This is a genomic window from Streptomyces sp. NPDC002476, from assembly GCF_042889785.1.
Lineage (GTDB): Bacteria > Actinomycetota > Actinomycetes > Streptomycetales > Streptomycetaceae > Streptomyces.
In genome coordinates, this window is record NZ_JBIARH010000003.1 from 315,325 (window position 1) to 427,474 (window position 112,150).

At 71.6% G+C, this 112,150-nt stretch carries 93 protein-coding genes, 1 tRNA gene and 6 pseudogenes; 59 read left to right on the forward strand and 41 right to left on the reverse strand.

What is annotated here, in order from left to right; translation table 11 throughout:
* Positions 1-288: 288 nt before the first annotated feature.
* The 3 genes from ACFYXM_RS05270 to ACFYXM_RS05280 all read right to left on the reverse strand — a co-directional run bounded on the left by ACFYXM_RS05270 (position 289) and on the right by ACFYXM_RS05280 (position 3,533).
* Positions 289-1,275: a helix-turn-helix transcriptional regulator gene (locus tag ACFYXM_RS05270; protein ID WP_389287019.1), complete on the reverse strand. Its 987-nt coding sequence runs from the start codon at positions 1,273-1,275 to the stop codon at positions 289-291.
* A 1-nt stretch (position 1,276) separates the two neighbouring features.
* Positions 1,277-2,209 (reverse strand): DUF4097 domain-containing protein, encoded by a 933-nt coding sequence (locus tag ACFYXM_RS05275; RefSeq protein WP_389287020.1) that lies wholly within the window; start codon positions 2,207-2,209, stop codon positions 1,277-1,279.
* A gap of 1,141 nt (positions 2,210-3,350) precedes the next feature.
* Entirely contained in the window at positions 3,351-3,533 is a 183-nt protein-coding gene (locus ACFYXM_RS05280) for a DUF6104 family protein (RefSeq protein ID WP_003961784.1), read from the reverse strand.
* A gap of 185 nt (positions 3,534-3,718) precedes the next feature.
* Between ACFYXM_RS05280 and ACFYXM_RS05285 the strand changes: the two genes are divergently transcribed.
* The 8 genes from ACFYXM_RS05285 to fxsT all read left to right on the forward strand — a co-directional run bounded on the left by ACFYXM_RS05285 (position 3,719) and on the right by fxsT (position 17,984).
* Positions 3,719-4,297: a CU044_2847 family protein gene (locus ACFYXM_RS05285; RefSeq protein ID WP_389287021.1), complete on the forward strand. Its 579-nt coding sequence runs from the start codon at positions 3,719-3,721 to the stop codon at positions 4,295-4,297.
* Positions 4,294-6,429 carry a trypsin-like peptidase domain-containing protein gene (locus ACFYXM_RS05290; RefSeq protein ID WP_389287022.1) on the forward strand — a complete coding sequence of 712 codons (2,136 nt, stop codon included), beginning with the start codon at positions 4,294-4,296 and terminating at the stop codon, positions 6,427-6,429. The genes ACFYXM_RS05285 and ACFYXM_RS05290 overlap by 4 nt, the downstream gene beginning before the upstream one ends.
* A gap of 126 nt (positions 6,430-6,555) precedes the next feature.
* On the forward strand, positions 6,556-7,632 hold the full coding sequence (locus ACFYXM_RS05295) for an AAA family ATPase (protein WP_389287024.1): 1,077 nt from the start codon (positions 6,556-6,558) through the stop codon (positions 7,630-7,632).
* A gap of 5 nt (positions 7,633-7,637) precedes the next feature.
* On the forward strand, positions 7,638-11,255 hold the full coding sequence (locus tag ACFYXM_RS05300; RefSeq protein WP_389287026.1) for an SAV_2336 N-terminal domain-related protein: 3,618 nt from the start codon (positions 7,638-7,640) through the stop codon (positions 11,253-11,255).
* Between the two features lie 580 nt (positions 11,256-11,835).
* Positions 11,836-12,081, forward strand: a complete 246-nt coding sequence (gene fxsA / locus ACFYXM_RS05305; RefSeq protein WP_389287028.1) for an FxSxx-COOH cyclophane-containing RiPP peptide — start codon at positions 11,836-11,838, stop codon at positions 12,079-12,081.
* Between the two features lie 156 nt (positions 12,082-12,237).
* The gene (locus tag ACFYXM_RS05310) at positions 12,238-13,500 is read left to right on the forward strand and encodes an FxsB family cyclophane-forming radical SAM/SPASM peptide maturase (RefSeq protein WP_389287029.1); all 1,263 of its coding nucleotides are present in this window, start codon (positions 12,238-12,240) and stop codon (positions 13,498-13,500) included.
* A complete protein-coding gene (locus ACFYXM_RS05315; protein ID WP_389287031.1) occupies positions 13,497-14,921 on the forward strand; it encodes an aKG-HExxH-type peptide beta-hydroxylase in 1,425 nt (474 codons plus the stop codon). The genes ACFYXM_RS05310 and ACFYXM_RS05315 overlap by 4 nt, the downstream gene beginning before the upstream one ends.
* A 69-nt stretch (positions 14,922-14,990) precedes the next feature.
* A complete protein-coding gene (fxsT, locus tag ACFYXM_RS05320) occupies positions 14,991-17,984 on the forward strand; it encodes an FxSxx-COOH system tetratricopeptide repeat protein (RefSeq protein WP_389287033.1) in 2,994 nt (997 codons plus the stop codon).
* 175 nt (positions 17,985-18,159) lie between these two features.
* On the opposite strand, the gene ACFYXM_RS05325 is transcribed toward fxsT, so the two are convergent.
* The 4 genes from ACFYXM_RS05325 to ACFYXM_RS05340 form a co-directional block, all read right to left on the reverse strand.
* A complete protein-coding gene (locus ACFYXM_RS05325; protein WP_389287035.1) occupies positions 18,160-21,969 on the reverse strand; it encodes a multifunctional oxoglutarate decarboxylase/oxoglutarate dehydrogenase thiamine pyrophosphate-binding subunit/dihydrolipoyllysine-residue succinyltransferase subunit in 3,810 nt (1,269 codons plus the stop codon).
* Between the two features lie 259 nt (positions 21,970-22,228).
* Positions 22,229-23,353, reverse strand: a complete 1,125-nt coding sequence (locus ACFYXM_RS05330; protein ID WP_389287037.1) for an ATP-binding protein — start codon at positions 23,351-23,353, stop codon at positions 22,229-22,231.
* Positions 23,350-24,087, reverse strand: coding sequence for a response regulator transcription factor (locus ACFYXM_RS05335; protein WP_073781918.1), 738 nt, complete (start codon positions 24,085-24,087; stop codon positions 23,350-23,352). The genes ACFYXM_RS05330 and ACFYXM_RS05335 overlap by 4 nt, the downstream gene beginning before the upstream one ends.
* Before the next feature lie 223 nt (positions 24,088-24,310).
* A complete protein-coding gene (locus ACFYXM_RS05340; protein ID WP_389287040.1) occupies positions 24,311-25,003 on the reverse strand; it encodes a spermidine synthase in 693 nt (230 codons plus the stop codon).
* A gap of 244 nt (positions 25,004-25,247) precedes the next feature.
* Between ACFYXM_RS05340 and ACFYXM_RS05345 the strand changes: the two genes are divergently transcribed.
* Positions 25,248-26,204, forward strand: a complete 957-nt coding sequence (locus ACFYXM_RS05345) for a rhomboid-like protein (RefSeq protein WP_389287042.1) — start codon at positions 25,248-25,250, stop codon at positions 26,202-26,204.
* Positions 26,205-26,277: 73 nt separating this feature from the next.
* Here the strand turns inward: ACFYXM_RS05345 and ACFYXM_RS05350 are convergent, their stop codons facing one another.
* On the reverse strand, positions 26,278-26,478 hold the full coding sequence (locus ACFYXM_RS05350) for a hypothetical protein (RefSeq protein WP_389287044.1): 201 nt from the start codon (positions 26,476-26,478) through the stop codon (positions 26,278-26,280).
* Between the two features lie 296 nt (positions 26,479-26,774).
* On the opposite strand from ACFYXM_RS05350, the pseudogene ACFYXM_RS05355 reads away from it, so the two are divergent.
* Positions 26,775-27,480: pseudogene (locus ACFYXM_RS05355) on the forward strand (S16 family serine protease); the annotation flags it as partial.
* Between the two features lie 125 nt (positions 27,481-27,605).
* On the opposite strand, the gene ACFYXM_RS05360 reads toward ACFYXM_RS05355, so the two are convergent.
* Positions 27,606-28,370 carry a polysaccharide deacetylase family protein gene (locus ACFYXM_RS05360; protein ID WP_389287046.1) on the reverse strand — a complete coding sequence of 255 codons (765 nt, stop codon included), beginning with the start codon at positions 28,368-28,370 and terminating at the stop codon, positions 27,606-27,608.
* A 505-nt stretch (positions 28,371-28,875) separates the two neighbouring features.
* Entirely contained in the window at positions 28,876-29,727 is an 852-nt protein-coding gene (locus ACFYXM_RS05365; protein WP_389287047.1) for a lysozyme, read from the reverse strand.
* Positions 29,728-29,955: 228 nt separating this feature from the next.
* On the opposite strand from ACFYXM_RS05365, the gene ACFYXM_RS05370 reads away from it, so the two are divergent.
* Positions 29,956-30,453, forward strand: coding sequence for a MarR family winged helix-turn-helix transcriptional regulator (locus ACFYXM_RS05370; protein ID WP_389287049.1), 498 nt, complete (start codon positions 29,956-29,958; stop codon positions 30,451-30,453).
* A 257-nt stretch (positions 30,454-30,710) separates the two neighbouring features.
* On the opposite strand, the gene ACFYXM_RS05375 is transcribed toward ACFYXM_RS05370, so the two are convergent.
* A complete protein-coding gene (locus ACFYXM_RS05375) occupies positions 30,711-31,496 on the reverse strand; it encodes a hypothetical protein (protein WP_389287051.1) in 786 nt (261 codons plus the stop codon).
* A gap of 366 nt (positions 31,497-31,862) precedes the next feature.
* On the opposite strand from ACFYXM_RS05375, the gene ACFYXM_RS05380 reads away from it, so the two are divergent.
* The 5 genes from ACFYXM_RS05380 to ACFYXM_RS05400 all read left to right on the forward strand — a co-directional run bounded on the left by ACFYXM_RS05380 (position 31,863) and on the right by ACFYXM_RS05400 (position 37,723).
* On the forward strand, positions 31,863-34,898 hold the full coding sequence (locus ACFYXM_RS05380) for a nitrate- and nitrite sensing domain-containing protein (protein WP_389287052.1): 3,036 nt from the start codon (positions 31,863-31,865) through the stop codon (positions 34,896-34,898).
* Positions 34,895-35,374, forward strand: coding sequence for a roadblock/LC7 domain-containing protein (locus ACFYXM_RS05385; RefSeq protein WP_073781928.1), 480 nt, complete (start codon positions 34,895-34,897; stop codon positions 35,372-35,374). The genes ACFYXM_RS05380 and ACFYXM_RS05385 overlap by 4 nt, the downstream gene beginning before the upstream one ends.
* Positions 35,371-35,781 (forward strand): DUF742 domain-containing protein, encoded by a 411-nt coding sequence (locus tag ACFYXM_RS05390; RefSeq protein ID WP_389287054.1) that lies wholly within the window; start codon positions 35,371-35,373, stop codon positions 35,779-35,781. Before ACFYXM_RS05385 ends, ACFYXM_RS05390 begins: the two co-directional genes overlap by 4 nt.
* Positions 35,762-36,409: an ATP/GTP-binding protein gene (locus tag ACFYXM_RS05395; RefSeq protein WP_389287056.1), complete on the forward strand. Its 648-nt coding sequence runs from the start codon at positions 35,762-35,764 to the stop codon at positions 36,407-36,409. The genes ACFYXM_RS05390 and ACFYXM_RS05395 overlap by 20 nt, the downstream gene beginning before the upstream one ends.
* Before the next feature lie 66 nt (positions 36,410-36,475).
* Entirely contained in the window at positions 36,476-37,723 is a 1,248-nt protein-coding gene (locus ACFYXM_RS05400) for a styrene monooxygenase/indole monooxygenase family protein (RefSeq protein WP_389287058.1), read from the forward strand.
* 173 nt (positions 37,724-37,896) lie between these two features.
* Here the strand turns inward: ACFYXM_RS05400 and ACFYXM_RS05405 are convergent, their stop codons facing one another.
* The 5 genes from ACFYXM_RS05405 to ACFYXM_RS05425 form a co-directional block, all read right to left on the reverse strand.
* On the reverse strand, positions 37,897-39,117 hold the full coding sequence (locus ACFYXM_RS05405; RefSeq protein WP_389287060.1) for a C40 family peptidase: 1,221 nt from the start codon (positions 39,115-39,117) through the stop codon (positions 37,897-37,899).
* Positions 39,118-39,315: 198 nt separating this feature from the next.
* Positions 39,316-41,928: a PQQ-binding-like beta-propeller repeat protein gene (locus tag ACFYXM_RS05410; RefSeq protein ID WP_389287061.1), complete on the reverse strand. Its 2,613-nt coding sequence runs from the start codon at positions 41,926-41,928 to the stop codon at positions 39,316-39,318.
* Between the two features lie 146 nt (positions 41,929-42,074).
* Positions 42,075-42,341 carry a hypothetical protein gene (locus tag ACFYXM_RS05415; RefSeq protein ID WP_389287063.1) on the reverse strand — a complete coding sequence of 89 codons (267 nt, stop codon included), beginning with the start codon at positions 42,339-42,341 and terminating at the stop codon, positions 42,075-42,077.
* Positions 42,342-42,472: 131 nt separating this feature from the next.
* The gene (locus ACFYXM_RS05420; RefSeq protein WP_389287065.1) at positions 42,473-43,225 is read right to left on the reverse strand and encodes a TetR/AcrR family transcriptional regulator; all 753 of its coding nucleotides are present in this window, start codon (positions 43,223-43,225) and stop codon (positions 42,473-42,475) included.
* Between the two features lie 249 nt (positions 43,226-43,474).
* Positions 43,475-44,410, reverse strand: coding sequence for a diiron oxygenase (locus ACFYXM_RS05425; RefSeq protein ID WP_389287066.1), 936 nt, complete (start codon positions 44,408-44,410; stop codon positions 43,475-43,477).
* A gap of 260 nt (positions 44,411-44,670) precedes the next feature.
* Between ACFYXM_RS05425 and ACFYXM_RS05430 the strand changes: the two genes are divergently transcribed.
* Positions 44,671-45,789 carry a ferritin-like domain-containing protein gene (locus ACFYXM_RS05430; RefSeq protein ID WP_389287067.1) on the forward strand — a complete coding sequence of 373 codons (1,119 nt, stop codon included), beginning with the start codon at positions 44,671-44,673 and terminating at the stop codon, positions 45,787-45,789.
* A 354-nt stretch (positions 45,790-46,143) separates the two neighbouring features.
* Here ACFYXM_RS05430 and ACFYXM_RS05435 read toward each other — a convergent pair whose 3' ends face one another.
* The 8 genes from ACFYXM_RS05435 to ACFYXM_RS05470 form a co-directional block, all read right to left on the reverse strand.
* A complete protein-coding gene (locus ACFYXM_RS05435) occupies positions 46,144-47,388 on the reverse strand; it encodes an amidase family protein (protein ID WP_389287186.1) in 1,245 nt (414 codons plus the stop codon).
* A gap of 56 nt (positions 47,389-47,444) precedes the next feature.
* Positions 47,445-48,911 carry a peptidoglycan D,D-transpeptidase FtsI family protein gene (locus ACFYXM_RS05440; RefSeq protein WP_389287068.1) on the reverse strand — a complete coding sequence of 489 codons (1,467 nt, stop codon included), beginning with the start codon at positions 48,909-48,911 and terminating at the stop codon, positions 47,445-47,447.
* Positions 48,908-50,377: an FtsW/RodA/SpoVE family cell cycle protein gene (locus tag ACFYXM_RS05445; RefSeq protein WP_389287070.1), complete on the reverse strand. Its 1,470-nt coding sequence runs from the start codon at positions 50,375-50,377 to the stop codon at positions 48,908-48,910. Before ACFYXM_RS05445 ends, ACFYXM_RS05440 begins: the two co-directional genes overlap by 4 nt.
* 174 nt (positions 50,378-50,551) lie before the next feature.
* Positions 50,552-52,105: an ATP-binding protein gene (locus ACFYXM_RS05450; protein ID WP_389287072.1), complete on the reverse strand. Its 1,554-nt coding sequence runs from the start codon at positions 52,103-52,105 to the stop codon at positions 50,552-50,554.
* Positions 52,102-52,875, reverse strand: coding sequence for a hypothetical protein (locus ACFYXM_RS05455; protein WP_389287073.1), 774 nt, complete (start codon positions 52,873-52,875; stop codon positions 52,102-52,104). The genes ACFYXM_RS05450 and ACFYXM_RS05455 overlap by 4 nt, the downstream gene beginning before the upstream one ends.
* 449 nt (positions 52,876-53,324) lie before the next feature.
* Complete coding sequence (locus tag ACFYXM_RS05460) at positions 53,325-53,732, reverse strand: arsenate reductase ArsC (protein ID WP_389287075.1); 408 nt, start codon at positions 53,730-53,732, stop codon at positions 53,325-53,327.
* The gene (gene arsB / locus ACFYXM_RS05465) at positions 53,725-54,831 is read right to left on the reverse strand and encodes an ACR3 family arsenite efflux transporter (RefSeq protein ID WP_389287076.1); all 1,107 of its coding nucleotides are present in this window, start codon (positions 54,829-54,831) and stop codon (positions 53,725-53,727) included. The genes ACFYXM_RS05460 and arsB overlap by 8 nt, the downstream gene beginning before the upstream one ends.
* Positions 54,828-55,223, reverse strand: coding sequence for an ArsR/SmtB family transcription factor (locus ACFYXM_RS05470; RefSeq protein WP_389287078.1), 396 nt, complete (start codon positions 55,221-55,223; stop codon positions 54,828-54,830). The genes arsB and ACFYXM_RS05470 overlap by 4 nt, the downstream gene beginning before the upstream one ends.
* An 80-nt stretch (positions 55,224-55,303) precedes the next feature.
* On the opposite strand from ACFYXM_RS05470, the gene ACFYXM_RS05475 reads away from it, so the two are divergent.
* Both ACFYXM_RS05475 and ACFYXM_RS05480 read left to right on the forward strand, forming a co-directional pair.
* Complete coding sequence (locus tag ACFYXM_RS05475) at positions 55,304-55,774, forward strand: ArsI/CadI family heavy metal resistance metalloenzyme (protein ID WP_389287079.1); 471 nt, start codon at positions 55,304-55,306, stop codon at positions 55,772-55,774.
* 294 nt (positions 55,775-56,068) lie between these two features.
* Complete coding sequence (locus ACFYXM_RS05480) at positions 56,069-56,770, forward strand: ABC transporter ATP-binding protein (RefSeq protein ID WP_389287081.1); 702 nt, start codon at positions 56,069-56,071, stop codon at positions 56,768-56,770.
* 111 nt (positions 56,771-56,881) lie between these two features.
* Here ACFYXM_RS05480 and ACFYXM_RS05485 read toward each other — a convergent pair whose 3' ends face one another.
* The 6 genes from ACFYXM_RS05485 to ligD form a co-directional block, all read right to left on the reverse strand.
* Positions 56,882-57,835, reverse strand: a complete 954-nt coding sequence (locus tag ACFYXM_RS05485; protein ID WP_389287083.1) for an ABC transporter ATP-binding protein — start codon at positions 57,833-57,835, stop codon at positions 56,882-56,884.
* A gap of 211 nt (positions 57,836-58,046) precedes the next feature.
* Entirely contained in the window at positions 58,047-60,809 is a 2,763-nt protein-coding gene (locus tag ACFYXM_RS05490; RefSeq protein ID WP_389287084.1) for an FtsX-like permease family protein, read from the reverse strand.
* Between the two features lies 1 nt (position 60,810).
* On the reverse strand, positions 60,811-64,113 hold the full coding sequence (locus ACFYXM_RS05495) for an FtsX-like permease family protein (RefSeq protein ID WP_389287085.1): 3,303 nt from the start codon (positions 64,111-64,113) through the stop codon (positions 60,811-60,813).
* Positions 64,114-64,483: 370 nt separating this feature from the next.
* Positions 64,484-64,837 carry a zinc-ribbon domain-containing protein gene (locus ACFYXM_RS05500; RefSeq protein ID WP_389287087.1) on the reverse strand — a complete coding sequence of 118 codons (354 nt, stop codon included), beginning with the start codon at positions 64,835-64,837 and terminating at the stop codon, positions 64,484-64,486.
* Complete coding sequence (locus ACFYXM_RS05505; RefSeq protein ID WP_389287089.1) at positions 64,834-67,029, reverse strand: PBS lyase; 2,196 nt, start codon at positions 67,027-67,029, stop codon at positions 64,834-64,836. The genes ACFYXM_RS05500 and ACFYXM_RS05505 overlap by 4 nt, the downstream gene beginning before the upstream one ends.
* Before the next feature lie 867 nt (positions 67,030-67,896).
* Positions 67,897-68,793, reverse strand: a complete 897-nt coding sequence (gene ligD, locus ACFYXM_RS05510; RefSeq protein ID WP_389287091.1) for a non-homologous end-joining DNA ligase — start codon at positions 68,791-68,793, stop codon at positions 67,897-67,899.
* A 130-nt stretch (positions 68,794-68,923) separates the two neighbouring features.
* Between ligD and ACFYXM_RS05515 the strand changes: the two genes are divergently transcribed.
* Positions 68,924-70,036 (forward strand): Ku protein, encoded by a 1,113-nt coding sequence (locus tag ACFYXM_RS05515; RefSeq protein WP_389287093.1) that lies wholly within the window; start codon positions 68,924-68,926, stop codon positions 70,034-70,036.
* Between the two features lie 274 nt (positions 70,037-70,310).
* On the opposite strand, the pseudogene ACFYXM_RS05520 reads toward ACFYXM_RS05515, so the two are convergent.
* Together ACFYXM_RS05520 and ACFYXM_RS05525 are read right to left on the reverse strand one after the other, a co-directional pair.
* Positions 70,311-70,784 (reverse strand): annotated as a pseudogene (locus ACFYXM_RS05520) (serine protease); the annotation flags it as partial.
* Positions 70,785-70,839: 55 nt separating this feature from the next.
* Positions 70,840-70,998 (reverse strand): annotated as a pseudogene (locus tag ACFYXM_RS05525) (hypothetical protein); the annotation flags it as partial.
* A gap of 374 nt (positions 70,999-71,372) precedes the next feature.
* On the opposite strand from ACFYXM_RS05525, the gene ACFYXM_RS05530 reads away from it, so the two are divergent.
* Genes ACFYXM_RS05530 through ACFYXM_RS05540 form a run of 3 tightly spaced genes read left to right on the forward strand, consistent with a single transcriptional unit; the run spans position 71,373 to position 73,423 of the window.
* Positions 71,373-71,690: a hypothetical protein gene (locus ACFYXM_RS05530; protein WP_389287095.1), complete on the forward strand. Its 318-nt coding sequence runs from the start codon at positions 71,373-71,375 to the stop codon at positions 71,688-71,690.
* Between the two features lie 3 nt (positions 71,691-71,693).
* On the forward strand, positions 71,694-72,422 hold the full coding sequence (locus ACFYXM_RS05535; RefSeq protein ID WP_389287096.1) for a hypothetical protein: 729 nt from the start codon (positions 71,694-71,696) through the stop codon (positions 72,420-72,422).
* Entirely contained in the window at positions 72,422-73,423 is a 1,002-nt protein-coding gene (locus ACFYXM_RS05540) for a hypothetical protein (RefSeq protein ID WP_389287098.1), read from the forward strand. Before ACFYXM_RS05535 ends, ACFYXM_RS05540 begins: the two co-directional genes overlap by 1 nt.
* A 93-nt stretch (positions 73,424-73,516) precedes the next feature.
* Here ACFYXM_RS05540 and ACFYXM_RS05545 read toward each other — a convergent pair whose 3' ends face one another.
* A complete protein-coding gene (locus tag ACFYXM_RS05545) occupies positions 73,517-73,819 on the reverse strand; it encodes a hypothetical protein (RefSeq protein WP_389287100.1) in 303 nt (100 codons plus the stop codon).
* A gap of 207 nt (positions 73,820-74,026) precedes the next feature.
* On the opposite strand from ACFYXM_RS05545, the gene ACFYXM_RS05550 reads away from it, so the two are divergent.
* A complete protein-coding gene (locus ACFYXM_RS05550; RefSeq protein ID WP_389287102.1) occupies positions 74,027-74,404 on the forward strand; it encodes a hypothetical protein in 378 nt (125 codons plus the stop codon).
* Between the two features lie 353 nt (positions 74,405-74,757).
* On the forward strand, positions 74,758-74,880 hold the full coding sequence (locus ACFYXM_RS05555; RefSeq protein WP_389287190.1) for a hypothetical protein: 123 nt from the start codon (positions 74,758-74,760) through the stop codon (positions 74,878-74,880).
* Positions 74,881-75,012: 132 nt separating this feature from the next.
* Here ACFYXM_RS05555 and ACFYXM_RS05560 read toward each other — a convergent pair whose 3' ends face one another.
* Together ACFYXM_RS05560 and ACFYXM_RS05565 are read right to left on the reverse strand one after the other, a co-directional pair.
* Positions 75,013-75,258, reverse strand: a complete 246-nt coding sequence (locus tag ACFYXM_RS05560; RefSeq protein WP_389287103.1) for a DUF397 domain-containing protein — start codon at positions 75,256-75,258, stop codon at positions 75,013-75,015.
* Positions 75,255-76,136: a Scr1 family TA system antitoxin-like transcriptional regulator gene (locus tag ACFYXM_RS05565; protein ID WP_389287105.1), complete on the reverse strand. Its 882-nt coding sequence runs from the start codon at positions 76,134-76,136 to the stop codon at positions 75,255-75,257. The genes ACFYXM_RS05560 and ACFYXM_RS05565 overlap by 4 nt, the downstream gene beginning before the upstream one ends.
* A gap of 161 nt (positions 76,137-76,297) precedes the next feature.
* Here ACFYXM_RS05565 and ACFYXM_RS05570 point away from each other — a divergent pair, with 161 nt between their 5' ends.
* On the forward strand, positions 76,298-76,756 hold the full coding sequence (locus tag ACFYXM_RS05570; protein ID WP_389287107.1) for an ATP-binding protein: 459 nt from the start codon (positions 76,298-76,300) through the stop codon (positions 76,754-76,756).
* Between the two features lie 178 nt (positions 76,757-76,934).
* On the opposite strand, the gene ACFYXM_RS05575 is transcribed toward ACFYXM_RS05570, so the two are convergent.
* From ACFYXM_RS05575 to ACFYXM_RS05590, 4 genes are all read right to left on the reverse strand, one after another.
* The gene (locus ACFYXM_RS05575; RefSeq protein ID WP_389287109.1) at positions 76,935-77,495 is read right to left on the reverse strand and encodes a hypothetical protein; all 561 of its coding nucleotides are present in this window, start codon (positions 77,493-77,495) and stop codon (positions 76,935-76,937) included.
* Positions 77,496-77,756: 261 nt separating this feature from the next.
* A complete protein-coding gene (locus ACFYXM_RS05580) occupies positions 77,757-78,377 on the reverse strand; it encodes a contact-dependent growth inhibition system immunity protein (RefSeq protein ID WP_389287111.1) in 621 nt (206 codons plus the stop codon).
* Between the two features lie 56 nt (positions 78,378-78,433).
* Positions 78,434-79,000 carry a hypothetical protein gene (locus ACFYXM_RS05585; RefSeq protein ID WP_389287113.1) on the reverse strand — a complete coding sequence of 189 codons (567 nt, stop codon included), beginning with the start codon at positions 78,998-79,000 and terminating at the stop codon, positions 78,434-78,436.
* Between the two features lie 86 nt (positions 79,001-79,086).
* Positions 79,087-79,449 (reverse strand): RNase A-like domain-containing protein, encoded by a 363-nt coding sequence (locus tag ACFYXM_RS05590; protein WP_389287115.1) that lies wholly within the window; start codon positions 79,447-79,449, stop codon positions 79,087-79,089.
* On the opposite strand from ACFYXM_RS05590, the gene ACFYXM_RS05595 reads away from it, so the two are divergent.
* The 6 genes from ACFYXM_RS05595 to ACFYXM_RS05620 all read left to right on the forward strand — a co-directional run bounded on the left by ACFYXM_RS05595 (position 79,378) and on the right by ACFYXM_RS05620 (position 82,610).
* Positions 79,378-79,671, forward strand: coding sequence for a WXG100 family type VII secretion target (locus tag ACFYXM_RS05595; RefSeq protein ID WP_389287117.1), 294 nt, complete (start codon positions 79,378-79,380; stop codon positions 79,669-79,671). The genes ACFYXM_RS05590 and ACFYXM_RS05595 overlap by 72 nt on opposite strands.
* A gap of 26 nt (positions 79,672-79,697) precedes the next feature.
* Positions 79,698-79,871 (forward strand): hypothetical protein, encoded by a 174-nt coding sequence (locus ACFYXM_RS05600; protein WP_389287118.1) that lies wholly within the window; start codon positions 79,698-79,700, stop codon positions 79,869-79,871.
* A 506-nt stretch (positions 79,872-80,377) separates the two neighbouring features.
* A complete protein-coding gene (locus ACFYXM_RS05605) occupies positions 80,378-80,881 on the forward strand; it encodes a hypothetical protein (protein ID WP_389287119.1) in 504 nt (167 codons plus the stop codon).
* A gap of 174 nt (positions 80,882-81,055) precedes the next feature.
* The gene (locus tag ACFYXM_RS05610; protein WP_389287121.1) at positions 81,056-81,613 is read left to right on the forward strand and encodes a hypothetical protein; all 558 of its coding nucleotides are present in this window, start codon (positions 81,056-81,058) and stop codon (positions 81,611-81,613) included.
* 9 nt (positions 81,614-81,622) lie between these two features.
* Positions 81,623-81,922, forward strand: a complete 300-nt coding sequence (locus ACFYXM_RS05615; RefSeq protein ID WP_277331940.1) for an RNase A-like domain-containing protein — start codon at positions 81,623-81,625, stop codon at positions 81,920-81,922.
* Between the two features lie 10 nt (positions 81,923-81,932).
* Complete coding sequence (locus tag ACFYXM_RS05620) at positions 81,933-82,610, forward strand: contact-dependent growth inhibition system immunity protein (RefSeq protein WP_389287123.1); 678 nt, start codon at positions 81,933-81,935, stop codon at positions 82,608-82,610.
* Positions 82,611-82,932: 322 nt separating this feature from the next.
* On the opposite strand, the gene ACFYXM_RS05625 is transcribed toward ACFYXM_RS05620, so the two are convergent.
* Positions 82,933-83,004: transfer RNA gene (locus tag ACFYXM_RS05625), tRNA-Arg, on the reverse strand.
* A 167-nt stretch (positions 83,005-83,171) separates the two neighbouring features.
* Between ACFYXM_RS05625 and ACFYXM_RS05630 the strand changes: the two genes are divergently transcribed.
* From ACFYXM_RS05630 to ACFYXM_RS05760, 27 genes and pseudogenes are all read left to right on the forward strand, one after another.
* Complete coding sequence (locus ACFYXM_RS05630) at positions 83,172-83,654, forward strand: PleD family two-component system response regulator (RefSeq protein WP_389287124.1); 483 nt, start codon at positions 83,172-83,174, stop codon at positions 83,652-83,654.
* A 55-nt stretch (positions 83,655-83,709) separates the two neighbouring features.
* Positions 83,710-84,756, forward strand: a complete 1,047-nt coding sequence (nrtL, locus tag ACFYXM_RS05635) for an ArgS-related anticodon-binding protein NrtL (RefSeq protein WP_389287125.1) — start codon at positions 83,710-83,712, stop codon at positions 84,754-84,756.
* Positions 84,757-84,783: 27 nt separating this feature from the next.
* Positions 84,784-86,175, forward strand: coding sequence for a diaminopimelate decarboxylase (gene lysA / locus ACFYXM_RS05640; protein ID WP_389287127.1), 1,392 nt, complete (start codon positions 84,784-84,786; stop codon positions 86,173-86,175).
* Positions 86,176-86,270: 95 nt separating this feature from the next.
* Positions 86,271-87,602: a homoserine dehydrogenase gene (locus tag ACFYXM_RS05645; protein WP_389287128.1), complete on the forward strand. Its 1,332-nt coding sequence runs from the start codon at positions 86,271-86,273 to the stop codon at positions 87,600-87,602.
* Positions 87,603-87,608: 6 nt separating this feature from the next.
* Positions 87,609-88,679, forward strand: a complete 1,071-nt coding sequence (gene thrC, locus ACFYXM_RS05650; protein ID WP_389287130.1) for a threonine synthase — start codon at positions 87,609-87,611, stop codon at positions 88,677-88,679.
* A 436-nt stretch (positions 88,680-89,115) separates the two neighbouring features.
* Positions 89,116-90,033, forward strand: coding sequence for a homoserine kinase (thrB, locus tag ACFYXM_RS05655; RefSeq protein WP_389287132.1), 918 nt, complete (start codon positions 89,116-89,118; stop codon positions 90,031-90,033).
* A gap of 411 nt (positions 90,034-90,444) precedes the next feature.
* Positions 90,445-92,448 carry a transcription termination factor Rho gene (rho, locus tag ACFYXM_RS05660; protein ID WP_389287134.1) on the forward strand — a complete coding sequence of 668 codons (2,004 nt, stop codon included), beginning with the start codon at positions 90,445-90,447 and terminating at the stop codon, positions 92,446-92,448.
* Positions 92,449-92,897: 449 nt separating this feature from the next.
* Complete coding sequence (locus tag ACFYXM_RS05665; protein WP_389287135.1) at positions 92,898-94,001, forward strand: LCP family protein; 1,104 nt, start codon at positions 92,898-92,900, stop codon at positions 93,999-94,001.
* A gap of 313 nt (positions 94,002-94,314) precedes the next feature.
* Complete coding sequence (rpmE, locus tag ACFYXM_RS05670; RefSeq protein ID WP_362019604.1) at positions 94,315-94,539, forward strand: 50S ribosomal protein L31; 225 nt, start codon at positions 94,315-94,317, stop codon at positions 94,537-94,539.
* 152 nt (positions 94,540-94,691) lie between these two features.
* Complete coding sequence (prfA, locus tag ACFYXM_RS05675) at positions 94,692-95,768, forward strand: peptide chain release factor 1 (RefSeq protein ID WP_351520195.1); 1,077 nt, start codon at positions 94,692-94,694, stop codon at positions 95,766-95,768.
* A gap of 84 nt (positions 95,769-95,852) precedes the next feature.
* Positions 95,853-96,698, forward strand: a complete 846-nt coding sequence (gene prmC, locus ACFYXM_RS05680; RefSeq protein ID WP_389287138.1) for a peptide chain release factor N(5)-glutamine methyltransferase — start codon at positions 95,853-95,855, stop codon at positions 96,696-96,698.
* A gap of 130 nt (positions 96,699-96,828) precedes the next feature.
* Positions 96,829-97,476 carry an L-threonylcarbamoyladenylate synthase gene (locus tag ACFYXM_RS05685; RefSeq protein WP_351520198.1) on the forward strand — a complete coding sequence of 216 codons (648 nt, stop codon included), beginning with the start codon at positions 96,829-96,831 and terminating at the stop codon, positions 97,474-97,476.
* Positions 97,473-98,114 (forward strand): protein-tyrosine-phosphatase, encoded by a 642-nt coding sequence (locus ACFYXM_RS05690; protein WP_351520199.1) that lies wholly within the window; start codon positions 97,473-97,475, stop codon positions 98,112-98,114. The genes ACFYXM_RS05685 and ACFYXM_RS05690 overlap by 4 nt, the downstream gene beginning before the upstream one ends.
* A gap of 226 nt (positions 98,115-98,340) precedes the next feature.
* Positions 98,341-99,669 (forward strand): serine hydroxymethyltransferase, encoded by a 1,329-nt coding sequence (gene glyA / locus ACFYXM_RS05695; RefSeq protein ID WP_389287141.1) that lies wholly within the window; start codon positions 98,341-98,343, stop codon positions 99,667-99,669.
* Between the two features lie 164 nt (positions 99,670-99,833).
* Entirely contained in the window at positions 99,834-101,234 is a 1,401-nt protein-coding gene (locus ACFYXM_RS05700; protein WP_389287142.1) for an MraY family glycosyltransferase, read from the forward strand.
* Between the two features lie 260 nt (positions 101,235-101,494).
* The gene (locus tag ACFYXM_RS05705; RefSeq protein ID WP_389287144.1) at positions 101,495-101,932 is read left to right on the forward strand and encodes a hypothetical protein; all 438 of its coding nucleotides are present in this window, start codon (positions 101,495-101,497) and stop codon (positions 101,930-101,932) included.
* A 225-nt stretch (positions 101,933-102,157) separates the two neighbouring features.
* Positions 102,158-102,979 (forward strand): F0F1 ATP synthase subunit A, encoded by an 822-nt coding sequence (gene atpB, locus ACFYXM_RS05710; protein ID WP_389287146.1) that lies wholly within the window; start codon positions 102,158-102,160, stop codon positions 102,977-102,979.
* Positions 102,980-103,053: 74 nt separating this feature from the next.
* A complete protein-coding gene (gene atpE / locus ACFYXM_RS05715) occupies positions 103,054-103,284 on the forward strand; it encodes an ATP synthase F0 subunit C (protein ID WP_024884520.1) in 231 nt (76 codons plus the stop codon).
* A gap of 51 nt (positions 103,285-103,335) precedes the next feature.
* The gene (locus ACFYXM_RS05720; protein ID WP_389287148.1) at positions 103,336-103,881 is read left to right on the forward strand and encodes a F0F1 ATP synthase subunit B; all 546 of its coding nucleotides are present in this window, start codon (positions 103,336-103,338) and stop codon (positions 103,879-103,881) included.
* Complete coding sequence (locus ACFYXM_RS05725; RefSeq protein ID WP_389287150.1) at positions 103,878-104,693, forward strand: F0F1 ATP synthase subunit delta; 816 nt, start codon at positions 103,878-103,880, stop codon at positions 104,691-104,693. The genes ACFYXM_RS05720 and ACFYXM_RS05725 overlap by 4 nt, the downstream gene beginning before the upstream one ends.
* 139 nt (positions 104,694-104,832) lie before the next feature.
* Positions 104,833-106,404, forward strand: a complete 1,572-nt coding sequence (gene atpA, locus ACFYXM_RS05730) for a F0F1 ATP synthase subunit alpha (RefSeq protein WP_389287152.1) — start codon at positions 104,833-104,835, stop codon at positions 106,402-106,404.
* 3 nt (positions 106,405-106,407) lie between these two features.
* The gene (locus ACFYXM_RS05735; protein WP_389287154.1) at positions 106,408-107,322 is read left to right on the forward strand and encodes a F0F1 ATP synthase subunit gamma; all 915 of its coding nucleotides are present in this window, start codon (positions 106,408-106,410) and stop codon (positions 107,320-107,322) included.
* The gene (gene atpD / locus ACFYXM_RS05740; RefSeq protein ID WP_389287156.1) at positions 107,322-108,764 is read left to right on the forward strand and encodes a F0F1 ATP synthase subunit beta; all 1,443 of its coding nucleotides are present in this window, start codon (positions 107,322-107,324) and stop codon (positions 108,762-108,764) included. The genes ACFYXM_RS05735 and atpD overlap by 1 nt, the downstream gene beginning before the upstream one ends.
* A gap of 110 nt (positions 108,765-108,874) precedes the next feature.
* Positions 108,875-109,249, forward strand: a complete 375-nt coding sequence (locus ACFYXM_RS05745; protein ID WP_073789163.1) for a F0F1 ATP synthase subunit epsilon — start codon at positions 108,875-108,877, stop codon at positions 109,247-109,249.
* A gap of 140 nt (positions 109,250-109,389) precedes the next feature.
* A complete protein-coding gene (locus ACFYXM_RS05750; protein WP_389287188.1) occupies positions 109,390-109,836 on the forward strand; it encodes a DUF2550 domain-containing protein in 447 nt (148 codons plus the stop codon).
* A gap of 123 nt (positions 109,837-109,959) precedes the next feature.
* A pseudogene (locus ACFYXM_RS05755) lies at positions 109,960-110,550 on the forward strand (helix-turn-helix domain-containing protein); the annotation flags it as partial.
* Positions 110,551-111,268: 718 nt separating this feature from the next.
* Positions 111,269-111,475, forward strand: a pseudogene (locus ACFYXM_RS05760) (IS30 family transposase); the annotation flags it as partial.
* A 135-nt stretch (positions 111,476-111,610) separates the two neighbouring features.
* Here the strand turns inward: ACFYXM_RS05760 and ACFYXM_RS05765 are convergent.
* Positions 111,611-112,150 (reverse strand): annotated as a pseudogene (locus ACFYXM_RS05765) (histidine kinase); the annotation flags it as partial.

Below are 112,150 nucleotides of genomic sequence, written 5' to 3' on the forward strand. Positions count from 1 at the left end.
GGGCGCGCGGGGGTCCACCCCCGCGGGGTGGCCCCCCCCGCCCCCGGGGGGGGGGGGCCCCCCCCGACGACGTGGCGAGGCGCCGTGCCAGGCGTCGCGGGCCGGACGGGACTTTCGAAACACGCCCTGGACGGGGCGCGGCTGAGAACGCCTCCCGCTTCGCCGGCGTCGTTCCCGTCCGCCGGACGTTCGCCCGCCGGTTCCCGCCCCCGGCTGCCGGGCCGTCGGGCTCGCCCGCGGGCCGTGCGCCCGTCGGCCCTCGTCCGGCCTCGGTCTCTTCCAGGCGGCTCATCCCTTACCGCTGTCGTCCTTCCGCAGCAGCGCCCCGATGTGGGCCGCGGCCGTCGACAGATGGCGGCGGGCCTCCGTGAGCTGCTCCTCGGTGACGCCGTGGTCGCGGGCGGCGTCACGGATGTCGTCGCGGAACCGGTCCAGCAGCCGTTCCAGGTCGCGGGCAGGCTCGCCGGTGCCCACGGAGTCCCGTCCCCACTCGGGGTCGGCGCCCGCGGGTTCCGGCTTGACGTACGGGGGCCAACTGCCCGTCCTGGCGAAGGTGCCCAACTGTCCGGTGATCTCGGCCAGTCCTTCCCGTACGCCGGAGGGCCAGTCTCCCCGCGCGAAGTGCTCCTGCACCTGGCGGGCGGCGTTCTGCATCTGCTCGCGCGCCCTGTCCTGGGCCTCCTTGGCCTGGCGGCGGGCCTGCTGGGCCTCCTCGCGCGCCCGGCGCGATTCGTCCTTCGCGCGACGGGCCTGGTCCTTCCATTCCTGCTTGGCCCTGCGCAGCTCCTCCTTCATGGACGACCACGACTCCTTGTCGCCGAGGTCCGCGAACTCGCCGAACGGGAAGTCCCGGCCGCCCTTGCGGTCGGCGGAACCGGCGCGGTCCTGTCTGGTCTCGTGGGCCGCGGCGCGCATCTCGCTGCGCAGCTTGCCGGCTGCGCCGCGCACGTCGTCCCTTATCTCGGCGGCCAGTTCGGAGACGGAGTCCCTGATCTCCTCCTCCAGATCGGCCAGTTCACCGGTGCGGCCCGCCAACTCGGCGCGGCCCGCGTCGGTGATCGAGTAGACCTTGCGCCCGCCCTCGGTGGCATGCGTGACGAGCCCCTCGGCCTCCAGCTTGGCGAGCCGCGGATAGACCGTGCCCGCCGACGGCGCGTACAGGCCCTGGAAACGCTCCTCCAGGAGACGGATCACCTCGTAACCGTGGCGCGGGGCCTCGTCGAGCAGCTTCAGCAGATAGAGGCGGAGGCGGCCGTGGGCGAATACGGACGGCATGTCAGAGCACCTTTCCGGTCGGCTCGGTGGCGGTCGGACCGGAGGCGGTCGGCTCCGTGGCGGGAGGTTCCGCGGTGGCCGGCCCGGTGACGGTCGGATCGGAGTCGTACGGGTCGTCCTCGGGCGCCGGGCGGCGCAGCAGGGCGATCGATCCCGAGACCGTCGTCGCCCGCAGCTTCCCGGTCCCGGCGCCGAGAGTGCCGGTGATCTTCTTCGCGCCCCACTGGCCGCTGACCCGCAGGTCCTCGAAGCCGTTGGACACGGTGCCGCTCGCGGTGTTCGCCTCGACCGTCGCGTCCGCCGGATGCGGCAGCCGGATCGCGATCTCGCCGGACACCGTGGTCAGCCGGACGTCCGTGGGTCGCCCCGACGGATCCAGGTCCAGCACCATGTTGCCGTTGACCGAGTCCGCACGGACCGAGGTCCCGGCACCCTCGACGACCGTGAGATCGCCCGAGACCGTGTGGAAGCGCAGCTCGCCGGTGACCGACTGGGCCTCCACGTTGCCCGACACCGTCTCGGCCCGGATCGGGCCGGAGAGCCCGACGAGCGTGGTGTCGCCGCTGACGCCCCGTACCTCCGTGCGTCCGTCGATCCCGGACACCACCGCCCCGGCGCCGACCACGCCGACCGCCACCGCCGACCCGGCCGGTACGGCCAAGGACACGACCGCCCGGCGGTTCCAGCTGGTGCGGTCGAACAACTTGAGGAAGTCGTTCCACGGCAGGCCCTCGTACGCGACCGTGAGCGCGCCGTCCTCGTGGGTCACGAGCAGCGGCGGGCCCTCGATCTCGGAGATCTCCAGCCGGGCGGTCGGCTCGTCGGTGCCGACGACGTTGACGGCACCGCCGACGATGCGCACGTCGAGCGAGGTCACCGGGGCGTCGAAGGTCAGTTTCTGGGGCGCGGCGATGGCCCATGTCGACACAGGCATGGATCTGGCCTCCCAGCTAACGCGGAATGACGCAACATATCGCGTCTCTTGGTTGTCAAGATATATCGCGGCTCCAGGAAGTCAAGGGAGGTCGGGGGCGAGGGTGGACGCGGGGTGCGCGCAAGCGCGGGGTCGCGAGGTGGCCTCACCGCATCGGAATCGGGCGATATGTCCTGGCGTGTGGGAGGGCCCGGTCGGCTGGGACGTTCGGGGAGGCCGGGGCGGATGAAACGGGCCGGACGGATTGGACGGGTGGGACGGACCGGGTGGACGGGGCCTGCGGGACGCATGGGACGGGCCGGGCGGCCGAGGCGGCCACGGAGCTGGTCGGCCGGGTCGCGGCGGGCTGGGCCGCCGCCGCCCTGGCGGTCGGCAGGCGCGAAAGGATGAGGGCCGGGCGCGACGGGGTCGGGAGCGGCGTCCTCCGCCCCTGGGTGCGCGGCCCCGGAGCACGGGTGCTGGGCGGCGCCCGGCCGGCGGCGGGACTGCCGCTCGTCCTGTGGGGCGCCGGGTGCCGCAGGAGTGGCTGGGTCTTACGACCTGGGGAGCGATAGGGAGCGGGCTCCCGACGCCCTGCGACTCCGCCTCCCGCGTTGTCGTCGGTGACCGACGCTCCCCGAGCTCTCAGCTGCTTTCGAGCAGGGGAGACCCCATCCGCCTCGCTCCTCCGCCCTGGATCCGAAGCCGCACGACGCCGCTCGCTGATCCACTCCCTATTGCTCCCCAGGTCGTCAGCGGGCGGACTGCTGACGACGCACGGGGCGCTCGGCCTCGCCTGCGACCGGTTCGACGGGGGGCCGGAGGGTCTAGTGCCGTGACCGGCAAGGTTTGCCCGGAAGGAGCGTCGTCCGGTGCGTGCGATCGCAAGGCGGCCGGAAGCCCTCGTAGCGGGGCTACGTGGGCTTTTGGCCAACGCCGCGAGCGTGCGTGCCGGACGGCGCGACGGGGCAAACGTTGCCGGGAGCGGCACTAGTCCGTGACGCCGGGGGCGCGGACGGATACCGGGAGCCCGGTCCGTCCGGTCGCCTGATGCCGGTCCACCGGTCCACCGGCCCGCGGTGGCCGTCCACCGGCCGGCGTCCGACGGGCCGCGGCGGTCGGCCACGCGTCCCGGTCGCCCGCCTCCGCAGCTCGTCCCCGGCTACTCGTCCTCGTCCTCGTCGTCGAGACGGGCCAGCCAGGTGGCGAGGCGCTCGACCGGCACCTCGAAGTCGGGGTTGAGGTCGACGAACGTACGAAGCTGCTCGGCGAGCCACTCGAAAGTGACCTCTTCCTCGCCCCGGCGCTTCTCCAGTTCCTCGATACCGCGGTCGGTGAAGTACATGCGGCAAGCCTAATGCCTGGTGACAGCCCCGCGACGGCCGGGAGCGCGCCGTCGGCGAAGGCTCGCGGGGGCGGTGCGAGCCCCCTCAGAACCGTCGCACGGCGCCCCGGTGTCCTGGTCCACGGACCTCGCGCGGGTCGCGTACTGCCGTTAGCCTGCGGGTAGTTGAGAATCGGGGGGTTTTCATGACCGACAGCGGGGCTCGTATCGCGCGCATCGAGATGCCGGACGGCACGCCGGTCTGGGCGCGTGTCTCGGGAGCGGAGGAGCTGACGAGGCCCGCGCGGGGTCCGGCGTTCACGGACATCGGTTACGGGGACTTCGTCGACCAGGTGCAGGCCCGCGTCGAAAGCCTCAACGCCGTCGTGACCAGCGTCGCGCGTTCGCTGGCCGAGCCGCTGCGCGCGGTGCGGCCCGACGAGGTGAGCGTCGAGTTCGGCATCGAGCTCACCGCGAAGGCGGGCAAGGTCGTCGGCCTTCTCGCGGACGGCGAGGCCAAGGGCGGCATCACGGTCACGCTCACATGGCACGGCGGGGGCCCGCCCGTCGAACCGGCGAGCCCGGCGCAGGGCGGCGCACAGGGAGCGGGAGGGGCGCCAGGGGGTACGCCTCCCGTGCCCCCACCCGCGGCGCGGACGTCTCGGCCGTCCGAGCCCCGCCCCGCTCCGCCGATGCCGACCGACCCCCCGCCCGTGCCCGGGGCGTCCACCGGCGCACCGGTGCGTCCGGGCGCGGCCGGGCCGGGCGGCGGGGACCGCTCATGACCCAGCCGCCGGGCAGGGGCGCGGGGGGCCGTTCCGAGAGCACGTACCGTGCGCTCACGGGCCTCGTGATGGCGGCGACCGTGCGCATCCACCGCCCGGAGCCCGGGTATGCCCCTGAAGGATCCGACCGGGGCTTCCTGGGGAGCGGCTTCTTCGTCGCCCCGAGCTGGGTCCTCACGTGCGCGCACGTGGCGATGGCGGGGGAGGGGCGTCGGGTGAGCGTGGTGTTCAAGCCGGACCCGGGCGGCGCCGAGACGACGGCCGAGGGCGCCGTGGTGGCCGCCATGCCCGAGGACCGGCGCGCCGCACCCCGCCCCGGCGGCACGTGGGGCGCCGCGCCGGGCGGCTGGCCCGCACCCGACCTCGCGCTGATCCGGCTGCTGCGCCCCGTCGAGCACCCCTGTGTGTACGTCACCGAGCGCCCGGCGGGCATGTTCGGCGGCGGCTCGGTCCTCTACACCGGCTGGACCGACGGCGGATCCGGGCAGCTGACCCGGTTCAGCGGGCGGTGCCAGGTGATGGGCACCTTCGGGGACTGGGCCGAGGACGACGAACAGATGCGGCTCGACGGCGACCGGATGTACCCCGGCCTGTCCGGCGGCCCCGTGGTGGACCTGGCGCGCGGCGAGGTCGTCGGCGTGCTCAAGTCCCGCTCCGACGGCACCACGGGCGGCACCTCGATCGGCGTCGAGCGGCTGCGCACCCTGCCCGTGCCGCCCGGGACGGTGACGGGCGAGGCCGACGACCCGTACCAGGCGCTGTTCCATGCCCACGACCGCTACCACGCCGACCGGCACACCAGCCCGGTCGGCACCGAGCGGACCTGGGCCGACCTCCAGCGGGAGCTGGGCGCCGGGGCGGGGCTCGCCCTCAGCCCCCAGCAACGCGTGGACCTGCTCGGACGGCTCGCCGAACTTCCTCCCCCGCTCAGCACCCGCGGCCTGCTCGACCTCCTGGACGAGCTCCCGGACACCCACCCGCGCGAGCACCACGCGGCCCCGCGCGGCTGGCGCGACGGACTCGGCACGCTGTACGACGCCCCGGGCGGTGACGGCGCGCTGGAACTGATCCTGAAGTACTGCATGAGCGCCCTGTCCGCCGAACGCCCCTACGTACTGCCGTCCACCCCGGACGCCGAGGCGGCCCTGTGGCGATGGGTGAAGCGGGTGGCGGACGACCACCTGTCCCGGAAGTTCCGTCATGAGCTCGTCGGCCTCCGGTACAACGACCGGCGGATCCCCACCGGCCGCGAGCATTCCCGTGCCCCCGCGCCGACGCCCGAGCCTGCCAGGCCGCACGACGCCCCGTTCGTCCTGCTGCGGCTGGAGCCGCGGCACTGGGAGCCGGACCTCTACGACTGGCGGGTCGCGGTCGTGCCGAGGCCCGGGGACTTCCGGCCCGTGGCCGAGGACAGCCGGGGCACCGTGCTGCACGCCCTGCCCGACCGGCTCGCGGGCCCGCTCGCGGAGGCGTTCCGCCGGTGCGACGAGCCGGACGACCCGGCGGTCCTCCACGTGGCGGTGGATCCTGCCCTCATGGGGCTGGGGGTCGACGAATGGCGGACGCGGCCCGACGGGAGGCCGCTCGGAGTGCTCCGCCCGGTGGTCGTCCGCCCCCTCGACCGGGGCACGGCGGGCACCGGTGGCGGCACGGCGGGGGCCGACGGCGGGCCGGCCGAGCGCGAGGCCCGCTGGAACCGCGCCATGACCGCCCCGATGCGCGCCGCCGTCGTCGACTGCGAGGACGGGATGCGGATACCCGTACCGGTGGTCGCCCGGATGCGCCAACTGGCGTACGAGACCGTCCCGGTGCTCTGCAGATACGGCGACCGGCCCGGACCGGAGAGCACGACCGGCCTGGGACGGCTGCTCGACGCGGGGTACGGACTGGCCCTGTGGCGGCGGAGCCGGACGGACGAACGGACCGCGGTCTGCACCGACTTCCACCGGCGCGCCGCCGACGCCGTCGCGGAGGCCCGTACGGCCGATCTTCTTCCGAAGAAGATGCACGAGTTGAGGAGAGGGGTGCACGCGGGGCGCACGGAGGCGTACTGGTCGGACGGGGTCGCCCTGCTCTACGACGACCCGCGGCATCGACTGCCGGGCGACGAACTCTACTTCGAGGCACCGTGATGGCCGGCCCGCCCTTCGGGGGTGTGGCGGAAGCCGCCCGGCCCCTTACGGGGTGTGCCCCGGATCGCTACGTGAAGCACGTTCGACAGCTGCCCCTGGCGGACGAGTGACGACGAGGAACACGCTATGAGTGAATCCAGCGAGTGGCTCATCTACCGAGGGGCCGGCGAACCGCACGAGGGCATCGACCGGTTGCCGCCCCCGCCGCCCTGGCGGGACTTCGCGGGCCGCGGCGCCCCGGCCGCCGACGGGCGGGACGGGGGCGACGGAGAGAGCGGCGACGGCCCGGCCGGACCGGAGGGGTCGGACGGGTCGGCCGACCGCCGTCTGGGCGGCCACCGGCACATCGCCGAGCTCCACCGGCCCGGCGCCGAGGAGCTGGAGATGATCAACGCGGCGCTGTATCTGCGCCGTCCGCTGCTGGTGACCGGGAGTCCCGGCGCCGGGAAGAGCACCCTCGCCCACTCCGTCGCCCATGAGCTGGGGCTGGGCCGGGTGCTGCGCTGGCCCATCGTCAGCCGCTCGACGCTCCAGGACGGGCTGTACCGCTACGACGCGATCGCCCGGCTCCAGGACGTGCAGATCGCCGCGCACGGCGCGGGGGCCGGGACATCCGGTGCCGGGGCCGTGGAGGACGTCGGCAGCTACATCCGGCTCGGCCCGCTCGGTACCGCGCTCATGCCCTCGGACCGGCCGCGGGTCGTGCTCATCGACGAGCTCGACAAGAGCGACATCGACCTGCCGAACGACCTGCTCAACGTGTTGGAGGAGGGCGAGTTCGGCATTCCGGAGCTGGAACGGGTCGTGGACCGGCTGCCCGACGGCGAGGCGGAGGTCCTCGACGACGACGGGAAAAAGGTGAGGGTGAAGGGCGGCCGGGTCCAGTGCCGGGCCTTCCCGTTCGTGGTCCTCACCAGCAACGGCGAGCGGGACTTCCCGGCGCCCCTGATGCGCCGCTGCGTCCATCTGGAGCTGGGACGCCCCGACCACCAGCGTCTCGCCACCTTCGTACGCGCCCATCTCGGCGACGAGGCGGCGCGAGCCGGGGACGATCTCATCGCCCACTTCCTGGAGCGTTCCCGCAGCGAACTCCTGGCCACGGACCAGCTGTTGAACGCGATCTACCTCACCGACGCGGCGGCGCCCGCGGGCCGGGACCGCCTTGCCGACCTGCTCATCCAGCGACTCGACCGGCCGAGGTGATGCCGATGTCCGGTGGCGGGGCGCGGCACGGACCACAGAGCGGGGGACGCCGCCCCGACGACGGCCCCCGGGACCCGGTGGAGGGCTTCGAGGCCGCGACGGAGGCCTACGGCGCTCCGTCGCGGCCGGACGGTGCGGCACGGCTCGACGGCGCGGCACCGGGCGATGGGACGACGGCGGGCGGCGGTGGCGCGCCACCGGGTGACGGCGCGTCGCCGGACGGCGGCGGGCTGCTGGCCGCGTTCGTCGCCCGGCTGCGCGGCGCCGGGCTCGACCCCGACGCCGAGCAGCTCTGCGACGCCCTCTGGCTGGCCCGCTGGACCCGCCACCCCGACGCGCCGGACGAGGACGACGGCGGCGAGGGCGGCCGCGCGGCCTTACCGCCGCCGCCCGTCGGCCCGGACCGGGCGGACCGGCCGGAGCAACGCCCCGGCCCGCCCGTACCGGAGGGCCGCGAGGCCGGCCCCCCGCCGGACGGGGGCGGGGCCGCGGACCGGCACGACCCCGGGGACCCGGACCGCCGGGTCGCGCTCCACCCCGTGCCCCGCGCGGCCTCCCGCGCCCCGGGCCGCGACGGCGACCGTCCGCCCGGACGCGGAACCGCTCCCGCCCCCGGCGGCCGGACGAGAACGCTCGCCCTCGGCGTGCCCGCCGCCCCCGCCCTTCCCGCGCCGCTCGAACTCCAGCGGGCATTGAGGCCGTTGCAGCGCTACCGCCCCGCCGCGCCCCCGATGCGTCACATCCTCGACGAGGTGGAGACCGTCGAACGCAGTGCCCGCGCCGGAGGGTTGATCATCCCGGTCTTCCGCGGCGCGTCCCGGGGCGAGTCGCTGCTCCAGTGCGTCATGGACGCCTCGTCCTCGATGCTGGTGTGGGACCGGCTGTTCGGGGAACTCCAGGACCTGTTCGGGCAGTTGGGTGCCTTCAGGGACGTCTGGACGCGCTATCTGCATCAGGGGCCGGACGGGGCCGCCGTGGTGAGCCGCAGCCCGGACCCGGCCGCGGCGCCGCTGAGCTCCGCGGACCGGCTGAGCGACCCCACCGGCCGCCGCGTCACCCTCGTGGTCAGCGACTGCGCCGGCCCGCTCTGGCGGAGCGGACGGGCCCACCGGCTGCTGCACCACCTGGCGGGACAGGCGCCGACGGCTGTGCTCCAGCCCCTGCCGCAGCGGATGTGGAACCGTACCCGGCTGCCGGTGACCTACGGCTCGCTGTCCCGGGGCGACGGGCCGGTCGGAGCCACCGTCCTCAAGGTCACGGAGCATGCCGGAGCGGGCCCCGCCGTGCACCCGGGCGCCCTTCCCGTACCCGTGCTCCCGCCCGTGGAAGGGGCGTTGGCGGCCTGGGCGAAGCTGCTCTCGGGCACCGGCGCGGGGCAGGTGTCCGGCGCCGTCGGCTGGGTGCGGGCCGACCAGCCCCCGGCGGCCGTACAGCGCCCCGGCGACGGTCTGTCCTCGCTCCAGCTGGTCAGCCGCTTCCGCTCGACGGCCTCCCCGGCCGCCGGGCAGCTCGCCGTGTACCTCGCGGCAGCCCCGCTGCATCTGCCGGTGATGCAACTGGTGCAGCGCACCATGCTGCCGAACTCCGGCCCCTCGGAACTGGCCGAGGTCCTGCTGAGCGGACTGCTGTCACGGGCGAGGACCGAGGACGCCGCCGGGACGGACGGCGTGGCCGCCGGCCAGTGGTACGAGTTCGCGCCCGGCGTCCGCGAGGCGCTGCTCGGCCCGCTCGGCCGGGACGAGGCGCTGCTCGTGCTCAAGCACTGCTCGCAGTACATCGAGCAGCGGTTCGGCAGGGGCGGGCCGAACTTCCCCGCGCTGGCCTTCGCCCAGCTCGGCGAGGGCAGGCACGGGCCGGTGCGGCTCACCCGCACCCCCGGACCGCCCGGGCACGGAACCGGGGGCCGGACCGGACCGCAGGACGGGATCGAGGAAGGGGACGAGCACGGCGGGCCACGCGTGCCCCATCCCTTCGCCGAGGTCGCGGTCCGCGTACTGGAGCGATTCATGCCGCTGCCCGAGCAGTTCGTCGTCGACAGCGACCGGAACCGGTCCGATGCCGTCCCGCGGACACCGAACGCGGCGGTGGAGAGCGCCCGCGTCCTGCTGCGGCGCTTCGATTCGGACGGCATGGTCCAGTACCTGATCGACGCCGTGCAGCTGCTGCGCGGCGCCACCGAGCGCGAGAGCCGACCGGGCGCGGACCCGGCGCTGTGGGCGGAGTACTCGCGCTGCGTCCTGCGCCTGTGGGAGGTCCAGGGCGACGCGGAGCTGCTTCGCGAGGCCGAGTACGCCGCCGAACGGGCCGCCGCGCACCCCGGCGCCGTGCACGAACGGGCCGCCCTGGCCAAGGTGTTGCACGCCGCGGCCGACGACCGTCGGGCACGCGGTGACCGACGGGGCGCACTGGAACTGCTGCACCGCGCCGACCGGGAGTACACGGCCGCCTGCTCGGCCCCGGGACTGGAACCGGCCGAGGCCCTCCGGCTCACGCTGGAACGGGTCCGGGCCCTGGAGTCGCAGTGGCGGCTCGACGGTGATGCCTCCTCGCTCCAGGCCGCGTGCGGCATGCTGGAGGCGTTCGCCGACGTCTGGCCCGACCAGGAGAACCGGCCCGCCGCCCTGCCGCTGGCGCACGGCCGTGCGCTGCTCAAGCTCTCCGGGGCCACCGTCGACACCGAACAGTCCCGGGTCTACGCCGCCCAGGCGGCCCGCTCCCTGCGCGCGGCGCTCGGGCAGGACGGCGGCCGGCACACCCTGGGCACCGGGACGCGCATCGTGCTGGACCTGGTGGACGCCCTGCTCGGCTCCGGCGCGGAGCCGGACGAGGCGGCGACGCTGGTCGCGCAGGCCCTGGAGACCGTGCGGGATCAGCGGCTGCGGGCCTCGCTGCTCACCCGGGCCGCCCGGGTGCACGTCCTGCGGTACGAGCACACCGGGGACCCGGACGAACTCGTCGAGGCGGCCGACCGGTTCGCCCGTGCCGCGCGTGGTGTGCCGCGCGACTCGCAGGCCCACGCCGATCTGCTCGCCGAGTGGGGAGAAACCCTGCTGCGCCGGGCCCGGCTGCCGGACGGGCGCGCGCACATCGGGGCGGCGGTGAGGGTGCTGCGCGACTGCCGTACGGAGACGGCGGCGGGGGACGCGCACCAGGCCGAGCGGCTGCTGATGCTGGGCCGTGCGCTGATGCTGCGGCACCGCGCCACCGAGGACCGGGTCGACCTGCGGGAGGCCGAGCACCTCTTCGGGCTCGCCGCCCGGGAGGCGACCGAACCGCTGTCGGCGGCGGACTGCTGGCTGGAACTGGGCCTGGCCCACCTCGAAGCCGCCCGGGTGCTGGGGCGCCCCACCCGGCTCGACGAGGCGGCCGAGGCGTTCCGGAGCGCGGCCGAAGCGGCCGGCACGGCGGCGGAGGAGTCGGTCCATCCGCACCAGCGGCGGCAGGCGGTCGAGTGGTGCGCCACGGCCCACCACTGGCGGGGTACGACGTACGAGCGGGCGGGCCGGCCCCGGGCCGCCCGCGAGGCGTACCGCTCGGCCCGCCGGGAGTGGCGCGGACTGCCGGACGGCGGCGGCGCCGCGGGCGAGGAGACGGCGGCACGGCTGGCGGAGCTGGAGCGCTGACCCCGGCCCCGGCCCCGGCCGCAGCCGCGCCGGCACGCCGACGCCGCCCGCCCGCCGCGCCGGGACGTCGCCGCCCCGGGGCCGCCCGCGGCGACGGTCGCCCTCCGGCCGCCATTCTTCGCGCCGTCTGCGACCGGCGTACGACGGACACCGGTCGCCGGTCCGCCCAGGAAGGCGTAGGCGAGGCCGTGCGGGGCATCGGTACAGAAGCAGCCCGTGCGGGTACTAGTGCCGTGACCGGCGCCGACGGCACCAACGGGGTACGACGGCGGCGGGTGGCCACCGCGGTGAAGGCCGCGGCGGACGGACACCGCCACGACGCGGGCACACGCACCGATGTCAGGGACACGGACCGATGCCAGGGACACGGACCCGACGGGACGCGCTCGACGACGAGCCGATCCCCGCGGGTCCGTCGCGAGGGCACGTGCGACGGGCACACGGGGAACCACCGGCAGGACACCGGGACCACCGGACCGGCACGGGGAACCACGGGAACAACCACGGGAACACAGGGAACCACGGGACAGAACCACAGGACACAGGACACAGGGAACCAACGGGGACACGGGGAGGCATGATGAACGAGCCGACGGGAAACGGCCGGCCCGGCGCCGGGCCGCCGGACGCACCGGCCGACGGCGCGTCCGACACGGCATCCGACGAGGTGCCCGGTGGTCCGGGCGTGCTGCCCGAGCTGCTGGAGCTCGATCTGGAGACACTGCGGACGCTGGACCACCCCGTGCTCCGCGAGGTGGTCGCGGATCTGCGCGGACGCGCCGGGCAGCCGCGGGAGACGCTCTGGGGATTCACCAGCGCGTTCTGAGGCGTCCGTCCGGCCGGCCCTGCGGGCCGGCGCGCCGGCCGCACGGATCCGGCCCGGGACCCGGCCGGACGGGACGTCGTGGCCCGGACCGGGTCTGCCCGCGCGGCGGGCCGGGCAGACCCGGTCCGGGCCGGCAGCGGGGGCGGCCCCCGCGCCATGCAGCACGGGGGTGCCGGGGTGTCTCGACAGGTGACGCGGTGCCCCCGCCGGTGCGCGGACACCGTCGCGGCGGGCCGGGGGCCCTTCCCGTTCCGGCAGTTCATCGTCAAGGTGCACGGCCGGTGCAACCTGGCCTGCCGCTACTGCTACCTCTACGAGGGCCCCGACCGGACCTGGCGCGCCCGCCCGGCCGCCGCCCCGGCCGCCGTACTGGACCGCACCGCCGACCGGATCGCCGAACACGCGGCGGCCCACGCACTGCGCGACATCGCTCTCGTCCTGCACGGCGGCGAACCCCTCCTCGCGGGCGCCGACCGCCTCGCCGACCTCACCGACCGCGTCCGTGAGCTCACCCCGGCGGACTGTTCCGTGCACGCCACCGTGCAGACCAACGCGACATTGCTCACCGACGCCTGCGTGACCGTGCTCGCCCGGCACGGCATCAGCGTCGGCATCAGCCTCGACGGCGGTCTGGCCGCACACAACACCCTGCGCGTCGACCACGCCGGACGCCCCTCCTGGCCCGCGGCGTCACGCGGCGCCAGGCTCCTCGCCGACCGCCACCCCGACGCGTACGCGGGCATCCTCACCGTCGTCGACCCCCGCACCGATCCGGTCGAGACCTACGAGTCGCTGCTGTCCCTGCGCCCGCCGTCCCTGGACCTGCTGCTGCCGCACGGCAACTGGACGAACCCTCCACCGGGCCTGCCCGCCACCGGAACGCCCCGCACCGCCCCCGGCCCCGCCGCCGTCCCCGGCCCGGACCGGCCGACCCCGTACGGCGACTGGCTCGCCGCCGTCTTCGACCGCTGGTGGCGGGCCGGGCGGCGCGAGACCAGGGTCCGGCTGTTCGAGGAGTGCGTGGCCCTGCTCCTGGACCTGCCCGCTGCCACCGAGTCCCTCGGTCTCGACCCCGTCGACGCGATCGTGGTCGAGACCGACGGGACGATCGAGCAGGTCGACTCCCTCAAGTCCGCCTACGACACCGCCGCCGCCACCGGTCTCGACATCTTCCGCCACACCTTCGACGACACCCTGCGCCACCCCGGTGTCGTCGCGCGGCAGGCGGGCGCCGAGGCGCTCGCCCCCGCCTGCCGCGCCTGCCCGCTGCTGACCGTCTGCGGCGGCGGCCACTACGCACACCGCTACCGGGCGGACAACGGCTTCGCCAACCCGTCCGTCTACTGTGCCGATCTCGAACGGCTGGTGCGTCACATCGCGGACCGGCTGTCCGAAGCGACCGCAGGAGCACACCGATGAGCCCCCCACTCCCGGACCACGCCTTGCGCCGGCTCGGCCGTACGGAAGGCGACCCCGGCACTCTCCACGCCCTCGCACGCGACCAGGACACCCGCCGCCTGCTCCTCGTGCGCGCCCTGCTCGACGCGGCCGAGGACGCCCCCGCCGCGCTCTGCCCGCCCCGGGCCCTCGACCGGCTGCGGCAGGACTGGACGCTGCTGGAGACGGCGGAACGCGCCGACCGGATCGCCGTGCGCGCCGTCCTGCTCCACCCCCTCACCGGCCCCTGGGCACAACGCTGCCTGCGCGGCCTCTCCACCCCCGCGGCCGATGCCGCCGGCTCCGTTCCCGGCTCCGGACTCCGGGCCGACCTCGACCACTTGAGCGCCCTGGCCGCCGCGGCCGCGATCCGTTCCGCAACCGCGTTCACGACCCGGCTCACCGCCCACGGCGGACTCCTGTCGCTGCCCACCCTGGGCGCCCTGCGCACACCGTCCGGCCCGGTCGAACTCGACTTCGGGCAAAATGAACTGACTGTACGTCACATTTCCTGGCGTGCGCCCCTCACCGTCCATGTGCACCACGACGCGACGACCGGCGCGGCCGACCCGCGCTGGCTCCCGGTGCTCGCCCTGCCGCCCGTACGGCCCGGAGCCGCTCCCGTACCCCTGGACGACATCGACCCGTACCGCACCGACGACAGCGGGCTCCGGCACCACGGGCTGCGCGCCGCGCCCCATCTCGACGACCACGAACGCAAGGCATGGGCCGAGTCCTGGTCGCGGGTGCCGTCCCTGCTCCGCATGGGCGGCGCGCACCGGCTGACCGAGACGGCCGTGCTGCTGCGCTGTCTGGTGCCCCTCGGCCGGCCGCCCGGATCCGGGCCCGCGGGCGAGAGCGCGGCACACTGCAGCGCCACCCGGCGCGAGGCGTTCGGGGCGGTCCTCAGCAGCAGACCGGCCGACCCCGCCCGGTTCGCCGCCACTCTCGTCCACGAACTCCAGCACACCAAACTGTCCGCGCTCGCCGCGCTCGCACCGCTGCACCACGAGGACGCGACACCGCGCCACTTCGCCCCCTGGCGCCCCGATCCCAGGCCCTTCGACGGCCTCCTCCAGGGCGCCTACTCGCACCTCGCGCTCGCCGACCACTGGCAGCGGCTCGCGCTCGGAGCCCGCCGTGTCACCCACCGGGACCTCGCCTGGACCGAACACGCCCGCTGCCGCGAACAGGTCGGAGCCGTACTGCCGGTGCTGGCCGGATCGGCGGCGCTGACCCGCGAGGGCCGGGTGCTCGTCGACGAGATGATCGCCCTCTACCACCGACTGGACGATTGTCCGCCCCCCGCGGGTCATTCGGTGCGCGCAGAGGCGTACGTGGCCACCGCCAAGGTGATATGGCAGCAGAGGAACGGCCCGCGTCATCCGCGGGAGTCACCGTGAATTCCGGCCGGGGCGCTCTGGCCCCGGTGTATGTTGACAGGTCCTGTACCGAGGCAGGGAGATGGTTGAATGCCCGCAACGGGTAATGGAGTTGGGGCGATCGGCGCGCAGACCGTCACCATCAGTTTCGCCGGTTTCAACCGCGCCTGGGCGGCGTGGATCGCGGACCGTCTGGAGCGGCGTGGCGTCACCGTCGTCCAACAACGCTGGGATCCCCCGGTGGAGGCGGCGCTGGAGGAGTCGCTGCGGGATCTGACGCTGTCGCGCGGCAACGTCCTGCTGATCCTCAGCGACTGGTACTTCCAGCTGGGCCCCCGCAGCACCGCGGAGTGGAACAGGGCCCTGCGCGAGGTCGTCGCGCCGGAACCCGACCGCTTCGCCGCCGTACGCGTGACCACGTCCGCGCTGCCCGGCGCCACGTCCGTCTTCGGAGCGGCCGATCTGACCAACGTCGGCGCCGACGAGGCCGAACGACGGCTCCTCGTACGCCTGGGACTGCCCACCGAGCCGCTGGCGGACGCGGTCGAGGCCAGGCCCGGGCCCCGGTATCCGGCGGACACCCCGGAGGTGTGGGGCGGGGTGCCGCGGCGCAACACCCGGTTCACCGGCCGCGACGAACTCCTCAGCACGACGTACCAGACGCTCCAGGAAGCCGGGCCCGGCGCCGGGGTCGTGACCCTGCACGGGATGCCGGGCGTCGGCAAGACCCAACTGGCCGCGGAGTACGTCTACCGCTTCAGCTCCGAGTACGACGCCGTCTGGTGGGTGCCCGCCGACCGCCGCGCCCTCTACCGCCAGAAACTCGCCGAACTCGCCCCCGAACTGGGCCTGTCCACGGGCGCCGAGTACGGCGAACGGCTGCGCGCGGTACGCGACGCCCTGCGCCGCGGCGAACCGCACTCCCACTGGCTCCTCGTCCTGGACGGCGCCGACGAACCCGAACACATCTGGGACCTGGTGCCGACCGGCCCCGGCCACGTCCTGATCACCTCCCGCAACCGGGAGTGGCGCGAGCACAACAGCAACCTGATCGGGGTCCCCGTCTACGCCCGCGACGAGTCGGTCGCCTTCATCCGCCGACGCGCCCCGCGGCTGACCCGGGCCGAGGCCGGCCAACTCGCCGAGGCACTGGAGGACCTGCCGCTCCTCCTCGACCAGACCGCCGGCTGGCTGGGCGACTCGGACATGTCGGTGGAGGAGTACATCGGACTCCTCGAAGGAGGCATCGACCAGGACGTCGTCAAGGTCTCCGCAGACTTTCCGCTCGCCTTCCAGACCGCCTGGTCGATACTGCTGAACAAGCTCAGGGACACCGTCCCGGAGTCCGTCGACCTGCTGCGCCTGTGCAGCTTCTTCGCACCGGGCTCCATCCCCGTACGGCTGCTGAGGGAAATGCCGCCCGGCGAACTGCCGGAACAGATCTCCGGACTGATGAACGACCCGCTGCTGTGGAACAGGGCGATCGCCCAGCTCCGCCAGTACTCCGTGGTCCGCCTGGAGTCCCACGAGACGGCCGGTGAGGAGGCGTCGTCCGGCGAAGCCCTCTACATGCACCGCATGGTCCATCAGATCATCGGCAAGGACATGCCGGAGAGCGACCGCCGGGAGTTCATCGACGTGGTCCGCCGGGCCCTCGCCGCGGCAGACCCCGGCCGCCCCACCGACACCCGGCTGTGGCCCGCCTATGCCGAGATCACCCCGCACCTGAAATGGGCCGACGTGCTCAGGAGCACCGACCCCTCGGTGCACACCCTGGTGCTCAACTGCCTGCGCTACATGTACCTCTCCGGGGAGTACCGGGCCGGGATCAAGCTCGGCGCACGTGCCATGGAGACCTGGCGGGAGCTCCTCGGCGAGGACCACCCCAGGCTCTGGGACCTGCGGTACCACTACGCCAACCTGTTGCGGGCCGTCGGAGAATACGCCGAGACGGAGGCCATCGAGCGGGCCGCGGTCGACCACCTGCGCGCCGAACGCGGCCCCCAGGACCTGGAACACCTCCGCGCCGCCGGAGGGCTCGCCGCCGACCTGCGCGGACTGGGACGGTACGACGAGGCCATGGAGATCTCCGGCTGGATCCTCGGCGCCTACCGCGAACTCCTGGGCGACCAGGACTCGCGCACCCTCAACGCACAGAACAACCTGGCCGTCTCGCTGCGCCTGCTGGGCCGGTACGAGGAGTCGCTGGAGCTCAACCGGAGCACCCTGGACGCCCGGCGTCGGCTGCTGCGCCCGCGCCACAGCTGGACGCTCTACTCGGAGATCAACTACGCCACCGACCTGCGGCTGCTGGGCCGGTACGGCGAAGCCCTGTCGCTCCAGAACCAGAGCGTCCGGGTGCACCGGCTGGTCATGGGGGCCGACAACCCGCAGACCCTGCGCGCCGAACACAACCTCGCGCTCAGCCAGTACCGTTCGGGAGACCGCGGCAGGGCCGGCGAACTCTTCACCCGGGTGCTGGAACGGGCCGAACGCGTCCTGGGCGAGAACGACCCGCTGACGATGATGTCCGCGGCCGGCCAGAGCTTCTTCGCCCGCGAGCACGCCGACATCGACCAGGCCAGGGCCATAAGCGCACGGGTCGTCACCGGATATGTGGCCATGCTCGGCGACCAGCACCCCTACGTGGCGGGGACCCGGGCCAACCACGCGCTGATCCTGCGCAACGTGGGCGAACGGGACCACGCGCACGCGCTCCTGGAGGAGGCGCTCGCCGACATGACCCGGGCCGTGGGGGAGAACCACCCCTGGACACTGGGCTGCGCGATCAACGCCTCGGCGCTGCGCAACCTGGTGGGGGACCCGGAGTCCGCCGCCGCGCTCACCGAGTCGGTCGTCGTCCGGGCCGTCGAAGTCCTCGGCCGGACGCATCCGCTGACCCTGTCCGCCCGGATCGCCCACGCCGCGGACCTGCGCGGACTGCGGGAACGGCAGCGGGCGGACAAGATCGAGACGGAGGCACTGGGAGACCTGGAGACCACCCTGGGCGCCCAGCACGTGCACACGGTCTCGGCCCGCTCCCGCAACCGCCCGTACTGGGACTTCGAACCCCAGATGATCTGAACCGCGCCGGTGTGCGCCGGTCCGGGCCGATGCGTGCTGGTCCGCCCCGGTGCGCCAGCCCGGGCCGGTGCGGCGCCGGGCGCGTCCGCGCACCCGCCGAGGAGCCCGCACACGCCGGGGGCCCGGTCCCGCGATCGACTCGCGGGACCGGGCCCCTCGTGCGTGCTTCAGCCGGTCAGGCCTCGAAGACCTCGGCGATCAGCTGCGCCTGCTCGGCCTGGTGGCGCTTGGCCGAGCCGACCGCCGGGGAGGAGCTGTGCGGCCGCGAGATGCGGCGCAGGCGCTCACCGTGCGGGACATCGGCACCGACGGCCAGGTCCAGGTGGTCGATCAGGTTCAGGGCGATGAACGGCCAGGCACCCTGGTTGGCCGGCTCCTCCTGCGCCCAGAGGTACTTCTCGGCGTTCGGGTACTTGGCGATCTCGGCCTGGATCTCGGCACCCGGCAGCGGGTACAGGCGCTCCAGACGGATGAACGCGATGTCCGTGGCGCCGCGCTTCGCGCGCTCGGCCTCCAGGTCGTAGTAGACCTTGCCGGCGCAGAAGACGACCTTGCGGACGTCCTCCGGCTTCACCGTGTCGTCGCCGATCACCGGGCGGAAGCCGCCGGTGGTGAACTCCTCCGCCTTCGACGCGGCCGCCTTGAGGCGGAGCATCGACTTCGGGGTGAAGACGACCAGCGGCTTGTGGTGCGGGTTGTGCACCTGCCACCGCAGGAGGTGGAAGTAGTTCGACGGCAGGGTCGGCATGGCGACCGTCATGTTGTTCTGCGCGCACAGCTGGAGGAAGCGCTCCGGGCGGGCGGACGAGTGGTCCGGGCCCTGGCCCTCGTAGCCGTGCGGCAGCAGCAGCGTGACGCCGGAGGTCTGGCCCCACTTCTGTTCGGCCGAGGAGATGAACTCGTCGACGACGGTCTGGGCGCCGTTGACGAAGTCGCCGAACTGGGCCTCCCAGATGACCAGCGACTCCGGGCGGGTCAGCGAGTAGCCGTACTCGAAGCCCATCGCCGCGTACTCGCTGAGCAGCGAGTCGTAGACGGTGTAACGGGCCTGGTCGTCGGAGAGGTAGAGCAGCGGGGTGTAGTCCTCGCCGGTCACCTGGTCGACGAGGACCGCGTGACGCTGCCCGAAGGTGCCGCGGCGGGAGTCCTGGCCGGCGAGCCGGACCGGGGTGCCCTCCATCAGCAGCGAACCGATGGCCAGGGTCTCGCCCATGCCCCAGTCGATCGTGCCGTTCTCCACCGAGGCGGCGCGGCGCTGCATCTGCGGGAGCAGACGCGGGTGGACGGTGATCCGCTCGGGGATGTCGACCTGGGACTCCGCGATGACCTTCACGACCTCCGAGGAGACCGCGGTGTTCACGGCGACCGGGAACTCGGGCCGGGCCTCGGTGGTGTGCGCCGGGGCCGGGAGCGAGGTGGCCTCGCGGACCTCCGCGAAGACCTTCTCCAGCTGGCCCTGGAAGTCCTGGAGTGCCTGCTCGGCCTCTTCCAGGGTGATGTCGCCGCGGCCGATGAGGGACTCGGTGTAGAGCTTGCGCACCGAGCGCTTCTTGTCGATCAGGGTGTACATCTGCGGGTTGGTGAACTCCGGGTTGTCGCCCTCGTTGTGACCGCGGCGGCGGTAGCAGATGAGGTCGATGACGACGTCCTTGTTGAACGCCTGCCGGAACTCGAAGGCCAGCCGGGCGACCCGGACCACGGCCTCGGGGTCGTCGCCGTTGACGTGGATGATCGGCGCCTCGATCATGCGGGCCACGTCCGTGGCGTACATCGAGGAGCGCGAGGACTCCGGGGCGGCGGTGAAGCCGACCTGGTTGTTGATCACCACGTGCACGGTGCCGCCGGTGCGGTAGCCGCGCAGCTGCGACATGTTGAGCGTCTCGGCGACGACGCCCTGGCCCGCGAAGGCCGCGTCGCCGTGGAGCGCGATGGGCAGGACCGTGAAGTCCGTGCCGCCCTTGTTGATGACGTCCTGCTTGGCGCGGACGATGCCCTCCAGGACCGGGTCCACCGCCTCCAGGTGCGAGGGGTTGGCGGCCAGCGAGACCTTGATCTGCTCGCCGTCCAGACCGGTGAAGGTGCCCTCGGCGCCCAGGTGGTACTTCACGTCGCCGGAGCCGTGCATCGACCGGGGGTCGAGGTTGCCCTCGAACTCGCGGAAGATCTGCGCGTACGACTTGCCGACGATGTTCGCCAGCACATTCAGCCGGCCGCGGTGGGCCATGCCGATGACGACCTCGTCGAGGCGGGCCTCGGCGGCGGAGTCGATGACCGCGTCGAGCAGCGGGATGACGGACTCGCCGCCCTCCAGCGAGAACCGCTTCTGGCCGACGTACTTGGTCTGCAGGAACGTCTCGAACGCCTCGGCGGCGTTGAGCCGGCGCAGGATGCGCAGCTGCTCCTCGCGCTCCGGCTGCGGGGTGCTCGTGCGCTCGACCCGGTCCTGGATCCACTTGCGCTGCTTCGGGTCCTGGATGTGCATGAACTCGATGCCGGTGGTGCGGCAGTACGACTCGCGCAGCACACCGAGGATGTCGCGGAGCTTCATCAGCGACTTGCCGGCGAAACCGCCGACCGCGAAGTCCCGCTCCAGGTCCCACAGGGTGAGGCCGTGCTCGGTGATGTCCAGGTCGGGGTGCTTGCGCTGGCGGTACTCCAGCGGGTCGGTGTCGGCCATGACGTGGCCGCGGACCCGGTAGGAGTGGATCAGCTCGAAGACCCGCGCCGCCTTGGTCACGTCGTTGTCGTGCGAGGCGTCGATGTCCTTGAGCCAGCGGACCGGCTCGTAGGGGATGCGCAGCGACTTGAAGATCTCGTCGTAGAAGTCGTTCTCGCCGAGCAGCAGCTGGGAGACGATGCGCAGGAACTCGCCGGACGCGGCGCCCTGGATGACGCGGTGGTCGTACGTCGAGGTCAGGGTCATGACCTTGGAGATGCCCAGCTTGTTCAGGGTGTCCTGGGAGGTGCCCTGGAACTCGGCGGGGTACTCCATGGCGCCGACGCCCATGATGAGGCCCTGTCCGGGCATCAGGCGGGGCACCGAGTGGACGGTGCCGATGCCGCCGGGGTTGGTCAGCGAGGCGGTGACGCCGGTGAAGTCGTCCATGCCGAGCTTGCCGCTGCGGGCGCGGCGGACGATGTCCTCGTACGCCTGCCAGAACTCGAAGAAGTTGAGCGTCTCGGCCTTCTTGATGGCCGCGACGACCAGCTGGCGGTCGCCGTTCGGCTTGACCAGGTCGATGGCCAGACCGAGGTTGACGTGCTCCGGCTTGACCAGGGTCGGCTTGCCGTCCTTCACCGTGAAGGAGTGGTTCATCGACGGCATGGCCTTGAGGGCCTGCACCATCGCGTAGCCGATCAGGTGCGTGAAGGAGATCTTCCCGCCCCGGGCGCGCTTGAGGTGGTTGTTGATGACGATGCGGTTGTCGAACAGCAGCTTCACCGGGACCGCGCGCACGGACGTGGCGGTCGGCAGCTCCAGCGAGGCGTTCATGTTCTTCGCGACGGCGGCCGACGGACCGCGCAGCGTCACGTACTCCGGGCCCCCGGGGGCCTCGGTGGCCGGCGCGGCGGCGGGCTTGGCCGGGGCCTTCGCGGCGGCCTTCGCCGGTGTGGCGGGCGCGGCCGGGGCGGCGGGCGCGGCCGGGGCGGCCTGCGCGGGCGCTGGGGCCGCCGGGGCCGCGGGGGCCGTCGGAGCCTTCGCGGCGGGAGCCGGGGCCGGGGCCGGGGTGGCCTGGGGTGCGACGGCCGGTGCGGCGGCGGCCGGGATGCCGGGAACGGGCTTGTCCGCCGTGCCGGACGCCCCCGGCTTGTAGTCGGCGAAGAAGTCCCACCAGGCACGATCGACCGAATTCGGGTCCTGGAGGTACTGCTGGTAGATCTCGTCGACGAGCCACTCGTTGGGGCCGAAAGCGGCAGCCGGGTCGGTACCCGGGGCGGCTTGATCGGTCGAGATGCTCGAGTTACTGGGGGACTGAGACGACACGGCGGCAACCGCCCTCTTCCGCTTCACAAGGTGATGGACAGCGGAAAACAAGGCTACGCCTCCCGGGCCGTTCCATGCAGGCCGGGCCGCCCTTCGTCGCGCAAGTCACATCGAAAGGCGGGTTTCGGCGCAGGGATTGGCGGGAAACAAGCCTGGTTCCGCTGCACTACGGGGCACGCAGGGCCGCGGCTACGACCCCCCTGGACCGTACCCCTGAAAGCGAGCACGCAGAACGTGCCCTTCCAGTTCGAAGCCTATGTCAACCTCGCGGTTGCGATACCCCTGGAAGGGTGACACGAATGCGGCAACCGCGAGCGGATTCGGCCACGCCGATGTGTCCGCCGTGCAGATCCACCGCCCAGCGGGCGATCGCCAGGCCCAGCCCCGTGCCGCCGTCGCTGCCGGGACCGTGCGGGGAGGACACCTCGCCGCGGTTGAACCGCTCGAAGACGCGGTACCGCTCCGACTCCGGAATACCCGGTCCCTCGTCCAGCACCTCCAGGAGCAGGGACTCCGGCCCGTCCCCGCGCCGGGCCAGCACCTGGACCCGGCCGTGCGGCGGGCTGTGCTTGACGGCGTTGTCGATCAGATTGGCCACCACCTGGTGCAGCCGTTCCGTGTCCGCGTACGCGGTCAGCTCGGGCGGCGACACGTCCAGCGCCAGGGCCACGTCCTTGCGGCTGTGATGCCCCGAACCGGAGGACAGGTGGCGGTGCGCGGCGGCGAAGCTGTTCGCCTCCTTCAGCACCCCCGACAGGTACGGCCACACCTCGAAGCGGCTCGCCTTCAGCGTCACCACCCCGTTGTCCAGCCGGGACAGGTCCAGCAGCGTCTCCACCAGCCTGCCGAGCCGCTCGGTCTGCTTCAGCGCCGTCCGCATCGTCTCCGGATCGGCCGAGGAGACCCCGTCCACGACGTTCTCCAGCACCGCCCGCAACGCCGCGATCGGTGTGCGCAGCTCGTGCGACACGTTCGCCACCAGCTCCTTGCGGTGCCGGTCCACGGCCTCCAGGTCGTCCGCCATGCGGTTGATCGTCTGGGCCAGGTCGCCGAGCTCGTCGCGCCGGTCGGCGCCGCTCACCCGTCTGGTGTAGTCGCCGTGCGAGATCGACCGGGCCACCGTCGTCATCTCGTCCAGCGGCGCCGTCAGGCCGTGTGCCACGAACTGCGTGATCAACAGGGTCGCGATCACCGAGAACACCGTGATGAACCGCAGCTCCGTCCTGGTCCGCAGCGCCACCATCAGCAGCCCGGTGGTGATGAACACCGAGACCACCACGAGCGTGCCCAGCTTGGCCTTGATCGAGAAGGGGCGCAGTCCGGAACCGGGCCGGGAAGAGCCGGGCCGGGGCGACCCGGACCGGGTCGGGCCGGGCCGGGTCATGGGACCGGGGTCTCCAGCGCGTAGCCGACACCGTGCACGGTACGGATCCGCTCCGCGCCGATCTTCCGGCGCAGCGCCTTGATGTGGCTGTCGACGGTACGGGTGCCGGAGGCGTCCGCCCAGTCCCAGACCTCGGCCAGCAGCTGCTCCCGGGAGAGCACGGCCCGCGGTGTGTTCGCCAGGCAGACCAGCAGGTCGAACTCGGTCGGCGTGAGGTGGACGTCCTCGGCGCGCACCCGGACCCGGCGCTGCGCGTGGTCGATCTCCAGCTCGCCCAGTCGCAGGATGCCGCTGCGCGGCGTGACCGCGGCCAGTGCCGCCCGCTCGACCCGGCGCAGCAGGACGTGTACCCGGGCCGCGAGCTCGCGCATCGAGAACGGCTTGGTCATGTAGTCGTCGGCGCCGACGCCCAGCCCGACCAGCATGTCGGTCTCGTCGTCCCTGGCGGTCAGCATCAGCACCGGCACAGGCCGTTGGGCCTGCACCCGGCGGCAGACCTCCAGGCCGTCGAAGCCGGGGAGCATGATGTCGAGGACCATCAGATCGGGCTGCCACGCCTCGGCCGCGTCCACGGCCGCGGGCCCGTCGAGTGCCGTCTGCACCAGAAAGCCCTCGGCCCGCAGCCGGGCGGAAATGGCTTCGACGATCGTGGCGTCGTCCTCGACCACCAGCACCCGGCGCTGAGCGCCCGGGGTGGCCGCGACGCCGTTGTGGGTGGTGTGTGTCTGTTCCATCGCCCCGCCCCTGCCCGCCCTCACGGGGGCCATTCCCCGGGGCGCGCGGTCTTCGCTTGTGGATTTCATGGGTGATCCCGTCACCGGTCAGCAGCGTAAAGGCAGCGGGCCGTTCTCGGCTACGCAGGGTGTAACGGCCAGGGCGCGGCGGAGTGGTGGAGTGTCGGCCTTGTGGCGCTTGGCCCCCGGGTGTCCGGGGGCCGAGCGGGGCCGGCGGGCCTCCTCAGGCTGTCCGGATCGCGAGATGCACCACGTCGGGAACACCTCGGGCAACGCTGACCTCTTCCGTACGTACACCGCTGAATCCGGCATTCCGCAGGGCCTGTTCGAAGTCGGCGGACGGCTGGGCGGACCACACCGCGAGAACCCCGCCCGGTGTCAGCCGCTCCCGGCAGTCCGCCAGACCGGCGGGGGAGTACAGGCTCGTGTTGTCCTCGGTGACCGTCCAGTCCGGCCCGTTGTCGATGTCCAGGCACAGCGCGTCATAACGGTCCGTAGTCGTCCGTAGGTACGCGACGAGGTCCCGCGTCAGGATCTCGGTGCGCGGATCGGCGAGCGCCGCGCCGGAGATCCGGGCCAGCGGACCCTTGAGGTGCCAGTCCACGATCGCCTGCTCCCGCTCGACGACGGCGATTCGTCCCCACCGGGGTTCGGCGGCGGCCCGGACGAGCGAGAAGCCGACTCCGAGCCCGCCGATGAGCACCGCCGGGTCCGGGCGGCCGTCGGGCAGCGCGGCCAGCGCCGCGTCGATCAGCAGCCGCTCGGAGCGCCCGTCCGAGGTGTCCATGAGGAAGCACCCGTTGGCGATGATCTCGAAGTCGTCCCCGCGTCCCCGCAGCGCCACCTCGCCGTACGGGCCATCGCGGCGGTCGAGCGTGACGGGGGCGTGGGTGTCGGGGCCGATGCTGTCGGGCATGGTGCGGATCTCCGGTGACGGACGGACGGGTTCCCCGCCATCCTGGCCGGTCGGGACGGCCCCCGGCCAGCCGGCCACCGGTCCTGTCCGGGGTGTCGCCGTGCCCGTCCGGGGTAGCGTGCACTGTCGGACAGGTCGGAGGGATGTGTTCCGGTTGTCCGCGGGCCGGGCCGGGCGCGACGCCTGTCCGCGGGCCGGGCCATGACGGTACGGGGCGATCGCGGAGGGTGGGACGTTGCCGGCGTTGTCTCGGGGACGGAACGGAGAAGGGCCGCACGCGGCGCACGGGGCGACGGACGGCGCGACGCACGGGGCGACGAGCCGGGCCGGGGCCGGAGAGAGCGACGGGGAGCGCGGTGCGGCGCCGCTGCTCGACGGCTTACCGCGCCAGCGCCGTACCGAGGAACCGGCGGACGGCGCGCCCGCTCGCGCCGCTGTCACCGCCCCCGCGTCCGTGTCCTCCTCCGTCTCCGGTTCGCCGACGTCCGTCGCGTCCTTCGCGTCCGTCGCGTTCGCGCCGCGCCGGGCCCGGTGGGCGCGACTGCTGCCGACCCCCACCGGCACTCCGTTCACCTTCGGGTACCTGCTGGTGCTGGCCGCCACGTCCCTCTTCATGGCGCACGCCGATCCGCACACCGTCGACGAGCTGCTGAGCGCGTCGAGCACGGACGTCGCGCACCTCGGCCGGACCCCGTTGCTCGTGCTGGGCGCCAGTGCCCTGTGGGTCGTGGACGGGTTCGCCTCCCCGTACGTCTTCGGCTTCGCCCTCGTCATGACCGCCCTGGAACGCCGCATCGGCGGGTGGCGCACCGCCGGGGTGTTCCTGCTCGGCCATGTCGTGGCGACGCTCGCCACGGAGATCCCGGTCGGGCTGTCCGTGGTGGCCGGACACCTGCCGAGGTCCTCGCTGCACCGGCTCGACTACGGCATCAGCTTCGGGCTGATGGCGAGCGTCGGCGCACTCGCCGGGCTGCTCACGCCGTGGCTGCGGGCGCTGGTGCTCGGCGGGGTCGGCGCGATGCTGCTGAACGATCTCCTCCGGCTCGCCGACCCCCTGGCCGACTGGGGACACCCGCTGGCACTGCTGCTGGGCGTGGCCTGCTGGCCGCTCCTGCGCCGGACCGGGGGCGGGAGCGGGGGCAGCGGGGCGGGCGGCCGGGCTGAGCGCGCGGGACGCGCGGTCCCGGGGCGGCCTGGGTGAGCGTGCGAGGCGCGCGGTCCCGGGACCGGGGCGGGCGTGCGGGAAGCGCGGTCCGGGAGTTCCGGCCCGCTGCTCAGTCGCCGTCGCCGCCGCTGTCGCCCCCGCCCCCGCCCCGGCTCCCGCGCTTCTGGGAGCGGCGCACCAGCTCGCCCGCGGCGAGCGTCACGTGCGCCACGCCGCGGGCCCAGCGCGGTCCGCCGCGGTCCGCCCACACGACGCACACGCATCCGCCGACGGCGAGCGCCAGGACCCCGACCAGTACCAGAACAGCCATGCTTCCCCCTCGGTATCCGTATGGTTCCGGGATCCTCTCAGGTCGCGAAGGGTGGCTGCCAAGCGGTGCGGCATGCGGCGGAACGGCCGGACGGTGCGGCCGTGGCGGACGGCGTCCGTCTGATCGCTCACGGCGAACAGGACTCGGGGAACAATGACGGACTCAGAAGCATTGAGTCTCAGCAGCGCAACTTGACTGCCGAAGGGGAGATCATGGCTACCGAGTCCAACGCGGTCACTTCGCTCGTCCTTCCCGTGCTGCCGCTCGACGACGAGGTCGTGCTGCCCGGGATGGTGGTGCCTCTGGAGCTGTCCGACGCCGATGTGCGGGCCGCCGTGGAGGCCGCTCAGGCCGCGGCCCGTGAGAGCGGGGGCAAGCCCGAGGTGCTGCTGGTGCCCCGGATCGACGGGACGTACACCGGCACCGGTGTCATCGGCACGGTCGAGCATGTCTTGAACGGGGTTCGTCGAGGCGTCGCTGGCGGACCCGGAGACCGGGGCGTCCGGACTGACCCTCACCGGTCAGCTCGGCGACGTGATGAAGGAGTCCGCGCAGATCGCGCTGAGCTTCCTGCGGTCGCACGGCGCGGAACTGGAACTGCCGGTCGCGGACCTCAAGGACCGCGGCGTGCACATCCACTTCCCGGCGGGCGCGGTCCCCAAGGACGGCCCGAGCGCGGGCATCACGATGACCACGGCCCTGGCCTCGCTGCTCTCCGGGCGGCTGGTCCGCACGGACGTGGCGATGACCGGCGAGGTCTCGCTGACCGGGCGGGTGCTGCCGATCGGCGGCCTGAAGCAGAAGCTGCTGGCCGCTCACCGGGCCGGGATCACCACCGTGGTGATCCCCAAGCGGAACGAGGCCGACCTGGACGACGTCCCGGCCGAGGTGCTGGACACGCTGGAGGTCCACCCGGTGACGGACGTCCGCCAGGTGCTGGAGATCGCCCTCGCGCCCGCCTCCGCCGCCAGGCCCGGGGAGAGGATCCCGGCCGCGGCGTAGCCGCCACGGCGTGACGGACGTGGCACCACGCACGCGACCGGTACGGACGGCCCGCCTCCCCGGCACGACGGGTGGGCGGGCCGTTCCGCGTGCCCCGGGGCGGGACTTGGGGGGCAGCTCAACCGTCAGGGGCGGTAGACCGTCCCCGGGACCGGCTCGGCGGGGGCCATCAGCTGGGGGACGGTGACGAAGGTGTAGCCCCGCTCCTTCAGCGTGTCGACGATGCTCGGCACGGCGGGCACCGTTCCGTCGTAGATGTCGTGCAGCAGGATGATGCCGTCCTTGCTCGCCTGGTCCAGGATGCGCTTCTCGATCAGCGCCGAATCCGTCGTCGAGTAGTCCTTGGCGGTGGCGCTCCACAGCACCTGGGCCAGCCCCAGTTCCTTGCTGATCTCCGCGACGGTCTCGTCGGTGCGGCCCTGCGGCGGGCGCATCAGGCGCGGCTTCTTCCCGGTGATCTCCGCTATCGCGTTCTGGGTCTTCTCCAGCTCGGTCCGTATGGCGGCCGGCTTCTGCTCCGTCAGGATCCCGTGCGTCCAGGTGTGGTTGGCCACCTCGTGGCCCTCGGCGGCGAGCCTGCGCACGGTGTCCGGGTACTTCCTGACGTGGTTCTTGCCCAGCAGGAAGAAGGTCGCGTGCACCTTCTTCTCCTTGAGGATGTCGAGCAGGCGCGGGGTGTCCTTGCCCGGCCCCGCGTCGAAGGTCAGGGCTATGCATTTCGCCTTGCGGCAGTCCACCGGCCCGAAGGTGCCCTTGGCGTCGGAGCCCGCGTCGGCGCGCGCGTCCGAGGGCGCGGTGGTGTCCGAGGAGCAGCCGGCCAGCGTCAGGGTGAGTGCCGTCACAAGGACGGCGGCCAACGCCGTACCGGTCGACTTCGTCTTCAAGAACAAGGCGGGTCACTCCTCCGTAGCTCGGCCGGGCGCGCGATGCGCGGCGGAACGGACTATACATACGGTGTATACACGACATGTGTATGGGCTTGGGGAGGGGCAGGGGCGGCGGGGGCGGTAACGACCTGGGGAGCAATAGGGAGTGGATCAGCGAGCGGCGTCGTGCGGCTTCGAATCCAAGGCGGAGAAGGGAGACGGATGGGGTCTCCCCTGCTCGAAAGCAGCTGAGAGCTCGGGGAAGGGGCGTCGGTGACCGACGACAACGCGGGAGGCGGAGTCGCAGGGCGTCGGGAGCCCGCTCCTTGTTGCTCCCCAGGTCGTAAGTGACGGAAGGGGCCGAGCCCCCGGTGACGGGTGGTCACCGGGGGCTCGGCCGGGGTGGAACGGTGTGGTGTGCGGGCGCGCAGGACGGGTGCGGCGGTCGCGGCTCAGCGGCTCGATGGGCCGTGCCGGTCGCGGTCTCGGCGGCTCGCGGTGGGGTCTCGCTCGCGGCGTGGAGCCCGGCTCAGCCGTTCGCGAGGGCCTGCAGACGGTCGTAGGCGCCGTTGAAGCGGTCGTGGTCGCCCACGTACGGGCCGGACTCGGTGTACTGCCACATCGTGTAGAAGCCCCAGCCGGCCGGGAGTTCACCGACCGTGGTGTTGTAGCGGGCCACCCACAGCGGGTTGGTGGCGCCGAAGCTCGCGTTGTTGCCGGTGCAGGTCTTCCACCAGCTGGTCGCGGTGTAGATGACCGCGTCGCGTCCGGTGCGCGCCTTGTACGTGTTCACGAAGTCGCGGATCCAGGACACCATGGCCGACTGGCTCTTCCCGTAACACTGGTCGCCGTACGGGTTCCACTCGATGTCGAGCACGCCGGGCAGGGTCTTGCCGTCCCGCGACCAGCCGCCTCCGTGGTCCACGAAGTAGTTGGCCTGCGCGGCCCCGCTCGTCGTGTTCGGGGTGGCGAAGTGGTACGAGCCCCGGATCATGCCGATGTTGTACGAGCCGTTGTACTGCTGCGCGAAGGACGGGTTCGTGAAGTACGTGCCCTCGGTGGCCTTGACGTAGGCCCACTTCACGCCGCTGTTCCAGAGCGTCGCCCAGTCGACGTTGCCCTGGTGGCCGCTGACGTCCACGCCTTCGGTCTGCACGGCGCGCGTGTCGCGGGGCAGTCCGCCCTGGCCGTCGTGGGCGGCGACGCCCATGCCCATCGTGGCCGTGCCGCGGGCGGGCTTGCGGGCGGCGGCGTCGGGGGAGCCCGTGGCGCTCGCCGCGCCGGGCAGGGTGAGAAGGAGGGAAAGAGCTGCGAGGAGGGTCCCCGCGGCGGCGAAGCGCGAGCGGCGGGACGTTCCGGATCCGGATCTGAGCACCGGCATGTGACTGCCTCCGAGGCGTTGGTGGGGGGGACGTGCTGATCCAGGGGGAGCCGGGTGCACCCCCTGCCGGCATGCCATGGTGTGAACATGCCAGACGTGACGCTACGCACGTAGACCCGTGCTTCGGAAGAGGGCCTGGGCGCCGCCGGTGGTCTAGGCCTGCGAAATACTGGTCGAGCTGCGGCGATGACCAGTGGCGGAAGAAACTTTCAGCGTTGGAAAAGCTTCATGAGGGGTGTTGACGTGCACGGGAGCGAAAGCGGTAGTGAACGCGGCGCGACCAGTGAAAGTGGTGTGGACCACGCATTCCTCGCTCTGGAGCGGGAGTTGGCCGTCTTCCTGCGCCGGGCACGCGCCAACTCCGGCGAGATGGCGCGCGAGGTCCATCCCGAACTGGAGTCCGCCGCCTACGGCCTGCTCGTACGGCTGGAGTCCGCCGGGCGGCAGCGGGCCACCGACCTCGCGGCCTACTTCGGCGTCGGCAAGGCGACCGTGAGCCGTCAACTGCGCGCCCTGGAGAGCCTCGGACTGGTGGCGCGCGAGCCCGATCCGGCCGACGGGCGAGCCTCCCTCGTCCACCTCACCGAGGAGGGGCTGGCCCGCTACCGCAGTGTCCGCGACGCCCGCCGTGACCGCTACGTGCGCAAGCTCGCCGACTGGGACCGGGACGAGGTCGCCGAACTGGCCCGGCTGCTGCACCACTTGAACGCCCGCGCCGAGGACTGAGCCGGGCCCGCTCCCGGCCTGCGCCCTGTTCGCTCGTCGCCCCGGCCTGCGCTCCGTTCGTACGCCGCCGCGGCCCCCCGCTCGTGTGTCGTCGGCGCTCTGCCCGTGTGCGGCCCAGGGCCGGACGGCGGGTGCGGGCGGGCACGGGGGCGTGTCTCGATATGTGGGGTGCGTACGCCTGGTGCGGGACGCGCACTCCGGCGCGTTCTCGCCTGGCACGGCATGCCTCGCCCCGCCCGACCCCGCACGGCATGCCGTCACAGCGTCACGCAGACCGCCGTCGCGTCGTCGTGCTTCTTGGCGCGGCGCAGACGCACGCGATCCGTGTCCGCGTCCTCCAGCGCCCTGACCCGGCCGATCAGCGCATCCGGTCCCTCCTCGCGGAGCACCGCGAGGCAGTCCGCCCAGTCGCCCTCGCGGAACGTCCCGGTCCAGCGGGCCGCGCCGTCGGTCAGCGCCGCCACCGTCCGTACGCCGGCGAGCGGGGTGCGGCCGGTGACCGCGCGGGCCGCCACCGAGGGGTCGGCCGCGGCGGTGAAGAAGCCGCCCTCCTTGTTCCGCAGCCGCGCGTCCACGGTCGCCGCGTCGGCCAGCGAGCCCGGCGGCAGCCGATCCAGGCGGTCGTCGACAAGAGGGCGTACGGTCCCGTCGGACAAACCGAACAATAGTACGGAATCGGAGAGCACCAAGTGCTCGATCTCCTGTTCGCCCCAGCGCGCCATGGCGACCGTCGCCTGCGGCGTCCGAACGTGAGAAAGGTCACACGGCAGGTCGTGGGCCTCGGCCGTGCGCCGAATGGACTCGGTCAGGATCTCCTGGAGGCTCAGATCTCGTCGTGAACTGGACAGTTCGAGCAGTGAACCGCCCAGTCGAGCGGTGAACCAGGGGACGGAGTGAACGCAGCCGTCATCGCCCGGCGGTGGGGTCACCCCATCGAGCAGAACCAGTGTTCCGCCCCGGCCGGAGGCGGGCAGGGCGGTGGCGGCCCAGTCCTCGTTCGGGCGGTCGGCGCAGCCGGCGACGGTGGCGAGTTCGATGCGCATGCGGCCAGTCTGCATGATGTCTTCACGGCCCCTGCATATGGCCGAAATTGGCCTATATCGTCAGGTCAGGGGCGTGCGCCGAGCGGAAGCGGAGGCTCCGTGCCGCGTGCGGGCGGACATCCTGCCAAAGCCTGGACCGAAGATCCAGCTGACGGGCCAGGTGTGGCCGGGGGGCTTCCAGGGGAGACTTGTTCGTCAACTCTGGAGTGATGTTCACTCGTTCGGATGGCGGAGCGGTTGATGCGCGCCCCCTTCTCAAAAGCACTGGAATGGTCAGAAGCCGTACCAGGGGTCGGGGCGCTCGCTCACGCGTGACCGCGCGTCACCTCTGCTTCAAGGGCGGACGAGTCAAGATTGCGAGCACCGGTGCAGAAGAAGCGGCCTCGGAGCAAGGACGGCAAGAACAGCGGTTCCGGGGCGACGCCCCCGGCACCCGCCGAGAGTGCGAGCACCCGACGAGCCGTGCGTGTGCGCAGCCGGCTGGTCGCCGGTGTCGCGGTCGTCGGAGTCACTGTCATCGCCGCGGGCGCCCCGGCGATCCTCGGCGCCTCCGCCGACCTGAACGAGTCGCAGCGGCTGGTCACCCTCGCCGAGTTGAACCAGCAGACGATCGCGCTCGCGCACGCCCTGGCGGACGAACGCGACGACGCCGTCGCCCGCATCGCGGCCGGCCGTGACGGGAAGTCCGGGGAGAAGAAGGGCGACTCCGGCGCCCGCGTCGACCGGCAGGTGGACGAGATCAGGTCGGCCGCCCCCGCCGCGCTGCGCCGCGATCTCGCCACCATCCCGTCCCTGCGCCGTGACGTGCTCAGCGGCAAGGGCACGGTGCTGGAGGCCCACCAGGCGTACTCCGAGATCATCGCCAAGCTCCAGGACGTGGCCGCCGAACTCGCGGAGAAGACCCCGCCGCGCGCAGCCGACGCCACCCGCGCCCCGCTGGACCTCGGCCGGGCCACCGAGCAGGCGTCCGCCACCCGCGGGCTGCTGGTCGCCGCGCTCTCCGTACCCCGGGCGGCGACGAGCCCGCAGTTCGACCCGGTCACCGGCCTGCCCGTGCAGAACCAGGACGGGGGTGGCGGCAAGGACGACCGCACCCGTGACGAACTGAGCGCCGCCGCCCAGCAGGCCCGGGTCGCCGAACTCGCCTCGCTCGCCGACTTCGACCAGAGCGCGGGCTCCGCCGCCCGCGACAAGCTGTCCACCACCGTCACCGGGCCCGAGGTCTCCAAGGCGGAGAAGTACCTCGACTCCCTCACCGACCGGCCCGAGCTGTCCGAGTCCGAGCAGCGGACCAGCGCGAAGAAGGTCGAGGAGGCGCTGTCCGCCCGGGTCGACCGGATGCGCGGCGTCGAGTCCGCCCTCGGCACCGAACAGGTCCGGCGCCTCGAACAGCTCCGTGACGACGACGTCACCGCGCTCGAACTGAGGATCGCGCTGCTCGGCGGCTGTCTGCTGATCGCGGTCGGTGTCTCGACGGCCGTGGCCCGCACCCTCACCCAGCCGCTCGCCGTCCTGCGGATCGGAGCCGCCCGCCTCGCGGCCGAGCCCGCCACCGCCGAACCCATCCGCTACAAGGGCCGAAACGACGAGTTCGCCCAGGTCGTACAGTCCGTCAACGCCCTCCACGGCAGGCTTCGGGCCCTGCTCGGCGAGCACGACGGTCGGGTCGAGAGCCTCCAGGCCGAACGGTCCGAACTGATCGCCGGACGCGAGGCGCTCACCCGCCAGCGCGCCGAACTCCAGGCCCTCACCGCGGATCTGACCGCCCAGCTGGAGCGGCTGCGGGACACCGTCGACCACACGTTCGTCAACCTCTCGCTGCGCACGCTCGGTCTCGTCGAGCGTCAGCTCGGTGTCATCGAGAGCCTGGAGGAGCGCGAGGACGACCCGGAGCGGCTGTCCACCCTCTTCAAGCTCGACCACATGGCCACGGTCATGCGTCGGCACAGCGAGAACATGCTGGTTCTCGCGGGCGCCGAGCACGGGCACGGGCACGCGAACCCGATCCCGCTGGTGGACGTGGCGCGCGCCGCCGTCTCCGAGATCGAGCGGTACGAGCGGGTCACCATCCAGTCCCTGCCGCCGCACGCCCAGATCGCCGGTTTCGCCGCCGACGACCTCAGCCACCTCGTCGCCGAACTCCTGGAGAACGCGACCTCGTTCTCGCCCCCGGACTCCCAGGTCCAGCTCTCCGGCTGGCTGCTGGAGACCGGTGAGGTGATGCTCTCCGTCCAGGACGAGGGCATCGGGATGTCTGCCGAGCGGATGGCCGACCTCAACACCCGGCTCGCCGACCCCGCCCTGTTCGACTCGACGGGGCGGGACGACACGGGGACGTCCGACGCGGGGCTCGGCCTCCACGTCACCGCCCTGCTGGCCGCGCGCCACGGCGTACGGGTCCAGCTGCGCGACCACACGGGCAGCGGGCTCACCGCGGTCGTCGTGCTGCCCACGTCCCTGCTGCCGAAGGCGCCGCCGGTCGCCCCGCCGCCCTCGGTGAAGGTCGCCGGGGACGGCCCCGGGCTCAACCTGCCCGGATCGGCCGCCGAGGCCAACTCCAACGCGCTGCCCGGACGCACCACGCCCGGCCTGCCGGGAGAAGACCCGCTGATCGCCGCCGCCGAGCGCGCCATCCTCGCGGCCGAACCCGCGCCCGACTCCGACCATGCCACCGGCCACACCGCCGAACGCGGCACGGACCACCCCGCAGATCAGTCCGCGGACCGCACCCCGGCCCCGGAGGCCCCCGCCGTCCCCGGCCCGCAGGATCCCGCGCCCGCTCCGGCCGCCGAGGTGGCCGAGGTGGCCGAGGCCGAGTCCGAGATCACGATGCAGGTCCGGCTCCCGGCGGCCCCGGAGGCCACGGACGCCCCCGCGGCCACGGCCCCCGACCCGTATCTCACCGTCACCGACCCGTACGGCGTCGGTGCCGACCCGTACGCCGCAGGTGCCGCGGACGCGGACGCGTACGCCATCGGGCCCGACCGGCACGAGCGCACCGCAGACGGAGCCCCCGAGCCGTACGCGGAGCCCGCACCGGCACCCGCCGCCGAGACCGTGCCGGCCCCCCGCCGGCCGGAGCAGCCGCAGCCGCATCAGGAGACCGTCACGGACAAGGGGCTGCCCAAGCGCACCCCGAGGGTCGTCAAGTCCAGCACGGCGCAGGCCACCGAGCGCAAGGGCAGCCTGGACAAGGATGCGCTGCGCCGCCGGCTCGGCGGCTTCCACCAGGGCGCCAAGGACGGCCGCCGCGACATCGAGGCGGAACTCACCACGGCCCCGGCGACCGGTTCGTTCCCCGGGACCGCAGCATCCGCCGGGCGCACCCCGCACACCGACCACAGCGGGCCGGCCGACCGAACCGATGAGACGGGGGACACAGTCGAGGAGGCACGCAGTTGACTGCGCCCAGCACATTCGGGCTGAGCACCGAGGCCCGGAACCTTCACTGGTTGCTGAGCAATCTGGTGGAGGAGGTGCCAGGGGTCCACTCGGTCACCGTCGTGTCGTCCGACGGGCTCATGCTGCTCTCCTCCGACCCCGGCCATCTGAACGCCCGGGCGACCGGCCGGCAGGACGGGCCCAAGGGGTCCAGCGCCGACCTGGCCACCATCGTCTCCGGTATCGGCAGTCTCACCCAGGGCGCCGCGAAACTGATGGACGGTGGCGGGGTCAAGCAGACCATGGTCGCCATGGACGAGGGCAGCGTCTTCGTCATGTCGATCAGCGACGGCTCGCTGCTCGGTGTGCACGCCACCCCGGACTGCGACATGAGCGTCATCGCCTATCACATGGCGCTGTTCGTCGGCCGGGCCGGACACGTACTCACCCCCGAACTCCGCAGCGAGCTGCGCAAATCGATGGAGAGCACCCAGTGACGTCCGCCGCCGAACCCGCCCGCAGGCTCCCGGTCCGCGGGTCGGACCGAAAGCCCGCGCGAGTCCGCCCGTACTCGCTCACCGGCGGACGCACCCGCTTCGGCCACGTCCTGCTCGTCGAGACCTTCGTGGCCGCGCTCGAAGCACCCGAGGAGCGCCGCGAGCTGACCAACGGCAAGCAGCCCCGCCTGATGCCGGAGCTCCAGGCCATCGTCGAGCTCTGCCGCCGGATGCGTACGGTCGCGGAGATCTCCGCCCTGCTGAAGATGCCGCTCGGTGTGGTCCGGGTCCTGCTCAGCGACCTGGCCGACCAGGGAAAGATCCGCGTGTACGGGACCGGCCACGACGCCGGGCAGCCCGACCGCGCACTGCTCGAAAGGGTGCTCGATGGACTCCGCCGTCTCTGAGACGTCGATCTTCGCCCCGCGCCGGCCGGGTGCCGTGGACCAGGCCGAGGAATCGCCGCAGTCCTGGCAGCTGGACCACACCCGGGCACCCATCGCCACCAAGATCGTGGTCGCGGGCGGTTTCGGCGTGGGCAAGACCACCTTCGTGGGGGCGGTCTCCGAGATCACCCCGCTGAAGACCGAAGCGATGATGACCCAGGCCAGTGAGGACACCGACGACCTCACCGCGACGCCCGACAAGCTCACGACGACCGTCGCGATGGACTTCGGCCGCATCACGCTCGCCGACGACCTCGTGCTGTACGTCTTCGGCACCCCGGGCCAGCAGCGCTTCTGGTTCATGTGGGACGACCTGGTGCGCGGGGCGATCGGCGCGGTCGTGCTCGCCGACACCCGCCGCCTCGCCGACTGCTTCCCCGCGCTCGACTACTTCGAGAGCTGCGGCCTGCCGTACATCGTCGCCGTCAACCACTTCGAAGGAACAACGGAGTTCGAGGCGGAGGACGTCCGAGAGGCCCTGACCATCCCTCCGCACGTGCCTGTTGTGATCATGGACGCGCGTAACAGGATCACCGTCGTCGAGTCGCTGCTCGCCCTCGTCGGTCACGCCCTGGACGCCACCCCCTGACGGGACGGCCGGCCGCACCGGCCGGTCCTTCCGCGCGACAGTCACGCAGAACATCGGAGAATCGCGATGCGGAGAATACTCATAGTCGGGGCCGGGCAGTCCGGCCTCCAGCTCGCCCTCGGACTGCAGTCCAAGGGGTACGAAGTCACCCTGATGTCCAACCGCACCGCCGACGAGATCCGCTCCGGCCGGGTCATGTCGACGCAGTGCATGTTCCACACGGCGCTCCAGTACGAGCGCGACTACCAGCTCAACTTCTGGGAGTCGCAGGCCCCGCGCATCGAGGGCCTCGGGCTCTCGGTCGCCGCCCCCGACTCCTCGCGCGCCGTCGACTGGCTCGGCAAGCTGGACGGCTTCGCCCAGTCCGTCGACCAGCGCGTGAAGATGGCCGGCTGGATGGAGACGTTCGCCCAGCGCGGCGGTCAGCTCGTCATCCATGGCGCGGCCGTCTCCGACCTGGCCTACTTCTCCCGCACCTACGACCTGGTGCTGGTCTCGGCGGGCAAGGGCGAGCTGGTCTCCATGTTCGCCCGGGACGCCTCGCGCTCCCCGTTCGACGCCCCGCAGCGCGCCCTGTCCGTCGCCTACGTCCACGGCATGGGCCCGCGCCCCGAGCACCCCGAGTTCGACGCGGTCCGCTGCAACCTGGTCCCCGGCGTCGGTGAACTCTTCGTCATGCCGACCTTGACCATGTCCGGCCGCGCCGACATCCTCTTCTGGGAGGGCATCCCCGGCGGCCCGATCGACGTGTTCCAGAGCATCAAGGACCCCTCCGAGCACCTCGCCAAGACGCTGGAACTCATGGAGCGGTACCTGCCGTGGGAGTACGCCCGCGCCACCAAGGTCGAACTGACCGACGCCAACGGTACGCTGGCCGGCCGCTACGCCCCGACCGTCCGCAAGCCGATCGGCCGGCTGCCCGGCGGCGGCCTGGTGCTCGGCGTGGCGGATGTCGTCGTCGCCAACGACCCGGTCACCGGCCAGGGCGCCAACTCGGCCTCCAAGTGCGCCAACTCGTACCTGGATTCGATTCTTGAGCACGGCGACCGGCCGTTCGACGAGGCCTGGATGCAGGCCACGTTCGACCGTTACTGGGAGACCGCGCAGCACGTCGTGAAGTGGACCAACGCGATGCTCGGCTTCCCGTCGGAGCACGTGCTGAAGCTGATCGGCGCGGGCGGCGAGTTCCAGGCGATCGCCAACCGCTTCGCCAACGGCTTCAACAACCCGGCGGACTTCGAGAACTTCTTCTTCGACCCGGAGAAGACCGACGCGTACATCGCCGAGGTGTCGGGCGCGGCGTCGGCGGTCTGACCGCGACGGCCCGGGCCGGGCGTCCGCCGGATCACCGACGGCGCCCGGCCGGGTCGCCCAGGGCGTGTATCGAAAGTCCCGTCGTCCGCCCGAAGGGCGGGGCCCGCGGCGGGCGTCGTGGGCCGGACGGGACTTTCGAAGCACGCCCTACGGGCCGTGCCGTTGCGCTCGGCCTACTGCGCGGGCGCTGAGGACGAGCCGTAGCCGGTGTCCGAGCCCGCGGTCGCACCCTGGGGGAGTGGCGGTGGCGCGTACGCGGTCAGCGACGCGCTGCCCGGGTCCGGCCGTACGGCACCCAGCAGCGGATTGGACGCCATCGGCGACACCTTCACCCGTGTGCCGGGCCGGGGGGCCTGCACCACCAGGCCGTTGCCGATGTACAGCGCCACATGAGTGGCCTTCGGGAAGTAGATCACCAGGTCGCCCGGGCGCAGCGCGTTCAGCGGCACCCTGTGCAGCTGCCGCCACTGCTCCTGGGAGGTCCGGGGGATGGGCCGGCCCGCCCTCGCCCACGCCCGCGAGGTGAGACCGGAGCAGTCGAACGAGTCGGGGCCCTCCGCACCCCACACGTACGGCTTGCCGACCTGCTCGATCGCGTACCGCACCGCCTCGCCGCCCGCCGAGGACGGTGCTCCTGTGGAGGACAGCACCCCGGACGAGGCCAGGGCGTCCTGGGCCCTCGCCATGCCCTCCCGCTCCAGCCGGGACAGTTCGGCGACCTGTGGGGCCGACAGCGTGGCCAGCTTCTTCTCGACGGCTTCGAGGCGGGAGCGCACGGTGTTCCGCTGCTTCTTCCGCTGCGCGGTCAGGATCTTCTGCCGGTCCAGTACCTTGCGGGATTCGGCCGCGAGTCCGTCGGCGCGCTTCTCGGCCGCCGTGAGCCGCTTCACCGTCGCCGCCCGTCCGGCCGCCATACGCCGGAGCACGTGCTCCTGGTCCAGGAAGTGCTCGGGGTCGCGGGACAGCAGCAGCCGCACGTACGAGGAGAGGTCGGACCGGCCCTGGTACTGCTCCCGGGCCAGCCGCCCCGCCTCCTCGCGGCTCCGGGCCAGGGCGGCCCGCGCGGTGGCGAGGGAGGCGTCGAGCCTCTTCGCCTGCACCGCGCGCTTCTTCAGCTCCGCGGCGGTGCCGTTGTACGCCTCGGTGGCCTCCTCGGCCTGCTGGTACAGCTTCTGCAGCTGGGTGAGGAGCTGCGCGACACCGCCCCGGCCCGGTCCCGGCGCCGGCGCCGGGACGGACGACGACCCCGGAACCGGTGTCCCGGGGTCGCCGGGCGGTCTCTCCGCGCTGTCCGCCGCGGGGCCCGGGGTCGCCTGGGCCGCGGTCGCGGACGAGGCCACGACGAGCGTGGAGAGGACCGCGGTGCGCACCGCACGCAGGAATCCGCCTGACATGACATCACCTCCGGGCACGGGGTGCATCACGAAACCACCCCGTAAGTGGGCGTAACGGTCAACACGGTCACTGGATGTCGAGAGGATGCAAGGACCCGTGCGGTGTGGCGGCATGCCGGTTCACCCGGAGGGCGGCTGATGGGCGCCGACGCGTCGGCGCGCCGCGAGCCTCCCGGCGGACCTCTTCGGCCACGGGCTTCAGGCGACGGGGAAGGCGTAGAAGACCCGGTCCCGTTGGACGATCGCGGTGCCGTCGGTGGCCAGCACGCGGTACGGGGCGGTGACCGTCGGACCGTCCGGCTCCGGGGCCCCGATGTCCTGGAACTTCCACAGCCGCCGTCCGTCCTGCGCGGCGAAGGCGGTGACCTGGGAGACGTCCGAGGCCAGCAGCGTCCTGCCGGTCGTGCTGACCGTCACCGCGGGTGCGGCGGTGCCGGGCACGGCCTCCGTCGAGCGGCGCCAGCGGAGCCGGCCCGTCGCCCGCTCGACCGCGCCCACCTCCTGGCCGAGGTTGCTGATGTGCAGCAGCGTTCCGCTGACGACCGGGGTGCCGTACGGGGTGCCGCTGGTGCCGTTGAGCGTCCACTTCGGCTTGCCCGTGGGGGTCTCGAACGCCTGGAGGCCGCCGCCGACCGCCGCGTACAGCAGCCCCTGCTCGTCGCCCGTGGCCGCGCCGGCCGGTGCGACCGCGCCGATCGCCCTGGCCCACAGCTGCTTCCCGGTCTTCCGCTCGAAGCTCCGGAAGACGGCCTTCCCCTTGGCCGCCTTGATATCGGCGGGGGTGAGCGTGGCCGGGGTCTGACGTACGACGACGTCGTCCTCCCGGACCGCGATCACCCGGTAGGTGGGGGCGGCGGGGCCGCGCCCGGTCGGCACCGGGGTGCGCCACAGCTGCGCGCGGCGCACGACGTCGTGGGCGAACAGGTACGAGTTGACGACCTGGCGGTCCTTGCCGCGCTTCTTGCCCTTCTTCGGGGGCGGGGCCTTGACGGTGACCTTGTGCGAGCCGGTGAACCAGACCACGGGCCCGGACGCGCCCACGACCCCCGCGACCGCGAGGTCCGGAGCACCGGGGACCCGTTCCGCGTGGGCCTCCCGGTGCACGACCTTGCCGTCCTTCGCGGACAGCCACAGGAATTCCGCCGGGGCGGCGACGAAGCAGAGGTCCTTTCCGGCCGGCAGCACGGTGTGGCCCTTGGCGGCCTCCGGGCTCGTCCAGAGGCGGCGTCCGGTGCGCAGGTCGACAGCGGTCGTCCCGTTCTCGCCGGTCAGCACCAGCAGCCGGTCGTTCCAGAGGGTGGCGGTGAGCGGGGACGGCTCGGCCGCCGGATGCCGGTACACCCAACGCGGGCGCGGCGGAAGCCCCGCCACGCCGGCCCGGCTCCGGCTCGGCGCGGGCTCGGGATCGTCCGTTGCTCCGTCGTCTGACGCCAGTGCGAACGCCCCGCCGCCACCGACCGCCAGTCCCGCGACACCGGCCGCGAACCCGATGAACAGGCCGCGCCGGTCGACCCCGGGCCGGGCGGGCGAGGCGGGCGGGACGGCGGAGGCGGGAGAGGCGGGGGACGCCGTGGGGGTCGGGAGCGGCGCCGACGGCAGGGGCGGTGCGGGCGCGACGGCCGGTGCGGGCGTCTGCGCGGGAGAGGGGGACGCGGGCAACGCGGGGGCGCCGGTGAGCTCCTGCGGGACGGACAGCTGGGTGGTGGCCCGGTCGGTCGTCGGCACGCGACGCGCGATGTTCCCGAGCTGCGCGGTACCGGTGTCCGTGGCGACAGGGGATTCCGCGGCGGGGGTGGGAGTGGGGGCAGAGTCAGGAGCAGGGCCGGGGGCGGCCTCCGGAGCCGGTTCGGCGGCCGGTGATTCCGGCATGTGGCCGGTCGCGCTCAACTCCCGTACCTGACGCGACTGTTCCCTCACCGCGGCCACCAGGCGCTCCGGCAGCCGGCCGTCCCTCGTCAGGTCCGTCGATCCCTCCGGGGCCAGTTCGGAGGCCACCGTCCCCGCGTCGGGCCGGTCGGCGGGGTCCTTCGCCAGGCAGCGGGCGATCAGGCCGCGCAACTCCTCGGGGACCGCGCCGAGTTCGGGATCCGTGCGGGCGATGCGTTCGGCGCCCTCGGCGGCCGGGCCGTCGGCGAGCGGGGTCGTGCCGGTCGCCGCGTACGCCAGCAGCAGGCCGAGCACGAAGAGGTCGGACGCGGGGCCGGGCTCCTCGCCCTCCACCTGCTCGGGGGTGAGGTAGCCGAGCCGTACCGACAACTGCCCGCCGGGCCGGGCCTCGGCGGCGGCCGCGGCACCCAGCGGGCCGAACGCCGTGAGCCGGGGGCCGTCCTCCGCCAGCAGCACCGTCCGGGGAGCCAGCCCCTGGAGCACGGCCCCGGTGGCGTGGACCCGGGAGAGGGACCCGGCCAGGCCCGCCCCGAGGATGCGTACGGTGTGTTCGGGGAGCGGGCCCGAGACCTCGATGGCGTCGGCGAGCGTCAGGGCGGGCACATAGGGGGCGGCCGTCCACGGCAGTTCGCCGTCCGTGCCGTCGACGGGGGCATCGGACCCCGGCCGTTCCCCGTCCCCGGCCAGCAGCGCCGCCGTACGGGCCTCCGCCTGGAACCGGCGCCGGAAGGCGGGCAGTACGGCGAGTCCGGGGCGGGCGGCGGTGACCACGACGGCCGGTTCCGTGCCGTCCCCGGCCGGCTCGGAACCACCGAAGGGCGTCCCGTGCGCGAGGTACTGCACGGCGCTCGCGGTCTCCCGGAGCCGCGCCAGCAAGGCGTACGGTCCGATGCGACGTGGATCGTCCTGACGCAGCGCCTCCATGGCGCACCCCCTTGCTGACCGCTGACCGCTGACCGTGCCCGGCACCAGAGCGTCGATCTTACGACCTGGGGAGTAAGAGGGAGCCCGCTCCCTCTTACTCCCCAGGTCGTTGGACCGCCGCCCCGGTCCGGACCGGGGCCGTCCCCTCAGTTCGGCTTCGACCAGGGCCACTTGGGGCTGTGCCGCGTCCGCCCCTCGGGGACGTACTCGTACCTCCAGCCGCGTTGGATCCCCAGCCGCTTGGTGTGACCGGCCGGCGCCCTGCGGTACGCGTGCACGGTGGCGGGACCTCCGCCGGCCTCCGGCACCGGGACCTCGTACCACTTGGGGGGATGACCGGTCGGGCCGACCAGGACGGGCAGGACCCGCCCGTCCAGCGGGCCGCCGGTGAAGGGTGTGTTCTCGCTTCGCACCTTCCCAGTCTCACCCACCGGCAGGCCCCCGGGACGCCGCGGTGCCGCCGACGCCGCGATGCCTGCGCGCCCCGACGTACCGGGAACGGCCGACCGTCCCCCAGGAGCCCCGATGCGCCGGGAGTGGCCGGTCAGCGCTCGGGCAGCAGGTGGGCCGCTCCGCCGACGACCGGGAGCAACCGCTGTGCGAGCCGCCCGGCCGGGCCCGCCTCGTCCTCCAGCGACAGGAGCGCCGCCATCGCCGCCGCGGCCTCCGGATCCGTCGCCGCCGTCGTGGCCAGCATCCCGATCAGCTGGTCCACCAGCCAGTCGCGCAGCTCGGACGCGGCGGGCCGCTTGCCCTCGTCCAGCCAGATCAAGGACGCAGCCTCGACGGCGGCGATCCAGGTGCGCACCATCATCCGGAGCCGGGGCCCGGGCCCCGGTCCCTCGTCGCCCCGGCCCAGGTGCAGCAGGATCTGTTCGGCCGCCGCCCGCCGCACCTCGTCCACGATCGCCGTCGTACGGGACGTCTCGACGACGCTGCCGCCCCGCAGCAGCGCGCTGAATCCGGTGTCGTGCTCGTCCACGAAGGCCAGATACCGGTCCAGTACCCGCAGCACCCGTACCGTGGGCGGGCCCGCGGGCGGCTCGTTGAAGCACAGGATCAGTTCCTCGGCGGCGGACCGCAGCGCCGCCTCGTACAACTGCTGCCGCCCGCCCGGGAAGTAGCGGTACACCAGCGGGCGGGAGACCCCGGCGACCACCGCGACCTCGTCGAGCGACACCTCGTCGGGCGCCCGGTGGGCGAACAGGGTGAGCGCCGCGGCGAGGAGCTGGGAGCGACGTTCCTCGACGCTGAGCCTTCGGTACGCGCGATTCGGCGGGGCTGCGGCAGAGGTCATACGAGGAAGCCTAAGGGCTGTCCCGTAATCCCCGGCGGGCGCGCGACGACGCTTCGTTCGAGCGGGGGAGACCCCATGCGAGGGCCTTTGGCCGCCTTGCGACCGCACACACCGGTCGACGCTCCTTCCGGGCAAACCTTGCCGGTCGCGGCACCAGCGAGCCCTGCCGCACGGTGACCGGACCGCGACCGGACCGGCGTGGGCCCCGGGCCCTTCCGGCCCGGACGGGCCCGCCGCGTCCGTCCCCGTTCAGGCCAGCAGTCCGGAGCTCCTCCACAGCCTGCGGCCCACCCCGTTCAGCACCCCGATGTCGTCGAAGAAGTCCGTCAGCCGCTTCGCGCCGTTCTGCATGACCTCCGCCCGGTGGCGGCTCGCCTTCACCTGGGCGACGGCCTCGCGGCGGTCCAGGCCGACGTTCTCGTACACCCGCGGGTTGACGAAGCAGACGGAGAAGACGCGGGCCGCCTCGCCGCAGCCGAGCCGGGTCAGTTCGCGTTCCCAGCGCGGGGCGGTCACCATCTGGCGGCGCAGTTCCTCGCGCGCGTACCGGACGTGCCGGGCCTCCTCGACCACGTGGATGCGGGTCACGCCGCGCACCAGCGGCTGGACGCGCTCGTCCGGGAAGGTGAGGCGCTGCATCCAGTCGAGGATCTCCTCGCCGAGCAGGGTCGCCGCGAACGAGCCGGGCGTGGTGGAGACGGTCTTCAGCACCCGCGCGAGGTTGTGATGGACGCGCGGTACGGGGTAGTCGGGCGCTCCGCTCCACTTGATCATGCGGCCGAACATCATCGAGTGCCGGCACTCGTCGGCTATCTCGGTGAGCGCGTAGCGGACGTGGTCGCTGGTCACCGGCCGGTCGTAGATGTGCCGGACCAGCAGCTGCATGAGGATGATCTCGAACCAGATGCCGAGCGAGGCCAGCGACGCCGCCTCGTGCCGGGACAGATCGAGCCGCTGCTCCTCGGACATCCGCCGCCACAGCGGGGTGTCGTAGAGCGAGACGAGCTCGGGCGGCCAGTGCCACGTGCCGTCCTCGGGCGGCGAGCCCCAGTCGAGCTCCTTGTCCGGATCGAAGGAGTGCTTGGCCGAGGAGTCGAGGAGGCGCGCGGCGATCTGTTCGCGGTCCCGGAGCGGGCCGATCGCGTCGCGGAGCAGCCGCACGTCACGTTCGGTCACTGGAGTCATGGCTGGGGTGCCTCTCACAAGGATGACAAGAGGGATGAAGGTGACAGTGGGGGGATGGGAGCGAGGGCGGGGACAGGGGCGGCCGGGGTGACCAGTCGACGTTACCGGCGGTCACTTCTTATGAGACTGCTTGTCAGTAAAGTCGTCAATCCCTTGCGTGCAACTTGTTGACCCGGTGTCTATCAACGTGTGAACCTGCCAACCGACGTGACAGGCAAGGAACGTGACGGATGAGGTACGCGAGGCGTGAGGAGCCGTCCATGTCGACGCTCGACCTGTACACCACCGCCCCCGACGCACCGCTGTGGCAGGTGCCCGCCACCGGCGCCGCCCGCTTCAGCTGGGACTACGACGACGGCCGTGAACGCCTGCTCGCCCTTTACCAGAAGGGCAAGGACAAGCAGTGGGACGGCAACAAGCGCATCGACTGGTCCCTGGAGGTGGACCCCTTCGACCCGCTCGGCGCGCCCGACGACGCCCTGACCCTGTACGGCACGCCGCACTGGGCGAAGATGACCGACAAGGACCGGGGTGAACTGCGCAAGCACTACGCCTCCTGGCAGTTCAGCCAGTTCCTCCACGGTGAACAGGGCGCCATGGTCTGCGCGGCCAGGATCGTGGAGTCCGTACCCGACCTCGACGCGAAGTTCTACTCCGCGACCCAGGCCATGGACGAGGCCCGGCACGCGGAGATATACGGCCGGTTCCTGCACGAGAAGATCGGGATGCTCTACCCGGTCAACGACAACCTTCAGGCGCTGCTGGGCGACACCCTGCGCGACTCCCGCTGGGACATGCCGTACCTCGGCATGCAGGTTCTCATCGAGGGACTCGCCCTGGCCGCGTTCGGCATGATCCGCGACACCACGGACAAGCCGCTGCCCAAGCAGATCCTCGCCTACGTCATGCAGGACGAGGCCCGCCACGTCGCCTTCGGGCGGATGGCGCTGCGCGACTACTACAAGCAGCTGAGCGATGCCGAGCGCCGTGAGCGCGAGGAGTTCGTCATCGAGGGCTGCTACCTGATGCGGGACCGGCTCCGGGGCGTCGAGGTGCTGGAGAACTTCGGCATAGGCAAGGAGGAGGCGCACGAACTGTCCGAGCGTTCGCCGTTCCTCCAGCTCTTCCGCAGGCTGCTGTTCAGCCGGATCGTGCCGTGCGTCAAGGACATCGGGCTGTGGGGCGAACGGCTCCAGCAGGCGTACGTGGACATGGGCGTCCTCGAACTCGGCGACACGAACCTGGATCTGTTGATGACCCAGGACGAGGAACTGGCCGAGCGACTGGACCGGGAACGCTTCGCGGCGGAGGAGAGCGCCCGGGTCGCCGAGGTCGAGGAGGCGGTGGCGCACGGCGCGTCGAGCACGCCGGGGGAGTAGCGAGAGCGGGCCTCCGGCAGCATCGCGTGCGTCGCCTCGATGCCCTCGGCGGTGACGCCCGCCCGTTCGGCCGCCGGCTCCGCCAGGTCCCGGGCCAGGCCGTGCCCGTACGCCTCCGTCAACTCGTCCAGCCACTCCATGCCGGGGGCGTCGGCACCCGGTGCAGGGCCCGGACCAGCAGCAGCGGACAGTGGACGCGGCGGAACAGGGCGAAGAGGCCGACGGCGTCCATGGCGTCCAGAAGCCGTCGAGGTTCACCGCTCCCGGCACGCGGTCCGGCCGTTCGGCGGCGTACGAGGCCGCCACCATCCCGCCCGGCGAGTGCCCGACCGGGAAATGCGAGGCGGGCTGTGCTCACCCGGGCCGGTTCATGGCCGGGCGGCCGATTGCCGGTGCGCCGGCCGTCGACGCCGTGTGTCGGGACCGCACGGTGGACAGCGCGTCCTGCGCCGCACGGGCCGTTTCGACCAGCGAGACGTCCGCCCCGTGCTCCGCGACCAATTGCAGACCCACCGGACAGCCGTCCGCCGTGAAACCGGCCGGTATGGTCGCGGCGGGATGCCCGCTGAGGTTGAACGCCCAGGCCAGGGCGGTCGAGTAGACCTCGCCGGGACCGTCGTGGCCGTGCGGACGGTTCGGGGTGGCCGGGCTGAGCAGCAGTGGCACGCGGGCGAACAGCGCGTCCAGCCGGCGGTCGTTCTCGCGCCGCAGTTCGCGGGCGTGCGGGGAAGGCTCCCCGCTCCGGACCTCCTGCCACGCCTCCCGGGGGTCGAGCAGGTCGCACGTGCGGTCCGCCGGCCGCACCACGCCGGCCGCCACCAGGCGGTCCACGGCGCGCCGGACCACCGCCGCGACCTCCGGTTCGACGTCCGCGTATCCCAGGTCCGGGCTGAAGACGGCAGGGACCGGGAGGGCCGGGACCGGGAGGGCGGGCGCCGCCTGCGGGTCCGCGTCGGGGACGCGGCGGCGGTGTCCGCCCCGGACGCCGGGCAGGCCCTCCGGGACGGTCGGCAGGCCCTCCGGGCCCCGGCCGCGGTTCGCGTCCAGTACGCAGCGCAGGTACGTCAGGGCGCCGGCCGCCGAGCGCGTCAGCACCCCGGCGGAGGCGAGCCCGGACCGGTCGGGCGAGGGCAGCAGACCGTTCGTCGTCTTCAGGCCGAACACCCCGCACCACGCCGCCGGAATCCGTACCGATCCCGCCCCGTCGCTCCCGGTGGCCAGCGGCACCATGTCCGCCGCGACCGCCGCCGCCGAGCCCGCCGAGGAACCGCCCGGGGTGCGGTCGGCCCGCCACGGGTTGACCGTACGGCCGTGCGCGCCCAGCCCCCATGTCTGCCAAGGCGTGCCGGGGCCGGGTACCGAGGTCGAGCCGACCGGCACCGCGCCGGCCGCGATCAGCCGCCGGGCCGCGTACGAGCGGATCCCGGCCCGGCCCTTGACGGCGAACGGCAGGGCGCCCAGCGGGAGGTGGGCGGCGCGTTCCGCGTCCGCGACCGCCTGCTCGTGCCACACCTCGACGAACGCGGACAGACGCGGGTCGTCCCGGCCGATCCGCTCAAGCGCCGAGACCACCGCGCCCGTATCGCCCGTACCGGTCATGTCCGTCACGCGTCCCCCCCCCGCATCCGCCACGCGGATCCGTATCCGCCGCGCGGTCAGTCTCGCAGGGTGCCCAGGGCGGCTTCCATCACGGAACGCGCGATCGGGGCGGCGCTGCCGCCGCCGCTGATGTCGGCCCGGTGGGCGGCGGCGTCCTCCACGACCACGGCGACCGCGACGGCCGGACGGCCCGAGTCCGGCGACTGCGCCCAGGAGATGAACCAGGCATACGGCAGGCCCGAGTTGTCGAGGCCGTGCTGCGCGGTGCCGGTCTTGCCGCCCACGGTCACGCCGTCGATCGCGGCATTGGAACCGGTGCCGCGTTCCACGACGTCGACCATCATCTCGCGCAGCAGCATCGCCGTACGCGGGTTCATCGCCCGCCGGTAGGTGCGCGGGCCGTACCGGCGGACCACCGAGCCGCTCTTCGTGGTCGTACGGTCCACGAGATACGGGTACTTGAGGTCGCCGCCGTTCGCCACGGCCGAGGCGACCATCGCCATCTGGAGCGGGGTCGCCGTCGTGTCGAACTGCCCGATCGACGACAGCGCCAGCTGGTCGTCGCTCATCTCGGTGTCGAAATTGCTCTTGGCCACCCCGGACGGGATCCGCAGCCCGGTGTCGTCGAAGCCGAACCGCCGTGCCGCGTCGACCATGTCCTCCAGGCCGACCTGCACCCCCAGTTCGGCCATCACGGTGTTGCAGGAGACCCGGATCGCCTCGGCCAGCGAGGCGTTCTCGCAGCCCTCCGCCTCGTTGGGGAGCGTGGTCCGGGTGCCGGGCAGCACGTACGGCGACGGGGTGTCGGTCCCGGCGTCGGGATCGACGACCACGTTCGCGTCGAGCGCCGCCGCCGCGGTCACGATCTTGAAGGTGGAACCCGGCGGATAGGTCTGCCGGATCGCCCGGTTGAGCATCGGCAGGCTCTTGTCCGCGTTCAGCCGCCGCCAGGCGTCGGTGACGGACGGACCGGTGCCGGAGATCAGCCCCGGATCGTACGAAGGGGTCGAGACCAGGGCCAGGATCCTGCCGGTCGAGGGCTCGACGGCGGCGACCGCCCCCCGTCGCCCGTCGAGCCCCTCGTAGGCGGCGCGCTGCATCGAGGCGTCGATCGTGGTGACCACGTCGCCGCCGGGCTGCCGGCTCCGGGTGATCTCGTTCCACAACGGGAACGGGGCGAGCGCCGAGTCGGTGCCGGACAGGACGCCGTCCTCGGCGTGCTCGATCAGGGTGGTTCCGTACGTCTGAGAGGCGTAGCCGGTCACCGGCGCGTACAGGGGACCGTCGCGGTACGTGCGTTCGTACGCGAGCTGCTCGCCGGTGTTCCTGGAGCCGGTGACGGACGTCCCGCCGACCAGGATGTCGCCGCGCGACTGGCTGTAACGGGTGATCGTGAGGCGGCGGTTGGCGGGGTTGGCGTCGAGGCTGTCGGCCTCGAAGACCTGGATGCGCGCCGCGTTCAGCAGCAGGGCCACCAGCAGCAGCAGACAGAGGGCGGCGGCACGGCGGATGCAGTGGATCACGGCATGTCCTTCGGTCCGGGCGTCGAGCCTTTCGGTCCCGGCACCGCGCCCCCGCCCTTCGGCCCCGGCCCGGAGCCCTTCGGCCCGGGTGCCGGGTCCTTCGGTTCCGGCGCGATGACCCCGGTCTCCGCGTGGGCGGGCTGAGGGCGGCGGGCCTGGTCACTGAGCCGGATCAGCAGCGCCACGATGATCCAGTTGGTCACGACGGACGATCCGCCCTGTGCGAGGAACGGCATCGCCATGCCGGTCAGCGGGATCAGCCCCATCACCCCGCCTGCGATCACGAACACCTGGAGGGCCAGGATCGAGGCGAGACCGATCGACAGCAGTCGCCCGAACGGGTCGCGCAGGGCCAGCCCGGCGCGGTAGCCGCGGGCCACGAGCAGCGCGTACAGCAGGAAGATCGCGGTCAGCCCGGTCAGGCCGAGTTCCTCGCCCGCGGTCGCCAGGATGAAGTCGGACTTGGTGGCGAAGCCGATGAGGACGGAGTGGCCGAGCCCGAGTCCGGTGCCGAGCATCCCGCCCGCGGCGAACGCGAACAGCGACTGGGCCAGCTGGCTGGGTCCCCGTCCGGCGGCGATGGTGGCGAACGGGTCGAGCCAGTCCTGGACCCGGCTGTGCACATGCGGTTCGAGGGAGCCGACGACGAACGCGCCCACCGCGGCCAGCAGCAGGCCCACCGCGATCCAGCCGGTCCGGCCGGTCGCCACGTACAGCATGATCACGAACAGGCCGAAGAAGAGCAGCGAGGTGCCGAGATCGCGCTCCAGGACCAGCACGCCGACGCTGAGCACCCAGATCGCCACGATCGGGCCGAGCACCCGGCCGGTGGGGAACTGGAGCCTCCAGATCCGGCGGCCGGTGAAGGCGAGGGCGTTGCGGTTCGCGGCGAGGTACGCGGCGAAGAACACGGCGAGCAGGATCTTGGCGAACTCGCCGGGCTGGAAGGAGAGTCCGCCGACCCGGATCCAGATCTTGGCGCCGTTCACCGCGGGGAAGAAGATCGGCAGGATCAGCAGGACCAGCGCGGTGGCGACCGAGAGATAGGCGTAGCGCTGGAGCACCCGGTGGTCGCGCAGGAAGACGACCACGACGATGAACAGCGCCACGCCGAGCGTCGACCAGACCAGCTGGGTGGGTGCGGCCTGGTCCTTCGGGGTCTCCAGGTCGAGCCGGTAGATCAGCACCAGCCCCAGCCCGTTGAGCAGTACGGCGATGGGCAGGAGCAGCGGATCGGCGTACGGGGCGCGGAAGCGGACCGCGAGATGGGCGAGGAGGGCGAGCAGCCCCAGCCCGCCGCCGTAGCCGGCCACGTCGGGCGGGACGGCGCCGTTCCTGGCCAGCCCGACGGCCGCGTAGCCGTAGACCGGGACGAGGACGGCACCGATGAGGAGCAGTAACTCGACCCCGCGCCGCTTGGGCAGACGCAGAGCGGGCGGGGGTGTGTCCGCCGTCGTTACGGTCATGCCACGCAACGTAGCAAGATGCGAGGGTTATTTCCCTTATGTCATAGCGGGAATGTCAGCGGGGGATGCCGACCAGGCCCTGGCGGCCGGCAACGTCGGCCGTGCGTGTCGGTCCGGCACGGCAGCCAGGAGTGCCGGCCGGGCCCGGCGGCCGAAGCCCGTCCACCAGGCGCGTCAGCCGGGGTTCCCGTCCCGCGCCCTCGCGTTCCCGCCCCGTGCCGTCGCCTCGTCGGGCCGCCGTGCGCGCGCGGTTCCTTCGCCGTCCGGCCGCCGTACGCGGTCCGCCGCTTCTCCCTCCGATGGCCGGACACACGTCCCGTCGTCGTCCGGCCGTGCGTATTCCGGGAGCGTCAGGCGGGCCACCGCCCCGCCGCCGTCCGGGGCGTTGGCGAAGGTCAGCTCCGCGCCGATCACCGCGGCCTGCCCGACGGCGATGGTCAGCCCCAGGCCGTGACCCTTGCCGCCGCTCTCGGTACGGAACCGCTGCGGGCCGCAGTCCAGCAGGTACTCCGGGAAGCCGGGCCCGTGATCGCGTACGGTCACCGTCGGCCCGTCCACCGTCAGCAGCACCGGGGGCCGGCCGTGCTTGTGCGCGTTGGCGATCAGATTGCCCAGCACCCGCTCGACCCGCCGTCTGTCGGTCTCGACCCGTACCGGCACGGGCAGCCGCGCGGGCGTGTGCTCCCGCCGCCGCGCGGCTCCGGCCGCCGTACCCGCGCCCGCTCCCGTCGCGGTCTTCCCGTGGCGGACCTCGGTCTGCGTTCCGGACGCGCGCACCACGCGCTCGATGAGCGGCGCGAGTTCGAACACGTCGAGTTCGACCTGCTCCGTACGGGCGTCGAGCCGTGAGATCTCCAGCAGGTCCTCCGTCAGGGCCCGCATCGCGCCGACCCGGTCGCGCACCATCTCGGACGGCCGCCCGGGCGGCAGCAGTTCGGCGGCGGCCGTCAGACCAGTGAGCGGGGTGCGCAGTTCGTGCGCCACATCGGCGGTGAAACGCTGCTCGGCCAGCAGCTTGCGCTGGAGGGTGGAGGCCATGGTGTCCAGCGCGCCCGCGACGATCGCCACCTCGTCCTGCGGACGCGAGGGGTGCGCCGTGCGCGGGTCGTCGACCCGGGCGTCGAGGTCGCCCGCGCTGATCCGGCGGGCCACCCGGGCCGTCTGGTGCAGCCGCCGGGTGACCCGGGTGACGGCGAACGCGCCGACGAGCAGGGTGGCGCCGGTGGCCAGCAGCGAGGAGCCGACGATCGCCCGGTCGAGCGCGTTGATCGTGCGGACGCTCTGGCCGTAGTCGACCGTCGTGGCCAGTGTTCCGCCGTCGGCCGGGGCGGCCGCCCACATGACCGGACGCCCGTCGCGGTCGGCGACCAGCGTGCCGCGCTCGCCCCGGGCGGCCAGCGCGCGCAGGGCAGGGGGCAGCCCCGGCGGATCGATGCCCGAGCCCGGCGGCAGCGCCTCGCCCGCCTCGTACGCGGTCGTGACCTCCGAAAGCCGGAACAGCGCCTTCTCGCGGGCCTCGGCAACGGTCGTGCGGGTCACCTCCCCGTGCACCAGCACGCTGAGCAGGGCGGCGAGGGCGCAGCACATCACCGTGATGAAGACGGCCGATTTCCAGGTGAGCGTCGCCGTCCAGGCCGGGATTCGCAGGCGCCGCGGCCCCGTACCGGCCCGTCCGCCGGATCCATGACGCCGGGCCGCCGCACCCCGCCGCAGGCCGTACGGTCTCATCGCCGCTCCGCGGGGACGCCGACGGAGGGGGTGGCGGTGGTGTCCGGGACCGGGACCGGGTTCGGCGGGCCGGTCTCGACGGGGGTCCGCGGCGCACGGGGCGAGGGCATCCGCAGGATCTCGTCCCGTGTGGGCAGCATGGCGCGCTGCCGGTCGTCCCAGGACCAGGCGGTGCGGTACTCGTAGCCCCGGATGGCCGACGGCACCCGCATGATCAGGTCCCGCCCGGCCAGCTCGATGCTGATCACGGCGTCCGAGGTGGACAGGATCCGGGTCAGACCGCCCGCCTCCGGCTTGTAGACGCGTACGGAGATCTGCTGGTCGGGCAACCGGATGCCCAGCACCATCTCGTCCTTGCCGTCCCCCGTCAGATCGCGGAAGTAGGGGCGCAGCACCGGGCAGGAGGCCGGTTCCTCGCCGCACGCGTCGAGGCGGCGGACGGTGTCGGGGGGAAGGTCCTTCGCACCGCCGGACCGCTCGGAGCGCGCCTTCAGTCCGGCCCGCACCACCGCGACCGGGTCCAGTCGGTGCACGTCGCCGTCCGGCACCTCGATCCCCGGTATGCGCGCGGTCTCGCCCTCGCCGTAGTCGTACGGGGCGGCGGAGGCGGGCGGCAGCTCGGGCCAGAGCCGGGCGGGCCCGACGGCGTGCGGGGCCGGTCCGGTGCTCCGCAGCCCGCCTCCCCCACCGCAGCCGGCCAGCAGCACGGCACCGGCGGCGGCCCCGAGGGCCAATGCCGTACGGCACCGAACGCGGCGACGCGGACGCATGTCACGCTCCCTTCCCTTGGCCCATGCCCCCTAAGGGCTGTCCCGTAATCCCTGGCGGGCGAGCGACGACGGCTGCGGCACCTCGCCGCGTTGTCGGAACGTCCGCATACATCCGGTATGCGGACGCCCCTCCGCCTTGCGATGCACCACATCCGACGCCGCACGCCGATCCACCATGGATTACGGGACAGCCCTTAGACCTTATTCGGAAGGAAGTCGTTCATTCCTATTTAGTACTGGCTGTGTACCGGTGCGGTACAGGGGGTTCCGGCCGACGCCGTCGCGCGCACTGTCCGTTCTTGCGAAAGGCTGCATCGCTCGGCGGTGGTGACCAGCGAGGTGCAGTGGTGAACTGCGTCATCGGCGCTGAGAAGTGTCAGTCCGTCCCTGCATTTTCGACGGCTCAGCCGTCCTGCCGCGACACCATCGGTCGCCCAGCCGCAGCTGCGTCAGCGAGGCTGTAGAGCGGAGAGAAGGCCACGGATGCGTTCCTCGATCTCGTCTCGGATTGGCCGGACCGCGTCAATGCCTTGGCCGGCCGGGTCATCAAGCTTCCAGTCGAGATACTTCTTGCCGGGGAAGACGGGGCAGGTGTCCCCGCATCCCATGGTGATCACCACATCGGATGCCTGCACGGCCTCGATGGTGAGCATCTTCGGTGTCTCGGCCGACAGGTCGATGCCGACTTCGGCCATCGCCTGGACGACGGCGGGATTCACCGTGTCGGCCGGTGCGGACCCGGCTGAGAGGACCTCAACGCGGTCGCCCGCGAGGTGGGTGAGGTAGGCGGCGGCTATCTGGGAGCGGCCCGCGTTGTGAACGCACATGAACAGCACGGATGGCTTGGTTTCAGACACGGGTGGGACCTTCCGGGACGGTGGCTGGTTCGGTCACCGAAATGGGCTGGGGGAAGAAGCGGCGGGCGGCGAGGGCGACGTAGACGAGGCCGATGAGGACGGGAACCTCGATGAGCGGGCCGACGACTCCGGCGAGGGCTTGGCCGCTGGTGGCGCCGAAGGTGGCGATGGCGACCGCGATGGCGAGCTCGAAGTTGTTGCCCGCGGCCGTGAACGCCAGCGTCGTCGCTTTCGGGTAGTCGAGTCCGACTGCGCGGCCGACCGCCATGGATCCGGCCCACATCAGCGCGAAGTAGACCAGCAGCGGCAGCGCGATCCGGGCGACGTCGAGGGGCTGGGAGGTGATGGCGTCGCCTTGGAGGGCGAACAGCACGACGATGGTGAACAGCAACCCGTAGAGGGCGAACGGCCCGATCCGGGGGATCAGGTTCGCCTCGTACCAGGTGCGGCCCTTTGCCTTTTCGCCCAGGTGGCGGGTGAGGAACCCGGCCAGGAGCGGGATGCCCAGGAAGATCAGCACGGAGCGGGCGATCTCCCACATGGATACGTCGAGGGCGGTTTGCTGAAGGCCGAGCCATCCGGGGAGGACGGAGAGGTAGAACCAGCCGAGCAGGCTGAACGCGAGGACCTGGAACACGGAGTTCAGGGCGACCAGGACGGCGGCGGCCTCGCGGTGGCCGCAGGCGAGGTCGTTCCAGATGATGACCATGGCGATGCACCGGGCGAGACCGACGATGATCAGGCCGGTGCGGTACTCGGGCAGGTCGGGCAGGAAGAGCCAGGCGAGGGCGAACATCAGGGCCGGGCCGACGATCCAGTTCAGGATCAGCGAGGGGATGAGCAGGCGGCGGTCGCGGGTCACGGTGTCGAGTCGGTCATAGCGGACCTTTGCCAGCACCGGGTACATCATCACGAGCAGGCCGAGCGCGATCGGCAGCGACACCCCGGTGACGGTCACTTTCGCGAGCGCGTCGCCCAGGCCCGGGACGAGGCGGCCCAGGCCGAGACCCGCGGCCATCGCGGCCAGGATCCACACGGCGAGGAACCGGTCCAGGAACGACAGCCGCCCGGCGACCGGCCCCGCGGTGTTCGTGTTCACGAGGCGGCCCCGGCGGGGTCGGGCAGCGGCTGGCCGGCGGGGCGGGTGAGGATCGCGGCCAGTTGGTCGGTCATCCGGGGCAGCAGCCGGTAGTACACCCACGTCCCGCGCCGCTCGGAGTCGATCAGCCCGGCCTGTTTGAGCAGTTTCAGGTGGTGGGAGATCGTCGGCTGCGACAAGTCGAAGGCGGGGGTGAGGTCGCAGACGCAGACCTCTCCGCCCGCGCGGGAGGCGATCATCGACAGCAGCCGGAGGCGGACCGGGTCGCCCAGGGCCTTGAACACCTTGGCCAGCGTCTCCGCCTGGCCCTCGTCCAGCGGTGCGGTCAGCAGGCCGGGGCAGCATCCGTCAGCGCCGTCCTGGCCGAGCACCACAAGCTCTTGTTTCGACATGCTTCTATGTTGACGTTCTTCGATCCAAGGCGCAAGGTTGCATCGACAGACATCGATGCAACCCGATCGGGGAGACTGCCATGTCCCGTGTCCAGCTCGCGCTCAACGTCGCCGACCTCGAAGCATCGGTGGCCTTCTACTCCAAGCTGTTCGGTGTGGAGCCCGCCAAGCGGCGCCCCGGCTACGCCAACTTCGCCATCACCACGCCGCCGCTCAAACTCGTCCTCATCGAGGGCGAGCCCGGCCAGGCCACCCGCCTGGACCACCTCGGCGTCGAGGTCGCCACCACCGACGAGGTCACGGCCGCCACCACCCGGCTCAAGGACGCCGGCCTCGCGACGTTCGAAGAGAACGACACGTCCTGCTGCTACGCCCTCCAGGACAAGGTCTGGGTGACCGGCCCAGGCAAGGAGCCCTGGGAGGTCTACGTCGTCAAGGGTGACGCCGATCAGCTCGGCAAGAACCCCGTCCTGGACGGCGACACCTGCTGCGCCGGGCAGGACGCGACCGCCGAAGCCGCGGAGCCCGCAAACTGCGCGTGCGGCAGCTGAACCACCCGGCCCGGCTCACCGCTGCCTCGGTGCGCCGGGCCGGGACACGAAGGACTCCGAACGCCTTGGGACCGGGGCTGTGGCGTGTTCGAGGGCTCGGCGTGCTTTCGCGGCCTGTTCCTTCATCTGGTCGTCGGTGCGTCGGCTGTGCCGGAGAGGACTCCGCGACCCCGGCCGACGCGTCTTCCGCCGGAGATCGGTTCCCGCGGTGGGTGAAGGGCCGTAGAGCCATTGAGTGCCGGGCGGAAGGCCGCGATACTGACCACCGGCCCACGGGGGATCAAGGGAGGACACATGAGCCAGGTCGTCACGGGGACCATGGTGCGCGTCGAGAACGTCCACAAGTCGTACGGCCAGGGAGCCGCCGCCGTCCATGCCCTGCGCGGCGTCTCCTTCGACATCCCCCGCGGTGAGCTCGTCGCGCTCAAGGGGCGCTCGGGTTCCGGGAAGACCACCCTGCTGAACGTCGTCGGAGGGCTCGACGCACCGGACCGGGGCCGGGTCACCGTGGACGGCCTGGACCTGTCGGAGCTCGGCGAGGACGGCCTGCTGGCGCTGCGCCGGGACCGGATCGGCTTCGTCTTCCAGTCCTTCGGCCTCATCCCGATCCTGACCGCCGCGGAGAACGTGGGCGTGCCGATGCGCATGCGCCGTGCCGGCGTAAGGGAGCGCGAGGAGCGAGTCGAGCTGCTGCTGTCCCTGGTGGGCCTCGCCGACCACGCGGCCCAGCGGCCCGGCGAGCTCTCCGGCGGCCAGCAGCAGCGGGTCGCCATCGCCCGCGCTCTGGCCAACAACCCCTCAGTGCTGATCGCCGACGAGCCCACCGGGCAGCTGGACGCGGAGACCGGCCATGCCGTGATGGAACTGCTGCGTGCGGTGGTGCGCAGCGAACAGGTCACCGCCCTGGTGGCCACGCACGACGCGACGCTGCTCGGCCTGGCCGACCGGGTGCTGGAACTGCGCGACGGGGAGGTACGGGAGGAGACGGGGGAGTAGGCCGAGCCGTCGCCGGTCAGGATTGCGTCAAGGACGCCCCCGACCTGCTCCTCGTCGCATGGGCCGGGAGCGTCGGCGGTCCGTGCACCGCTGTCCGGTCACGCCCGGCGATCAGCTGTGCCCGCTGTCGTCCGGCCATACGGTGATGTGGTCCTGTTCCAGATCCAGCGCCACTCGGTCGCGCATGCCGAGCGCCCTCGTGTACTCGGCGGGCAGCTGGAGGCGGCCCGCCCGGTCGAGCATGGCGTACTCGCGGGCCACCAGCGTCTCGTTGCCGGTGGTCTCGTCGACCTCGCTTCGGCGCAGGACCTCCGTGGAGGTGCGGCCGTCGCGGATGGCGACCGTGCGGCGGACCTCGGTGGCCACGGCGCGGTCATGGGTGACGATGACGATGGTGGTGCCCAGCTCCTCGTTCGCCGTGCGGAAGGCGGCGAAGATCTGCTCGGCGGTGTGGGAGTCGAGCTCGCCGGTGGGTTCGTCGGCGAACAGCACCGCCGGATCGCAGGCGAGGGCCACGGCGATCGCGACCCGCTGCTGCTGACCGCCGGACATCTCGTGCGGGCGGCGGTCTCGGCAGTCGGCGACCTGGAGCAACTCCAGCAGTTCCAGGGCTCGTTCGGTGCGGGCCCGGGAGCGGCGCCCGCCGGCCAGCTGGAGGGGCAGGGCGACGTTCTGGGCCGCGGTGAGATACGGCAGCAGGTTGCGGGAGGTCTGCTGCCAGATGAAGCCGACCACCTTGCGCCGGTAGTACAGGCGGTCCTTCGCGGACATGGCCAGCAGGTTGTGGCCGGCCACCTGGGCGGCCCCGGCGGTGGGGGTGTCCAGGCCGGCCAGGATGTTCATCAGGGTGGACTTGCCGCTGCCCGAGGCGCCCACCAGGGCCATGAGTTCGCCCTCGCGGACGAGCAGGTCGAGGCCCTGGAGGGCCTGCACCTCCACGCCTTCCACCGAGAAGACGCGGACCAGACGGTCGCAGGTGATGAGGGCGTCGTGGCCGTAGGCGGGCCGGTCGCGGGTGGCGGTCGCCTTGTCGGCCAGTTCGGCGAGGGTGGGGTTCGTCGTCATCGGGCTCCTTGGTCGATGAGGGGCCGCAGCCGGCCGGGTGCGCGCCGGGGCCGGCGCGTGCGGGTGAGGCCGCCGGAACGGAGGCCGCGGCCGCCCGGGCCGCCGAGGTCCGGGGCCGGGGCAGCCGAGTCCGCCGGGGTCAGGGGCCAAGGCAGCCGGAGCCCCCAGGATCTGGCGCCGAGGCCGCCGGGGGCGGGGCGCGCCGCCCTTCTCACTTCGTGTCACCCGCTCTCAACTCCCGCACCGCTCCTCTCCTCCCCGCCCACCACGCCTGTACGCCGGCGATTCCCACCGTCACCGCCACCACGGCCAGCGCCGGCACCGTCAGCGACCAGGCGTCGGGGTGCAGCGGGGTCTGCTCCGGGGGAGCGGTCGAGAGCGGCAGGGCCACCGCGGCCAGGTCCATGCCGGGGGAGAGCAGGCGGATCGCGGCCCAGCCGGTCAGGACGCCGCCCGCCGCGGCGAGCACGGCCTGGGGCAGGGACTCCAGGACGAGCAGGCGGCGGCCCTGCGAACGGGTGAGGCCCATGGTGCGGAGGCGGGCGAGCAGCGCGATGCGCTCGGGAGCGGCGCGCAGGAGAGACAGGAGCAGCGCGAGCACGGCGTAGCCGGCGCCTGCCGCCACCGCCGCCGTGTAGAGGCGCTCCACGCCGGACTGGAGGGGGGAGTCGAGGTACCGGGCTCTCTCGTCGGCGCGGAGATGGACCGACACCGCGTTCCGGGCCGCCTCGCGCAGGGCACGGCCGTCCGCTTCCGGGCCCGTCACCAGCAGCGTCGACGGCCTGGCCGCCGTGGCGCCGAGGCCGGCGCGGTCCACCACCAGGAAGTCGGCGCCCGTCACGGCCGGAGTGATGTCCCGGACGAGGACGATGCGGACGGTGACACTGCTGCCGTCCTCCATGCTGACGGGGAACGGAGCCGAGCCCTGGGCGTCCGCCACGCTCGGGGAGGCCACGGCGGGCAGCACGGCCCCGGCCCCCGAGCCGCTCCGGCCCTTCTTCAACGCTCCTTCGGAGAAGGCACCGAGCCCCGTCCGCCTCGTCAGCTCCGCGTAGCCGCCGGGATCCACGCCCACCACCGGGACGGCCTGATGCCCGTCGTTCGACTTCGTCCGGTACGCGATGCTCACCGCCGTCACCTCCTGCACGCCGGGGACCCGGCGCACCCGGTCGGCCAGCCCCGGGGGCAGGGAATCCACCGGCGACCTCAGCCGGGCGTCGGCCCCGACGGCGAGGAGCGCCGAGTGGTCCCGGGCCTCGCCGATACCCGCCAGGACCGAGCCGCCGAACGAGGCCGTGGTGAGGGCGGTGAGCAGGGCGAGCAGCGGCAGCACCGCGGACGCGGAACTGCGGCCGGCCCGGGCCAGGGACAGATGGCTCACCACCCCGCGCAGCCGCCCGGCCGGGCCGGCCAGGATACGCAGGGGGAAGGGGTAGAGGCGGACCAGCAGCAGCGCGGCGATCACCCCCACCAGCACGGGCGCCGCCGCGATCAGCTGATCACCGGGCCCCCCGGACGTGCCCTGCCGGCGCAGGGTCACCACCGCGGCGGCGGCCACCGTCACCAGCGTCAGCTCCGCGACCGTACGTCGCCGGGACGGCCGTACGGACGTCACGTCCTGGCGGAGCGCGGGGATGCGGACGCGCCGGTGGGCGGCCGCCGCCCGCAGCGGGAGGGCGGCGCAGGCGACGACCGTGACCGCGAGGGCGGCCAGTACGGCGGGCGAGGTCCGGGCGCCGGGGAGGGCCCACATCGCCACGGCCAGGCCGAGCGCCCCGGCCGGGACGGCGACCACCGCCGTCTCCGCGAGCAGGCGGGCGGTGAGACCCGGCAACGAGGCGCCGCGGGCGCGCAGCAGGGCCAGTTCGGTGCGGCGGCGGTCGGCTGCCAGGCCGCCCGCCATCACCAGGACGACGACGGCGACCGTACCGCTGCCGAACGCCGCGATCGAGATCAGCGTGGAGAGGCCGGAGCGCAGGCGGGAGTGGGAGGCGAGCACTTCGTCGAGGTCGGTGGAGGACTCCATGCGGGGGTCGGCGGCGTCACGCACCTGCTGGAGACTGGGGCCCGACTCCAGGGAGGCGACCGCGGATTCGAGCGCGCCCAGGTCACGGTGGTGCAGGGTGTCCGGGGCGGGGGCCAGCCGCCAGTAGCGGTGGGGCAGCTCCTCGATGCGCAGGAGCGCGGGGGCGGCCTCGGGTGCCAGCAGCAGGGCGCCGAGCCAGTACTGGGGCGAGTTCGGGTCGGCGGGCACTGCCCGCGTCAGCGCGGGCGTGCGCAGCAGGGGGTCCGCCGTCCAGTAGGCGCCGTCCCGGTCGCGCGGGGCGACGATGCCGGTGACCCGGACGTCGAGCGTGTCCGGGCCCGCGCTGGAGACGTGCAGGACCGACCCGACCCTGATGCGCAGGCTCTTGGCGGTGTCCGCGCTGACCGCCGCCTCCACCTCGGGCGTCTTCGCGGTGACCGTGCCGGATGCGCGTGGCAGACGGCCCTCGTCCAGCCGGGCGTGGTCGGCCATGCCCGCCTGCGCGACGAGGGCGACCCGGGCGGGCAGCCCGCTCGGCCGGGGCAGCCAGGGATCGGGTACCTCATGGTTCACGGAAGTGGCCGCGCCGTACGACGACTGGCCGAGGTCGGGGACGAAGGGGCGCCGGACCGTGCCGAGGATGCTGTCGTAGTCGTACTTCACGGTGGCGGGGCGCAGGAGTTCCTCGCGCTCGTCCTGCGGCATCTCCACCGTCATGGGTGCCGGGGCGGACAGCTGGACGACGCTCCGGAAATGGGGTGCTTGTTCGACGGAGCGGCGCAGGCCCGCGTCCTCGTACCGCTCCACCGCGCGCGGGAACGCGGCGGCCAGGCAGGCGGTCACCGCCACCAGCAGCGCGAGCGCGAGAGCGGCACCGGGGGCCGACCGCAGACGGGTGCGGACCCAGGGGGCGGCGGCACGTTCCACACGCCTGAACGGGATCACCATGTCACTCCCCCTCCCGCAGCGCCCGCACCGGATCGGCCTGGCGCACCGCCAGTAGCGCCACGACCACGACCGGGACGGCGGCCACGGCCGTCAGCAGGGCGGCCACCCGAAGCGGCGGCAGTTCCACCAGCAGATCCGGCACCGGGCGGGTGGCCTCGCCGGTCAGGACGATGAGCGGCAGCACCGCGCGGGTCAGGGCGATGCCCAGGCCCGTGCCCACGGCCAGCGCCAGCGCGATCAGGACGCCCTGCTCGGCCGCGACGGCACGGGCCAGCCGGCGGCGCGGGGCGCCCAGCGCACGCAGGATCGCGAACTCGGCATTCCGCTCCCGCAGCGCCCCTGCCGCACTCACCGCGAACCCGAGCGCGGCCAGCACCGCAGCCGCCCCGGCCGCCGCGGTGAACGCGGCCTCCGGGCCCGCCCCGAACGGGTCGTCGCGCAGCTCGGCGGCTATCTCGTCGCGCACGACGATCTGCCCGGGATCGAGGTCGGGCCGGGCGCGCAGAGCGGTGGCGATGCCCGCGCTGTCCGAGGGCGAGTCCGGCCGCAGCCACCACTCGGTGGGCGTGACGGCTGCCCCGTAGCGTGTCTGGAGGACCCGGTTCACGGCGCGCAGATCGAGGAGCACGGCGCCGCCGTCGTCCTCTTGCTCCCCGCCCCGGGTCGTCGGCAGCTGCCGCAGGGCGCGCACGATCCGCACGGGCACGTTCTGCCCGTCGAAGGCGATGTCCACCGTCTGACCGGGGCGGGCGCCGGCGGAGGCGAGGAAGCGATCGGTGGCGAGGGCGGCCACAGCGGTGGTCCTGGGCTGTGTCACCTGCATGCGCAGTGTCAGCGACGGCCTGAGCCAGGGCTGGTAGGACGGAATGTAGCCCGTGCCGTACACCACGGTCGGGTGCGCGGCGGGGCGGACGCGCGGGCGGGCCGGCGCGGTGTCGGAGCCGGGCGAGCCCAGCCCCTGGGTGCCGGAGACCGCCGTCCAGGACGCCGGCAGGGGCACTCGCCGTGCCGTGCCGGCGGCGGTCGTCGCGGTCAGGGCGTCGAGGGTCAGGGTCTGCTGTTCGGCTCGGAGGGACGGCACGGGCAGCACGAGCTCCACCCCGGTGAGCGTCAACGGCCCGTGGTTGCGCGGCAGTTCGACGGACAGTGTGTGCGGGCGCCCGTCGGCGGGGAGTTCGCCGGACGGCAACGGGTAGGGGACGCCGTGCTCGTCCTCCAGCGTCTGGGTCACGGTCGCCGCGCTCTTCGTGCCCCGCGCCGAACCGGCCAGGGTCGCCGTCAGCGTCAGCCGGGTCGCCCCGGCGGGCACGCGCGCGCCCGCCGACTCACCGGGACCCAGCCCCGCCAGCAGCTGCTTCATCGGGGCGGGCGCCAGGTCGGGGCGGAACAGGACGGTGTCCGCCGCGCGTGCGGTGTCCAGCGTCAGCACCGTCGCCGTGCGGCGCCCGGACAGCGGCAGGGTCGTCCGCACGGCGGGGACGGCCTCGCGCACATGGGGCACGGCCGCGTAGTCCTGCGTGCGGCCGAACTCGCCGCCGCCGGTGCCCAGGATCCGCACCGGCGCGCCCGCCGCGAAGTCGGCCTGGTCGTCCTGCGAGCGCTCCCAGGAGGAGCCCTGGCCGATCGCCAGTACGCCGAGCGCGACGGCCAGGACGAGCAGCAGCACGGGACCGGCGCCGCGCCCCGGACGGCGGCTGAGCTGCCAGCCGGCCAGCGCCGCGGCCAGCCCCCGCCCGCCCGTCGCCCGGCGCTCGGCGAGCCGGGCGGCCAGCGGCAGCAGACGCAGCGTCAGGACCGCGCCGGCCAGCAGCGCGAGGGCGGGCGCGGCGACCAGCAGCGGGTCGATGCCCAGGGCGCCGGTCGTGTCCGCGCTCACCGCGCCCGACGTGCGGCGGTCCAGCTGCCAGTAGGCGACCCCGGCCACCGCCACCAGCCCCAGGTCCGCCCCGGCCCGCAGCGGAGCGGGCAGGGCGTGGGCGCGGGACGTGCGGAACCCGGTCGCCGCGACCGCCGGCAGGGTCACCGCCAGCGCGCACCCCAGCGCCACTCCGGCCGCCGTCAGCCACACGCCGAGCCGTCCGCCGGCCGACACCTCCAGCTCCAGTCCGAGCCGGGCCAGCGCCCCCTGCCCGGCCAGCAGCCGGATCAGCGGGCCCGCCAGCAGCGGGGCGATCAGCAGCGCGGGCCCGGCCAGCAGCAGCGCCTCCCGGACGGCGAGGCCGGCGAGGGCGGGGCGGGAGGCGCCGCGGGCGCGCAGCAGCCGGGTCTCGCCGGTGCGTTCGGCGGCGAGCAGCCGGGCCACGAGCAGCAGCGCGCAGGCCGCGAGCAGGGCGAGCTGGAGGGCGACGATCAGGAGGGTGGAGCGGGAGACGAGCAGGGAGCGCTCGACCCGGTCGAGGACCTCGGGCAGGGCGGTGCTCGCGGTCGTCCCGCCGACCGTACCGCCCTTGCTGCCGTCCCCGGTGGGCAGTTCGAGCAGGGCCGGCCCGGTGCGCGCGGAGGCGCGCAGGGCGCCGATGCGGTCGGCGGTGAGGCTGGCGAAGTCGGCGGAGGCGAGCCACCCCGACCCTCCGCCGCTCACCCGGCCGCCGGTGACGACGGAGGGCGTCGTCAGCAGGGGGCCGTAGGTGGTGAAGGTGGACGCCCGTACGCCCCGACCGCCGAGTTCGTCCAGCAGCCAGTAGGGGGAGGCCGGGTCGGTGGGCCGGTACACGCCGGTGACGAGGATCCGCACGGGCGGCCCGTCGAGCCGGTCCGTGACGGTGAGGCGGGCGCCCGGCGCCAGTCGCAGCCGCCGCGCGGCGGTCTCGGGCATCGCCACCTCGACGTCCGGCGCGCCCGCACGGGGCAGGCGCCCTCCGCTGATCCGCACCTGCGTGGGGTCGATCGCCGCGAAGTGCGTGAGGTCGGGCTTGTCGTCGGGCCGGGTGGCCGCGGCCGGGGTGGTTGCAGGCAGGGCGTACGGGCCGGAGCGCACCAGCGTCCGCACGGTCACCGGCAGTCCGTCGAAGACCCGGCGCGCTCCGTCGCGCACGGCGGCGTCGGCGGTCCGGCGACGATCGGCCGCCACCTCGGCCTTGACGACCAGCGCGGCATCGGCGGCATTGCGCGGCTCGGCCAGCGAGTGGCGCAGGGCCGCGTCGCCGATCGCGGTCGAGTAGGCGGCCAGGGCCGCCAGCACGGACGTGGTCAGCAGGACGGTGACGAGCGCGGCGGTGATCAGCGTGCGATGCGCCCGCGCCCTCGCCAGGACGAGCGTGGCACGCCCCGAAAACCCCGCGAAACGCCCCCCATACGTCGTCACTCGGCTTCCCCCAAGCCTCTACTGTCACCGTCGCCTCAGACTTTCCGGTGATGTTGTCAGACCAGATGCGGCGGGGTGAGTGAAAGTGAAGCGGGCTTGACCGGATTGTGACCGGAAATCGGCGCTCTATGAACGGAATCCGGGCTGTGAGGCGCAAACTCTGGCGCGTTGATCACCGACGCTGCCCCGTACGCCGGGTGGCCGGTCTCACGACCTGGGGAGCAAGAGGGAGCGGGCTCCCGACGCTCTGCGACTCCGCCTCCGGCGTTGTCGTCGGTCGCCGACGCTCTGCGTCGCCTCCCTTCTCCGCCTTGGATTCGAAGCCGCACGACGCCGCTCGCCGATCCGCTCCCTATTGCTCCCCAGGTCGTCAGTTCTGGTACGGGTTCCGACCGGGCCCGCCCGGCGCGTACCCCGGGTGTCCCTGGCCCTGCCCCGGCGCCTGTCCCCACCCCTGCGCCTGCCCGAACGGGTTGCCCTGCTGCGCGGCCGCGTGCTGCGCCAGCAGCTGTTCCGCCTGCTCCTTCGGTATCTGCTGCTCCCCGCCGCAGAACGTGCACTGCGTCGCGAACTTCGTCGAGAACGGGAACAGCGGCACGAAGAACAGCGTGAACTTGGTGACCCGCTTGCGCAGCGTGTGCGCGGCCGGATTGCCGCACCAGCCGCAGACCAGCGTCAGCACGGCCAGCTGGTACAGATATCCCCGCGTACCGAAAATGATCACGTCGTGGGTCCCTTCCCCGTGTCGCCCGGAAGTGCCTGCCGACAGAACGTCAGCAGCTGTTCGTCGTCGTAGGTGTCGTGGCTGCCGAAGGTGCCGTCCATCGCGTTGTGGCGCCGTACGGAGGCGAGTTCGGCGCGCAACATCCCCGCAGCGTCCGGCCCGGCACCGGCGGCCCCCATCCGCGCCAGGCACCGCGCCACGCGGACCCGGGACTGACGGCTTCGCTCCCAGGCCGCCAGCAGCACCGGAACGGATTCCTCGGCCCGCCCCGAAACCTCCCACAGCGCGGCCGCCGCGTCCACTCGCAGCCACAACTCCCCGTGGTCGAGCAGCGCACGGAGCCGGGGCGCGGCCGTCGCCGCCCGCGCCCCGAGCCCGGCCACGGCGTTGACGGCGGCGCGCACCTCGTGGACACGTCCCGCCCGCAGCCCCTCGGTCAGCACCGGCAGTACGGCGTCGGTGTCCCCGTCGACCGCCCACAGGGCCTGAGCCGCCTCGACGGCCTCCACCGCCGAGACCGCCCCGGGGTCGCGCAGCAGCACGCGCAGATCCGGTACGGCGTCACGCGCGGCGGGCCCGAACGAACCGAGCGCCCGCAGTGCCGCCGTACGCAGCCACTCGCCCCGGTAGGCCGGGGCGCCGCGCAGCACCCGAAGCACCTCCGGCACCGCCTCGCCCGCGGGTATCGCGGTCAGGGCCATCAGCAGCGGGCTCGCCCGGTCGTACGCGGCCTCGTCCAGCCGGACCTCGCCCAGCCTGCGGCGCAGCACCCCCGCCAGCGGGGCCGCCGCCGGCCCCAGGAAACCGATGGCGAACCCCACGTCGTGGGGTATCTCGCGCCGCTCCAGGGCCGCGGCCAGCGCCGGTACGGCACGGGGGTCGCCGAGGCGGGCCAGCGACTTCACCGCGCTGCCGAGCGCCGGGGGGCCGCTGGGCCAGTCCCGTACCCACGAGGCGGGATCCGCCGCGACCCGCGCCGCCAGCGCGTCCGAGGCGGGCGCGGCCAGCCCGAAGAGGTCCTCCAGCACCTGGGCCGCGGCGCCGGCCAGCCGGGGCTCGGGCGTGGCGAGCTGTTCGCCGACCAGCCGGACCAGCTCGTCGTAGGACCCCCGCCAGACCCGGATCAGCGCACTGCTCATCCGGAGCGCGTCGATCCGCTGCTGGTGGTCGGGGCTGCGCAGCTGATCGGTCAGCAGCGCCGTCCGCTCGGCGACCCGGTCGTCGAGGCCGGTGTGGAGCGTACGCAGCAGATCCGCGGTCCAGGGCGCGGTGCGGGCCGGGACCTCCTCGCCGGACAGCGCCCGGGCCTGGCCCAGCCGGGCCGCGGCCCGTTCCTCCGTGGGCGGTTCCCCGGCGCCGGACGTCTCGGCGTGCGCGTCGAGGGCCGCGATCACGTCGGCGGCCAGGCCGGGCCGGGGCTCGCAGCCCGTGCCGCGGGCGGTCGGGGCGGAGCACCGTGCGGGGGCCTGGCGCAGCTGCCGCAGCAGGCCCGTCACCACACGTACGACGTCGCCCGGCAGCGCGTCCGGCGCGCACCGCGCCAACTGGGCCAGCGCGGCGAGCCGCAGCCCGGGCGGGAACCCCTCGCCGGTCAGCCGGGTCAGCCAGGCCGAAGCCTCCCCGGCCAGCGAACGGTGCCGCAGCGCGACCCGCCCGGCCGCCTCGACCAGCGCGAACCGTACCTCCTCGGACGGCTCCACCGGCAGCCGCTCCCGCAGCAGCGCGAGCACTCGCGACGGGTGGCTGTGGAGCCCGGCGAGCGCCATCGGCGCGGCGAGCCGCACCCCGGGGTCCTCGTCGGCCATCAGCTCGCAGAACACCCCGGACCCCGCGGTGACGGCGGTCGCCGCCATCGCGTAGTTCGCCGCCCCCTCGATCTCCTCCTCGGCGATCTCGTCCTCGTCGTCCTCGCCCAGATCGATGCCGCCGATGCTGGTGAGCAGCTCCACGACGCTGCCCCGGTCCTGGACGTCCGGATCCACGATCAGCTCGAAGAGGAAGGGAATGCAGGCCAGTGTGCAGGCGTACACCTCGCCCTGGTGGTGCACGGCCCCGTACATGCCGTCCAGTGCCGCCTCGCGCACCACCGGATCGTCGGAGGCGAGCCCCCGCAGCATCGTCGGTACGTCATCGGCAGGCCCGTAGGCATGCTCCATCGAGGCCCAGTCGACCTCGTCGATCCCTGCGAACACGCCCTCGCCTCCCCACGCGATTCACACGAAGCAGTGTCTGCCAGAGTGTGCACCACGGTCCGACCGTGTGCCCTCCACATGCGTTCTTTTCCTGACGGACATGACAAAGTTCTCGTCATGCGCTATCGGACCGCCGGGCGGAACGATCTCCTCCGGTGTCCGGCCCCGTTGGTCGCGGGACCATGGACGGCTGCCCGTCGGCCGCCGACCGCGAACGGCTGCCACGGGCCGTCCGCCCCCGTCTGCCGGTCCGCTACCCGTCTGCCGGTCCGCTACCCGTCGGCTGGTTCGCCACCCGTCGGCCGTCCGGGAACCGGAGCCGCCGCGTCACCGTCCGCCAGGCGCCACACGGCTTTCCGCACCACGTCCGGACTGCCCGCGGAGGAATGGCCGACGACGCGCAGGGGCCGGTGGGCCGCGTAGTCGCTCCGACAGGCCGACGGCCCGTCCGCCGAGCAGCCGGTCGGGCCCGGACCCCCGACGAGCGCCGCGCCCAGGAGGCGGGCTCCCGGAGGGCGGTCCTCCGGAATGTGGGCATCCGGGATCGGGTGGGGACGGGGGATGCGCACGCGCGTGATCACTTCCATTCCTGTGGTCGTGCCGAATGGTCGGTACGGCTGCCACCGGGCCCGGTGGTGTGCGTGTCCGCAGCGGGTCTCCGTTCCGCCGCCGTCGCACGGGCTTGATCGTGGCTGGTCAAGAAAACCACAACGAGTCGGGGCGGGAGAAGCGGGGCACGGACACGGGCGCGGACATGGCAGTGGGCACGGACATGGCAGTGGGCGCGGACGTGGCAGTGGGCGCGGACGTGGGCACGGGCATGGTGGGGCGGCGGCACGGCGACACCGGCCGGGGCCGCAGAGCGCCTCAGTCCTTCGTCGGCAGCGGCCGAGCCCGTTCGGGGTCGTCGAGCGGCCCGAGCAGATCGCCGTACCGTGCCAGCCGGGCCGCCATGTCACCGGCCAGGAAGACCAGTTCTCCGGGCGCCCGGCACTCCTCGATCTCCTCCCAGGTGACGGGGGCGGAGACGGTCGGCTCGGGGCGGGCGCGCAAGGTGTAGGGGGTGGCGGTCGTCTTCGCCGCCGCGTTCTGGCTGAAGTCGATGAACACCTTCCCCGGCCGCAACGCGCGGATCATCCGGTGGACCACCAGGTCCGGAAGCGCCTCCTGGGCCTCGACGGCCAGTTTCTTCGCGTAGGCCGACACCCGCTCGGCGGGGGTCGGCTCCACCGCCACGAGCAGATGCAGCCCCTTCGACCCGGAGGTCTTCCCGCAGGCGAGGAGCCCGTCCGAGGCCAGCCGGTCGCGCAGCCACCGCGCCACCGCGCAGCACTCCACCACGGTCGCGGGCGCCCCCGGGTCCAGATCGAACACCATCCGGTCGGCGGTCCCGGGTGCTCCGGCGCGCCACTGCGGGGTGTGGAACTCCACCACGAGGTTGGCCGCCCACATCAGCGAGGCCAGGTCGTCCACGACCACCTGCCTGGCCTGCTCGTCCTCGCGATGCGGCACCGGAGTGGTCCGTACCCAGGACGGCGTACCGGGCGGCGGATTCTTGGTGAAGAAGCACTGCCCGTCGGGCCCGTCCGGATAGCGCAGGAAGGACACGGGGCGGTCGCGCAGATGGGCCAGCAGGGGGTGCGCCACCGCGGTCGCGTAGTAGTGGAGCACCTCGCCCTTGGTGGTGCCGGTGGCCGGATACAGCACCTTGCCGAGATTGCTGAGCGCCAGCCGTCGCCCCTCCACCTCTGTGATCGGCGTCATACGATAAGAATCACATGATTCCCGTGCATATAGGCACAACACGGGCGTCGAGCGCGGCTCGTACGCATCCAACGCATTCAACGCGTCCAACGCATCCATCCAGACCTCATGCGCACACAAGGGGCGAACAGTGAGATCCATATGGAACGGCGCCATCTCCTTCGGGCTGGTCAGCATCCCGATCAAGCTGGTCAACGCGACCGAGAGCCACTCGATCTCGTTCCGCCAGATCCACCTCGCCGACGGCGGGCGGATCCGGTACCGGAAGGTCTGCGAACTCGACGGGGAGGAGATCGCCGCCGCCGAGATCGGCAAGGCGTACGAGGACGCCGACGGCTCGATGATCCCGATCACCGACGAGGAGCTCGGCTCGCTCCCGCTCCCCACCGCCAAGACGATCGAGATCGTCGCCTTCGTGCCCGCGACCTCGATCGACCCGCTCCAGATGGACGCGGCGTACTACCTCTCCGCCAACGGCGTCCCGGCGGCCAAGCCGTACACCCTGCTCCGCGAGGCACTGAAGCGGAGCCGGAGGGTCGCCGTGGCGAAGTACGCGCTGCGCGGGCGGGAACGGCTCGGCATGCTGCGGGTGGTCGACGACGTGATCGCCATGCACGGCCTGCTCTGGCCGGACGAGATCCGCAGTCCCGAGGGGGCCGCCCCCGAGGCCGACGTCACGGTGCGCGACGCCGAACTCGACCTGGCCGACGCGCTGATGGACACCCTGGGTGAGGTCGACATGGACTCGCTCCACGACGACTACCGCGAGGCCGTCGAGGAACTCATCGCGGCGAAGGCCGAGGGCCGGACCCTGGAGCCCGCGAAGGCCGAGGCCTCGGGCGGCAAGGTCATCGACCTGGTCGCCGCGCTGGAGAAGAGCGTCCGGGAGGCCAAGGAGGCCCGTGGCGAGGCGGCCCCGACCGGGGAACCGAAACCGGGCGAGGAGCCCGCCGAGGGCTCCATGGCCGAGGTCACCTCCCTCACCGGCCGCAAGAAGTCGGGCGGCACCGGAGCCAGGAAGAAGGCCGCGGAACCCCCCAAGAAGGCGGCGGCGAAGAAGACGAAGTCCACGACGAGCCGGGCGCCCGCCAAGAAGACCGCGTCGCGGTCGACGGCGAAGAAGTCGACGGCGAAGCAGTCGACGACCGCCAAGACGTCGAAGCCGGAGAGCAGGACCACCGCGAAGACCGGTACCAAGTCGGCGGCGAAGAACACGACTTCACGCAAACGTGCCTCTGCGTGAAACCGAAGCCCCGCCCATGCCGCCCCGTCGCGGAGTGCCGTGGGACCGAAGCCCGCCCCGCTCCGAAAGCCGCCCCGAAGCCGTTCGTTCCGTGGCGGCTCCGTGGCGGCTCCGTGGCGGCTCCGTGGCGGCCGAGGCTTCCAGGGGCGGCCGATCAGGCGGTCGCGCCCCGCGCGCGCCTACGCGTGCGCGTATTCCTATGCGTGCACGCATCCCTATGCGTACGCGTCGGCGCCGTCCCGGGCCCGGACTCCGGTTCCAGCGGTACGAGGTCGACGTATCCGTCCGCCGGAGTCCCGACCTCCGTCACGTCGTCGTAGCCCTTGACGGCCTTGAGGGAGGCGTCCTTGCCGAGACTGCGCAACGACGTCAGCACGCCGTCCGCGGTGTCGAATCCGTTCACGAAGTCGACGCGGGCCACGGCGAGTTCTCGGTTCGCATCCAGCGGGTGGCCGGTGACGCCGTGGTACGTCTTCGAGGCGTACCGGGCGTAGATCGCCGGGTTGGCGAAGCTGATGGGAAGCCCGTTCCGGGCCTGCTGGGCGAGTAACTGGACACCGGCGATGACCGGCGCGGCCAGCGACGTACCCCCCGACGCGGTACGCGTCGTGCCCAGCGACCCGTCGGGCAGCGTCTGGGTCTGGCCGACCAGGAAGCCCGTGTTCGGGTCGGCGACGGCCGCGATGTCCGGCGCCGTGCGCATCCGCTGCTTCCCGGTCGCCCGCGCGAGCGCGTCCTGGACGATGCCGGTTGGTCCCGGTGACGGCCAGCCCGTTCGACCTCAGCCACCGGCCGACCCAGTCGATCTGCTTCTGGGTGGCTCCGAACCGCTCCTGCGCCCGCTCCGGGCTCAGATACTTCCTGTGCGGAGGCCAACCTCGAGTCGGAAACGACGGCGGTGTAGGCGGCCGACTGCTTCGCGAACAGCAGGCGGCCGTCGCGGACTGGAACAAACAGATCACGGCAGCGGTGAAGGCCGTGGATGACGCCGATCAGGGCGTACTGCTCGCGCTGCGCAAGGCTGCAGGCGCCAAAGGGTTTTTCGAACAGGCGCTCAATCCATTCGGGATACACGACTTCAACGCGACTGCCGTCGGTGACATCGAAGTGTACGAGGCCCGTGAGGCCAAGCAGCACGCGAAGCGGTTGCTCGAGGGTAATGGGCTTTCACCCGAGGAACTCGCGGCGTTTGAGAGAGACCTCAGAGACAACGCGAACGACAGGGTATTCAGTCGGACTCTGCTGGACTCGCTCGGGCCGGAAAAAAACTCTGAAGCTGACAAACCGACTCAATGACCTCGCCTATGGTGATGACACCAAGCACAAGGCGCAGTATTTGGGTCTGGAGCGTGGACTCGCGAATACCGTGGCCGGCGCCACTCGGGTGTCTGACTTCAAGAGGGCGGACGGCAAAAAGCTGCTCTACGGCTCCAAGGAGTACCAGGATGCCTTCTCGGAGTGGTCCAGGACCGATGACGCCACATTCTACAACAAATGGCGCGACGGGTTGAAGGCTGCGGGAACCGAGACCTACGATCTGGATGCCGCAGCGGACAAGGTCAATACCGTGGCCGAGGGGCATGGTCAGAAAGTACGCGGGTACCAGTCCTTGGTGACGCTTCTCCAGCGTGGAGACGCCCAATACTCACCGTAGTTCATGGCTGACATCACCGATGACATGATTTCGGCCGAGAAGAGGAACAAGAACGTCTGGGACCTGTACGGGCAGTTCGGCTCCAAGTCCGGAGACGGCTGGTTCGCCAACGATCCTGTCGATGGGGCACTCGGAATCATGGGACGTGAACCCGAGAACGCCACGGGGTATCTCGATCCGAAATCCGGCGATGGGAGCAACGGTCGCCTCACCTATCTCCTCAAGGACCGCGACTGGGATGTCGTCAACACCACCAGATGGTCAGGCAACGTCGAGATCACCGGAAGCGACACGGTTGACGAGGGCAGCAGGGTGGGCCTCGGTGCTGCCATAGAAGCAGGGGCGACCGGTCATCCGGCGGGGGACACCTCGAAACCAAGCGACGGAAAGCACACCGTGGGCGAGGCGAGGGTCATGCAGCAGGCGTTGAGTGTTCTCGACGAGGGAACCGGCGGTGACCAGATTAAGTCCCACCTGCGCGATCCGCTGGCACGTGCTCTTGTCGACTACGCCCCGGACACGCACAGCATCCTGACTCATGACCCGCGTTACGCGTACACCCAGGGCGTCAAGGCGCAGGGGTCCCACGATCTCATCAACCAGTGGGCCGAGGGCCGGGGAATTGACCACGAGAAGGACCCGGTCGTGAACTACCTGCGAGACTACAACGACCTGCACTACAGCACCGCACGCAACCAGGCGCTCGCGGACCTGCACAGGGGACTGTCCTGATGAAGAAGTCCGTGATCGCCGCGACCGCGGCAGCCATCCTCGTGGCGGGTGGTGGCGCTGTTTACGCGACAGGCGTCTACGACAACTGGCGGGACGGCCGGGCGCTCGAGGCGGGGTGCAGGGGGCTCGTCGATCCCGTTGAGATGAAGCGTGCCCTGGGGGCCGAGCGCGTGAGTGGGAAGGGTACGACCGGTGGGGGCTGCCAGGCCTTCGACCCGGGTGGGACGAACGCTTCCGTGACCATATCGCTGCAACGCGGTGCGGACCCCGAGTCGGTCGTGGTGAACGCGGACAGGATCCTCGACCAGCACCCCGCAGGGGTGTTGGTACCAGTGTCCGGAGGCTGGCCCGCCCTGGTGTCGGCGGGCAGCGGCACCGAGTCCTACGCCACCGCCTTCCTGCCCTGCGGCAAGGGAAGGAGCGACGATCTCCTGCTGAGCCTGAGCGCTGTCCGGGCTCGGTCCACGGGCACTGTGCAGGAGCGACGCGACGCTCTCGCGGCGCTGGTGACCCGGGCAGTCGAGCGGGCGGCCGATGAACAGCACTGTGTGCTGTCCGCCAATGAGGAGAAGAAGGGCGTGTCCTCGGAGGCGTTCGCGCGCCTGAAGCAGGCCGGGGAAGCGTCCGGATCCTGCCGAGGGATCAGATATCCCGCCTACGAAACCGAGGCGGACGGCTCGGCGCCCGTCGAGCAGTGTCTTCTGGCCGACCCCGACGGAAGACAGACCTTCCGTCTCGCGGCCTACTACGGTCCGTACCCGAAAGCGCCCCGCAGAGATCCGCACCGCAACCCCCACGACTACGTGGGCCGTTCGGGCGATTCCGGGCAGAGGTCCTGGACCACTGCGAACTGCCCCATCGGCGAAGCGCTCTACACCCTGGAGCCGGTCCGCCCCCAGGCCGCAGCCTCCGAACGTGAACGCGCGGCTCTCCGCCGCTTCGCCGCCGAATCGGCGAGGCGACACGGCTGCGGGACACCTGCCGAGGCCGCCGATCGATAGAGCAAGACTGGTGGATCTATGGACCGTTCGCCCGTCCGCCGTGCTGACACAGGCGGGCGGGCAGGCGGACGGCCGCGCCGACGCGCTCCCGCCTCACTCGCTCCGCGGTCGGAGAACGACAGACGACAGCGCGGTCATCGCGACGAACACGGCCGGCATCCCGAGTGGCATCACCATGCTCGGCCGCTCGTTCAACCGGTCGATGTACTGGCCGACGGTGAAGAACCAACCGACCGTCTCGACGATCAGCGTTGGATAGACACGGCGCTCCCGCAACAGCCGCATGCCCACCCACAGCACGGCCGGCATGGCCAGCAGTAAATGGGACAGTGCGGTTGCGAGCACGGGCACGAACAGCGCCTTGCCGACCCGCCGTGCCACGTGTGTTCCAGACACGGCCGTCACGATAGGCCGCCCACGGATCCCGGGCAGGACCGGACTGGGTCCTCCGCCCACAGCGAGCCACGGGCCACCCATGACACGCCGACGGGACGGTTCCTCGGGGACGGTACGCGGTCACGGACGGCGTCGCGCCCCCGACTTCCCGTACGGCATACGGGCGACCGTCCGCGCGCAGCGTGCCCGCGCGCCTATGCTCACGGCATGGAGCAGAGCGAAGTGGTGAAGCGCGTGGTGGGCATCCTCACGGAGGCGGGGGAGATCCGCCGACTGCTCGAAGAGAGCGGGGACCGCGACGACGTCGAAGCCGATTCGACCGTGGTGACCGCGCTTCTGAACGAGACGATGCCCCGGATCACGATCCCCGAGGACGCCACCATCGAAGAGGTCGCGACTCTCGTCGGCCGCGAGGTCGGCGGCGCAGTGGAACAGCTGGTCGGAGCGTTCACCCTGGCCTTCGCGATGCTCGCCCAGGTGCACGACTCCGGCCAGACCGACGTGTCCTCCGCCGACGTGCTCCAGGACCTCGCGCTGCGGGCCGAGCAGATCGGCAACGGCGGCCCGGAGGGCACGGACGCGTAGCCTCGTCGGCCGGAGCTCCGGCCGGGCCCGTCGAGCGTAGTGGGCCGACGCGTCCTGGAGGCCGATTCGCGGTGCCCCCGCAGGACCACTTCACCCGTGGCCCGAAGGCACCCGCCCCGCGCCTCCGTAGCTCGTAGGCTGGCAACCATCACGAGCACCAGGACCGGAGCAGGCGTGGGAAGAGTTGCGAAGAGCCTCACCGAGGCGAACCTCAGGGCGCTGGCCGGCTCCCGTTCCTTCGAGCGCGGGGCCGGATATCTCGACGCGGTGTCCGGGATCGAGGTCGGTGACGACGGTGCCACCGCGACCGCTCACGGCACCGAGCGGTACGGCTCGTCGGCCTGCTGCGGAACATGCGCGACTGCCACCGTCGCCTGGACACACCGGACGAGTTCACCGCGTACGTGACCGCCCTGCACACCGCCCACAGACGCAAGCGCAACCTGATGCGGCTGATGGACGAACACGGGCTCTGAACCGGGCCCGGGCGGCCCGCAGCTTCCCGCACCCGTCCCCGCCACAAGTGGGTGCCGCCTGCCACTGGTGAACGACAGAATGCCCCGCGCCGGATTCCAGCCGGCGTGGGGCGCTCGTCCGTTGCGTGAGCGTCAGCCCTGGGCGGCGTACGCGACGAAGGTCCCCCAAGCCGTGGGCGAGAGGGCAAGCTCAGGGATGCTCAGGTCCTTGGAGTCGCGGACGTGGACGGCGGAAGGGCAGGCCGCGACCTCGACGCAGTTGTCACCCTCCGAGCCGCTGTGGCTCGACTTGTGCCAGGACATCGCCACCTCGACGCAGTTGTCGCCCTGAGAGCCGCTGTAGCTGCTCTTGAACCAGGTCAGTCCGGACGTGTTCATAGCGCTCCTCGCATTCGCTTCAACAGGCTAAGTGAGTCCTCCGGTGTCAGAGCCTGCGAGCGCAGTTTTGCATACCGCTGCTGGAGCACGCTGATCTCCTTCGCATTGGCGATCAGGCGTCCGTTCTGTTGCCCTTCCGAGTAGGCGAACCACCGGTTCTGTGGCGTCTCGGCCAACGCGATCGGCCCGTCCAACCCCGCATGGGACGGACGTCGCGTCGGCATCACCTGAAACTCCACGTTCCAGTTCTGGTCGACCAACGCCACGAGATGGTCGAGGAGTTCACGTGTGACTTCCTCTCCACCCGTCCACCGTTCCAACACCGCCTGTTCCACGATGAAGTTGAACGCCGTAGGCGGCTTCCGGTTGACGGAGAGCAGCTTCTGCCGTGCCAGGCGTGCCCCGACGCGTTGCTGCAACTCCTCGGGATCAGGCAGTGGAGGCACGTCCAGCGACACCGCCCGAGCGTACGACTCCGTCTGCAACAGGCCGGGCACCACTCGACAGTCGTAGTTGTACATGCTGACCGCCGTCCGTTCCAGCCGCGCCCACTGCCGGAACCAACTCGCCAGCCCCGCCTGACGCGACAGATGCGGCGCCGCCTTCCGCAACGCGCCCGTGTTGCCGAGCGCCGCCTCGGCCCGTTCCACGAAGTCGTCGTCCGGCATGCGCCGGCCCTGCTCGATCGAGGCGACCGTGTGCTTCGAGAAGCGCACCGCGCGGCCGAACTCCTCGCGGCTCAGGCCCGCGTGCTCCCGTAGGGCCTGGACGAACGCGCCGAAGGTGCGCAGACTGTCCGAGGCTTCCGGTTCGGCCCCGGTTCCGGTTCCGCCGCCTGCCGCCGCTTCCGTGCAGCCGTCCGTGTTCTCGTAGGCCACCGTTGTGCACCTCCCGCGCACCCACCCCGCCGTGCCGCTTCTGACGCCGCTCATCGTCACACTCAGTGCTGCGTACCGTCCACTGAGTGTGTGCGTACGCTGACCCAGCGTACGCGGGTCGAACCTGGTGAACGCCCTTGATCGCCCGGCACATTGGGCGCATGACACCACCAGCCGCCCCCACGGCTCATCAAGTTCCGGTCACTGTACGTGTGTTCACTCAACGGTTCAGCTCGACCCCGCGCGGTGCCCGCCTCGCCCGCCATCTCGCGCAGCACCAACTCGATGCCTGGGGTTTTCCCTACAGCGGCCACGTCTCGGACACCGCCGCCGCGCTCGTCGCCGAGCTCGCCGCCAACGCCGCCACGCACGGGCGCGTACCGGGCAGGGACTTCGAGGTCGTGCTGACACTGTCCTGCGGGGTTCTCCGGATCGCGGTCTCCGACACCCGGGGCGAACTCCGGCCCTGCGACCCCGGCTCACCCCTCCCGGCCCTCGCGCCGCTTGCCGAGAACCGCCGGGGCCTGTTCCTCGTGGCGGCGCTCGCCGACCGGTGGCACGTGCTCGATCGGGAGCCCGTCGGCAAGACCGTCGTCGCGGAGCTGGACCTGCCGCGATGACCGCCGCCGTACATCACCCCGCCGGTACGGCCGGACGCCGCGTCGTCGGACCGGGGCACGCACGTGGAGCCTGCCCCGAGGCCGGTCCGGCAGGGGAGCGGCCTCGGGGCAGGAGGCGGAACGGAGCGGCGCGGGGAACCCTCTCGAATCGGCTGGTCGGGAGCTGTGCTCGTACAGGTCAGTAGTCGGAGAAGTTCCAGAACATGCCCACTTCGGTGTCCGAGACGACGACCAGGCCGCAGTCCTCCGAGTAGACGCTCAACGGGCTGTACGCAAAGCCCGGTGACGTGAAGTCGAGTGTGCCGCGCACGTGGCCGGGCATTTTGACGTTGGTGTGATAACTGGCCCCGTCCCCGTATCGCGCGAGGATCGTGCGCGCCATCGCCCGCAACTCCTCCTCGCTCTCGGTGAAGCGCCTCAGGTTGGACAGGGTGCAGCAGTCGTCCGTGAGGGCCAGCAGCAGGTTCTCGGCGCTGGCCCGGTCGATCTCCTGGAGACGCTTCGCGATGTACTCCCGGGGGTGGACGGCGAACGGGAATGTGGGGAACCCCTCGCGCTCCGGGTTCTCTGCCGCGTCGTCGAGCCCGGTCCAGCCCCGCGGGTCCGGGACCCGCCCCATCAGCGCGAGGACGTCGAGGACCCAGTCCTCGTGGCGACGCGGCCCCGTGGCGTCGTACGGGTACGCGTCCTCGAACAGGTGGCGTACCGCGGCTTCCCAGGAGGTCTGATCGACGGACATGGGGTGCTGGCCTTTCTCAGCCGGGGCTCTGGAGCTTGGAGGGGCATCGACATCATGGCTGTGAACGGCCGGGTGCGGCTGCTGTCGTACCTGATCCGACGCCAAACAGTGGGGTCTGCTCGACCGGGAGTCTGTCGGCAGGACCCTCGTCGCGGAGATGTACCAGCCGGGCTGACGCCTTGGCCGGTCTGGTTGACAGCGAAGCCTCAGGCCACTGACCTGAGACTTCGAGCACGAGCGAGCGGTGACATCAAGGCCGGATCAGACACTGGACAGCGTCGTCGCCGCTGACTGGAACCAGGCGCCGTAGGAGAACGGCTCGGGCGGGCCGACCTCCATGCCGAGTTCGGCGGCGGCCAGGGCGTAGTCCCCCTCGTCCAGGGGCAGGGCGAGCAGCTCGTGGAGTTCGCCCACGAGGTGTGCGACCAGTTGGGGGTGAGTGGTGGCGGCGTAGTCGGCGAGGGCGGCGGCGTGGTCGGGGAACTCGTCCACGATGTCCTGCGAGAACCAGCCCCCGAGCAGCTGCGCGGTCTCCGGAAACCGCGTGTGCCACTCCCAGTGGGTCTGCGGGGACGCGGGTTCGGGGACGTCGCCCTCCTCGATGCTCTTCTTCAGATGGTCGGCCAGCACCATTAGCCAGTTGCCGATCTCCGGCTGGGGCATTCCGGTGTCCGGGATCGCGTAGAATTCGCCCAGCTCGGCCTCCAGCTGGACCCGGCCGACGGGTTCCGCGCGTGAGGGCCAGGCGGCCTCGATGGTGAGGCGGGCCCGGGTGCCCTGGGCGAGCCAGCGGTGGACAGCCTGCTCGTTGGCGGTCACCACCTGCTGGGTGGCCCATTGGGCGGTCTCCCGGTCGGGGTACGTCGCGGATCGCGTCAGCATGGTCACCTTCCTCCAAGGCGCCGAGGGCGGTTGATTCCCAGCCCCTGCGCGTGTTCTCAGTTCGCGTTGAACGACCAGAAGACCCCGACCTCGTCCGCGCTCACAGCGATCAGCCCGAGGTCCATCACATAGTCGGTGAAGGCCCGGCCGCCGGCGAGTTCGCTGGCGAGGAAGTCAGGCGAGGGGTTCCGGGCCAGGTCGGAGGAGGTACGGAAGGTGGCGTCAGCACCGAACCGGCTGAGCACTGTCCGGGCGTCGGCCAGCACATCGTCATGGTCGGCGCGCGTCCGGACGGGGCGGGCCTCGAAGAACCATTCCTGGGTCAGAGAGGCGAGCAGCTCAGCGGCGGCATCGGCCGTGACGGGATACGTCCACGCGTGCACCTGTTCGGCCGTGAGCGGCAGGAACGGATAGGAAGGACGGACGTTCTCGCGCCCCTCCTTGTCGATCTGCCACTCCAGTGTCCGCCAGCCCCGGGGGTCGGTGACCGACCTGACCATGACGGCCAGGACATCCCGTGCCCAGTCGTCGTGCCGTCGGGGCCCGGTCATCGCGAAGGTGTACACGTCGTCGAGGAGCCGCTCCAGCGCGGCGTCCCAGGCAGCGCTGTCGACAGGGGTCATTCGGAGTCCGGTCGGTCATGGGGAGGGCATGGAGGCGTAGATGGTGTAGGGCGGATCGAGTCTGGAATCGTACTTCAGGATCGTCTTCACGTTCTTGGCGTCGATCGCCTTCGCGTTGAGCCCGTGGTCCTTGTACCCGGTCCCCGGAATAGTGTTGCCCGGCCGTCTGGATCGGCAGTGGGCTGCTTAGACACGTACCGACCGCTGACCTCGCCGCCGGGGGCCGGGCTTGTGAACGCCTGCGTTTTCCCCTCTGGAGGATTGGTGGCCAGCCACGCGTCGATCTCGGACTGTCTGGCCCGCAGGTTGTGTTCCGTCAGCCGCTGCGCGCTGCCCATGTCCTTGAAGGACGAGGAGCCGAACGACAGGTCGCGCGCATGGACGAGGTCGTCGACAGCATCGAGGCCGACTGGCGTGGTCCCACTGCCAAGGCTTATCGGTCTCTCCATCGCGGAGCCGCGCAGGATGCCGTTCGCATCCGGCGGACCACGCAACTGCTCGCGCTCGGGGTTCGTCTGGGCGAAGACGGCTTCACGAAGCAGGAATTCGAGACCCTCGACCAGTTCCGCAGAGTCCAAGCCGACATCGATGTCGCGACAGAGGCCGACGCCCTTTCCACGTCGAAGACTGCCCCCACCGCGACGGCGACCAGTCGCCTGAACAACCTCTGACGCGTGGTCGGCAAGGGGGCCACCATATGGCGGGCGTAGTGCGATGCGGTCTCCCCAGGTGCCGACCGCCCGGCCCCGCGCCGCTCGCCGAGAACGGCCGGTGCCTGTTCTTCGTGGCGGGGCTCGCCGATCGGTGGGACGTGCTCGGCCGGAAGCCCGTCGGCAAGACCGTCGTCGCGGGGCCGGACCTGCCGCGCTGACGCCGCCCTACATCACCCCGCCGGTACGGCCGGACGCCGCGTCGGCGGGCCGGGACCCGCACCGGCCGGGCACCGTACCCACCGCCCCAGGACACTCCGTCGACCGGGCCGGGCACGGGAGTTCTGGCAGGCGGCGTGGCGGGAGTTGATGGCGAGGTGACGAGCCGTGGACCGTGACGCGATCGGACGCGCAGAGCCTGCACGAGATCGGCCGCGCATGGGAGCCGGGGACTACGCTCGGGGCAGGAGGTGGAACGGGTCAGCACGGGTGATTGTCTCGAATCAGCTCTTCAGCATCCGCGCTCGTACGGATCAGTAGTCGGAGAAGTTCCAGAACATGCCCACCTCGGTGTCCGGGACGACGACCAGGCCGCAGTCGAGGCTTCGAACCCATCGGCTCAGCACGCCTTGGATACGCACAGCGCCACAGTGGTGTTGAAGTACAAGAATGGACTTGTCCCGCCATACGTCGTATACACATCAATGCCCTCTCTTCCTTGATTCTCATGGCCGACGGAACGAGCGTGAATGTCATGGATCGATCCATCGATTTTCCTCCTGAGTGGTTCGATGAGCGTCAGACTTTCGTGTATCTCTCAGCGCCTGGGGGCGGTGACTGGCGCGAGACCGCTACCGCTGCCATGCGCAGTTGCCCCGCGCTCCAGTCCGTCAGTCGCGAGGGCATGGAGGCGAATCTTTTTGAAGTATCACGCGAGAATGCGCTTGATCTGTCGAAATTTATCGCGTTCGGATCACTTCTCCGAGGGCCGGTTCCCTCTGTGGTGGATGCGGACGAGCGACGGGACAGTCTTCTGGCTCACATGTTGGACCGGCTGGGCGGTGGCGCCTGTTTCTGGACGAACCATGGAGGTGCTGAGGACGGGCAGGAATCGGGATTCCTTTCTGCTTCCTTTCATGTGAACGTCCTTGCGGAAGCAACTATTGATCTCTGTCTCATCGGTGTCTCATCCAAAGCGGTGCTCATTCTCTGGAGATTTGAAGACGATTGACCTGGACGTGACACTTGCTGGGTCTTGTCCTTCCCCTCCAGGGGTGGAGGTCAAAAAGCTGCACGAAGCTACTGGATGAGGCGCGTCGCAGATCCCCGCGTTTCGGGTCGTTCTTGCCTGCCAGCAAGACCCGGCACCCTTGGTGCGCTCTGTTGGAAAACCGGGGTATGGCACGTGACTCCGATTGATGAAGCCTCCTGGATCCGTTCCTTGCGGGCCATTTTCGGGAAAGGCATGTTCGCTGCTGTGGGCCCACGACAGCGCGATGACTGGCGACTGGATGCTCTCGACATCATGCGGCTGCGGACGGACGATCCACGTGGCTGGCCGAAGCTTGCCGTGGCACCTGGAGGAGGCAATTACGGAACTGTCCCGGAAAACCCTTTCGCTGCTGTCACGCCAGACGACTTCAATGCTGCTTTTCCTGTGTCCAGGAGAGGCGCTGAACAAATCATGGTAACTCTCCAGGGTGAGTGGTTCCAAACGGAAGACATCCCGGATTTTGATATGCGAGAGGCTGAACTGACCTCTCATGCGAGAGCGATCCTGGAAAGGTTCGGAGGGGGCGCGCTGTTTTTCACCAATGCGGTAACTGCGCGAGAGGATCCCCATGCCGACATGTTCGGCCGGGAGGGTGTCTATGAGGGCTTCACCAGCCATGTAATGGATTGTGGTGTAATCGCTGTCTCCGCCACGGAAGTCGGCATCTTCTGGGGCTTCACGATCGACTGAGGATTTCCCGTGCGTACTCGTTCTGCCACCTATCCCGACCGCGCGACCGCGCAGTGGTGTACCCAGCAGGTCGTCACGCGTAACGAGCAGGCGGTACATCGCTGGCTGGCCCAGGGCACGCGGCCGAGGCTCACCATCGAGGCCGCCTGGCCGTCCCGTGAGGAGCCCGTCGGACGCGTGTTGCTGCAGGCGATGATGCTCGCCGGTCGCGAGCCCGTCGATGTGCGGGCCGCACGGGTGACGCTGCGGCGCGAAGCGTCGAGTCCGCACGGTTTCGTCGTGCACGCCACTTACCCGATCTACCTCTGAAGGTGCCGCAGTGTCCATGAAGCCGCTTGAGTTCGACCGCCGGTACGGCGAACTCGACGTCGTCGTCGCAGCCTTCGTCGGACAGGAACCCGACAGTCCGGAAGCAGACACAGCACCCCCGGCTCTTCAGGCGTATCTCCGGCACACCTGGCACACCAGGCCCTGGGCGCTCTCCGTTGCCGAACAACAACTCCGGGAGTACGCACGGAATCCACCCGGCCGCCTGCGGCTGCGCCTCGGCGAGTTCTATTCGATACCCGATCTCGGGCTACCCGAGTCCCGGACGCAGGGCTGGCTGTCTGAGACGGCCGACCACATCAAGCGCAGCATCGAGTCCGGTGATGTGCCTCCGCCGGCCGTGCCTCAGACGCATTGGGAGTGGCATGCCCGCTTCGGTGAGCTGGGGCAGTTCCTCGGCGGTTGGTTCTCGCAGGACATGCCCGACGAATTCGGTGACCACGATGCCGCGGTCCGCGACTACAGGGAAACGGTTGACCCCCAGCTGACCGCTCGGCTGGTCGGCGAGATCCACGAATTGCTGGCCCTGGGGCTGGAGGATCACGGCTACGCCGTCGGCGTGGGCGAACTGGGCATGGAGGTCGAGCCGCCGGCGCCGTTCTCGATCGAAGGCTGGCTCCGGATGGTGGCGGATCACCTTGCGGCGGCCAGGCCCGACTACGGAAGGTGAACCGCCTGCCGGACCTCCTGCCGCAGGCGACTTTCCGGCAAGTGGCGGCCATGCTGTGTAGCGCGCACACTGACGTGGCGTACGCGCGTCGCCGCTGGCGCAGGGTGCTGGGCGCCGCCATCGTGGGCGCATGACTGCGCCGTCCACCGCGCGGCTCACCGCAGGTGCGTTCGTCCAGCGTGAGGTTCCCCCGCATCTCGGGGAGGCCGAAGTCTTGCCGGACTGAGCGGTCGCGACCGATGAGGCCGTGCGTGTCGGCAGGTATGACAAAGGCCCTGAATCGCATTTCTGCGGTTCAGGGCCTCGGCACCTTCTTTCGAGGTGCCCCCGGCAGGATTCGAACCTGCGCACACGGCTCCGGAGGCCGTTGCTCTATCCCCTGAGCTACGGGGGCGTTTCGCCGTGTTGCTCGGCGACGGGGAAAACACTACCAGCTTCCGAGGGGTGTCCGTGAACAGGTATTTCCGTGCTGCCGGGCGGACCTGTGCAGGTCGGTGGGCGGGGAGCGCGGGAGGGCGGTGTACATCCGGCCATGCCCGCACCACTCGTCCGGGGGCGGAAATGGGCAAAACCCGGACGCAGCCCCTACGCCGCACCTACTCTCGGAGTGTGTCAGGCGCGTGTGGCCGCGTGCTTGTTGTCGACGACAACAAGGTCATCCGGCAGTTGATCAGGGTCAATCTCGAGCTTGAGGGCTTCGAGGTCGTGACCGCGTCCGATGGTGTCGAGTGTCTGGATCTGGTGCATCGGGTCTGTCCCGACGTGATCACTCTCGATGTCGTCATGCCTCGGCTGGACGGTCTGCAGACCGCCACCAGATTGCGTTCCGATCCTCGGACCAGACATCTGCCCCTGGCGATCATCAGTGCCTGCACCCCCTGCGAGGTGGACACCGGGGTCGCAGCGGGGGTGGACGCGTTCCTGGCGAAGCCCTTCGAGCCCAGCGAACTGGTTCGGCTCGTGGGGGAGTTGGCGAACCGGGCGGAGCCGCCCGTGGCCGACGGCAGACAGGGGGCGGGGAGAGCGGAGACCACCGCCGGGTGACCGCATGGCGAAACCGGGTCGCGGGGTGACCCCTTTCCTCCCATACGCTTGTCGTGTGACCCCCGCCGATCTCTCCAGGGCCGTGCTGCACGCCGTGCGTCGCGCGGTCGACGAGGACGCCTTGCGCGCGCCCGTGCCCGCGCGCGTGCGGGTGGAGCGGACCAGGCCCGGTGGGCGTGGGGACTACGCCTGTGCCGTCGCCCTTCAGCTGGCCCGGCCCGCCGCGTTGCCGGCCAGGGACGTCGCAGAGATCATCCGGGAGCGGGTGCGGGGCGTGCCGGGGATCGGCGTTGTCGAGGTCACGGGGCCCGGCTTCCTGAACTTCAGCCTGTCGGACGGCGCCGACAGGATCGGTGCGCTCGTCCGGGACATCGGGGAGAGCGGCAGGGAGTACGGGTACGGGCACGCCCTCGCCGGTACGGCCGTCTCGTTCGCGCCCGTCGAGGAGGCGCGCGCCCTGGTCGTCACCGAGGTCGTCGAGCGGCTGCTCCGGGCCCAGGGAGCGACCGTGGGCGCGCGGGCCGCGGGCGGGGAGTCGCTGCACGTGATGCCGGTGCCCGCCGCCGACCGCGATCTCTGCGCTCGGCTCGGGAACGACGCCGCGCGCTGGGCGCTGCTGCGGGCCGCCCCGCACGACCGGCCCCAGGACACCGGCGGCGACGCGCTCCTCGCGCAGCGGGAGGACAATGCGCTGTTCCGCGTGCGGTACGCGTACGCGCGCACCCGGGCCCTGAGCCGTAATGCCCGGCAGCTGGGGTTCACCTCCGAGTACGAGATGTACGAGAGCACCGGGCACGGTCTCCGCCACGCGCCCGCCGACCGCGCCGAAGCCGTCACGGACGCGCTCGCGGCACTCCTCGCCGACCACCCCGACGTGCTCGCCGCCGCCGCCCGGCACCGGGAGCCCGACCGGGTCGCCCGGCAGCTGGAGGCGGTCGCGCGGGCGTTCTTCGACTTCCACGACGGCGCCCCGCCGCTCCCCGTCGGTGACGAGAAACCCTCGGCCGCCCACCGTTCCCGGCTCGCCCTCGCCGAGGCCGCCGGGACGGTGCTGGCAGGCGGCCTGTCCCTGCTCGGCATCAGCGCACCCGAAGTCCTCTGAGAGACCCGAGAGAGCAGAGCAAGCACCATGAGCCGTTCCGCACACCCCGCCGGGCCCCGCCACGCCGACGTCCTGCCGGAGGGGCATTACACCGCCCCGCCCACCGACCTCAACGCCCTGGACGCCAAGGTCTGGTCCCGTACCGTCGCCCGGAACGCGGACGGCGCCGTCACCGTCGGCGGGATCGAAGTGGCGCGGCTGGCCGAGGAGTTCGGCACCCCCGCCTACGTCCTCGACGAGAGCGACTTCCGGGCCCGCTGCCGGGCCTGGGCCAACGCCTTCGGGCCGGACGCCGACGTGTTCTACGCGGGGAAGGCGTTCCTGTCGCGGGCCGTCGTGCGCTGGCTCGAGGAGGAGGGCCTCAACCTCGACGTCTGCTCCGGCGGCGAGCTGACCTGTGCGCTGGACGCGGGGATGCCCGCCGAGCGCATCGCCTTCCACGGCAACAACAAGACCGTCGCGGAGATCGAGCGGGCGGTCACCGTCGGTGTCGGGCGGATCGTGCTCGACTCGTTCCAGGAGATCGCCCGCGTCGCCCACGTGGCGCAGCGGCTCGGCACGCGGCAGCGCGTACAGATCCGGGTGACCGTGGGTGTCGAGGCGCACACGCACGAGTTCATCGCGACCGCGCACGAGGATCAGAAGTTCGGGATCGCGCTGGCCGGAGGAGAGGCCGCCGAGGCGGTGCGACGGGCGCTCGCCCTCGACGGGCTCGAACTCATCGGCATCCACTCGCACATCGGCTCGCAGATCTTCGACATGGCCGGCTTCGAGGTCTCCGCCCGGCGCGTGGTGGGGCTGCTCGCCGAGGTGCGCGACGAGCACGGCGTCGAACTGCCCGAGATCGACCTGGGCGGCGGGCTGGGCATCGCGTACACCTCCGACGACGACCCGCGCGAGCCGCGCGAGATCGCCAAGGCGCTCGGCGACATCGTCGCCCGCGAGTGCGAGGCGGCCGGCCTCGCCACCCCGCGGATCTCCGTCGAGCCGGGGCGCGCCATCGTCGGCCCCTCCGCGTTCACGCTGTACGAGGTCGGCACCATCAAGCCCCTGGAGGGGCTGCGTACGTACGTCAGCGTCGACGGCGGCATGTCCGACAACATCCGCACCGCTCTGTACGACGCCGAGTACAGCGTCGCGCTCGTCTCCCGTGCCTCCGACGCCGATCCGATGCTCGTCCGCGTCGTCGGCAAGCACTGCGAGAGCGGCGACATCGTGGTCAGGGACGCCTTCCTGCCGTCCGACCTGGCGCCCGGCGACCTGATCGCCGTGCCCGCCACCGGCGCGTACTGCCGCTCCATGGCGAGCAACTACAACCATGCCCTGCGTCCGCCCGTCGTCGCCGTGCGCGACGGGCAGGCGCGTGTGATCGTCAGGCGTGAGACGGAGGAAGATCTCCTGCGTCTCGATGTCGGCTGATGAAATAAATGTCTCAGGATCCGGACGTATGACAGAAACTCCCGTCCGTTGAGTGAGACTGGTCCAGATATCAGAGGTTGAGGAATCGAGGTCGGATGATGCGTACGCGTCCGCTGAAGGTGGCGCTGCTGGGCTGTGGAGTGGTCGGCTCAGAGGTGGCGCGCCTCATGACGACGCACGCCGACGACCTCGCCGCGCGCATCGGCGCGCCGGTCGAGCTCGCCGGCGTCGCCGTCCGCCGTCCCTCCAGGGTGCGCGAGGGCATCGACCCCGCACTGATCACCACCGATGCGACGGCCCTGGTCAAACGGGGCGACATCGACGTCGTCATCGAGGTCATCGGCGGCATCGAGCCCGCCCGTACGCTCATCACCACCGCCTTCGAGCACGGGGCGAGCGTCGTCTCCGCGAACAAGGCGCTGCTGGCCGAGGACGGCGCGGCCCTGCACGCCGCCGCCGAGAAACACGGCAGGGACCTCTACTACGAGGCCGCCGTGGCCGGGGCGATCCCGCTGGTGCGACCGCTGCGCGAGTCCCTCGCGGGCGACAAGGTGAACCGGGTCCTCGGCATCGTGAACGGCACCACCAACTTCATCCTCGACCGGATGGACACCAGCGGCGCCGGATACTCCGAGGCGCTCGACGAGGCCACCGCGCTCGGCTACGCGGAGGCCGACCCGACCGCCGACGTGGAGGGCTTCGACGCCGCCGCCAAGGCCGCGATCCTGGCCGGTATCGCCTTCCACACCCGGGTCAGGATCGGTGACGTGCACCGCGAGGGCATCACCGAGGTCACGGCCGCCGACATGGTCTCCGCCCGCCGTATGGGCTGCACCGTCAAGCTCCTCGCGATCTGCGAGCGCGCCGCCGACGGGAAATCCGTCACCGCGCGGGTGCACCCCGCGATGATCCCGCTGAGCCACCCCCTGGCCTCCGTCCGCGAGGCGTACAACGCGGTCTTCGTCGAGGCCGAGGCGGCCGGGCAGCTCATGTTCTACGGCCCCGGCGCGGGCGGCTCGCCGACCGCGTCCGCGGTCCTCGGCGACCTGGTCGCGGTCTGCCGCAACAAGCTGGGCGAGACCACCGGCCCCGGCGAGTCCGCCTACACGCGGCTGCCGGTCAGCCCGATGGGCGACGTCGTCACGCGGTACCACATCAGCCTCGACGTGGCCGACCGGCCGGGCGTGCTCGCCCAGGTCGCGACGATCTTCGCCGAGCAGGGCGTGTCGATCGACACCGTCCGCCAGCAGGGCAGGAACGCGAGCGGCGTCGACGCGGCCGCCGCCGCACAGGACGGCGGCGAGGCGTCCCTCGTCGTCGTCACCCACCGCGCGCCCGACGCCGCCCTCTCGGCGACCGTCGAGGCGCTGCGCAAGCTCGACACCGTGCGCGGTGTCGCCAGCATCATGCGTGTTGAAGGGGAGTAAGGACCCATGACCAGCAAGGGCACCCACCAGTGGCGCGGCATCATCGAGGAGTACCGGGACCGGCTCCCGGTCACGGACACGACGCCGGTCGTCACGCTTCGTGAGGGCGGCACGCCGCTCGTCCCCGCCCAGGTCCTCTCCGAGCGCACGGGCTGCGAGGTGCACCTCAAGGTCGAGGGCGCCAACCCCACCGGTTCGTTCAAGGACCGCGGGATGACGATGGCGATCACCCGCGCCAAGGAGGAGGGCGCGCGTGCTGTCATCTGCGCCTCCACCGGCAACACCTCCGCCTCCGCCGCCGCGTACGCGGTCCGGGCCGGCATGGTCTGCGCCGTCCTCGTACCGCAGGGCAAGATCGCCCTCGGCAAGATGGGGCAGGCGCTGGTGCACGGCGCCAAGATCCTCCAGGTGGACGGCAATTTCGACGACTGCCTGACGCTGGCCCGCTCACTTTCGGACAACTATCCGGTGGCGCTGGTCAATTCGGTCAACCCGGTCCGCATCGAGGGGCAGAAGACCGCCGCGTTCGAGATCGTCGACGCCCTCGGCGACGCCCCCGACATCCACGTTCTCCCGGTCGGCAACGCGGGCAACATCACCGCGTACTGGAAGGGCTACAAGGAGTACGCCGCGGACGCCATGGCCTCGCACACCCCGCGCATGTGGGGCTTCCAGGCGTCGGGTTCCGCGCCCATCGTGCGCGGCGAGGTCGTCAAGGACCCGTCGACCGTCGCCACCGCGATCCGGATCGGCAACCCCGCCTCCTGGCAGTTCGCGCTGAACGCCCGGGACGAATCGGGTGGTTTCATCGATGAGGTGACGGATCGCCAGATTCTTTCCGCGTACCGGCTGTTGGCCTCCCAGGAGGGCGTCTTCGTGGAGCCCGCCTCGGCCGCGTCGGTCGCCGGTCTGCTGAAGGCCGCGGAGCAGGGCAAGGTCGACCCCGGCCAGAAGATCGTCTGCACGGTCACCGGCAACGGCCTCAAGGACCCCGACTGGGCTGTCGCGGGCGCCCCGCAGCCGGTCACGGTCCCGGTCGACGCGGCCACCGCCGCCGAGAAGCTGGGCCTCGCGTAGAGCCGGCGTAGCCCCCGGAACCCCGTACGGGCCCGGGGGCGGGCCGGGGCCGGGCGGCCGACGGGCCCGGCCCGTTCCCCGACCGGCGGTCCGCCTCCCGGCCGGTCCCGCCCGTACCGGCTCGCCGTCGGCGCGAGGGCCGTTCGCCGCAAGGAGGGAATTCGGCCCAACCGTCCGTTTCTGAGGGGCGAGAGCGCGCAGGCGATGGGCGACACGCATCGTGCGCCTCCTGTGCGCCCTATGTCGCCACAGAACCTTCCTTCGATAAGCTGTAGTCAACCCGCCCGCCGCATATGCCGCGGTGCAGGGGTCGTCGTGGCCGTCGGTCTCCCGGAATCCACTCCCCGGAACCCACTCCCCGCCGCCACGACGTCCGCCGTCGCCGAGAAAACGCTTCACCACCCCCCGCCGCCTCACAAGGAGAGTCGTCCAACCGATGGCCGGTCCCGCCTTCCGAGCCGCCGCCGTCCGGGTGCGCGTCCCCGCGACCAGCGCCAACCTGGGCCCGGGTTTCGACGCCTTCGGCCTCTCGCTGGGGCTGTACGACGACGTCGTCGTCCGCGTGGCCGACTCCGGACTGCACATCGACATCGCGGGCGAGGGCGCCGACACCCTGCCGCGCGACGAGAGGCACCTCCTCGTGCGCTCCCTGCGCACGGCCTTCGACCTGCTCGGCGGGCAGCCGCGCGGCCTGGAGATCGTCTGCGCCAACCGCATCCCGCACGGGCGCGGCCTCGGCTCCTCCTCGGCGGCCATCTGCGCCGGCATCGTCGCCGCCCGCGCGGTGACGACCGGCGGCGACACCCGGCTCGGCGACGCCGCGCTGCTCGATCTCGCCACCGAGATCGAGGGACACCCGGACAACGTCGCGGCCTGCCTGCTCGGTGGCTTCACCCTCGCGTGGACGGACGGCGGATCGGCCCACGCGATCAGGATGGATCCCGCGGATTCCATCGTTCCGGTGGTTTTCGTCCCCGACCGGCCGGTGCTGACCGAGACCGCCCGCGGACTGCTGCCGCGCACGGTCCCGCACGTCGACGCCGCCTTCAACGCCGGGCGTGCCGCGTTGCTCGTCGAGGCGCTGACCAGGCACCCCGAGCTGCTGTTCACCGCCACCGAGGACCGGCTGCACCAGGAGTACCGCGCCCCGGCGATGCCGCAGAGCGCGGAACTCGTGCACCGGCTGCGCGCCGACGGTGTGCCCGCGGTCATCTCCGGTGCCGGGCCGACCGTGCTCGCACTGGTCGAGGACGGTGCGGCCGACAAGGTCGCACGGCTGGCGGGCGAGGGCTGGGCCGCCAATCGGCTCACGCTCGACGCCCCGGGCGCGAGTGTGCTTCCGCTCGCCCCGTAGCCGCGAGATGAGGGCCGGGTGGCCGAGAAGTGATTGCCGGTGAGTGAGAGGGGGAATGTTTGTTGGAGCCGGTAGTGTTAACCTCAAGTCTGCAATCGACGTCCATGAGGCGCGTTGCTGCGTGTCCCTTTCCGGGACCACCTTTTCTCCGGGAGCCTCCCCAAACTGCCTGAGCAGCCTGCCTGAGCAGTTTCGTGCACGCTCCGGAACCGGCACGACACACCCCTCGCCCGTCCAGGAATGGGCCGAGCAGGGGGATGCCCGCGCCGGACCCCGCACACCTTCATTTCTCCGCCGTACCCCGGCGGACCACCGCCCCGGCACGGTCCGCAAGAAGAAAAGACCGCAGCCGGACAGCACAACCGGTCGCCGAGCCAGAAGGCCGACGTCCGCTCCAGGGAAGGACCCTTCGTGAGCGACACCACCGATCTGATGGGCGTGACTGCCGACAAGAGCGTCGACAGCGCCGCGCCCGCCGAAGGTGCTGCCACTGGCACCACCACACGGCGCCGCCGCTCCGGCACCGGCCTTGAGGGCATGGTCCTGGCCGAGCTGCAGCAGGTCGCGTCCGGCCTCGGCATCAAGGGCACCGCGCGGATGCGCAAGGGCCAGCTGATCGAGGTCATCAAGGAGGCGCAGGCCGCCGGCGCCGCGCCCAAGGCCGCCGCGCCCGCCGCCGACGCCGAGACCAAGCCGAAGCGCCGTGCCACGTCCAAGGCCCGCACCGGTGAGGCCGCCGCGCCCGCCGAGAAGGCCGCAGCCGCCCAGCAGCAGATCGACATCCCCGGTCAGCCGGCCAGCGACGAGCAGCCCGCGGGCGAGCGTCGTCGGCGCCGTGCCACCGCGCAGGCGGGCAGCCCGGAGCCCAAGGCGGAGAGCAAGCCGGCCGTCGAGGCCAAGGTCCAGACGCAGGCCGAGCCCAAGAGCGCCGAGCCGAAGAGCGAGGACCGCGCCGAGGCCGCCGCCGACACGGCCGAGGGCCGTCGGGGCGAGCGCCAGGACCGCGGCCAGCGCGGCGAGCGGGGCGACCGCCAGGAGCGCGGGGACCGCCGCGACCGGCAGCGCGACCGCCGCGGCAAGGGCGACGACCAGGGGCAGGGCGGTGGCCAGGGACAGCAGGGCAGCCAGCGCCAGCAGCGCCAGGGCGGCCAGCAGGACGACGGCTACGACGACGAGGCGGGCGGCCGCCGCGGCCGTCGGGGCCGTTACCGCGACCGTCGTGGCCGCCGCGGCCGCGACGACTTCGCGGGCGAGGTCCAGGTCTCCGAGGACGACGTCCTGATCCCCGTCGCGGGCATCCTGGACATCCTCGACAACTACGCGTTCATCCGGACCTCCGGCTACCTGCCCGGCCCGAACGACGTGTACGTCTCGCTCGCCCAGGTCCGCAAGAACGGCCTGCGCAAGGGCGACCACGTCACCGGCGCGGTGCGGCAGCCCAAGGACGGCGAGCGGCGCGAGAAGTTCAACGCACTGGTCCGCCTCGACTCGGTGAACGGCATGGCGCCCGAAACCGGCCGCGGGCGACCGGAGTTCCAGAAGCTGACCCCGCTCTACCCGCAGGACCGGCTCCGCCTGGAGACCGACTCCAACGTCCTGACGACGCGGATCATCGACCTGGTCGCGCCGATCGGCAAGGGCCAGCGCGGGCTGATCGTGGCCCCGCCGAAGACCGGCAAGACCATGATCCTGCAGGCGATCGCGAACGCGATCACCGTCAACAGCCCCGAGTGCCACCTGATGGTCGTCCTGGTCGACGAGCGTCCGGAAGAGGTCACCGACATGCAGCGGTCGGTGAAGGGCGAGGTCATCTCCTCGACCTTCGACCGCCCGGCCGAGGACCACACCACCGTCGCCGAGCTGGCCATCGAGCGCGCCAAGCGTCTCGTCGAGCTGGGCCACGACGTGGTCGTGCTGCTGGACTCCATCACCCGCCTCGGCCGCGCGTACAACCTCGCGGCCCCCGCCTCCGGACGCATCCTGTCCGGTGGTGTCGACTCGACCGCGCTGTACCCGCCGAAGCGCTTCTTCGGTGCCGCGCGCAACATCGAGGACGGCGGTTCGCTGACCATCCTGGCCACCGCGCTCGTCGAGACCGGCTCGCGCATGGACGAGGTGATCTTCGAGGAGTTCAAGGGCACCGGCAACATGGAGCTCAAGCTCGACCGGAAGCTCTCGGACAAGCGCATCTTCCCGGCGGTGGACGTCGACGCGTCCAGCACCCGCAAGGAAGAGATCCTGCTCGGCAGCGAGGAGTTGGCCATTGTCTGGAAGCTGCGCCGGGTGCTGCACGCGCTCGACCAGCAGCAGGCGATCGAGCTCCTCCTGGACCGGATGAAGAAGACCCAGTCCAACGCGGAGTTCCTGCTCCAGATCCAGAAGACGACGCCCGCTCCGGGCAACGGCAACGACTGACGTCGTCCGTACCGGCAGGCTCACAGGGCCGCCCCCGTCACCGCCGAGGTGACGGGGGCGGCCCTGTTTCGCGCGCCCGCGCGGATCGCGATTCGCCGCTCCGCGTGCGATCCGGTTCTTTCGGTCGATCCGAGACCTTCGCCACACGACGGACGTGACGGCCGGGTTCGCGACGATGGCTGTACCCGGCAAGAAACCGCAGGTGAGCGCCGGATCACCAGCTGTTCGCCGACGTGGTGCGCGGCCTTTGTGCCGACTTGTTCCTCACGCGGACGTGACGAACCGCTGTGCAACCCTTCTTCATGCCGCGACGTCGCACGAAGTACCGCGACGTCGTACGAGTCGTACGAGTCACGTGAAGTGGCGACAAGTCGTCATAGCGGAACGAACCAGTGCGTACGCACCGCTGCCGGGGGTGGCCGCGAGAAGCCGGGAACAGAAGGAGAAGGATGAGCGGGCAGAACGGGAGCGGCATCCGAATACGCGCCACCGGCAGACGCCGCAAGAAGCCTTCCCGCCGCCACCGGACAGCGGTGATCGCCGCCTGGACCCTGGCGGGGGCCGTGGCCCTCGGCGGAGGCGGACTCGCCCTGGCCTACTTCGAGCTCGACGGCAACCTCAAGGCCGTCGACATCAACGCGGCGCTCGGCAAGGACCGCCCCGACAACGTCGACAACGGCTCCCAGGACGTCCTCGTGCTCGGCTCCGACTCCCGCTCCGGCGCGAACGCCGCGTACGGCACCGACGAGGGCACGGCCCGTTCCGACACCGCGATGGTCCTGCACATCGACAAGGGCCACCGGACGGCCTCCGTCGTCTCCATCCCGCGCGACACCCTCGTCACCCGCCCCGACTGCGTCGGCGACACCTCCGGGCAGGTCGTCGCGGGGGAGCGGCGCGCGATGTTCAACTCGGCGTACGAGGTCGGCGGGCCGGCCTGCGCGGTCAAGACCGTCGAGGCCATGTCCGGCATCCGCATGGACCACTACCTGGAAGTCGACTTCACCGGGTTCAAGAAGCTCATCGACGAGCTGGGCGGCGTGGAGATCACCACGACCACGGCGATCCACGACCCCAAGAGCCATCTCGACCTCCCTCCCGGCACCCACGTGCTGAACGGCGAGCAGTCGCTGGGTCTCGTCCGCACCCGCAAGAGCGTCGGCGACGGCAGCGACCTCGGCCGCATCCAGCTCCAGCAGGCGTTCATCAAGGCGTTGATGGAACAGGTCAGGAGCGTCGGGGTGTTCTCCAGCCCGACGAAGCTGTACGACCTCGCGGACGCCGCCACCAAGGCCGTCACGACCGACTCCGACCTGGGATCGGTCAAGGAGCTGGCCTCCTTCGCGAACGGCCTCAAGGGGCTCGACGCGAACAACGTCCACATGGTGACCCTGCCCGTCCAGTACGACCCGGCCGACCCGAACCGCGTCGTACCGCTGGAGGAGTCCGCCCGGCAGGTCTGGGACGCGCTCAAGGGCGACAGGCCGATCCCGGCCTCGGCCACCGAGAAGTCGGCCGGTGACAAGGGGACCGCGGGCGACATCGTCCGCTGACCCGACGTCGTGCACCGACCCCGGCCGTGCCGCGATCGGGGCCGGTGGTGCCCCGTGACGGGGCCGGAACCGGGACCGGAGCCGGCGACCGACCGCGCCGCGGGCCGGAACCGGTGGCGCCTCGTGATGCGGTGTGACGGCCGGTGGCGCGCGGTCGCGTCCCCCGGCGCGGGAACGGGCCCGGGAATAGGCGCGGGCCGCCCCCGGTTTTGGGAGATGCGGCCGGTCCTGGCAGACTGGACCGTCGGCCCCGGTTCACGGACACGCATCCCGTGCGTCCGACCCGGCGCCCTCCCGAACCTAGGAGAATCCCTTGAAGCGCGACATCCACCCCGCGTACGTCGAGACGCAGGTCAGCTGCACCTGCGGCGCGTCGTTCACCACCCGGAGCACCATCGACGGCGGCACCATCCGCGCCGAAGTCTGCTCCGAGTGCCACCCGTTCTACACGGGCAAGCAGAAGATCCTCGACACCGGCGGCCGCGTGGCCCGCTTCGAGGCCCGCTTCGGCAAGGCTGCCGGCTCCGCCAGCAAGTAGCGAGCCACTGCGCCGGTTCTCGGCGCCCTCTTCCCGGGGGCGCCGAGACCGGCGTTTTCCGGCTCGGGGTACGACATGTCCCCGTACCCCCGCCCGGACGGCGGCACGCCGTCCAGCAGGCACGTCCGAGTGAAGGAACCAGGAGCCCGAAGATGTTCGAGGCCGTCGAGGAACTGATCGGTGAGCAGACCGATCTGGAGAAGAAGCTCGCGGACCCGGCGGTCCACGCCGACCAGGCCAACGCGCGCAAGCTGAACAAGCGCTACGCCGAGTTGACTCCGATCGTTGCCACGTACCGCTCCTGGAAGCAGGCCGGCGACGACATCGAGACGGCTCGCGAACTGGCCGCCGACGACCCCGACTTCGCCGCCGAGGTCAAGGAGCTGGAGCAGCAGCGCGAGGAGCTCACCGAGAAGCTCCGCCTCCTGCTGGTCCCGCGCGACCCCAGCGACGACAAGGACGTGCTCCTGGAGATCAAGGCGGGCGCCGGGGGCGACGAGTCCGCCCTGTTCGCCGGTGACCTGCTGCGGATGTACCTGCGCTATGCCGAGCGCGTCGGCTGGAAGACCGAGATCATCGACTCCACCGAGTCCGAGCTCGGCGGCTACAAGGACGTCCAGGTCGCGGTGAAGACCAAGGGCGGCAACGGCGCCACCGAGCCCGGCCAGGGCGTCTGGGCCCGACTGAAGTACGAGGGCGGCGTGCACCGCGTGCAGCGCGTGCCCTCCACCGAGTCCCAGGGCCGCATCCACACCTCCGCCGCCGGCGTGCTCGTCACCCCCGAGGCCGAGGAGGTCGACATCGAGATCCACGCCAACGACCTGCGCATCGACGTCTACCGCTCCTCCGGACCCGGCGGCCAGTCCGTCAACACCACGGACTCCGCGGTCCGCATCACGCACCTGCCGACCGGTGTCGTCGCCTCCTGCCAGAACGAGAAGAGCCAGCTCCAGAACAAGGAGCAGGCCATGCGCATCCTGCGCTCGCGCCTGCTGGCCGCCGCCCAGGAGAAGGCCGAGGCCGAGGCCGCCGACGCGCGCCGCAGCCAGGTCCGCACCGTCGACCGCTCCGAGAAGATCCGCACGTACAACTTCCCGGAGAACCGGATCTCGGACCACCGCGTCGGCTTCAAGGCGTACAACCTGGACCAGGTGCTCGACGGCGACCTGGACGCGGTGATCCAGGCGTGTGTCGACGCCGACTCCGCCGCGAAGCTCGCCGCAGCATAGGACCGGCCGCACACGTCGACCCCCGACGCGTCGGCCGGCCCGAGCAAAGCCCGCCCCGCCCGTGACCCCGTACGGAGTACCGCGATGAACCTGCTGCTCGCCGAGGTGGCCCAGGCCACCCAGCGGCTGGCCGACGCCGGTGTGCCCTCACCGCGATTCGACGCGGAGGAGCTCGCCGCCTTCGTGCACGGCGTCAAGCGGGGCGAGTTGCACCGTGTGCCGGACGCGGACTTCGACGCCCGCTACTGGGAGGCGATCGCCCGCCGCGAGGCCCGCGAACCGCTCCAGCACATCACCGGCCGCGCCTTCTTCCGCTACCTGGAGCTCCAGGTCGGCCCCGGCGTCTTCGTCCCCCGCCCGGAGACCGAGTCCGTCGTCGGCTGGGCGATAGACGCCGTGCGCGCGATGGACGTCGTCGAGCCGACCGTCGTCGACCTGTGCAGCGGCTCGGGCGCCATCGCCCTGGCCATCGCCCAGGAGGTGCCGCGCTCCCGGGTGCACGCCGTGGAACTCTCCGACGACGCCCTCAAGTGGACCCGGAAGAACGCCGAGGGGTCCAGGGTGTCCGTCCACCACGGCGACGCCCTCACCGCCCTCCCCGAACTCGACGGCCAGGTCGACCTGGTCATCTCCAACCCGCCGTACATCCCGCTCACCGAATGGGAGTACGTGGCCCCCGAGGCCCGCGACCACGACCCGGAGATGGCCCTGTTCTCCGGCGAGGACGGCCTCGACACCATCCGCGGCATCGAACGCACCGCGCACCGCCTGCTGCGCCCGGGCGGCCTCGTCGTCGTCGAGCACGCCGACACCCAGGGCGGCCAGGTGCCGTGGATCTTCGCCGAGGAGCGCGGCTGGGCCGACGCGGCCGACCACCCCGACCTCAACAACCGTCCGCGCTTCGCCACCGCCCGCAAGGCCATGCCGTGACCGGCGCCGCCCCCACCCGGGGCCGGGCCGCGACCGCCGACCCCGGCCCGCACGGCCGGGCCGCGACCGGCGGCGCCCGCCCGCACGCCCCGCACCCGTCATACCCGTACATGCTTGAGGAGGCCGGCTGATGGCACGGCGATACGACTGCAACGACGCGACCGACCGTACGACGGGGCTGCGCGAGGCCGTGTCGGCCGTCCGCCGCGGCGAACTGGTCGTGCTGCCCACCGACACCGTGTACGGCGTCGGCGCGGACGCCTTCAGTTCCGAGGGCGTCGCCGATCTGCTCGCCGCCAAGGGCCGCGGGCGCAACATGCCCACCCCCGTGCTGATCGGCTCCCCGAACACGCTGCACGGCCTGGTCACCGACTTCTCCGAGCAGGCGTGGGAGCTCGTCGACGCCTTCTGGCCAGGTGCCCTCACGCTCGTCGCCCGGCACCAGCCGTCGTTGCAGTGGGACCTCGGGGACACCCGCGGCACCGTCGCCATCCGGATGCCGCTGCACCCCGTCGCCATCGAGCTGCTCACCGAGTTCGGCCCGATGGCCGTCTCCAGCGCCAACCTCACCGGCCACCCCGCCCCCGAGAACTGCGACGCCGCCCAGGAGATGCTCGGCGACTCCGTCTCCGTCTACCTCGACGGGGGACCGACACCCGGCATCGTGCCGTCGTCGATCGTCGACGTGACCGGCAAGGTCCCCGTACTGCTGCGCGCCGGCGCGGTCTCGGTCGAGGAACTCCGCAAGGTGGTACCCGACCTCGAGGTGGCGAATTGACCGCCCCTGAGGGGCGTGGCATAGCGGGGCGGGCCGACACTTTCCGCATCCTCCACGTCAGCACCGGCAACGTCTGCCGCTCGCCGATCACCGAGCGGCTGACCCGGCACGCCCTGGTGGACCGCCTCGGCGATCCGCTGCTGGGCGGGCTGATCGTGGAGAGCGCGGGCACCTGGGGCCACGAAGGCGCCCCCATGGAGGCCAACGCCGAGATCGTCCTCGCCGACTTCGGCGCCGACCCCACGGGCTTCGTCGGCCGGGAACTCCTGGACGAGCACGTGATCCGCGCCGACCTGGTGCTCACCGCCACCCGCGACCACCGGGCACAGGTCATCTCGATGGGGCACTCGGCCGGTCTGCGGACCTTCACGCTCAAGGAGTTCACCCGGCTGGTCCGCGCCATAGATCCGGCCACCCTGCCCGACCCGCGTGACGAGGGCGTCGTCGAGCGCGCCCGCGCACTGGTGCGCGCCGCCGCCGCGCTGCGCGGCTGGCTGCTGGCGCCCACCGTCGAGGCGGACGAGGTGAACGACCCGTACGGTGCCCCGATCACGTTCTTCCGGTCCATCGGCGACGAGATCAACCAGGCGCTGGACCCGGTCGTCACCGCGCTGACCGGCGTACCGGCCGCGCACTGACCCACGCACCGGCGACCCCGGCGCACCGCCCCGCCGTGCGGAGCCGTACGCACCGTGCGCGCCCGGTCCCGTGCGCCGCTCCGACGGCCGTACGCGCGAACATGCGCCCCGAAGCCCCGAAAGGCCGGGCGGGGGCACGGCGGCGCCGCACAGCGGGCGGAGGGCCCCGGACGGCCCTACATTGGAGCTGACGCCAGCGCACCCACTCCAGGCCCGGAGCTCCTCGATGCCGGTCACCACCCCCGCCGCACACCCCTTGTCCGCCGACGCGGTCCTGCCGCAGGACTTCGGCGCCCTGCTCCGGGAGGACCCGGAGATCGCCGCCGTGCTGCTCGCGGAGCTGGACCGGCAGTCGAGCACCCTGCAGCTGATCGCCGCCGAGAACTTCACCTCCCCGGCGGTCCTGGCCGCCCTCGGTTCACCGCTCGCCAACAAGTACGCCGAGGGCTACCCCGACGCCCGCCACCACGGCGGCTGCGAGCACGCCGATGCCGCCGAGCGCGTCGCCCGCCACCGTGCCACCGCCCTCTTCGGCGCCGAACACGCCAACGTCCAGCCCCACTCCGGTTCCTCCGCCGTCCTCGCCGCCTACGCCGCCCTGCTGCGCCCCGGCGACACGGTGCTCGCGATGGGGCTCCCGTACGGCGGCCACCTCACGCACGGCTCGCCCGCCAACTTCTCCGGCCGCTGGTTCGAGTTCGTCGGCTACGGGGTGGACTCCGAGAGCGGCCTGATCGACTACGCACAGGTGCGCGCCCTGGCCCGCGCACATCGCCCGAAGGCGATCGTCAGCGGCTCGATCGCGTACCCCCGGCACCCGGACTACGAACTGTTCCGGGACATCGCCGACGAGGTGGGCGCCTATCTGATCGCCGACGCCGCGCACCCGATGGGGCTGATCGCCGGGGGAGCGGCGCCGAGCCCGGTGCCGTACGCCGACGTGGTCTGCGCGACCACGCACAAGGTGCTGCGCGGCCCGCGCGGCGGGATGATCCTGTGCGGCGCGGAGCTGGCCGAGCGGATCGACCGGGCGGTGTTCCCGTTCACCCAGGGCGGCGCGCAGATGCACACGATCGCCGCGAAGGCCGTCGCGTTCGGGGAGGCGGCCACTTCGGCGTTCGCCGCGTACGCCCGCCGGGTGGTCGCGCACGCCCGGGTGCTGGCCGCCGGTCTGGAGGCCGAGGGCTTCGAGGTCACCACGGGCGGCACGGACACCCATCTGATCGTCGCGGACCCGGCCCCGCTGGGCATCGACGGGCGGCTCGCCCGGGACCGGCTCGCGACGGCGGGCCTGGTCCTGGATGTCTGCGCGCTCCCGTACGGGGATGCCCGCGGCATCCGGCTCGGCACGGCGGCGGTGACCACCCAGGGCATGGACGACGCCGACATGGCACGGCTGGCGGCCTTGTTCGGGGCGGCGGTGCGCGAGGAGGGCGCGGCGGCGGACATCCGCGCGGAGGTCCGGGAGCTGGCCCGCGCACACCCGCCGTACCCGTCCGGCGCGCGGGCCGCCGGCCCCGGCCGTGGACCGTCCGGACCGGACGGACCGGCCTGACCGGGGAGCGTCCGGTCCGGCCAGGGCGGGCCCGGCGGCGGGGGCGGAACGCGGAACCATCGGCCCGTCCGCGCTGTCCTCGACCATGGGCCCGCGATGTCCTCGAACAGGAATCGGACCTTCCGGACCGTCTAAGGTGTGGGCTGAGATGGCCGTAGAAATCTGTGGGGCAGCCCGTGCGTGATTACCTGCTGACGCTCTGCGTCACGGCTGCGGTGACCTATCTGCTGACCGGCCCGGTGCGCAAGTTCGCCATCGCGGCCGGGGCGATGCCCGCGATCCGCGCGCGCGACGTGCACCGGGAACCGACACCGCGGCTCGGCGGCATCGCCATGTTCGGCGGACTGTGCGCGGGTCTGATCGTCGCGGCCCATCTCCACAACCTCGACTGGGTCTTCCAGCAGTCGGACGAGCCGCGGGCGCTGCTCTCCGGGGCGGCGCTCATCTGGCTGATCGGTGTCCTGGACGACAAGTTCGAGATCGACGCGCTGATCAAGCTGGGCGCCCAGATGATCGCCGCCGCCGTGATGGTGCTCCAGGGCCTGACGATCCTGTGGCTGCCGATCCCCGGCATCGGCACGGTCGCGCTCACCCAGTGGCAGGGCACGCTGCTCACGGTCGCCCTGGTCGTCATCACCATCAACGCGGTCAACTTCGTCGACGGCCTGGACGGGCTCGCGGCGGGCATGGTGTGCATCGCCTCGGCCGCGTTCTTCCTGTACACGTACCGGCTCTGGTACGGGCACATGATCGAGGCGGCGGCCCCCGCGACACTGTTCACCGCGATCCTGATGGGCATGTGTCTGGGCTTCCTGCCGCACAACATCCACCCGGCCCGGATCTTCATGGGCGACTCGGGATCGATGCTGATCGGGCTGGTGCTGGCGGCCGGGGCGATCTCCGTCACCGGTCAGGTCGACCCGGACACGATGACGCTCTTCGCGGGCAGCGAGCGCGCGGCCACCCAAGCGATGCTGCCGGTCTTCATCCCGCTGCTGCTGCCACTGACCATCATCGCAATCCCGGCCGCGGACCTGGTGCTGGCGATCGTGCGGCGCACCTGGAACGGCCAGTCGCCGTTCGCGGCGGACCGCGGGCATCTGCACCACCGGCTGCTGGAGATCGGTCATTCGCACAGCCGTGCCGTGCTGATCATGTATTTCTGGTCGGCACTGATCGCTTTCGGAGCGGTCGGCTATTCCGTGCATTCGGCGTCCCTGTGGATCGTGCTGGTGATCATGGGACTGAGCGCGCTGGGCCTCGTCCTGCTGCTGATGCCGCGCTTCACGCCTCGGGCGCCGTACTGGGCGGAACGCTTCCTGCCGCCCCGCTACCGCCACCGCAGTCGCGGCAGCGGCAGCGTCGGCGTCGGCGTCGAGGAGGCGGCCACGGCGGCCGGGGAGGCCCAACAGCGGTCTTCGGAAGGGCGGATGGGGGAAACGGACCGGCGCGCCCAGGAGCGGCCCGCCACCGTCGCCCCGGGTGAGTCCGGCGTCAACGGGGCGACCGCGCTCGGCGCTTGTTCGCGTTTTTCGGACAGAGATGCGGCCGATTCGACCCGCTGACGATTCGGTCATCGAGGGCAATACCAGGTCAGGAATAGAGTTGTCTTGCTCACATGTGCAAATTCACTCTCATGTGTGACAGCAAGCACAGGCCTTGGTAAAGACCTCATCAAATAGTTTGTGATACCGTTCACTAGGCCCGGTGACGGAGTTGAAGGACTTGAGTACCACGGTCCGACGGCCCGAGTCGTCGACTCGGACCGGGCCCTACGCTCGTCCATGACGACACACTGCCCATCCCCTGCAAGCGGAGCTGCCCCATGCCGTCCAACGACGCCCGGACTCTCCTCCAGACCGCCGTACCCACCGCTGCCGCCGGCGCCGTCGCCGCTGCGATCAGTGGCGTCGTGGCGGGCGGCAAGGGAGCCCTCGGCGCGGTCGTGGGGACGCTCGTGGTGATCCTCTTCATGGGGATCGGACTCGTGGTCCTGCAACGGACCGCCCGGTCCCTGCCCCAGCTTTTCCAGGCAATGGGGCTGATGCTCTACACGGCTCAGCTCCTCCTCCTGTTCATCTTCGTCGCCGCATTCAAGAACACCACGGTGTTCAACCCGAAGTCCTTCGCGATCACCCTGGTCGTGGCGACTCTCGTGTGGATCGGCGCACAGGCGCGTGCGCACATGAAGGCCAAGATCCTCTACGTCGAACCCGAGTCCGACAAGAGCGGGAAGCCCGAGAACGCCGGGTCGAAGTCGTGAAGGGTAGGGGCGGGATAAGCGTGGGTTCGAGACCCTGCTATCGTCCGGTTCCAACTGCGGCATTGCGGGCGCGGGCATGTGAGCTGACGCCTGCTCGATCGCGAGGCTCAATGCCTGACTGCCGCTCACACATCCGTAACACCAGTCCAGTGCCGAACCGCGGCTGCGCGCCGCGCCGACACAACGAGGTTGCCGTACCTATGCGCCACGCTGAAGGAGCCCGCGGTGAGTGCTGACCCGACACAGGTGCTCGCCTTCGAGACCGATTGCCACATCTTCGATGGTTGTGGTTTCCCGGCACCCGGCTTGCACTCGTTCCTGTTCGAGCCCCTCTGGGGCGACGCGGACAGCAACCTGTACTTCAACAAGCCGATGCTGCTGGCCCTGCTCGGCTCGATCATCATCGTCGGGTTCTTCTGGGCCGCCTTCCGTAAGCCCAAGGTCGTCCCCGGCAAGCTGCAGATGGTCGCCGAGGCCGGCTACGACTTCATCCGCCGCGGCATCGTCTACGAGACGATCGGCAAGCGCGAGGGCGAGAAGTACGTCCCACTCGTCGTCTCGCTGTTCTTCTTCGTCTGGATGATGAACCTCTGGTCGATCATCCCGGTGGCGCAGTTCCCGGTGACGTCGATCATCGCCTACCCCGCGGTGCTCGCGCTCATCGTCTACATCCTGTGGGTCAGCCTGACCTTCAAGCGGCACGGATTCGTCGGCGCCTTCAAGAACATCACCGGGTACGACAAGTCCCTCGGCCCGGTGCTGCCGCTGGCCATGCTCATCGAGTTCTTCTCGAACCTGCTGGTCCGGCCCTTCACCCACGCAGTGCGACTCTTCGCGAACATGTTCGCAGGCCACACCCTGCTGCTGCTGTTCACGATCGCCAGCTGGTACCTGCTCAACGGCATCGGCATCGCCTACGCGGGCGTCTCCTTCGTGATGACCATCGTGATGACCGCCTTCGAGCTCTTCATCCAGGCGCTTCAGGCGTACGTCTTCGTGCTCCTGACCTGCACCTACATCCAGGGCGCGCTCGCCAAGCACCACTGAGCACTTCGCGCACCGACCCTTAGTCGTCCGGTGGCCAACCCCCACCGGTCCGTGAAAGAGAAGGAAGAACTGGCATGTCCCAGACCCTTGCTGCCGTCAGCGGCTCCCTCGGCTCCATCGGTTACGGCCTCGCCGCCATCGGTCCCGGCGTCGGCGTCGGCATCATCTTCGGTAACGGCACCCAGGCTCTCGCCCGCCAGCCCGAGGCTGCGGGTCTCATCCGCGCCAACCAGATCCTCGGCTTCGCCTTCTGTGAGGCGCTCGCCCTCATCGGCCTGGTCATGCCGTTCGTCTACGGCAAGTGATCTTCGGATCCACGACCAGCCCACTAGACGAAAGGCAATGACGTGAGCCAGATGCTTACGGTCGCGGCCGAGATGGAAAACCCTCTCATCCCGCCGATCCCTGAGCTCGTCATCGGCCTCATCGCCTTCCTCATCGTCTTCGGCTTCCTCGCCAAGAAGCTCCTCCCGAACATCAACAAGGTTCTGGAAGAGCGCCGCGAGGCCATCGAAGGCGGTATCGAAAAGGCCGATGCGGCCCAGACCGAGGCCCAGAGCGTGCTCGAGCAGTACAAGGCTCAGCTCGCCGAGGCCCGCCACGAAGCCGCTCGTATGCGCCAGGAGGCGCAGGAGCAGGGCGCCGTGATCCTGCAGGAGATGCGGGCCGAGGGCCAGCGGCAGCGTGAGGAGATCATCGCTGCCGGGCACGCCCAGATCGAGGCCGACCGCAAGGCCGCGGCCGCGGCGCTGCGCCAGGACGTCGGCACGCTCGCCGTCGAACTGGCCGGCAAGCTCGTCGGGGAGTCCCTGGAGGACCACGCCCGGCAGAGCGGCACCGTCGACCGCTTCCTCGACGAGCTCGAGGCGAAGGCCGACGCGAAGGCCGAGGCCGTCCGATGAACGGCGCGAGCCGCGAGGCACTGGCTGCGGCACGTGAGCGTCTCGACGCGCTGACCGACAGCACGTCGGTCGACGCGGCGAAGCTCGCCGACGAGCTGGCCGCCGTGACGGCGCTGCTCCAGCGCGAGGTCTCCCTGCGACGGGTCCTCACCGACCCGTCGCAGGTCGGCGAGGCCAAGGCCGAGCTGGTCGGACGACTGCTGAGCGGTCAGGTGGGCGGCGAGACCGTCGACCTGGTCTCCGGCATGGTCCGCTCCCGCTGGTCGCAGTCGCGCGACCTGGTCGACGCGGTCGAGGAACTGGCGAACATCGCGGACCTCACCGCCGCCCAGCGCGGCGGAGACCTCGACGACGTCGAGGACGAGCTGTTCCGGTTCGGCCGGATCGTCGCCTCCGACAAGGAGCTGCGTGCCGCGCTCACCGACCGGTCCGCGTCCGCCACCGCCAAGAGCCAGCTGCTGCGCAGCCTGCTCGGCGGCAGGACCCGGCCGGCCACCGAGCGCGTGATCACGCGCCTCGTCACCCAGCCGCGTGGACGTAGCCTGGAAGCGGGACTCGAGTCCCTCTCCAAGCTCGCCGCGGAGCGTCGGGACCGCATGGTCGCCGTGGTCACCTCGGCGGTGCCGCTCAGCGACCGGCAGAAGCAGCGTCTCGGTGCGGCACTGGCGAAGATCTACGGTCGGCCCATGCACCTGAACCTCGACGTGGACCCCGAGGTCCTCGGCGGGATCTCGGTGCGGGTCGGTGAGGAGATCATCAACGGCACCATCGCGGACCGCCTGGCAGAGGCGAGCCGTCGTATGGCCGGCTGACGAGCCGACGCAGCACAAGAAACCAGAGCAAGACCAGCGGCCCGGTTGGGCCGTGCAGAAACTGCAGAAGATTCCTGGGGGTCGGCCCCCAGACCCCCTTAAGAAACTTCGGGCCCAACAAGGAGAGCAGGGAACCCAGATGGCGGAGCTCACGATCCGGCCGGAGGAGATCCGGGACGCACTGGAGAACTTCGTCCAGTCGTACAAGCCGGACGCGGCCTCGCGCGAGGAGGTCGGTACGGTCAGCGTTGCCGGCGACGGCATCGCGAAGGTCGAGGGTCTTCCCTCGGCCATGGCGAACGAGCTGCTGAAGTTCGAGGACGGCACCCTCGGTCTCGCCCTCAACCTCGAGGAGCGCGAGATCGGTGCGATCATCCTCGGCGAGTTCGACGGGATCGAGGAGGGCCAGTCGGTGCAGCGCACCGGCGAGGTGCTCTCCGTCGGCGTCGGCGAGGGCTACCTCGGCCGCGTCGTCGACCCCCTCGGCAACCCGATCGACGGTCTCGGCGAGATCGCGACCGACGGCCGCCGCGCCCTCGAACTGCAGGCCCCTGGCGTCATGGTCCGCAAGTCGGTGCACGAGCCGATGCAGACCGGCTACAAGGCCGTCGACGCCATGGTGCCGATCGGCCGCGGCCAGCGTCAGCTGATCATCGGTGACCGCCAGACCGGCAAGACCGCGCTGGCCGTCGACACGATCATCAACCAGCGCGACAACTGGCGCTCGGGCGACGTGAACAAGCAGGTCCGCTGCATCTACGTCGCCATCGGTCAGAAGGGCTCCACCATCGCCTCCGTGCGCGGTGCCCTCGAAGAGGCCGGAGCGCTCGAGTACACGACCATCGTCGCCGCCCCGGCGTCCGACCCGGCCGGCTTCAAGTACCTCGCGCCGTACACCGGTTCGGCCATCGGTCAGCACTGGATGTACCAGGGCAAGCACGTCCTGATCATCTTCGACGACCTCTCGAAGCAGGCCGATGCCTACCGCGCCGTGTCGCTTCTGCTGCGCCGTCCGCCGGGCCGCGAGGCCTACCCGGGCGACGTCTTCTACCTCCACTCGCGCCTGCTGGAGCGTTGCGCGAAGCTCTCCGACGACATGGGCGCCGGTTCGATGACGGGTCTCCCGATCGTCGAGACCAAGGCGAACGACGTGTCGGCGTTCATCCCGACCAACGTCATCTCCATCACCGACGGCCAGTGCTTCCTGGAGTCCGACCTGTTCAACGCCGGCCAGCGTCCGGCCCTGAACGTCGGTATCTCCGTCTCCCGCGTCGGTGGTTCCGCCCAGCACAAGGCGATGCGCCAGGTCTCCGGCCGTCTCCGCGTCGACCTCGCCCAGTACCGCGAGCTGGAGGCGTTCGCCGCCTTCGGTTCCGACCTGGACGCGGCCTCGAAGGCGTCGCTGGAGCGCGGTAAGCGCATGGTCGAGCTGCTGAAGCAGGCGCAGTACAGCCCGTTCCCGGTCGAGGAGCAGGTCGTCTCCATCTGGGCCGGCACCAACGGCAAGATGGACGACGTCCCGGTCGAGGACATCCGCCGCTTCGAGACCGAGCTGCTGGAGTACCTGCGCCGCGAGCGCAAGGACCTGCTGACCGGCATCCGCGAGGGCGCCAAGATGTCCGACGACACGCTGCAGGCCATCGCCGACGCCGTCGCCGCGTTCAAGCAGCAGTTCGAGACCTCGGACGGCAAGCTCCTGGGCGAGGGCTGATCGATGGGCGCTCAGCTTCGCGTTTACAAGCGCCGCATCCGCTCCGTCACCGCCACCAAGAAGATCACCAAGGCGATGGAGATGATCGCCGCCTCGCGCATCGTCAAGGCGCAGCGTCAGGTGGCGGCGTCGACGCCGTACGCCACCGAGCTCACCCGCGCGGTGACGGCGGTGGCGACCGGCTCCACCACCAAGCACCCGCTGACCACCGAATCCGAGAACCCGGCGCGGGCCGCGGTCCTGCTCATCACGAGCGACCGCGGTCTGGCCGGCGGTTACTCCTCCAACGCCATCAAGGCCGCGGAGCGGCTGACCGAGCGGCTGCGCGGTGAGGGCAAGGAGGTCGTCACCTATGTGATCGGCCGCAAGGGTGTCGCCTACTACGGATTCCGCGAGCGCAAGGTCGAGGATTCGTGGACGGGCTTCACCGACAGCCCGACCTATGCGGATGCCAAGCGTGCCGCCGCCCCGCTCATCGAGGCGGTCACCAAGGACACCGCCGAGGGCGGCGTCGACGAGCTGCACATCGTCTTCACGGAGTTCGTGTCGATGATGACGCAGAACCCGGTCGACGACCGGATGCTGCCGCTCAGCCTCGGTGCCGAGAAGGAGAAGGACGGCAAGGCCGAGATCCTGCCGCTCTTCGAGTTCGAGCCGTCGGCGGAGGACGTCCTCGACGCCCTGCTTCCGCGGTACGTCGAGAGCCGCATCTACAACGCGCTGCTCCAGGCCGCTGCTTCCGAGCACGCCGCCCGCCGCCGCGCGATGAAGTCGGCGACCGACAACGCCGGAGAGCTCATCAAGACGCTCTCCCGGCTCGCCAACGCGGCCCGCCAGGCCGAAATCACCCAGGAAATCAGCGAGATCGTCGGTGGTGCCAGTGCGCTGGCCGACGCGACCGCGGGGAGTGACAAGTAATGACGACGACAGTTGAGACGGCCGTTGCCACGGGCCGCGTCGCCCGGGTCATCGGCCCGGTCGTCGACGTGGAGTTCCCCGTCGACGCGATGCCGGACATCTACAACGCGCTGACCGTCCAGGTCGCCGACCCGGCCGAGGAGGGCAAGCTCAAGAAGCTGACCCTCGAGGTCGCGCAGCACCTCGGTGACGGCATGGTCCGCGCCATCTCCATGCAGCCCACCGACGGCCTGGTCCGCCAGGCCCCCGTGACGGACACCGGCGACGGCATCACCGTCCCGGTCGGCGACATCACCAAGGGCAAGGTCTTCAACACCCTCGGTGAGATCCTGAACAAGCCCGAGGCCGAGGCCGAGGTCACCGAGCGCTGGGCGATCCACCGCAAGGCGCCCAACTTCGACCAGCTCGAGTCCAAGACCGAGATGTTCGAGACCGGCGTCAAGGTCATCGACCTCCTCACCCCGTACGTCAAGGGTGGAAAGATCGGTCTGTTCGGTGGTGCCGGTGTCGGCAAGACCGTTCTGATCCAGGAGATGATCTACCGCGTCGCCAACAACCACGACGGTGTGTCGGTGTTCGCGGGCGTCGGTGAGCGTACCCGTGAGGGCAACGACCTCATCGAGGAGATGACCGACTCCGGCGTCATCGACAAGACGGCGCTCGTCTTCGGTCAGATGGACGAGCCGCCGGGCACGCGTCTTCGTGTGGCACTGGCCGGTCTGACCATGGCGGAGTACTTCCGCGATGTGCAGAAGCAGGACGTGCTCTTCTTCATCGACAACATCTTCCGGTACACCCAGGCCGGCTCCGAGGTGTCCACCCTGCTCGGCCGTATGCCGTCCGCGGTGGGTTACCAGCCGAACCTGGCCGACGAGATGGGTCTGCTGCAGGAGCGCATCACCTCGACGCGTGGTCACTCGATCACCTCGATGCAGGCGATCTACGTCCCCGCGGACGACCTGACCGACCCGGCCCCGGCCACCACCTTCGCCCACCTCGACGCGACGACGGTTCTCTCCCGTCCGATCTCCGAGAAGGGCATCTACCCGGCCGTGGACCCGCTGGACTCCACGTCCCGGATCCTGGACCCGCGTTACATCGCCGAGGACCACTACAACGCCGCCATGCGCGTCAAGGGGATCCTCCAGAAGTACAAGGACCTCCAGGACATCATCGCGATCCTCGGTATCGACGAGCTGGGCGAGGAGGACAAGCTGGTCGTCCACCGTGCCCGTCGCGTCGAGCGCTTCCTGTCGCAGAACACCCACGTCGCCAAGCAGTTCACCGGCGTGGACGGTTCGGACGTTCCGCTCGACGAGTCGATCGCCGCGTTCAACGCGATCTGCGACGGCGAGTTCGACCACTTCCCGGAGCAGGCGTTCTTCATGTGCGGTGGCCTGGAGGACCTCAAGGCCAACGCCAAGGAGCTCGGCGTCTCCTGAGCCGACGGCTCACCGAGGGGGACGGGCACGTCCCGTCCCCCTCACCACGCCCCTTAGAATTGACCCAACACCCGGCCGGCGCGGCCGGGTGGTGACCCGAGGAGCCACCCTTGGCTGCTGAGCTGCACGTCGAGCTGGTCGCGGCGGACCGCAGTGTCTGGTCCGGCGAGGCCACCCTGGTCGTCGCGCGCACCACGTCCGGCGACATCGGCGTCATGCCCGGTCACCAGCCGCTTCTGGGTGTGCTGGAATCGGGCCCGGTGACGATCCGCACGAGCGACGGCGGAACCGTGATCGCCGCGGTGCACGGCGGTTTCCTCTCGTTCGCGGACGACAAGCTGTCGCTGCTCGCGGAGATCGCGGAGCTGGCGGACGAGATCGATGTCCAGCGCGCCGAGCGTGCGCTGGAGCGCGCGAAGGAGGCGACGGACGCCGCTGCCGAGCGGCGCGCCGAAGTGCGACTGCGCGCGGTGGCGGTTCGCTAGCGCACCGCGACGACGTAGCTTTACCCTCAGCCGCGGCACGGCCTGGAGACCCCTCCGGACCGTGCCGCGGCTGAGGCGATGCAGATGCCTGTGAAGTTCTGGTGTATCCGTTACTCGACGACGCGAGGAGGTCGGTGGAGATGTTCCTCGCGTTGTGGGTGGGCGGAGCGGTCGTCGCCCTGGTCCTGTTGGGACTCTTCGTCTTCGGTCTGCGCCGGAGGCTGATCCAGCGCTCCGGCGGGACCTTCGACTGCAGCCTGCGGTGGAACGTGCCGGAGGAGCCCGATCTCTCGGGCAAGGGCTGGGTGTACGGGGTCGCCCGGTACAGCGGTGACCAGGTCGACTGGTTCCGGGTCTTCTCGTACGCGCCCCGTCCGCGCCGGATCCTGGAGCGTTCCGCGATCGAGGTGATCGCCCGCCGGATGCCCGAGGGCGAGGAGGAGCTGGCGCTCCTGTCCGATGCCGTGGTGCTCGGCTGTCTCCATCGCGACACCCGCCTGGAGCTGGCCATGAGCGAGGACGCGCTGACCGGGTTCCTCGCCTGGCTGGAGGCGGCCCCGCCCGGCCAGCGGGTCAACGTGGCATAGCTTCGGATCTGTCGGACGTGAAGGGGCGTCCCTGACACCTTGGGTTCTAGTGCCGTATCGGGCAACGTCCGCCCCATTGTGAAGCATTGCTTGATTGCTGTGCCGGGCGGTCAGAATGATCACGTGGCTGAACGTGTGCGGGTCCGGGAGATCGATGACGACGAGGGCAGACGGTTGCTGCGGATCATCCGCAGGGGCACCGGTTCGGTGGTGACCTGGCGGCGGGCTCAGATGGTGCTGCTGTCCGCGCAGGGTATGTCCGTGGCGAAGATCGCCGAGGTGACGTTCACGAGCCCGGACCGGGTCCGGGACGTGATCCACAACTTCAACGCCGACGGCTTCGAGGCGCTCTACCCCAAATACAAGGGCGGCCGGCCGAGAACCTTCACCCTTCCTGAACGCCGGGAGATCAAGAAGATCGCCAAGTCCAGGCCGGTCGAGCACGCCTTGCCGTTCTCGGTCTGGAGCCTGGTCAAGCTGGCCGACTTCCTGGTCGCCGAGGGGGTGGTCGACGACATCAGCCACGAGGGCCTTCGCATCCTGCTCCGCGAGGAGGGCGTCTCGTTTCAACGTGTGAAGACCTGGAAGACCTCCCGGGACCCGGACTACGCGGCCAAGAAGGCCCGCGTCGAGCATCTCTACGCGATCGCCGACGGTGAGGTCGTACCCGAGGAAGGCGAACCGGAAGTCATCTTCTGCATGGACGAGTTCGGGCGTGAGCCACGAGGCGCTGAGGAATCGTGCGGGAGGAGGAGCCCGCCGCTGGTCATCGCAGTGACCGGTTGAAGCTGGAGGCAGGCCGATCCCCAGGTCGGGGGTGGAGGCCGGAAGCAGCCTCGACAACGTAGGGGCGGACCGACACCACCAGGCGGTTCGTGCCCGCAAGCGAAGACGGAATGGGTGTAAGGAAACTGAACCAGTGGTTGAAGCCCCGTGAGTCGTCAGCGGCCTGCCGAATCTGGTGGATGGGTCGCTTTGCGGTACTGGAGAGTGCTCTGTCCGATGGCCTCTCCTCTTCGGTTGTTCGCAGGTTGGGCAGTCGGAGGCCCGGACCAAGACTGCGATGTGCGGTCTGTGGTGATGCCGCCGGGGTAGAGCTGGGCACCGACGCCGTCGAAGGATCCTCAGTGAACGTGGGAAGCGATCCAGTGTCGCCTTCCCCGCCTGGCAGCCAGCCGGGCGGCGGGCAGGTGCGACGCTCACTGATGGCACCGGATCGTGGCGGAGTCGCCGTATTACTCCGAGGCCGGGAAAGCCGGCCGCATGGGGAAGGGCGACAGCGTGATAGTAGTGGTGTTGATGTCGGGGAGGAGCGTTGTTGAATAGCGACGCGCCGTCGACTACTTGGCCGAGCATTTTCGCGGCTGAGCGGCGGGTACTCGATCACCAGTTCAAACTGCACCGATGGGCAAGGGCCGATCCGGACCGCCGGTTCTGCGACCCCGCCAGCCCCTGGCAACGCGGCTCGAACGAGAACACCAACGGCCTGCTGCGGCAGTACTTCCCCAAGGGCACCGACTTGTCCGTCCACACCCCCGAACACCTCGCCGCCGTCGCCGACCAGCTCAACCGCCGCCCACGCAAAACGCTCGGCTGGGAAACCCCAGCCGAGCGCCTGCATAAACTGCTCACGGCCTAGACAACCGACCACGTGTTGCGACGACCGCTAGAAACCGCCACCTCGGCGCGAGACCCTTCTCCGGGCTCGGCCAGGAGGACAAGGTGTGTGCTGAGCCGCGTTCTGTTCCGCCCAGCGATGTCCCAGGGAACTTCGCTACGCGGTCCGCCGGATTTCCTCCTCCTCGGGAAGGAGATCGGCCAGCATCTCCCAGACCGGCTTGCTGCCGACGGGGCGGAGCACCAGGGGACTGTCCGGTCCCACCTGCCCCTCGTGCACGGGCTCAGCCGGGGATTCCCGGCTCCAGTAGCCCAGTGGGCCGCAGTCCCAGATGCCGAATCCGCGCACGGCGACAGTCGGTTGCGTGTCGTCCTGGCCGTGCCACGCCGAGGTGACACGCCAGTGCACGCGCAACTCGAGGAGCAGGTAGGAGAAGAGGGAGAGTGCTGGCTCTGTGAGGTCTCCCGCTTCCGCCAGCGCCTGCTGAATCCGCTCAGGGGTGCCCCCGTCCGCCGAGGGCGCCCCACTGCCCAGGGCCGTGAGCCCCGCGTCCATCACCCCGATGGTCGTCTCGATGCACGGCACACCCACATCCAGGGCATCGCTCTGCCGCAGGTTCACCAACCGGGCCAGTGACCACACGAGCAGCTTCGGCTCAACCTGCGCGTACTCCACTTCGCTCTCCCCCGGCCATGA

Bases quoted from the DNA above. Each gene is read 5' to 3' on its own strand.
- ACFYXM_RS05485 (WP_389287083.1), bottom strand. From the start codon at position 57,835: ATGACGACGAACCCCACCCTCGCCGAACTGGCCGACAAGGCGACCGCC.
- ACFYXM_RS05375 (WP_389287051.1), bottom strand. From the start codon at position 31,496: ATGCGCATCGAACTCGCCACCGTCGCCGGCTGCGCCGACCGCCCGAAC.
- fxsT (WP_389287033.1), top strand. From the start codon at position 14,991: ATGCCCGCAACGGGTAATGGAGTTGGGGCGATCGGCGCGCAGACCGTC.
- ACFYXM_RS05585 (WP_389287113.1), bottom strand. From the start codon at position 79,000: ATGACCCCTGTCGACAGCGCTGCCTGGGACGCCGCGCTGGAGCGGCTC.
- prmC (WP_389287138.1), top strand. From the start codon at position 95,853: ATGAACCTGCTGCTCGCCGAGGTGGCCCAGGCCACCCAGCGGCTGGCC.
- thrB (WP_389287132.1), top strand. From the start codon at position 89,116: ATGGCCGGTCCCGCCTTCCGAGCCGCCGCCGTCCGGGTGCGCGTCCCC.
- ACFYXM_RS05335 (WP_073781918.1), bottom strand. From the start codon at position 24,087: ATGGAACAGACACACACCACCCACAACGGCGTCGCGGCCACCCCGGGC.
- ACFYXM_RS05310 (WP_389287029.1), top strand. From the start codon at position 12,238: ATGCAGCACGGGGGTGCCGGGGTGTCTCGACAGGTGACGCGGTGCCCC.
- ACFYXM_RS05275 (WP_389287020.1), bottom strand. From the start codon at position 2,209: ATGCCTGTGTCGACATGGGCCATCGCCGCGCCCCAGAAACTGACCTTC.
- ligD (WP_389287091.1), bottom strand. From the start codon at position 68,793: ATGACGCCGATCACAGAGGTGGAGGGGCGACGGCTGGCGCTCAGCAAT.
- ACFYXM_RS05395 (WP_389287056.1), top strand. From the start codon at position 35,762: ATGGACTCCGCCGTCTCTGAGACGTCGATCTTCGCCCCGCGCCGGCCG.
- ACFYXM_RS05450 (WP_389287072.1), bottom strand. From the start codon at position 52,105: ATGAGACCGTACGGCCTGCGGCGGGGTGCGGCGGCCCGGCGTCATGGA.
- ACFYXM_RS05580 (WP_389287111.1), bottom strand. From the start codon at position 78,377: ATGCTGACGCGATCCGCGACGTACCCCGACCGGGAGACCGCCCAATGG.
- ACFYXM_RS05685 (WP_351520198.1), top strand. From the start codon at position 96,829: ATGGCACGGCGATACGACTGCAACGACGCGACCGACCGTACGACGGGG.
- ACFYXM_RS05555 (WP_389287190.1), top strand. From the start codon at position 74,758: ATGCGCGACTGCCACCGTCGCCTGGACACACCGGACGAGTTCACCGCG.
- ACFYXM_RS05300 (WP_389287026.1), top strand. From the start codon at position 7,638: ATGTCCGGTGGCGGGGCGCGGCACGGACCACAGAGCGGGGGACGCCGC.
- ACFYXM_RS05445 (WP_389287070.1), bottom strand. From the start codon at position 50,377: ATGACCGTAACGACGGCGGACACACCCCCGCCCGCTCTGCGTCTGCCC.
- ACFYXM_RS05290 (WP_389287022.1), top strand. From the start codon at position 4,294: ATGACCCAGCCGCCGGGCAGGGGCGCGGGGGGCCGTTCCGAGAGCACG.
- ACFYXM_RS05575 (WP_389287109.1), bottom strand. From the start codon at position 77,495: ATGTCCGTCGATCAGACCTCCTGGGAAGCCGCGGTACGCCACCTGTTC.
- ACFYXM_RS05330 (WP_389287037.1), bottom strand. From the start codon at position 23,353: ATGACCCGGCCCGGCCCGACCCGGTCCGGGTCGCCCCGGCCCGGCTCT.
- ACFYXM_RS05570 (WP_389287107.1), top strand. From the start codon at position 76,298: ATGACACCACCAGCCGCCCCCACGGCTCATCAAGTTCCGGTCACTGTA.
- ACFYXM_RS05705 (WP_389287144.1), top strand. From the start codon at position 101,495: ATGCCGTCCAACGACGCCCGGACTCTCCTCCAGACCGCCGTACCCACC.
- ACFYXM_RS05605 (WP_389287119.1), top strand. From the start codon at position 80,378: ATGGCCGACGGAACGAGCGTGAATGTCATGGATCGATCCATCGATTTT.
- ACFYXM_RS05720 (WP_389287148.1), top strand. From the start codon at position 103,336: ATGCTTACGGTCGCGGCCGAGATGGAAAACCCTCTCATCCCGCCGATC.
- ACFYXM_RS05750 (WP_389287188.1), top strand. From the start codon at position 109,390: ATGTTCCTCGCGTTGTGGGTGGGCGGAGCGGTCGTCGCCCTGGTCCTG.
- ACFYXM_RS05370 (WP_389287049.1), top strand. From the start codon at position 29,956: ATGAGGGGTGTTGACGTGCACGGGAGCGAAAGCGGTAGTGAACGCGGC.
- ACFYXM_RS05340 (WP_389287040.1), bottom strand. From the start codon at position 25,003: ATGCCCGACAGCATCGGCCCCGACACCCACGCCCCCGTCACGCTCGAC.
- ACFYXM_RS05725 (WP_389287150.1), top strand. From the start codon at position 103,878: ATGAACGGCGCGAGCCGCGAGGCACTGGCTGCGGCACGTGAGCGTCTC.
- ACFYXM_RS05470 (WP_389287078.1), bottom strand. From the start codon at position 55,223: ATGTCGAAACAAGAGCTTGTGGTGCTCGGCCAGGACGGCGCTGACGGA.
- ACFYXM_RS05490 (WP_389287084.1), bottom strand. From the start codon at position 60,809: ATGGTGATCCCGTTCAGGCGTGTGGAACGTGCCGCCGCCCCCTGGGTC.
- ACFYXM_RS05600 (WP_389287118.1), top strand. From the start codon at position 79,698: ATGGCGGGCGTAGTGCGATGCGGTCTCCCCAGGTGCCGACCGCCCGGC.
- ACFYXM_RS05410 (WP_389287061.1), bottom strand. From the start codon at position 41,928: ATGGAGGCGCTGCGTCAGGACGATCCACGTCGCATCGGACCGTACGCC.
- ACFYXM_RS05550 (WP_389287102.1), top strand. From the start codon at position 74,027: ATGGAGCAGAGCGAAGTGGTGAAGCGCGTGGTGGGCATCCTCACGGAG.
- ACFYXM_RS05280 (WP_003961784.1), bottom strand. From the start codon at position 3,533: ATGTACTTCACCGACCGCGGTATCGAGGAACTGGAGAAGCGCCGGGGC.
- ACFYXM_RS05400 (WP_389287058.1), top strand. From the start codon at position 36,476: ATGCGGAGAATACTCATAGTCGGGGCCGGGCAGTCCGGCCTCCAGCTC.
- ACFYXM_RS05315 (WP_389287031.1), top strand. From the start codon at position 13,497: ATGAGCCCCCCACTCCCGGACCACGCCTTGCGCCGGCTCGGCCGTACG.
- ACFYXM_RS05630 (WP_389287124.1), top strand. From the start codon at position 83,172: ATGGGCAAAACCCGGACGCAGCCCCTACGCCGCACCTACTCTCGGAGT.
- ACFYXM_RS05475 (WP_389287079.1), top strand. From the start codon at position 55,304: ATGTCCCGTGTCCAGCTCGCGCTCAACGTCGCCGACCTCGAAGCATCG.
- ACFYXM_RS05365 (WP_389287047.1), bottom strand. From the start codon at position 29,727: ATGCCGGTGCTCAGATCCGGATCCGGAACGTCCCGCCGCTCGCGCTTC.
- thrC (WP_389287130.1), top strand. From the start codon at position 87,609: ATGACCAGCAAGGGCACCCACCAGTGGCGCGGCATCATCGAGGAGTAC.
- ACFYXM_RS05560 (WP_389287103.1), bottom strand. From the start codon at position 75,258: ATGAACACGTCCGGACTGACCTGGTTCAAGAGCAGCTACAGCGGCTCT.
- ACFYXM_RS05420 (WP_389287065.1), bottom strand. From the start codon at position 43,225: ATGACCTCTGCCGCAGCCCCGCCGAATCGCGCGTACCGAAGGCTCAGC.
- ACFYXM_RS05435 (WP_389287186.1), bottom strand. From the start codon at position 47,388: ATGACCGGTACGGGCGATACGGGCGCGGTGGTCTCGGCGCTTGAGCGG.
- ACFYXM_RS05285 (WP_389287021.1), top strand. From the start codon at position 3,719: ATGACCGACAGCGGGGCTCGTATCGCGCGCATCGAGATGCCGGACGGC.
- ACFYXM_RS05405 (WP_389287060.1), bottom strand. From the start codon at position 39,117: ATGTCAGGCGGATTCCTGCGTGCGGTGCGCACCGCGGTCCTCTCCACG.
- ACFYXM_RS05590 (WP_389287115.1), bottom strand. From the start codon at position 79,449: ATGGAGAGACCGATAAGCCTTGGCAGTGGGACCACGCCAGTCGGCCTC.
- ACFYXM_RS05535 (WP_389287096.1), top strand. From the start codon at position 71,694: ATGGCTGACATCACCGATGACATGATTTCGGCCGAGAAGAGGAACAAG.
- ACFYXM_RS05270 (WP_389287019.1), bottom strand. From the start codon at position 1,275: ATGCCGTCCGTATTCGCCCACGGCCGCCTCCGCCTCTATCTGCTGAAG.
- ACFYXM_RS05540 (WP_389287098.1), top strand. From the start codon at position 72,422: ATGAAGAAGTCCGTGATCGCCGCGACCGCGGCAGCCATCCTCGTGGCG.
- ACFYXM_RS05735 (WP_389287154.1), top strand. From the start codon at position 106,408: ATGGGCGCTCAGCTTCGCGTTTACAAGCGCCGCATCCGCTCCGTCACC.
- ACFYXM_RS05430 (WP_389287067.1), top strand. From the start codon at position 44,671: ATGTCGACGCTCGACCTGTACACCACCGCCCCCGACGCACCGCTGTGG.
- prfA (WP_351520195.1), top strand. From the start codon at position 94,692: ATGTTCGAGGCCGTCGAGGAACTGATCGGTGAGCAGACCGATCTGGAG.
- lysA (WP_389287127.1), top strand. From the start codon at position 84,784: ATGAGCCGTTCCGCACACCCCGCCGGGCCCCGCCACGCCGACGTCCTG.
- ACFYXM_RS05665 (WP_389287135.1), top strand. From the start codon at position 92,898: ATGAGCGGGCAGAACGGGAGCGGCATCCGAATACGCGCCACCGGCAGA.
- atpA (WP_389287152.1), top strand. From the start codon at position 104,833: ATGGCGGAGCTCACGATCCGGCCGGAGGAGATCCGGGACGCACTGGAG.
- ACFYXM_RS05645 (WP_389287128.1), top strand. From the start codon at position 86,271: ATGATGCGTACGCGTCCGCTGAAGGTGGCGCTGCTGGGCTGTGGAGTG.
- ACFYXM_RS05595 (WP_389287117.1), top strand. From the start codon at position 79,378: ATGGACGAGGTCGTCGACAGCATCGAGGCCGACTGGCGTGGTCCCACT.
- ACFYXM_RS05455 (WP_389287073.1), bottom strand. From the start codon at position 52,875: ATGCGTCCGCGTCGCCGCGTTCGGTGCCGTACGGCATTGGCCCTCGGG.
- fxsA (WP_389287028.1), top strand. From the start codon at position 11,836: ATGAACGAGCCGACGGGAAACGGCCGGCCCGGCGCCGGGCCGCCGGAC.
- ACFYXM_RS05295 (WP_389287024.1), top strand. From the start codon at position 6,556: ATGAGTGAATCCAGCGAGTGGCTCATCTACCGAGGGGCCGGCGAACCG.
- ACFYXM_RS05480 (WP_389287081.1), top strand. From the start codon at position 56,069: ATGAGCCAGGTCGTCACGGGGACCATGGTGCGCGTCGAGAACGTCCAC.
- atpE (WP_024884520.1), top strand. From the start codon at position 103,054: ATGTCCCAGACCCTTGCTGCCGTCAGCGGCTCCCTCGGCTCCATCGGT.
- ACFYXM_RS05425 (WP_389287066.1), bottom strand. From the start codon at position 44,410: ATGACTCCAGTGACCGAACGTGACGTGCGGCTGCTCCGCGACGCGATC.
- ACFYXM_RS05350 (WP_389287044.1), bottom strand. From the start codon at position 26,478: ATGGCTGTTCTGGTACTGGTCGGGGTCCTGGCGCTCGCCGTCGGCGGA.
- atpD (WP_389287156.1), top strand. From the start codon at position 107,322: ATGACGACGACAGTTGAGACGGCCGTTGCCACGGGCCGCGTCGCCCGG.
- glyA (WP_389287141.1), top strand. From the start codon at position 98,341: ATGCCGGTCACCACCCCCGCCGCACACCCCTTGTCCGCCGACGCGGTC.